Raw genomic sequence first — 113,882 nt, 5'->3', positions numbered from 1 at the left:
GGCCGCGTAGTCGCCGAGCGAGACGGGGGCCCAGGGGCCGATGAAGATCGCGCCCGCGTTCTTCACCCGGTCCGCCACGGCCGCCGCGTCGGCGGTCTGGATCTCCAGGTGCTCGGCGCCGTACGCGTCGACGACCCGCAGGCCCTCCTCGATGCCGTCGACCAGCACGATCGCGGACTGCCTGCCCCGCAGCGCGGGCACGATCCGGTCCTCGACGTGCCTGGTGGCAGCGACCTGCGGCTCCAGCTCCTTCTCCACCGCCTCCGCCAGCTCCACGGAGTCGGTGACCAGCACGGCCGCCGCGAGCGGGTCGTGCTCGGCCTGGCTGATCAGGTCCGAGGCCACGTGCACCGGGTCGGCGGTGTCGTCCGCGAGGATCGCGATCTCCGTCGGACCGGCCTCCGCGTCGATGCCGATCTTGCCGGTGAAGAAGCGCTTGGCGGCGGCGACCCAGATGTTGCCGGGGCCGGTGACCATGTTGGCGGGGGGGCAGGACTCGGTGCCGTAGGCGAACATCGCGACGGCGGTGGCGCCGCCGGCCGCGTAGACCTCGTCCACGCCGAGCAGCGCGCACGCGGCGAGGATCGTCGGGTGCGGCAGGCCCCCGAACTCGGCCTGCGCCGGGGAGGCGAGCGCGATGGACGCGACGCCGGCCTCCTGCGCCGGTACGACATTCATGATCACGGAGGAGGGGTAGACGGACCGGCCGCCCGGCGCGTACAGCCCGACGCGCTCGACCGGCACCCACTTCTCGGTGACGGACCCGCCGGGCACGACCTGGACGGTGTGCGTGCTGCGGCGCTGCTCGCGGTGGACCAGACGGGCGCGGCGGATGGACTCCTCCAGGGCCGCGCGCACGGCCGGGTCGAGGGCCTCCAGCGCGTCGGTGAGCGCCCGGGCCGGGACACGGACGGATTCCAGCCGTACTCCGTCGAACTTCTCGGCGAAGTCGATCAGCGCCGCGTCGCCACGATGATGCACGGCCTCGCAGATCGGACGCACCTTCTCCAGGGCGGCCTGAACGTCGAAGTCGGCTCGGGGCAGCAGGTCGCGCAGGGCGGGGCCCTCGGGAAGGGCGTCGCCACGCAGATCGATTCGGGAAATCACAGTCCCAATTCTCTCAGACCGGCGTCGCGAGCCGGTGGCGCGTATCAATGGCTGATACAGAACGTGGCCGAACTCGGAAGATCACCCTCACCTTTAGTGTTCCGGACGTCACACAGCGGGCATGAACGGCTGTACGAAAGTACGGGACCAGGAGAGGACAAAGGTGACCGAGGGGGCCGGCTTCGTCGCCGGAGACCTGCCGGAGGGGCTGACCGCGGCCGAGGCGGGCATGTGGCAGGCCTTCCGCAACGGCACTGTGTACGACCTGAGCAGCGGGGACACCGTCGTGGACGACCCGCACGGCGAGCACCCCTGGGGCGCCGGGCGCGCGGTGCGGGCGCGGATCGTGGCCTGGCTGCTGCTGGACGGTCCGCCGGCGCTCGCGGGGCGGGTGTCCTCGCTGAAGCTGACCGGGGTGCGGATCACCGGCACACTGGACCTGTCGGGCGGCACGGTACAGCCGTACGTCGAGCTGCGCGGCTGCCGCTTCGACGAGGAGGTCCGGCTGCCAGAGGCCCGGTTCACGACCCTGCGCCTGGTGGACTGCGCGGTGCCGCGCCTGGAGGCCGCCCGGGTCCACACCGAGGGCGACCTGCATCTGCCGCGCTGCCGTTTCCAGCAGGGCGTCCGGCTGACGGACGCGCACATCGGCACCGATCTGCTGCTCAACCAGGCGGTCGTGCACCGCGACCGCAGCGGGCGGTCGATCGCGGCGGACGGCCTGACGGTCGGCCAGGACCTGCAGGCGGAGCTGCTGGAGTCGCACGGCGAGCTGAGCCTGCGCGCCGCGCAGGTCGGCGTCTCGCTCAGCCTGCGCGGCGCGAAGCTCGACAATCCGTACTCCCGCTACGCCCTGAACGCCCCCCAGCTGACCGTCGAGCGGACCCTGTATCTGACGCCGGCCGGCGTGGGCAGCCCGCTGTTGAGCGGTACCACACCCGCGCGCGGGACGCGGATCCAGCCGTTCGAGTGCCGGGGCGGGCTGCGGCTGGACGACGGACGTTTCGGGGACGCCGTCGACCTGGAGCGGGCGCGGTTCGTCCTCGCCGACGACCAGGTGCTGTCGATGCGCCGGATGCAGACGCCGGAGCTGCGCTTCCTCGGGGACGCCCCGCAGTGCGGCCAGGTGCTGCTGTCCGGTGCGCGGATCGTCAACCTGGTGGACCGCGCGGCCAGCTGGCCGGGTCCGGGCAGTCTGCACATGGGCGGCTTCACCTACGAGAACCTGGTCCCGCGGGGCCCGTTCCCGCTGACCCGGCGGCTGGACTGGGTGGCGGCGGCCACCGCCGAGTACAACCCGGAGCCGTACGAGCGGCTGGCCGCGGTGCTGCGGGAGGCCGGGGAGGACGAGGACGCCCGGGAAGTGCTGCTCGCCAAGCAGCGCCGGCGCCGGGAGACGCTGCCACCGGCCGCGAAGGTCTGGGGATACGTCCAGGACCTGACGGTCGCCTACGGCTATCGGCCGGGCCGGGCCGCCGTGTGGATGGCGGTGCTGTGGGCGGCGGGCACGCTGGCGTTCGCGCACGCGGACCATCCGCCGATGAACCACGACGGCCACCCGTACTGGAGCCCGGCCCTGTTCACCCTGGACCTGCTGCTGCCGGTGATCGACCTCGGCCAGGTCGGCCAGTGGCAGCTGCGGGGCGTCTGGCAGTGGCTGGCGGCCGTGATGATCATGCTCGGCTGGATCCTGGCGACGACGGTGGCGGCAGGGGCGACCCGGCTGCTGAGACGGGGCTGACCCGCGCAGGAAACGGGACGGGACGGATACACCCGAACAAAAGTTGAACAGTCACCTTTACCGGTCCTTGACCCAGGACCGTACAACTTTCCGCGACTTCGGCCAACCCTCTGGCGCACCGCCCACCTGCGGTCTTTCAATGGTCGACACCATGGCTCTGCTGCCTTCGTTCATCCGCCCCACTCGGATGACCAAACGCTCCGCACGCCCGGCCGGCCGTCCGCCGTCCGGCGACGAGGCCGTGCTCGACGCACCCGACGACCGGCTCTCGCCCGCGCTGGTGGCGGCCGGCCGGGGCGAGTACGACGCCGCGGCCCGCCTGCTGGCCGCCACCCGCGCCGCCGCCGCCTGGGAGAACCACGAGCGGTACGTGCGGCGCCTGGCCGCCTTCGCCGGCTCCCGCCGCGAGTGGTTCACGGCCTGGCGCGCCGCCGCCCCGGACGACCCCGGACTTCTGGTGGTCCAGGCGCAGCTGGCGGTGGACCGGGTCTGGCCCTCACCGGCCCGCGCCGAGCTGCTGCGCGAGGTGAGCCCGCTGATCACGGCCGCCGCCCGCGCCGACGACCGCGACCCGGTGCCCTGGCGGATCGCGCTGGACCACGCGCGCGGCTCACGGGCCGGCCACCGGTACTTCGAGGAACTGTGGGCGGCGGCCGTCCGGCGCGCCCCGCACCACTACGGCTGCCATGTGGCCGCCCTGCGCTACCTGGCCGCCTCCTGCTGCGTCCAGTGGGGGGACACCCCGCACACCCCGCGTGCCTCGCACCGCGAGTGCTTCGACTTCGCCGACCAGGCCGCTCAGGACGCCCCGGCCGACTCGCTGGTCCAGGCCCTGCCGGCCCGGGCCGCGTTCGGCTACCTGACCGACGGCTGCGGGCCCGAGGTACCGCGCTCCCGGCTGGACGCCGCGGCCGACCGGGCGCTGGCGCTGTCCGCCCGTTTCCCGGCGGCCGACCCGTGGCCCGCCGAGGTCCGCAACAAGCTCCTGTACGTCCTGATGCGCCTGGACCGCTGGGAGGACGCCCGTGCCCAGCTGGGTCTGATCGGCCCGTACGCCACGTCCTTCCCCTGGGAGCGCTTCTCCGACGACCCGCTCGGCCACTTCCTGCGGCTGCGCGAACACCTGCTGACGCCGGGTCCGCGGCCCCTCCCCGCGGGGCTGACGACCTGGCCGCCGGTCCCGCTGGGCGAGCGCGGCGGACACGACCGCGCCGGTGACCACTAGGCTGGGGCGCCGTGACCACCGTCCGTCTCCCGCTCTTCCCGCTGAACACGGTGCTGTTCCCGGGGCTCGTGCTGCCGCTCAACGTCTTCGAGGAGCGCTATCGCGCCATGATGCGCGAGCTGCTCAAGACCCCGGAGGACGAGCCGCGCCGGTTCGCCGTCGTGGCCATCCGCGACGGCCACGAGGTGGCGCCGAGCGCCCCCGGCATGCCGGACCCCACGGCACAGCCCGACCGCGGGCCGTCCGCGGGCTTCGGCCCGGACCCGCTCAAGGCCTTCCACTCAGTGGGCTGTGTCGCGGACGCGGCGACCATCCGGGAGCGGGCCGACGGCACGTTCGAGGTACTGGCGACGGGTACCACCCGGGTACGGCTGGTCTCGGTCGACGGGTCGGGGCCGTTCCTGACCGCGGAGCTGGAGGAGCTCCCGGAGGAGCCGGGTGACGAGGCGGGCGCGCTGGCCGAGGGGGTGCTGCGCTCCTTCCGCCAGTACCAGAAGCGGCTGGCCGGCGCCCGCGAGCGCTCGCTGTCCACGGGCGCGGACCTGCCCGACGACCCGTCGGTGGTGTCCTACCTGGTGGCGGCGGCGATGGTGCACGACACACCTACCAAGCAGCGGCTGCTCCAGGCGCCCGACACCGCGTCCCGGCTGCGTGACGAGCTGAAACTCCTTCGCGCGGAGACGGCCATCATCCGTAGCCTGCCGTCACTGCCCGCGTTCGAGCTGACGCGTACGCCGACCAGTCTGAACTGAGAGACCAGCACGCACCGATGGCGAAAAAGCCCAAGAAACAGCAGCAGTCCGGGGGCACCCCCGCGACGGTCGCCCTGACGTCGGCCGGCCTGGACTTCACGGTCCACGCCTACGACCACGACCCCGCGCACCCGTCCTACGGCGAGGAGGCGGCCGAGGCCATGGGAGTCTCGCCCGACCGCGTCTTCAAGACCCTGGTGGCGGACGTCGACGGCGCCCTGACGGTGGCGGTGGTACCGGTGTCCGGCTCGCTCGACCTGAAGGCCCTGGCGGCGGCGGTGGGCGGCAAGCGGGCGACGATGGCCGACCCGACACTGGCCGAGCGGACCACGGGGTACGTGCGCGGCGGCATCTCACCGCTCGGCCAGCGCAAGAAGCTCCCGACGGTCCTGGACGACTCCGCGAAGGCCCACGAGACGATCTGCGTGTCGGCGGGCCGCCGGGGGCTGGAGGTGGAGCTGGCCCCGGGTGATCTGGCGAAGCTGACGGGCGCGGTGCTGGCACCGATCGGCAGAGGCTAGCGGGCCCGGTGCCGTGCGGGTCGGCCGAGACGCGGTGCCGACCCCGGACAGAACGGGACCCGTCAGCCCGGGGCCGCCCGAGCATGCGCCTGGCCCACGGCCGACCGGGCCCGTGCGCTTCCGGCGACCGGGACCGGTCCGGCGCGCGGGCAGCACGGGGCCGGTCGGGCGGGCAGAACCCACGGCCGGCCGGGCCGGTGCGCTTGCGGCCCACCCCGGACCGGTCGTGCGGGTGGGAAACGCGGGGGCCAGGGGGCGGAGCCGCCTGGCTACGGCGCCTGCGGATACGTCTCCTCGGGATCCCGGGGCCCGAACAACGCCGTGAGCCCGAGATGGACCAACAGCGCGGCCAACGGCCACGCCAGCAGCGCACCCTTCGCCCCCAACTTCAACGGCGCCGAGAAGGTGACCCCCTTCCCCACCGCCTTCGCATGCGCGAGCACGTCGGACTCGGGCCCCAGCCATGCCCCCAGCCGCCACGCCAGCAACGACCCGAGCAGCGCGCCCAGGCCCAGTGCCACCGCTATCGGCACGCCGCCGCGCCGGCGCAGCAGAAAGACGGCCACCGCGCTGACGAGCCCGAAGCCCAGCCCCAGCAGGGTGAACGTGCCGTCCACCCCGACCGCCTGCTCGCCCTCGCTGTCCTTGAGATAGACCACCCAGCCGCCGCCGGCCCGGTCGCCGACCAACGGCACATGCGGCGCCAGCCACCACCACAGCAACCCCAGCAGCACCCCGCCCAAAGCGACGGCCGCCGTGATCACGGCGGCATCCCGCACTTCGGTCTTCATCCCGGGGCCGTCCTGTTCATACCTTGCCTCGCCCGGCGCCCCGGCAGGCGGCGGCGCCTGCCGGACCTCGTGCGGGGAGTTGTCGTGCGGTGGCGGAGTCAACGGTGCGGTCACCCTGCCATCGTGCCAGGTGGCGCCGTGCGCCGCGTCACCGGACGGCGGCCCTGCGGTACGCCCAGGTCGCGACGGCCAGCGAGACGACTCCGACACCCGCGCACACCCCCAGGTCGACGAGCACGACGGCCCAGTCCGGGTGTGCCCCGAAGGTCCGGGCGTACGCCTCCACGCCGTAGGTCGACGGCAGCAGATCCCGCGCCAGCCGGATGATCTCCGGCATCCGGTCGGCCGGGAGCACCCCCAGCAGCAGCGCCGCCGACATGCCCAGCTGCCCGAGCAGCGTGGCCAGCTCGGGCCGCGGCGCGAGCAGCCCGCAGGCGGCGCCGAGCCCGGACAGCGCGGCCCCGGCCAGCGGGATCACGGCCAGCAGAATCCACAGGTTGGACAGCGGCAGCCCGAACAGCACGCACCCGAAGACGGCCGTCACCAGCGTCCCCGGCACCGTGAAGGAGGCGTACGCAGCCGCCGCGCCCAGCACCACCGCGGCCGGCGGCACGGGCAGCGTGGCGTAATGATCGAGCCCACCGCTCGCCCGCAACTGCCCGAAGTACTGCGACAGAAGATTCAGGGCCACGTACGCCACGACCAGGACCGACGACCCCGCCACCACCGACTGGGCCTCACTGCCGCTGTCGACGACACCGCGCATCATCACGGCGATGCCGACGGACTGGAAGGTGGCGACGAACAGCAGCGGGATCCGCGCCACCCGGGCCCTGGACAGCTGCGCCCGGTAGACGGCCACCAGCGACGGCCACAGCCGTGCGGGCGGCCCCAGCTCGGCCGCGGCCGGCGTCGTCTCGGGCACGACCCGGCCGCCGCCCGGCAGAACCTCGGCGGGTACGACACTCACGACGAGCTGCTCCTCTTTCCTACGGCAGTCGTACGGACCACCGGGACGGCAGTCGCACGGACCACCGGGACGGCGGTCGCGCGGACCCCTCCGGCAGTCCCATGACCCCATACGCAGGGCACGACCGCCGCGCTCACGCCTTCACCAGCCCCTGCCGTGCCGCGCCGCCCAGCGCCAGATAGACGTCCTCCAGGCTGGGCGTGGCGAGTGTGAAGTCGTCCAGCGCGGCGAAGGCGGCCCCACCGGTCACGGTGGCGACGGCGGCGCGGGCCTCCTCGGGCCCGAGCCGGAGGGTCCAGCGCCGGCCGGACTCCACCGCACGCTCACGCAGCACGGCCACCTCGGGCACCTCCAGCGGTGCCTGCTCCCGCCACACCAGCTCGACCCGCACCTCGCCGGCGACCTGTTCCTTCAGCCCGGCCGGGGTGTCGCAGGCGATGACGCGGCCCCGGTCGATGACGGCGACCCGGTCGAGCACGGTCTCGGCCTCGATGACGTTGTGGGTGACCAGCAGCACGGTCGTACCGCGCTCGGCGCGCCGCCGGTCCACGGCCGCCCAGACCGCGCGCCGGGCCACCGGGTCCATGCCGGTGGTCGGCTCGTCCAGCACGAGCAGCGGCCGCTCGCCGACGAGGGCGGCGGCGAGGCAGGCGAGCCGTCGCTGCCCGCCGGACAGCTTCTTGAGCGCCCGCCCGGCGATCGGCGCGAGCCCCAGCTCGTCCAGTACGGCGTCCCGCTCGGCCCGCGCCCGGTGTACGTCCAGGCCACGCAGGCGTCCCGTGGTCTCGGCGGCGAGGGAGACGGTCAGCTCGTCCAGCGCGGAGGACTCCTGGCCCAGGTAGGCGAGGATGCGCGCGGCGCGCTCCGGGTGCCTGACGATGTCGTGCCCGAGGATCTCGATGCTGCCGCTGTCCGGCCGGAGCAGCCCGGTGAGCTGCCGTACGAGCGTGGACTTGCCGGCGCCGTTCGGCCCGAGCAGCCCGAACACCTCGCCGCGCCGCACGTCCAGCTCGATCCCGTCGGTGGCCGGCACCGCCGGGGTCCCCGGCGCACCGCGCCGTCCCTTCACGGCCGGGTAGGTCTTCCGGAGCCCGCGCACGCGTACGACCTCGTCATGCCGAAGTGCCTGTGCCGCGCGCGTACTCACAAGGGACGAGGGTACGGGGTCGGGGGCCTTTACTCGCCTTTGGGGCCACTTCCGTACGTCCTCCGCAGGAAATCCCGCCGCAACGCGCTCGGCTCACTCCCCCGCCATGCTCTCCGCCGCAGCCGGAACGTCGATCTCCCGCCAGAACCCCGCCCGAATGGCGTAGCGGTCGTGCTCGTCGATCTGGTCGTCCTTGTGGGCGAGCAGCCCGAACCGCGCGGCGTACCGCAGCAGCTCCCCGTCGATGCGGTGCGGGATGCGCGGATACATCTGCGACAGCTTCTGCAGATGACCCTGGTCGCCGAGCCGGGACATCCAGCGGCGCGCGAAGACCTGCCCCACCTCGTACGGGTCACCGCCGACGGTGGTGATGTCCTCCTCACGGTCGGCCCACCGCTGCTCGGCCGTGGTGAGCTGGGCGAGGGTCGGCATGGAGGCGACATCGGGCGGCTCGGCGACCCCGCCCGGCCGGTCCACCCACCCCTTGTCGGAGGACCAGCGCAGGGTCGCGGTCGCGGGGTGCTGGACGGGCTGGCTGCCGGGGGCGCGCAGCGCGGCCAGGTCCTTCGGCGTCGGTACGCCCTTGGAGGCGGCGGCCCGCTCCTGGGTGCCGTTCCCCGCCGCGGCGGCGGCCGGCGGGGGCGCCCCCTGCTCGGCCGACCGCTCGGCCGCGGCCGAGAGCGCCGACTCGGGCAGGGGCGCGGAGAGGATCGCGGCGATCTCGGGCCGGGGCGCGGGCGGCGGCGCGCAGACGCTGGTCAGTTCCTTGGCGCGGACGGCCTGGGTGATCCAGGCGCGGTCCAGGACGCGCCGCTCGTCGGCCTCGGCCACCAGGTCCTCGGACTGGTTGTAGTCGCCGTCGGCGGCCTGTACGGCCCACAGGTGAACGGCGACGCCGTGTTCCTTGGCGGCCATCATGCCGGGCAGCAGATCGCCGTCGCCGGTGACGAGGACGATGTCGGAGCAGGCGCGGTTGCGGGCCAGCTCGGTCAGCTCGGCGTGCATGGCGGCGTCCACGCCCTTCTGCGCCCAGCGTCCGTCGCTGCGGGTGAGGGCGCCGAGGCGGACGGTGACACGGGGCATCACGCGCAGCCGGCGATGCTCCGGTTGGGGGACACGGTCGGGGGCGCCGTCGAACCAGTAGATGCGCAGCAGCGGGCGCTCGGTCTCCGACTCGGCGCGTTCACGCAGGGCCTGGATCAGCGCGGTGTGATCGACGGCGATCCGGGACCGCGAGGGCTCACCGGCGAGGAGGCTGGCGGCGGCTCCCAGCAGGTACCCGGCGTCCACCAGGACGATGCAGCGGTCCACGCGACTCACCCTCTTCCCGGGAGGTTTTGCTTCGGACTTCCTTCGAGTCTGCCCGACCGCGCGGAGGTTAACGGCCCGAACTCGATCTTCGGCGTGGCGTTTGCGGAATCCCGCCGCCCCACCACCCCTGTTACAGAGGGTAATTATCCGACATGCGCCTGATGTCAGCGTATGTGAATCTGGTCCCGGCCCTGGCCCCTAGATCCCCCACAGGAGGCAGATCACCATGGCCAAGAACAAGAACCGCAAGCAGGGTGGCCCGCAGAACCGCGCTCCGCAGGCCGAGCAGGCTCACGAGCACGGGCAGCGGTCGCAGGAGGCCCACGAGTCTCCGGTGGCGCACATCCAGGGCAGCTCCGCGGATGTTCCTCGCAAGAAGCAGAAGAGCTTCGGCCACAACTAAAGGGCAGTTGAAGCCCAGGCACAGTGAAGGGGCGCACCCGCGCAGGGTGCGCCCCTTCACACGTCATCGGCTCAGCCCGCCAGGCAGGACGGGCCGAGCAGCACCTTCAGGTCGCCGAACAGTGCCGGGTCGGGCTTGACCCGGTGCCGGTCCAGGCGCAGCACGGTGGTCTTGCGCGGGCCCTGGAGCTTGATGCGGACCTCGCTGTCGCCCTTGTGGTGGCTGAGGATCTCGCCGAGCCGGCTGACCATGGGCGGAGTGACCTTCACGGCCGGGATGGTGAGGATCACCGGTGCGTTGGTGCCCGCGTTGGACAGGTCCGGGACCATCAGCTCCATGGCGACGAGCCGCGGCACGTCCTCGCGCTTGTCGAGGCGGCCCTTGACGAACACGACCGCGTCCTCGACGAGTTGGGTCGACACCAGCTGGTAGGTCGCCGGGAAGAACATGCACTCGATGGAGCCGGCGAGGTCCTCGACGGTGGCGATCGCCCAGGCGTTGCCCTGCTTGGTCATCTTGCGCTGCAGGCCCGAGATGATGCCGCCGATGGTGACGACCGCGCCGTCCCCGTGCTCGCCGCCGGTGAGCTGGGCGATGCCCGCGTCGGCCTTGTCGGCGAGGACGTGTTCCAGACCGAAGAGCGGGTGGTCGGAGACGTACAGACCGAGCATCTCCCGCTCCTGGGCGAGCAGGTAGGTCTTGTCCCACTCGTCGGGGGAGAACTCCACGTCGAGTCCGAAGCCGGGTTCGCTGCCGGTGTCCTCGCCCATGCCGCCGAAGAGGTCGAACTGCCCCTCGGCCTCCTTGCGCTTGACCGCGACCACGTTGTCGATCATCGGCTCGTACTGCGCCATCAGACCCTTGCGGGTGTGGCCCATCTCGTCGAAGGCGCCGGCCTTGATCAGCGATTCGGTGGTGCGCTTGTTGCAGACCACCGCCTCGACCTTGTCGAGGTAGTCGGGGAAGGAGACGTACTTCCCCTTGGCCTTGCGGCACTTGATGATCGACTCGACGACGTTGGTGCCGACGTTGCGGACGGCGGACAGGCCGAAGAGGATCACGTCGTCGCCCTGGGCGGCGAAGTTCGCCTCGGACTCGTTGACGTTCGGCGGGAGCACCCGGATGCCCATGCGGCGGCACTCGTTGAGGTAGACCGCGGACTTGTCCTTGTCGTCCTTGACGGACGTCAGGAGCGCGGCCATGTACTCGGCGGGGTGGTTCGCCTTGAGGTAGGCGGTCCAGTACGAGACCAGGCCGTACGCGGCGGAGTGCGCCTTGTTGAAGGCGTAGCCGGCGAAGGGGACCAGCACGTCCCACAGGGCCTGGATGGCCTCGTCGCTGTAGCCGTTCTTGCGGGCGCCGGCCTGGAAGATGACGAAGTTCTTCTCCAGTTCCTCCGGCTTCTTCTTGCCCATGACGCGGCGGAGGATGTCGGCCTCGCCGAGCGAGTAGCCCGCGATGATCTGGGCGGCCTTCTGCACCTGCTCCTGGTAGACGATCAGGCCGTAGGTGACGTCCAGGACCTCCTTGAGCGGCTCCTCCAGCTCCGGGTGGATCGGCGTGATCTCCTGCTGCCCGTTCTTCCGGAGGGCGTAGTTCGTGTGGGAGTTCATGCCCATCGGGCCCGGCCGGTACAGGGCCGACACGGCGGAGATGTCTTCGAAGTTGTCGGGCTTCATCAGCCGCAGCAGGGACCGCATGGGGCCGCCGTCGAACTGGAAGACGCCGAGGGTGTCGCCGCGCTGGAGCAGCTCGAAGGTCGTGGGGTCGTCCAGCGGCAGGGACAGCAGGTCGATGTCGAGGCCCTTGTTGGCCTTCACCATCTTGACCGCGTCGTCCATGATCGTGAGGTTGCGCAGGCCCAGGAAGTCCATCTTCAGCAGGCCGAGCGACTCACAGCTCGGGTAGTCCCACTGGGTGATGGTCACACCGTCGGTGTGCCTCACCCAGACCGGGACGTGCTCGGTGATGGTCTCGCTGGACATGATCACGCCGGCGGCGTGCACACCCATCTGCCGGACCAGGCCCTCCACACCGCGCGCGGTGTCGATGACCTTCTTCACGTCCGGCTCGTTCTCGTACATCCCGCGGACCTCGCCGGCCTCCGAGTAGCGGGGGTGGCTGGGGTCGGTGATGCCGGACAGCGGGATGCCCTTGCCGAGGACGTCGGCGGGCATGGCCTTGGTGATGCGGTCACCCATCGCGTACGGGTAGCCCAGCACGCGCGCGGAGTCCTTGATGGCGTTCTTGGCCTTGATGGTGCCGTAGGTGCCGATCATGGCGACCTTGTCGGCGCCGTACTTCTCGGTCACGTACCGGATCACCTCGACGCGCCGGCGCTCGTCGAAGTCGATGTCGACATCGGGCATCGAGATGCGCTCGGGGTTGAGGAACCGCTCGAAGATCAGGCCGTGCGGGATCGGGTCGAGGTCGGTGATGCCCATGGCGTAGGCGACGATCGAGCCTGCGGCGGAACCTCGGCCGGGGCCGACCGCGATGCCCTGCTTCTTGGCCCACATGATGAAGTCGGCGACGACGAGGAAGTAGCCGGGGAAGCCCATCGAGATGATGGTGTCCATCTCGTAGTCGGCCTGCTTCTGGCGGTCCTCGGGGATGCCGCCGGGGTAGCGGCGCTCCATGCCGCGGCGGACCTCCTCCTTGAACCAGGTGACCTCGGTGTAGCCCTCGGGGATGTCGAACTTGGGCATGAGGTCGCGCTTCTCGAACATGCCGGTGGTGTCGACCATCTCGGCGACGAGGAGCGTGTTGGCGCAGCCCTCCTGCCAGGCGTCCGAGGAGTCGATGGCGTACATCTCGTCCGTGGACTTCAGGTAGTAGCCGGTGCCGTCGAACTTGAAGCGGTCCGGGTCGGAGAGGTTCTTGCCGGTCTGGATGCACAGCAGGGCGTCGTGGGCGCCCGCCTCGTGCGCGTAGGTGTAGTGCGAGTCGTTGGTGACCAGCGGGGGGATGCCGAGCTTCTTGCCGATCTCCAGCAGGCCGTCACGGACCCGGCGCTCGATCTCGATGCCGTGGTCCATCAGCTCCAGGAAGTACTTGTCCTTGCCGAAGATGTCCTGGTACTCGGCGGCGGCCTTGAGGGCCTCGTCGAAGTGGCCGAGGCGCAGCCGGGTCTGCACCTCGCCCGAGGGGCAGCCGGTGGAGGCGACGATGCCCTCGGACCACTGGGCGATGGTCTCCTTGTCCATCCGGGGCCACTTCTGCAGCCAGCCCTCGGCGTAGGCGTCCGAGGAGAGGCGGAAGAGGTTGTGCAGACCCGTCTTGTTCACGGCCCACATCGTCTTGTGGGTGTAACCACCGGAACCGGAGACGTCGTCCCGCTTCTGGTGCGGCTGGCCCCAGAGGATCTTGCGCTTGTTGCGCCGGGACTCGGGGGCGACATACGCCTCGATCCCGATGATCGGGGTGATTCCGGCCTTCTTCGCGGTGTGGAAGAAGTCGTACGCCCCGTGGAGGTTGCCGTGGTCGGACATGGCGATGTGCGTCATGCCCATCTCGTTGCAGGCGTTGAACATGTCCTTGAGCCGCGCGGCACCGTCCAGCAGCGAGTACTGGGTGTGGACGTGCAGGTGCGTGAACGGCGGCTTTGACACGGTATGGCCTCCAACGGAAACACGGGGCGACGGGTTGGCGGACGGTTCTGGGGTCAGCGTCGAAGTCTATGCCCCGGCACTGACACTCGCGGGCCTCATCCGCGTACCTTCATGCGGGAACCGGGCACTCCCGCGCGGCGTCGCCCGTTGGAGACGGCGGAAGCGCCGTCGTACCCATTCATGCACATTCATGCACCACTCCCGTACCAGGAGGCATCTCGCGATGTCGGTCCCCCAGCTCAGCGACGAGCAGCGCGGCGAGGAGATCCTCGCCGTCTTCGACACCGCCTTCGGCCGGCTCCTGGCCGCCGACCCGGCCGCGTTCCGGGTGAAGTTCCGGAAGATGGCGGCCTCGGCCTTCGCGTTCTACCGGGGCACGGCGTGCCTCTTCTACCACGACCTGGACGCGGACAAGCGCGGCGGGCCGTACCTGGACGACCGCACCTCGCGGGTGTGGATCCACGGCGATCTGCACGCGGAGAACTTCGGCACGTACATGGACTCGAACGGCCGCCTGGTCTTCAACGTCAACGACTTCGACGAGGCCTACGTCGGCCCGTTCACCTGGGACCTGAAGCGCTTCTCCGCCTCGATCGCGCTCATCGGGTACGCGAAGGCGCTCAGTGACGAGCAGATCACCGAGCTGGTGTCGGTCTACGCGGCGGCCTACCGCGAGCGCATCCACGCCCTCGCCACGGGCGCCAAGAGCGACGAGGTGCCGCCGTTCACCCTGGACACCGCTGAGGGCCCGCTGCTGGGCGCGCTGCGTGCCGCCCGCTCGCTCACCCGCTTCGAGCTGCTGGACTCGATGACCGAGATCCGCGACTTCGAGCGCCGCTTCGCGCCGGGCGGCGGCTCCATCGAGCTGGACGCCGCCACCCGCTACAAGGTCCTCGCCGCCTTCGACGGCTACCTGGAGACCCTGCCGGACTCCTCCCTGGCCCGCCCCGACTCGTACCGCGTGAAGGACGTCGTCGGCCGCCGCGGCATCGGCATCGGCTCGGCCGGCCTGCCGTCGTACAACATCCTCCTGGAGGGTCACAGCGACGCCCTGGAGAACGACGTCGTGATCTACATCAAGCAGGCCCAGACCCCGGCCGTCTCCCGGCACATCACGGACCCGGCGATCGCCGGCTACTTCCAGCACGAGGGTCACCGCACGGTGATCTCCCAGCGCGCCCTGCAGGCGCACGCCGACCCGTGGCTGGGCTGGACCGAGCTGGACGGCGCGGGCCAGCTGGTCGCCGAGGTCTCGCCGTACGCCGTCGACCTGGACTGGGGCGACATCGACGACCCCGAGGAGATCGCGGCCGTCGTCGCCGACCTGGGCCGGGCCACCGCCACCATGCACGCGGCGGCGGACGACCAGTCCGGCGAGTCCCTGGTGCCGTTCTCCACCGAGCGGGCCATCGACGCGGCGCTCGCGGCCGACGAGGAGGGCTTCGCGCCCCTGCTGGTGGACTTCGCGCACGGCTACGGCGCACGCGCGCGTGCCGACCACCAGATCTTCGTCGACCTGTTCCGCAACGGCCGGATTCCGGGGCTGTAACCTTCGCGCGCTCACAGGCACCCTTTAGGGGTCTCTTAACCGCGTACGTGACAGACTCTGCTTTCACCATGGACATATCCGGGACCCAGCTCAGAGCCGTGCGCGCGGCGCTGTTCACGGCTGTCGTCGTGACGCTCAGCACCGCGTCGCACGTGCTGCTGTCGGGGGCCCCGCTGCCGGTGGCGACCGTGCTGGCGGTCTGTGCCGGCGTGTTCGTCACCGCGTACGCGCTGGCGGGCCGCGAGCGCGGCTTCGGCCGGATCGCGGCCCTGCTGATCCCGCTGGAACTGGCCGCCGACACGGTGTTCACCACCGGCCAGCACACCTGTTACGGCAGGGCGGGCGGCCCGGTCGCCGGCCCGCTGCACGCTTTCGGCTTCAAGGTGCTGTGCGAGGGCGGTGCCGTCGGCAGCCCGCTGGCCCGGGTGACCGGGGCCCCGGGCCGCCCCGACGCACTGCTGGCGCACGCCAGTCCGGCGGCCGCCTGGCTGCTGCTCGCCGCGCACATCGGCGTGGGCCTGCTCGCCGCCGCCTGGCTGCGCCGGGGCGAGCGGGCGCTGGTCCAGCTGCTGCGCGCGGTCGCCGCCACCACCTTCCGGCCGCTGCTGCTCGCGGTGGCCGCGGTCACCGTCCGGCTGACCCCGGTCCGCCGGCTGCCGCGCCCGGCCCCGCGCCGGGCCGCCGCCCGCGACCGGCTGCTCGTGCACTCCCTGGGACGGCGTGGACCGCCGTGCTCGCCCGCTGCCGCCCTGTGAGCGGCAGCACCTGAGCACGACCAGTCCCCCACACGTATCCCGCGTACGACATGTGCGCGTCCCACATGGAGATCACCAACATGAGCAAGCGGAACAGCCAGACGGCGAAGACGGCGGCCCGGGAGCGGCTGCGCCAGGAGCGCGAGCGGCAGGCCAAGCGGGACAAGGCCAAGCGGCAGATCATCGTGGCCGCCTCGGTCGTGGCCGTGCTGGCCGCGGCCGGCGGCATCGGCTACGCCATCGTCCAGGCGACCAAGCCCACCGGGTGGGACGCCGCGAAGACCAAGAAGCTCGTGAAGCCGGCCAACACCACGGGCGCGGACGGCACGACCGTCGTCATCGGCAAGAGCACCGCCAAGAAGACCCTCACCATCTACGAGGACCCGCGGTGCCCGGTCTGCTCGGAGTTCGAGCAGAGCGTCGGCCCGACGGTGAAGAAGGACATCGACGAGGGCAAGTTCAAGCTCCACTTCGTCGGTGCGACCTTCCTCGACAACAACCTGCCCGGTGTGGGCTCCAAGAACGCGCTCAGCGCCCTCGGTGCCGCGCTCAACGTCAGCCCTGAGGCGTTCCTGGAGTACAAGGCCGCGATGTACTCGGCGAAGTGGCACCCCAACGAGACCGACGACAAGTTCAAGGACGACGCCTATCTGATCCAGATCGCCGACACCGTCCCCGCCCTGAAGGGCAACGCGGCGTTCCAGAAGGCCGTGAAGGACGGCACCTACGACCGGTGGGCGCTGGAGGAGTCGAAGATCTTCGACAAGGACGGGATCCGGGGCACCCCCACCCTGAAGATGGACGGCAAGAAGCTGACGGGCCCCGACGGCCAGAACGCGCCGTCGAACCCGGCCGACTTCAACAAGGCTCTCGACGCGGCCCTCAAGGGCTGACGGCTCGTCGGAAACCGCCGTTCACGTGAAGAGCGGGCGAACTTTCGAAGTTCGCCCGCTCTTGCCCATACCGATCAGTAACCTGATCGGTCGTGACCAGTCGATACAGAGCATCCGAGGCGTCCAAGGGCCTCAACTCCCTCTCTCCTCGCCGCCGTACGGTCGTCAAGGCCGCGGCGGCGACCGCTGTGCTGGCCGGCCCGCTCGCCGCCGCCCTTCCGGCGCGCGCCGCCGACCAGGCCCCCGCCTTCCTGCACGGTGTCGCCTCCGGTGACCCGCTGCCCGACGGCGTCCTGCTGTGGACCCGGGTGACCCCGACCCCGGAGGCCACGCCCGGCTCGGGCGTCGGTCCGGACACCGAGGTGAACTGGGTCGTCGCCAAGGACAAGGCGTTCACCAGCATCGTCGCCAAGGGCTCCGTCACCGCGACCGCCGCCTCCGACCACACCGTGAAGGCCGACGTCCGCGGTCTGGAACCGGCCACCGACTACTGGTTCCGGTTCTCGGCCGGCGCCACCGACTCCCCGCCGGCCCGTACCCGCACCGCGCCCGCGGCGGATGCGAACGTGTCCGGGCTGCGCTTCGGGGTGGTCAGCTGCGCCAACTGGGAGGGCGGCTACTTCGCCGCCTACCGCCATCTCGCGGCCCGCAGCGACCTGGACGCCTGGCTGCACCTCGGCGACTACATCTACGAGTACAAGTCCGGCGAGTACGCGGCGCGCGGCAGGGTCGTCCGCCCGCACGCGCCCGCGAACGAGATCATCACGCTCGCCGACTACCGTGTCCGGCACGCCACGTACAAGACCGATCCCGATCTGCAGGCCCTGCACCTGAAGGCGCCGGTCATCGCCATCTGGGACGACCACGAATTCGCCGACAACGCCTGGTCGGGCGGCGCCGTCAACCACACCGAGGGCGCCGAGGGCACCTGGACCGCCCGCAAGGCGGCCGCCAAGCAGGCCTACTTCGAGTGGATGCCGGTCCGCACCGCGATCGAGGGAACCACCTATCGCCGGCTGCGCTTCGGCAAGCTCGCCGATCTCTCGCTGCTGGACCTGCGCTCCTTCCGCTCCCAGCAGGCGTCCACCGCCAGCGGCTCGGTGGACGACCCGAACCGGACGATCACCGGCCGGGCCCAACTGGACTGGCTGAAGGCCGGGTTGAAGGCCTCCGACACCAGGTGGCGGCTGGTCGGCAACTCCGTGATGATCGCGCCGTTCGTCATCGGCTCCCTCACCGCCGACCTGTTCAAGCCGCTCGCCAAGCTGCTCGGCCTGCCGCAGGACGGCATCGGCGTCAACACCGACCAGTGGGACGGCTACACCCACGACCGCCGTGAACTCCTCGACCACCTGCGCGCGAACGCCATCGGCAACACCGTCTTCCTGACCGGCGACATCCACATGTCCTGGGCCAACGACGTGCCGGTGGACGCGGGCACCTATCCGCTGTCGCCGTCGGCGGCCACCGAGTTCGTCATCACGTCGGTGACCTCCGACAACCTCGACGACATCGTCAAGGTCCCCGAGGGCACGGTCTCCGCGCTCGCCGCACCGGTCATCGAGGCCGCCAACCGGCACGTCCACTGGGTGGACACCGACCGGCACGGCTACGGCGTGCTGGACATCACCACCGACCGCGCGCAGATGGACTACTACGTCCTGTCCGACCGCACCGACGCGAACGCCACCTCCAAGTGGGTGCGCTCCTACCGCACCCGCAGCGGCACCCAGAAGGTCGAGCGGACCTACGACCCGGTGTAGCCGCGGGCTACGCCGACTGCAGGCTGTCGAGGAAGCCGAGCGCCACCCGCCAGGTGGCCTCGGCGGCCTCGGCGTCGTAGTCCGGCAGCCCGGGGTCGGTGTAGAGGTGCCCGGCGCCGGCGTACCGGTAGACCTCCACATCGGCTCCGGTCCGGCCCATCTGCAGATACCAGGCGCTCAGCCAGTCGTCCGTCTCGAACGGGTCCGGCTCGGCCACATGCAGCTGCACCGGCAGCCCGTCCACGTGCGCGGTCGGCGCGATGTCCGACGTGCCGTGCAGGAGCAGCAGCCCGCGCGCCTTGTCGTCGCCGAGGGCGAGGGTCTGGGCGATGGAGGCGCCGAGCGAGAACCCGGCGTACACCAGTCCTCGCTCCGAGTACGGCGCCGCCGCCAGCACGGCCCGCTTCAGCAGCTCCTCCTTGCCGATCCGCTCGTTGAACTCCATGCCCTCCTCGACGGTGCCGAACGTGCGCCCCTCGAAGAGGTCGGGCGTCCACACCTCGTGGCCCGCCGTGCGCAGCCGGTCCGCGGCGTCGCGCACCGCGGGCCTGAGGCCGTAGGTCGAGTGAAAAAGCATGATGTTCATGAGGCCATGGTGCCAGCCGGTGCGGCAGCGCCTGAGCCGCCGTACCCAGGAACACGCCGAACTCACATGTTCATGGCCGCCGAGCGCCGGTTAGAAGCGGAGGCATGGAAAACCTGCTCCGCCCTGTGATCGTGATCGGCGGCTCGGTGCTGATCACCCTGGCCGTCGGCTGGGCCACCGACCGGCTGCTGTGCAAGGCCGACGCGCGCGACCACGACACCCCTCTGTGGGGGCTGCTGCGCCGTGGCCGCGTCCCCTACCAGCTCGTGCTGTGCGCCGCCCTGCTGCGAGGGTCGTACGACCAGGCGAAGCTGCTGGAGCGGCACCAGGCCGGAATCGGCAGGACGCTGACGCTGGTGCTGATCGGCTCAGCCGCCTGGCTGGTGATCCGGATCGCGGCGGCGGTCGTCGAGACCACCTACAGCCGCTATGCCCGCGCCCACCGGGACCCGGCCCGGGTGCGCAGGGTGCGCACGCAGGTGGAGCTGATCATGCGGGTGGTGTCCGCGATCGTGATCGTCGTGGCGATCGCCGCGATGCTGCTGACGTTCCCCGCGATGCGCGCGGCCGGCGCCTCCCTGCTGGCCTCGGCGGGCATTCTCGGCATCGTGGCCGGCGTCGCCGCCCAGTCGACCCTGTCCAATATGTTCGCCGGGCTGCAGATCGCCTTCGGTGACATGGTGCGTATCGGCGACACGGTCGTCGTGGACGGCGAATGGGGCACGGTGGAGGAGATCACGCTGACCTTTCTGACGGTACGGACCTGGGACGAGCGGCGGATCACCATGCCGGTGTCGTACTTCACCTCCAAACCCTTCGAGAACTGGTCGCGGGGGACCCCGCAGATGACGGGCATCGTCTACTGGCACCTCGACCACAGCGCGCCCGTCGAGGCGATGCGCGAGAAGCTGCGCGACATCCTGCGCCAGTGCCCGGCCTGGGACGGCCGCGCCTACGGCCTGGTGGTGACGGACAGCACACCCACCACCATCCAGGTGCGCGCGCTGGTGACCGCGAAGGACGCCGACGACATCTGGACGGTGCGGGTCACGGTCCGCGAGCAGATGATCACCTGGCTGATGGCCGAGCACGCTTACGCGCTTCCCCGCGTCAACACCTCCGAGGCGGTGCTCCCGCCGCAACGCCTCCCGTCCTGCGACGGCGCCTCACTCCGCAAGGACCACGACCTCCCGCGCACCCGCCGCAGCTGACGCCGGAGCCTTCGACGGCCGCGTCCGGCACGGCCGTTGACCTGGACGACCTGTGACATGGCCCGGCATGCTCATATGACACATGGTCACTGTCACCGCAGACTCCGCACGTCCAGATGCCTGAGCACCCGGTCCACGATCTCCGGATCCGCCCCCGGCTCGCTGCGCGCCGCCAGCACCTCGTGCCGGGCCGCGCTCAGCATCTCGTTCTGGATGTGCCGCACTCGCTTCAGCCGCCGGGCCCGCTGGTGCTGCGCCTCCCTGCGCTCCTCCTCCCCCATGTCGGGACTGATCCGGATCCCGATGTCGAAGGCGCGCCGCAGCATCTGCTCGGACAGGTCCTCGGGCAGGTCCTCCACCTGCTCGATCTCCCGCAGCCGGCGCTTGGCCGCCTTGGCCGCCCGCACCGCCAGCTCCTTCTCGAACTCCTTCTCCCGTTCGGAGTCGGCCCGCACGCCGAGCCACCTCACCAGCGACGGCAGCGTGAGCCCCTGCAAGACCAGTGTGACGATGATCACACCGAAGGCGATGAAGACGATCTCGTCCCGGTCGGGGAACCGGGATCCGTCAGCGGTCTTCAGCGGGACGGCCAGCGCCAGCGCCACCGAGGCCACCCCGCGCATCCCGGACCACCACATCACGACGGTCTCCCGCCGGCTCACCGGGATCTCCTCGTCGTAGTCCCGCCGCGCGTGCAGCCGCTTGGTCAGCCAGGTCGCCGGCAGCAGCCACAGCAGCCGTACGACGATCACCACGCCCACGACGGCGGCGGCCCAGCCGAGCATCTCGCCCCACCTCCCCTGGGCCGTGCGGATGGCGTTGTGCAGTTCCAGGCCGATCAGCCCGAAGGCGACGCCCGTGACGAGGGTGTCGATGATGTCCCAGAAGGTGTGCCCGGCCAGCCGGGTCATCACGTCGTCGGCGTCGGTGGCGTACTCGGCGAGGAAGAGCGCCGTGGTGAGCACCGCCAGCACCCCCGAGCCGCGCAGCTTCTCCGCGAGCACGTAGGAGGCGTAGGGCACCAGCAGGGTCATGCCGATCTGCAGGGTCGGATCGCCCAGCAGGTCCATGAGCCGGTTCGCGCCCCAGCCGAGCACCAGGCCCACGGCCACCGCGACGACGGCGGACAGCACGAGGTCCAGGCCGGCCCGCCACGGTGAGAACGAGCCGCTCACGGCCGCGGCGATCGCCACGTGGTACAGCACGATGGCCGTGACGTCGTTGAAGAGTCCCTCGCCCTCCAGGATCGACACCAGGCGGCGCGGCAGCCCGAGCCGTCCGGCGACGCTGGTCGCGGCGACCGGGTCGGGCGGGGCGATCAGCGCGCCGAGCGCGACGGCGGCGGCGATCGGCAGCCCCGGCACGATCGCGTTGGCGACGAACGCCACGCACACCGTCGTCACGAACACCAGGGCGACGGCCAGCAGGAAGATCGGCCGGATGTTGGCCGCGAACTGGCGCCAGGAGGTACGCCGTACGGCGGCATAGAGCAGCGGCGGCAGCAGCCCGGGCAGGATCAGGTCCGGCGGGATGTCCACGTCGGGCACGAAGTCGGCCACCGCGAGGACCCCGCCGAACAGCGTCATCAGCACCGGCGCCGGCACCCCGAACCGGTCCCCCACCGGGACGCTCACCAGGGCCCCGAGCAGCAGTACGAACAACAGGGCCAACTGATCCACGGCCGGCACTCCGGGAGTCGACGATCACACGGCAGGCTTCAAGCCTGCCATCCGGCCGCCGGGGACGCAGGCCCCCCGACGACGCGGCGGACGCCTACAGGGCGCGGCGCATCGCCCGGTGCGGAATGCCGGCGTCCGGGAACTCCGGGCCGTACGCCGCATAGCCGAGGCGTTCGTAGAAGCCCAGGGCGTGTGTCTGCGCGTGCAGGTCCACCGCGGTGAGGCCACGCGCGCGTGCCGCGTCCTCGATCGCCCGCACCAGCGCTGCGCCGACACCGAGCCCGCGGGCCTCGCGGGAGACGGCGAGCCGCCCCAGGGAGCCCACCGACGCGTCACCGCCCGTCTTCGCCGCGGCGGCCTCGCCGTGCAGCAGCCGTCCGGTGCCGAGCGGCACACCGTCCTCACGGACCGCCAGGACGTGCACCGCGACCGCGTCATGGGCGTCGTACTCGATGTCCTCGGCGACGCCCTGCTCGACGACGAAGACCTGCTCGCGGACCGCGAAGCACGCCTCGCGGTCGGCGGGGTCCTCGGCGATCCGGACGGTGTACGGCGCGCTCACGCGTAGGTGTCCTCGCGGACCTGGTCGAGGGCCTTCTGCAGGTCCTCGGGGTAGTCGCTCGCGAACTCCACCCACTGGCCGTCCCCGGGGTGTTCGAAGCCGAGGCGCACCGCATGCAGCCACTGGCGGGTCAGGCGCAGCCGCTTGGCGAGGGTGGGGTCGGCGCCGTAGGTCAGGTCACCGACGCAGGGGTGGCGGTGGGCGGCCATGTGGACGCGGATCTGGTGGGTGCGTCCGGTCTCCAGCTTCACGTCCAGCAGCGAGGCGGCGCGGAACGCCTCGATCAGGTCGTAGTGCGTCACGGAGGGCTTGCCGTCGGCCGTGACCGCCCACTTGTAGTCGTGGTTCGGGTGGCGGCCGATCGGCGCGTCGATCGTGCCGCTCGTCGGGTCCGGGTGGCCCTGGACGAGGGTGTGGTAGCGCTTGTCGACCGTGCGCTCCTTGAACTGGCGCTTGAGCGAGGTGTACGCCCGCTCCGACTTGGCGACCGCCATCAGGCCCGAGGTGCCGACGTCCAGACGGTGCACGATGCCCTGGCGCTCGGCGGCGCCGGAGGTGGAGATCCGGTACCCGGCGGCGGCGAGACCGCCGATGACGGTGGGGCCGCTCCAGCCCGGCGACGGGTGCGCGGCCACGCCCACCGGCTTGACGATCACGACCACGTCCTCGTCGTCGTGCACGATCTCCATGCCCTCGACCGGCTCGGCGACCACCTGCACCGGCGCGGGCGCCTGCGGCATCTCGACCTCCAGCCAGGCGCCGCCGCGCACCCGCTCGGACTTGCCGACCACCGCGCCGTCGACCTGGACCTTGCCGGCCGCGGCCAGCTCCGCCGCCTTCGTGCGGGAGAAGCCGAACATGCGGGAGATGGCGGCGTCGACGCGCTCGCCCTCCAGGCCGTCGGGCACGGGCAGGGTACGGATCTCGGGAATCGTGCTCACCCGTCGAGTATGCCGGACGGGCCGGACCGCCCCGAACGCGCCTGTGGACAACTCCTGCGCGGGAGGGCGGCCCTCAGTCCTTGTGGACCGTGCCGTCCGGGTCCAGGCCGCGGAAGGACAGCAGCACGATCAGGATGCCGCCGCACACGATCGCCGAGTCCGCCAGGTTGAACACGGCGAAGCCCTTGGGAGCGATGAAGTCCACGACCTTGCCCTCGAAGACCCCGGGCGACCGGAAGATCCGGTCGGTGAGGTTGCCGAGGGCACCGCCGAGCAGCAGGCCGAGCGCGATGGCCCAGGGGTAGCTGTAGAGCTTGCGGGCCAGGCGGATGATCACCACGATCACGGCCGCGGCGATCAGGGTGAAGATGATCGTGAAAGCCGCGCCGAAGCCGAAGGCCGCGCCCGGGTTGCGGATGGCGTTCAGCTCCAGCCAGTTCCCGATCAGTTTGATCGGCTCGTGCCCTTCCAGCTTGGCGACCACGAGCGTCTTGCTGATCAGGTCGAGCGCGTACGCGAACGCGGCCACCGCGAAGAGCAGGGCGATCCGGCGCCCGCGGCGGTCCCGTACCGGGGCCGGGACCTGCTGCTCGTCCGCCCCGGCCGCCGCCGTCCGCTCGCCGCTGCCGTCCGGGGTGTCCGGCGTACCGATGATGCGCTCCGCCTCTGCCACGTGAGTCCCTCAACCTAGGTGCCTGACTGAGGACGAGACTACGGCACGGCCCGGCGCGCTCAGGAGCGGCGTTCCTGCTTCTGTTTGCACTCCACGCACAGCGTGGCCCGCGGAAAGGCCTGCATCCGGGCCTTGCCGATGGGCTTGCCGCAGTTCTCGCACAGGCCGTAGGTGCCCGCGTCCAGCCGTTCCAGGGCGTGCTGGTTCTGGATCAGCATCTCGCGCGCGTTGGCGGCCAGCGCCAGCTCGTGCTCGCGCGTGATGTTCTTCGTACCGGTGTCGGCCTGGTCGTCTCCCGCGCCGTCGCCGGAGTCCCGCATCAGGCCCGCCAGGGACGCCTCGGAGGAGCTGATCTCGTTCTGCAACCGCTCCACCTCGGACAGCAGCTCGGCACGGGCCTTCGCGACCTCTTCCGGGGTCCAGGGTTCCTCGCCGGGGCGCACCGCCAGTTCGCCGGGCTCCGCCGCGGCGACCCGCGCCTTGGGAACGGCGGTCTCCGCCGTGGCCGTGCCAGGAGTCTTCTTCGCAACCACTGTCGTGGCTCCCGTCTGCTTCGCGGCCCGCGCCGCGCCCGCTTTCTTGGCCCTGCTCGTGTGGGCCGCCTCCGTGGAGACGCCCTCGGCGGCCGTCTTCGTGCCGCCGGCCTTCTTCGCCGCCGGCTTCCTGACGGCCGTCTCCTCCGCCTCCGCCACCCCCTTCGCCGCGGTCTTCTCCCCGACGGCCTTCATGGACACCTGCTTCTTGGACACCTGCTTCTTCGGAACCGCTGCCCTGTCCGCCACCGCCTCGCCGACGACCGCCTTCCTGGCAGCCGCAGCCGCCTTCCCTCCGGCCCCCTTCTCGACGGCCGCTTCCTTGACCAGCACCTTCTTGCCGACCGTCGCCTCCGCCCCGGACTTCTTGGCGGCGATCTTCTTGGCTGCGGTCTTCTTGGCTGCGGTCTTCTCGGCAGCCGTCCGCTTGGCGCCCGTCCTCTCGGCGGCCGTCCTCTCGGCGGCCGTCTTCTTTGCTGCCCTCTCCGCGGCGCCCGTCCTCTCGGCAGCCCTCTCCTTGGTGGCCGTCTGCTTCGCCGTGGTCTTCTTTGCGGCCGTTTTCCGGGCGGCGGCCGTCGCCCTGGCAGCCGTCCCTTTCACCGCCGCCTTCGTGGCGGCCCGTTCTGCGCCCGCTCCCCCCGTGTCCTTTCCCCCGGACCCCTTCCCCCCGGTCGCCCCCTTCTTCCCGGCCACTCCCTTGGCCTCACCGCCGGAGGCAGCCGCACCGGAGGCAGCCGCGCCCCTGCGCCGGCCGGTCGCCGGCTGCTGTACGGCGGTCTTTTTCGCCACCATGGCCGCGGCCCCTTCACATATTGTGATCTTGCTCGCGAATCGTGCTGGGACGATAAATCGACTTGAGTCCCGCGGCAACGGGGCACACCGCCCGATTCGCCCGCCCGCACCCCCCGCGCAGCGGGCCTGCATCCGTTGTGCCCAGCTCCCCGCCGGGTAATCCGCCGGAGCCGGGCCTCGCCGGACCCGAGCGCACGCCCCCTCGCCATTCGGGTCACCCCGGCCCCTCGCACCGCCCGCCGCGGCACCGCACGGAAATCCGGTCGGCCGCTGTCCGCGCGGCGCCGTACACTGGGCGGAGCGAAAAGCGTGGATGGGGACGAGTAGCGGCGTACGCAGCCGAGAGCGATCCGGGGACGGTGTGAGCCCGGGGGCGAGCGCGACGTGAAGATCACCCCGGAGCCGCCGGAAGAAAGCCACAGCCGCAAGGCGAGCGCGAGTAGAACCGGCTTCGCGACCCCAATGAGGGGGCTCACCGGCGCGTACGGCGCGACGGAGGGCCAAGGAGGGTGGTACCGCGGGAGCGCGCCGCACACGGCGTAGGCAGGATCGAAGGCTCTCGTCCCTCCGACGGAAGGCAGCAAGTCCGTTGGAGGATGCTCGCAGATGACAGCGCCGACGTACCGCCAGGTGCCCGCACAGGTCGACCTGCCCGCTCTTGAGCACGCCGTGCTCGACTTCTGGCGCGACCAGAAGATCTTCGCCAAGAGCCTGGAGCAGTCCGAGGGCCGCCCGGAATGGGTGTTCTACGAAGGCCCGCCCACCGCCAACGGCATGCCCGGCGCCCACCACATCGAGGCGCGCGTCTTCAAGGACGTCTTCCCCCGCTTCCGCACCATGCGCGGCTACCACGTGGCCCGGAAGGCCGGCTGGGACTGCCACGGCCTCCCGGTGGAGCTGACGGTCGAGAAGGAGCTCGGCTTCAGCGGCAAGCAGGACATCGAGGCGTACGGCATCGCCGAGTTCAACGCCAAGTGCCGCGAGTCCGTGCTCCGCCACACCGACGCCTTCGAAGCGCTCACGACCCGGATGGGCTACTGGGTCGACCTCAACGACGCGTACGTCACGATGGCCCCCGAGTACATCGAGTCCGTCTGGTGGTCGCTGAAGGAGATCTTCACCAAGGGCCTGCTGGTCCAGGACCACCGCGTCGCCCCCTGGTGCCCGCGCTGCGGCACCGGCCTGTCCGACCACGAGCTGGCGCAGGGCTACGAGACGGTCGTGGACCCGTCCGTGTACGTCCGTTTCCCGATCACCTCCGGTCCGCTCGCCGGCCAGGCCGCGCTCCTGGTGTGGACGACGACCCCCTGGACCCTGGTGTCCAACACGGCGGTCGCCGCGCACCCTGAGGTCACCTACGTCGTCGCGACCAACGGCGAGGAGAAGCTCGTCGTCGCCGAGCCGCTCGTGGGCAAGGCGCTCGGCGAGGGCTGGGAGAGCACGGGGCAGACCTTCACCGGCGCCGAGATGGAGCGCTGGACGTACCAGCGTCCGTTCGAGCTGGTGGAGTTCCCCGAGCCCGCCCACTTCGTGGTGAACGCCGACTACGTCACCACCGAGGACGGCACGGGTCTGGTCCACCAGTCCCCCGCCTTCGGTGAGGACGACCTCAAGGTCTGCCGCTCCTACGGCCTGCCGGTCGTGAACCCGGTCCGGCCGGACGGCACCTTCGAGGAGGACGTCCCGCTGGTCGGCGGCGTCTTCTTCAAGAAGGCGGACGAAAAGCTCACCGAGGACCTTCAGCAGCGCGACCTCCTCTTCAAGCACCTGCCGTACGAGCACAGCTACCCGCACTGCTGGCGCTGCCACACCGCGCTGCTCTACTACGCGCAGCCCTCCTGGTACATCCGCACGACGGCGATCAAGGACCGCCTCATCCAGGAGAACGAGAGGACCAACTGGTTCCCGGCAACGGTCAAGCACGGCCGTTTCGGCGACTGGCTGAACAACAACATCGACTGGGCGCTGTCCCGCAACCGCTACTGGGGCACCCCGCTGCCGATCTGGCGCTGCGAGGACGACCACCTCACCTGCGTCGGCTCCCGCGCGGAGCTGACCGAGCTGACCGGCACGGACCAGTCGGGCCTGGACCCGCACCGCCCCTTCATCGACGAGGTCACCTTCGCCTGCCGCCACGACGGCTGCGGCAAGACGGCCACGCGCGTGCCGGAGGTCATCGACGCCTGGTACGACTCGGGTTCCATGCCGTTCGCGCAGTGGGGCTACCCGTACAAGAACAAGGAGCTGTTCGAGAGCCGCTACCCGGCGCAGTTCATCTCCGAGGCGATCGACCAGACCCGCGGGTGGTTCTACACGCTGATGGCCGTCGGCACGCTCGTCTTCGACAAGTCGTCGTACGAGAACGTGGTCTGCCTCGGTCACATCCTCGCCGAGGACGGCCGCAAGATGTCCAAGCACCTGGGCAACATCCTGCAGCCGATCCCGCTCATGGACCAGCACGGCGCGGACGCGGTCCGCTGGTTCATGGCGGCCGGCGGCTCCCCGTGGGCGGCCCGACGGGTCGGCCACGGCACCATCCAGGAGGTCGTCCGCAAGACGCTGCTGACGTACTGGAACACGGTCGCCTTCCAGGCGCTGTACGCCCGTACGTCGAACTGGGCGCCGTCGGCGGCCGACCCGGCGCCGGCCGACCGGCCACTCCTGGACCGCTGGCTGCTGTCGGAGCTGCACGCGCTCACCGACCAGGTGACCCAGGCGCTGGAGGCGTACGACACCCAGCGCGCCGGCAAGCTGCTGTCCGCGTTCGTCGACGACCTGTCGAACTGGTACGTCCGCCGTTCGCGGCGCCGCTTCTGGCAGGGCGACAAGGCCGCGCTGCGCACGCTGCACGAGGTGCTGGAGACGGTCACGAAGCTGATGGCGCCGATCACCCCGTTCATCACCGAGCGGGTGTGGCAGGACCTGGTCGTGCCGGTGACCCCGGGCGCGCCGGAGTCCGTGCACCTGGCCTCCTGGCCGGAGGCCGACCTGTCGGCGATCGACCCGGAGCTGTCCCGGCAGATGGTCCTGGTCCGCCGGCTGGTGGAGCTGGGCCGGGCCACGCGCGCGGAGTCGGGCGTCAAGACGCGTCAGCCGCTGTCGCGCGCGCTGATCGCGGCGACCGGCTTCGAGTCCCTGGACCCGGAGCTGCACACGCAGATCACCGAGGAGCTGAACGTCTCCTCGCTGGCGTCGCTGTCCGAGGTCGGCGGCAGCCTCGTGGACACGACCGCCAAGGCCAACTTCCGGGCGCTGGGCAAGCGGTTCGGCAAGCGGGTGCAGGAGGTGGCCAAGGCCATCGCCGGTGCCGATGCCGCCGCGCTGTCCCTCGCCCTGCGTGAGGGCACGGCCTCGGTGGAGGTCGACGGTGAGACGGTCACCCTCGCTCCGGACGAGGTGATCATCACGGAAACCCCGCGTGAGGGCTGGTCGGTGGCCTCCGACTCCGGGGCCACGGTCGCGCTGGACCTGGAGATCACGGAGGAGCTGCGGCAGGCGGGGCTGGCCCGTGACGCGATCCGGCTGATCCAGGAGGCCCGCAAGAACAGCGGTTTGGATGTGGCCGACCGGATCGCACTGCGCTGGGCATCGACCGACCCTGCGGTGGTCGCTGCGCTGGCCGAGCACGCGGAACTGATCGCCGAGGAGGTCTTGTCGACCGACTTCCAGCAGGGTGAGGGCGACGGCAGCTTCGGCGAGCCGTTCACCGACGAGGGGCTGTCCCTCACGTTCCGGCTGCGCAAGGCGTAAGCGCCGAGCGGTGTGAGAAGGGCCCGGCTCCATTGAGGAGGCCGGGCCCTTCTCACACATGCGAGTAACGCAACCCGCGTAAAAAGGGCGGGCCCCCAGGACCGAAGTCCAAGGGGCCCGCCCTATTGAGCGCTGCCGACGCCGTTGTCGTACTAGTGCCCGGTGCTCAGTTGTCGTCCTCGTCGATCAGGAACCCGCGCATCGGCGAGGGTGCCTGGCCCATCGGGGACGGGCCCTGCGGGCGGACCGGGGCCATGGGCTGGGTCATGGCCGGGGTCATCTGCTGCTGGCCGCCGTAGGACGGGGCGGACGGAGCGGGGTTGCCGCCCATCGTCTGGTTGCCGCCGTACGACGGGGCGCTCGCGCCGGCCGGAGCCATGGAGGGCGCCGGGGACGGCGGCAGGGACGCGGTGGCCGGGGTACGCGGCGGGGCCAGCGAGTCGTCGGCCTGGGTCTCCAGCTGGCGCAGCTGGGACTCCAGGTACGACTTCAGGCGCGTGCGGTACTCGCGTTCGAAGCCGCGCAGGTCCTCGACCTTGCGCTCCAGCGTGGCGCGGGCGGACTCCAGGGAGCCCATCGCGACACGGTGCTTCTCCTGCGCGTCCCGCTCCAGGGCGTCGGCCTTGGCACGGGCGTCACGCTCCAGACCCTCGGCGCGGCTGCGGGCCTCGCCGACGATCTTGTTGGCCTCGGAGCGGGCCTCGGCGATCGCCTGGTCGGCGGTCTGCTGGGCCAGCGAGAGGACACGGGCGGCGCTGTCGCCACCGGGGCCCTGACCGGGGCCGCCCATCGGACCGCCCATGGGGCCGCCCATCGGACCGCCCATCTGCTGCTGCATGGGCGGCTGACCGCCCATCGGGCCCTGGCCCATCGGACCCTGACCCATCGGGCCGGGACCCTGCGGACCGCCCTGGCCGCCGGGACCGGCGGGCAGCTGCGGGGCACCGCTCGGCAGCTGGGGCGGACCACCCATGGGGCCACCCATCTGCTGCTGCGGCGGGCCCGATATGCCGGCGGGCACCGGCGCGCCGGGACCTCGCATGCCCTGCTGCTGAGGATGCTGCTGCTGGTCCTGCTCCGGCGGGCCCTTGCGCATGTTCTGCTGGTTCTGCGCGGCCGCACGGGTCGCCGCGGCCAGCTTGGCGCGCAGGTCCTCGTTCTCGCGGAGCAGACGGGTCAGTTCGGCTTCGACCTCGTCGAGGAAGGCATCGACCTCGTCCTCGTCATAGCCTTCTCGGAGGCGGACGGTCGTGAACTGCTTGTTCCGCACGTCCTCGGGGGTCAACGGCATCTCTTCACCTCAACGTAGTCATCGGCAGTCGGCAAGACCGTATCGTCCATCCTCATCCCACGAAGTTCCCCGTGATCGAGAGGAGGATGTAGACGATGATCATCAGTACGAAGAAGGACAGGTCGAGCGCCACGCCCCCGAGACGCAGCGGCGGAATGAACCGCCGCAGAAGCTTCAGCGGTGGATCGGTGACAGTGTAGGTGGCCTCCAGTACGACCACCATCGCCTTGCCGGGTTGCCACGAGCGGGCGAACTGGAACACGTAATCCATGACCAGCCGGAAGATGAGCACGGCGAGGAACACCAGCAGCGCGGTGTGGACCACCGTGACGAACACGCTCATGGCCTGCGCTTCCCTCTCCCCTGTTCCATGCTCTTCCGAGCCTCGATCCGGTTGTTGCGTCTCAGCTCTGGTTGAAGAACCCGCCCTCTGCGATGCGGGCCTTGTCCTCCGCCGTGACATCGACGTTAGCAGGAGACAACAGGAACACCTTCTGCGTCACCCGCTCGATGCTGCCGTGAAGACCAAACACCAAACCGGCCGCAAAGTCGACAAGTCGCTTCGCGTCTGTGTCGTCCATCTCAGTCAAATTCATGATCACCGGCGTGCCCTCACGGAAGTGTTCCCCGATGGTACGGGCTTCGTTGTAGGTCCGGGGGTGAAGCGTGGTGATCCGGTAAGGCTCTCGCTCGGACACAACCTTGGGCATGATCACCGGTGCGTTCTTCTCGAGGGACTGACGTTCTTGTGTGATGGATGCCACGGGCGCGATCCGCGCGGGGCGTCCGGTTTCCGCGGCGAGCGCCGTCGAACGGGCCACCGGCTCACGCGGCGCGGGCGGTTGCACGATTCGCACCTCTTCATCCCTTTGGGGCTGATGTGCGCTGTGCGACGAGTGTGACGATTCATGCCGTCGGTGGTCCCGCTCGGGCTCCGGGTCCAACTCGGGTTCGAAGTCGTCGTCGGGGTCGAATCCGCGGCCGTCGTACCCATCGTCCTCCACGAGGCCGAGGTAGACCGCCATCTTGCGCATCGCGCCGGCCATGCTCTGAGTCCTCCGCTCTGTGGTGGATCGGCTGACGACTGCCAAGTGCCTGCGATCCACGTGGTCGTTGTGCCCGCCTTCACAGGCATTGACCATATTTTCTGCTGTGGTCCGACTTCCTGGCGACGTTACCCGAGCCTGGGGCGGACTCCGAGTACCGCAGTGCCGACGCGCACATGTGTCGCTCCGGCGGCCACGGCCTGTTCGAGGTCCGCACTCATCCCTGCTGACACCATGGTTGCAGCCGGATGGGTTCGGCGCAGGTCAGTCGACAAATCCATGAGCCGCTGAAACGCCTCCTGTTCGCGTCCCGCGTACTCCCCGGTGAGCGGAGCGACGGTCATCAGTCCGTCGAGCCGCAGCCCGGGCGCCTCGCCGACGAGGTCGGCCAACTCTTCGATTCCGGCCGGGGACACGCCTCCGCGCTCGCCGCGGCCGCTCACGCCCGCGTCCAGCGCGACCTGGATCAGGCAGCCGACCTCGCGCTCCGCCCGCACCGCCTCCTTCGACAGCGCGGTGACGAGCCGGGCGCGGTCGACGGACTGCACGACATCGGCATAACCGACTACCGAACGAACCTTGTTGGTCTGCAATTGACCGACAAAGTGCCATTTCAGTGGCAGATCCGCGCACGCGGCGGCCTTCGGGGCCGCGTCCTGGTCACGGTTCTCGGCGACATGACGCACACCGAGTTCCGACAGGATCCGCACATCGCTCGCCGGGTAGGTCTTGGTGACCACGATCAGGGTCACCTCCTCCCGCTCGCGCCCCGCCGCCACACACGCGGCGGTGATGCGCTCCTCCACTTTCGCCAGATTTCCGGCGAGTTCGGTCTTACGGTCCGTCATGCCCCATCAGTCCAGCCACACATAGCCCGCGAGCCGCCCGGTCGTGCGGTCACGGCGGTACGAGAAGTGGTCGTCCGACTCCAGCGTGCACACCGGTGACTGCGCCCGGTCGCACACCCCGAGCCGGTCGAGCTGCGCGTGCACCCCGGCGCTCACATCGACCGCCGGCGTGCCCCAGCTCGTCTCAGCGTGCGCCGCCGGCTCGACGGCCGCCACCTCGGCGCGCATCGCCTCCGGCACCTCGTAGCACCGCCCGCAGACGGCCGGCCCGGTGCGCGCGACGATCCGGCCGGGCTCGGCGCCGAGTTCGGCCATGGCCCGTACGGCCGCGGGGACGACCCCCTTGACCATGCCGGGCCGTCCGGCGTGGGCGGCCGCCACGACCCCCGCCACGGGGTCGGCCAGCAGCACCGGCACGCAGTCGGCGGTGAGGACGGCGAGGGCGGGCCCGCGGCGGGTGGTGACGATCGCGTCGACCTCGGGCACCGGGCGGTCTTCCCAGGGCTCGTCCACCACGGCCACATCGGCGCCGTGCACCTGGTTCATCCAGACGACCAGGGCCGGGTCGAGGCCGAGCGTCTTGGCGGCGATGTCCCGGTTGGCCCGTACGGCCTCGGGGTCGTCGCCGACCGCGCCGCCCAGATTCAGCTCCTCATACGGAGCGGCGCTCACCCCGCCCCACCGGTCGGTGAAGGCGAAGTGCGCGCCGCTCACGCTCTCGCGCCGTCCTATCACTTGAGGAAGTCCGGGACGTCCAGTTCCTCGGCCGCGCTGTCCGAGTAGGTCCGGGGCGCCGGCGTCACCGGCGGGGCGACCGGGATGTCGGGCACCGGCTCGGGCGCCGGCTCCGGCTCCTCCTTCGGCGTCACGCTGCCGAGCGAGCCGAAGGCCGGCCGGCTGGGCTCGGCCGGGCGTGCCGGGGCGGGCTCCTCGCGGCGGGGGGCCGTCGAGGACGAGGCCGACCCGAGGACGTTGTCCCGGCGGGCCGGCGGCTGGCCGCCGTCGAAGCCGGCGGCGATCACGGTGACCCGTACCTCGTCGCCGAGGGCGTCGTCGATGACCGCACCGAAGATGATGTTGGCCTCGGGGTGGGCGGCCTCGCTGACCAGCTGGGCGGCCTCGTTGATCTCGAACAGGCCGAGGTCGCTGCCGCCGGAGATGGAGAGCAGCACGCCGCGGGCGCCGTCGATGGACGCCTCCAGCAGCGGCGAGGAGATCGCCATCTCGGCGGCGGCCACCGCGCGGTCGTCGCCGCGGGCCGAGCCGATGCCCATGAGGGCGGAACCGGCCTCGGACATGACCGACTTCACGTCGGCGAAGTCGAGGTTGATCAGACCCGGTGTGGTGATGAGGTCGGTGATGCCCTGGACACCGGAGAGCAGGACCTGGTCGGCGGACTTGAACGCGTCCAGGACCGAGACCTGGCGGTCCGAGATGGACAGCAGCCGGTCGTTGGGGATCACGATGAGGGTGTCGACCTCTTCGCGCAGTTCGGCGATGCCGTCCTCGGCCTGGTTCGCGCGGCGCCGTCCCTCGAAGGTGAACGGGCGCGTGACCACGCCGATGGTGAGGGCGCCGAGGGAGCGCGCGATGTTGGCCACGACGGGTGCGCCGCCGGTGCCGGTGCCGCCGCCTTCACCGGCCGTCACGAAGACCATGTCGGCCCCCTTGAGGACCTCCTCGATCTCCTCGCGGTGGTCCTCGGCGGCCTTGCGGCCGACGGCCGGGTTGGCTCCGGCGCCGAGTCCGCGGGTGAGTTCCCGGCCGACGTCGAGCTTGACGTCGGCGTCGCTCATCAACAGCGCCTGTGCGTCGGTGTTGATGGCGATGAACTCGACGCCCTTGAGACCGACCTCGATCATCCGGTTGATGGCATTGACACCACCGCCGCCGACACCGATGACCTTGATGACTGCGAGGTAGTTCTGCGGTGCTGCCACGTCGAAGGCCTCTCGCCTCGAATTACGTTGTCGCCGCCGTGCGGTGCCCCGCGCCGGGACGACGGATGCCGAATGGGACGGTCCGTAGCGCCGACCCGAACCCTAACCCTGAAGTTTAGGGTTACCAGTGTGTCTGTTCCCTGGAGTCTTCTGAACAGGACACTAAGTCGACAAGTGGCGCCCGTTCAACGAACACGCCGAACCTCCCGTTTTTCTTTTCACCCTATGTGATCAGCCGTAGCAGTGCCCAACCAGGGTGCTGGCCTGCGCTGATGTGCGTCAACTCCGCGATGACGCAGGGGCGGTGGGGACGCTGACATCGAAGTGCCGCGCGCCGGGAGCTGCTTTCATGAGAGCTGTGAGGGTCCGTGCCTTGGCACGGCCGTTCTCGCCGCTGCCCCACAGGACCGTGCGGCCGTCGGCCAGCACCAGCGAGATGGCGTCAAAGGAACGGATTTGGACGGTCCGGGTCCGCTTCGCGACGGCGGCCGGCAGATCGCCGGCCACCCGGACCGCCTCACGCACCAGCCGGTCGGTGCCGAAACGCCGGAAGCCGGCGGCGCCTGAACCCGTGCGGGAGACGGACAATTCCAGCATCGGAACGGCATTCGGCGCCTGTGAAACCGTGGCGAAACGGACACCTTCGTCATCGACTTCGGTGAAGTCTCCGCCCTTTCGGAGCAGTAGAACCGGAGTGCGCTCAGTCACTTTCAGCCCGATTCCATGGGGCCAGGAACGGACTACATCAACCGCGTCAATCCGGGGCAATTTCCGGCGCAATCGTGCCTCGATGCCCTCGGTGTCGACGGAAATCATCGGCGCACCGACCGGCACCGCCGCCGCGTCGCGCACCTCGGCGGACGTGAGTACGCGCGTGCCGGACACCGACACATGGTCGACGCGCAGCCATGAGGAGCCGTACAACACCCAGGCGGTACCGGCACCGAGGAGCACGGCGGCGGCCACAGCCAGAATGACGATCGTACGAAGGCGCAGTTTCCCGGACCGTCGGCCGGGCGGCGGACCGGACGACTCCTGCTGGCGTTCACCGCGCTCGGCGGTAGTCGGTCCGGCCACCCTCACTGCCCTTTCGTCATACGGTCCTAACGGCGCGAGGCGATCGCCTCGTACACCATGCCGACGAGCAGCTCGTCGGCGTCCCGGCGGCCGAACTCGCTTGCCGCTCGGGACATCTCGTACAGCCGGTGCGGGTCGGCGAGCACGGGCAGGACGTTCTGCTGCACCCACTCGGGCGTCAGCTCCGCGTCGTCGACGAGGAGTCCGCCGCCGGCCTTGACCACCGGCTGGGCGTTGAGCCGCTGTTCGCCGTTGCCGATGGGCAGCGGGACATAGGCGGCCGGGAGCCCGACGGCGGAGAGTTCGGCGACGGTCATCGCGCCCGCGCGGCAGAGCATCATGTCGGCCGCGGCGTACGCGAGGTCCATCCGGTCCAGGTAACTTACCGGGACATAGGGCGGCATTCCCGGCATCTGCTGCACCTGCGGCAGTTCGTTCTTCGGGCCGACCGCGTGCAGGATCTGGATGCCCGCCTGCTGCAGCCACGGGGCGACCTGCTGGACCACCTCGTTCAGCCGCCGGGCACCCTGGGAGCCGCCGGAGACGAGCAGTGTGGGCAGGTTCGGGTCGAGGCCGAAACGGTGGCGGCCCTCGGGACGGGCGGCGGCGCGGTCCAGGGTGGCGATGGAGCGGCGCAGCGGGATGCCGATGTAGCGGGCGTCGCGCAGCTTGCTGTCCGGCGTCGAGACGGCGACCCGGGCGGCGTACCTGGAGCCGATCTTGTTGGCCAGGCCCGGGCGGGCGTTCGCCTCGTGGATCACGATGGGCACGCCGAGCCGCTTGGCGGCCAGGTAGCCCGGCAGGGCGACGTAACCGCCGAAGCCGACCACGACGTCCGCCTTGGTGCGCTCCAGGATCTGCTCGGCGGCCTTGATCGTGCCGCGCAGCCGGCCCGGGACGGTGATCAGCTCGGGGGTTGGCTTGCGGGGCAGCGGCACCGCCGGGATCAGCGCCAGCTCGTAGCCGCGCTCCGGGACGAGCCTGGTCTCCAGACCGCGTTCCGTGCCCAGGGCCGTGATCCCCACGGTCGGGTCCTGCCTGCGCAGGGCGTCCGCGAGGGCGAGCGCGGGCTCGATGTGGCCCGCGGTGCCCCCGCCGGCGAGTACGACATGCACCGAAATTCACCGCTCTCCGGACGAACGCGCCGATGAGGCACGCCGTCGCATCGTGTTCCATCTCCGAGGCGCCCGGCCGGAACCGGAACCTCCCGCCCGCTTTCTACCAAAGCGGGGTTGCCGCATCGCAAGCGCTGCCCGCGCAGCGGGCTCGTCGCGCGCGAAGGCGATCAGCAGCCCGATGGCGAACATGGTCGGCAGCAGGGCGGATCCTCCGTAGGAGAACAGCGGGAGGGGGACGCCGGCGATCGGCAGCAGACCGAGCACCGCACCGATGTTGATCACCGCCTGGGCGGTGATCCAGGTGGTCACGCCTCCCGCGGCATACCTCACGAAGGGGTCCTCCGTGCGTCCGGCCACGCGGATACCCGCATAGCCTAGAGCCGCGAACAGGGCGAGCACCGACAGCGTCCCCGCCAGGCCCAGTTCCTCACCGGTGACGGCGAAGATGAAGTCGGTGTGGGCTTCCGGCAGTTGACCCCATTTTTCCACACTTGCACCGAGTCCGGAGCCGAAGAGTCCGCCGGAGGCGAGGGCGTAGATGCCGTGCACGGCCTGCCAGCAGTCGGCGACGCCGGCCTTGGGCTCGGTCGCGCCGATGCAGGAGAGCCGGGCCATCCGGTTGGGGCTGGTCTTGATGAGGACGAAACCGATCAGGGCGGCGATCTGCAGCACCACGGCGAACAGCCGCGTCGGCGCCCCGGCGAGCCACAGCAGGCCGAACAGGATCGCCGTGAGGATGATCGCGGTACCCATGTCGCCGCCGAGCATGATCAGCCCGAGCAGCACAAAGGCGACCGGTACCAGCGGCACCAGCATGTGCTTCCACTGGGTCAGCAGCTTCCGCTCCTGCTTGCGCGCGATCAGGTCCGCACCCCACAGCACCAGGGCGAGCTTGCCGAACTCGCTGGGCTGGATCTGGAAGGAGCCGCCGAGGGAGATCCAGTTCTGGTTGCCGTTGACCGCCATCCCTATCCCCGGCACCTGCACCAGGGCCATCGTGAAGACGGCACCGGCCAGGATCGGGTACGCCAGCGCCCGGTGCAGTTTCACCGGCATGCGGGAGGCCGCGAACAGCAGTACGCCGCCCAGCGCGGCGGCCAGCAGCTGCTTGCGGAAGAAGTACGACCCCGGCAGCGACATCTGCAGCGCGGTGATCTGGGAGGCCGAGTAGACCATCACCAGGCCCAGCACGATGATCAGCACACTGCCGCCGAGGATCAGGTAGTAGGCGGTCAGCGGGCGGTCCCAGGCCTTTCGCGCGCGGGTGTAGAGCCGTTGTACGGGGTTGTCGCGCGAGGACCCGGGAACGGCGGGACGCCGGGACGCCCGTTGCACGGGTGGCCGGCCGGTACGGCTACTGGGCATCGGCGCCTCCGCTGAACGTCGACCGTCCCACGCGTCCCTCCCAAGATCCGCCCGGCAGGCGGCCGGGGTCAGGCTTCGAGTTCGCGGACCGCCGCCGCGAACGCGTCACCGCGCTGGTTGTAGTTGGTGAACATGTCCATGGAGGCACAGGCCGGGGCCAGCAGCACCGTGTCACCGGGCTGCGCGAGCCGCTTCGCTTCCGTCACCGCCTGGAGCATCGCCCCAGTGTCGGTCCGGTCGAGGTCCACCACGGGTACTTCCGGCGCGTGTCGCGCGAGGGCCTCGCGGATCAGGGCGCGATCGGCACCGATCAGTACGGCACCGCGAAGTCGCTTCGCCGACTTGGCGACGAGCTCGTCGAAGGTCGCCCCCTTCGCCAGACCGCCCGCAATCCATACAATCGACTCATATGACGCCAAAGATGCTTCGGCGGCATGCGTGTTGGTCGCCTTGGAGTCGTCCACGTACGTCACCGAGTCGATGTCGGCGACGCGCGCGATGCGATGGGCGTCCGGCCGGAAGGCCCTGAGGCCCTCGCGCACGGCCTTGGCGGACACCCCGAAGGCACGCGCGAGGGCCGCCGCGGCAAGGGCGTTGGCGATGTTGTGCGGGGCCGGCGGGTTGACGTCGGAGACCTCGGCCAGCTCCTGGGCGTTCTTCTGCCGGTTCTCCACGAAGGCGCGGTCGACCAGGATGCCGTCAACGACGCCGAGTTGGGAGGGTGCGGGGGTGCCGAGGGTGAACCCGATGGCCCGGCAGCCCTCCTCCACGTCCGCCTCGCGCACCAGGTCCTCGGTGGCCTTGTCCTCGACGTTGTACACGCAGGCGACCCGATTGCCCTCGTAGATACGGCCCTTGTCGCGGGCGTAGGCCTCCATGGAGCCGTGCCAGTCCAGGTGGTCCGGCGCGAGGTTGAGGACCGCGGCCGAATGCGCCCGCAGGGAGGGCGCCCAGTGGAGCTGGTAGCTGGAGAGCTCCACGGCGAGGACGTCGTAGCTCTCCTCGCCGAGGACCGCGTCCAGCAGGGAGACGCCGATGTTGCCGACGGCGGCCGTGCGCAGGCCCGCGGCCTTCAGGATCGACGCGAGCATCTGCACGGTCGTGGTCTTGCCGTTGGTGCCCGTGACGGCCAGCCAGGGCGCCGCGTCGGGCCCGCGCAGGCGCCAGGCCAGCTCGACGTCGCCCCAGACCGGCACGCCCGCCTTCCCGGCCGCCAGGAACAGCGGCTTGTCGGGCTGCCAGCCGGGCGCGGTGACGATCAGCTCGGTGCCCTCCGGCAGTGAGGCCCCGTCGCCGAGCCGCACGGTGATGCCGAGCGCCTCCAGTTCGGCGGCCTGCTCACGCGCGCGTGCGTCGTCGCCGTCGTTGACGACCGTGACGATCGCCCCGCGCGCGTGCAGCACCTTGGCCGCCGGGACGCCGGAGACGCCGAGCCCGGCGACGGTGACGTGCTTGCCCTGGAAGTCGAAGAGCTCCGAGGTGGAGGTCACTTGTCCGCTGCCCATCCTGCGTAGAAGAGGCCCAGTCCGACGATCACACAGATGCCCTGAATGATCCAGAATCGGACCACGACCAGGACCTCGGACCAGCCCTTGAGTTCGAAGTGGTGCTGCAGGGGCGCCATCCGGAAGACACGCTTTCCGGTGAGCCGGAAGGAGCCGACCTGGATGACGACCGACATGGTGATGAGGACGAACAGGCCGCCCATGATGGCCAGCAGCAGCTCCGTGCGGGAGAGGATGGCCAGACCGGTGAGGACACCGCCGAGGGCGAGCGAGCCGGTGTCGCCCATGAAGATCTTCGCCGGCGAGGTGTTCCACCACAGGAAGCCCAGGCAGGCGCCCATCAGCGCGGAGGCGATCACCGCGAGGTCGAGCGGGTCGCGCACCTCGTAGCAGGCGGCCGGGTTGGTCAGGGTCTGCGCGTTGGCGCAGGACTCCTGGAACTGCCAGGTGCCGATGAACGTGTAGGCACCGAAGACGAGCACGGAGGCGCCGGTGGCCAGACCGTCCAGACCGTCGGTGAGGTTCACGCCGTTCGACATCGCGAGGATCATGAACAGCGCCCAGATCACGAACAGGACCGGGCCGATCTTCCAGCCGAAGTCGGTGATGAACGACAGCTTGTCGGAGGCCGGGGTGTTGCCGCGCGCGTCGGCGAACATCAGCGACAGCACCGCGAAGCCGATGCCGACGATCAGCTGGCCGGCCATCTTCGCCTTGGCCCGCAGACCCAGCGAACGCCGCTTGACGATCTTGATGTAGTCGTCGAGGAAGCCGACCAGGCCCATGCCGAACATCAGCCCGAGGACCAGCAGCCCGGAGTAGGTGGGCGGGTAACCGGTGATGAGCTTGCTCAGGAAGTACGCCGCGATCGTCGCCAGGATGAAGGCGATGCCGCCCATGGTCGGCGTACCGCGCTTGCTGGCGTGCTCGCGCGGGCCGTCGTCACGGATGTACTGGCCGTAGCCCTTGCGGGCGAGGAGCTTGATCAGCAGCGGGGTGCCGACCAGCGTCAGGAAGAGGCCAATGACTCCTGAGAACAGGATCTGCTTCATCATCGGGCGGCAACCTCACCCTCGGCACCGGTCTCGAGGAGCGCCTGGGCAACGCTCTCGAGCCCCACCGAACGGGACGCCTTCACGAGTACGACGTCCCCCGGGCGCAACTCGCTGCGCAACAGGTCGATCGCCGCCTGTGCGTCGGACACGTGCACCGACTCCTCACCCCACGAACCCTCGTTATATGCGCCCAGTTGCAGCCAGGAGGCTTCGAGCCCCCCGACGGCGACGAGCTTGCTGACGTTGAGCCGGACGGCGAGCCGTCCGACGGCGTCGTGCTCGGCGAGCGCCTCGTCCCCCAGCTCGGCCATCCGGCCGAGCACCGCCCACGTGCGGCGCCCCTTGCCCATGGCCGCGAGCGCCTTCAGGGCGGCCCGCATGGACTCGGGGTTGGCGTTGTAGGCGTCGTTGACGATGGTCACGCCGTCCGGGCGCTCGGTGACCTCCATGCGCCAGCGGGAGAGGGAGCCCGCCTCGGAGAGCGCGGTGGCGATCTCTTCCGCGGACATGCCCAGCTCATGGGCGACGGCGGCCGCGGCGAGCGCGTTCGACACGTGGTGCTCACCGTACAGGCGCATGGTCACATCGCATGCACCGGAGGGTGTGAGAAGCCTGAAGGAGGGCTGTCCGCTGTCCGTGAGTCGTACGTTCTCGGCGCGTACGTCCGCTTCGGCCGACTCTCCGAAAAGGACCACCTTCGCCTTGGTACGCGAGGCCATGGCCCTGACCAGCGGGTCGTCGGCGTTGAGGAGGGCGGCGCCGCCGTCCTCGGCCGACGGAAGGCCTTCGACGAGCTCGCCCTTGGCCTGCGCGATCTGCTCGCGGCCGCCGAACTCGCCGATGTGGGCGGTGCCGACGTTGAGCACCAGGCCGATCTTCGGCGGGGTGAGGCCGGTGAGGTAGCGGATGTGCCCGATGCCGCGGGCACCCATCTCCAGCACGAGGAACTGTGTCTCCTCGGTGGCGGACAGGGCGGTCAGCGGCAGCCCGATCTCGTTGTTGAGCGAGCCGGGCGTGAACACGGTCGGCGCCTTGCGCCGGAGCACCTGCGCGATCAGGTCCTTGGTGCTGGTCTTGCCCGCCGAGCCGGTCAGGGCGACGAGGGTCGCGCCGAGCCGCTCGACCACGTGCCGGGCGAGGGCGCCGAGGGCGGCCTGGACGTCCTCGACGACGATCGCGGGCACGCCGACCGGGCGCGACGCCAGTACGGCGACCGCGCCCGCCTCGACGACCTGCGCCGCGAAGTCGTGGCCGTCCACGCGCTCGCCGACGAAGGCGGCGAACAGGCTGCCGGGCTCCACCTCTCGGGAGTCCCGGACGACCGGGCCCGTGACCTGCGTGGACGGATCCGGTATGTCGTGCGTCTGCCCGCCGACGACTGCTGCGATCTCGGCGAGGGAGAGGGCGATCACAAGTTCATCCCCTGGGTCTTCTGGATTTTCATCCCTGGGTTTTCTGGATGGCTTCGCGGAGCACCTGGCGGTCGTCGAAGGGACGGACCACGCCGGCGATGTCCTGGCCCTGCTCGTGGCCCTTGCCCGCGACCAGCACGGTGTCGCCGGCCCGGGCGCGGCCCACGGCGGCGGCGATCGCGGCGGCCCGGTCCTCGAACAGGAGCACCTCGCCGCGCTCGTGCGCGGGCACGGCGGCCGCGCCCTGGAGCATGGTCGCGAGGATCGCGAGGGGGTCCTCGGAGCGGGGGTTGTCGGAGGTCAGTACGGCCGTGTCGGCGAGCCGGGCCGCGGCGGCGCCCATCGGGGCACGCTTGGTCCGGTCACGGTCGCCGCCGCAGCCGAGGACGACGTGCAGCCGGCCCTTGGTGACCTTGCGCAGCGCCTTGAGCACCGACTCCACCGCGTCGGTCTTGTGGGCGTAGTCCACGACCGCGAGGTAGGGCTGCCCGGCGTCCACGCGCTCCAGGCGGCCGGGCACGCCCGGTACGGCGGCGATGCCGTCGGCGGCGGCCTGCGGGTCGAGGCCGGCCGCGGCGAGGGCGACGATGGCGGCGAGGGTGTTCGCCACGTTGAAGGGGCCCGGCAGCGGCGACTTGGCGTGGACGCGCTCGCCGTTCGGGCCGACGACGGTGAAGGTCGAGTCCATGGGACCGACCTGGACGTGCTCGGCGCGCCAGTCGGCGTCGGGGTGCCCCTCGGCGGAGAAGGTGACGACCGGGACGGTCGCCTCCTCGGCGAGCCGGCGGCCGTACTCGTCGTCGGCGTTGACCACGCCGAGCCTGCTGCGTTCCGGCGTGAACAGCTGCGCCTTGGCCCGGAAGTAGTCCTCCATGTCGGAGTGGAACTCCATGTGTTCCGGGCTGAGGTTGGTGAACACGGCGATGTCGAAGACGCAGCCGTCGACCCGGCCGAGGACCAGGGCGTGGCTGGACACCTCCATGGCGACCGCCTCGACGCCGCGTTCGCGCATGACGGCGAAGAGCGCCTGCAGGTCGGTGGCCTCGGGGGTGGTGCGCTCGGACTTGATGCGCTCGTCGCCGATGCGCATCTCGACCGTGCCGACGAGACCGGTGGACTTCGCGGTGCGCAGACCGCCCTCGACCAGATAGGCCGTGGTGGTCTTGCCGGAGGTACCGGTGATGCCGATCTGGAGCAGGTCCCGGCCGGGGCGGCCGTAGATCGTCGCCGCCAGCTCGCCCATCCGTCCGCGCGGGTCGTCGACGACCAGGACCGGCAGTCCGGTCGCGGCGGCGCGCTCGGCGCCCGTCGGGTCGGTGAGCACGGCGGCCGCGCCCAGGCCGGCGGCCTGGGTGACGAAGTCGGCGCCGTGCAGACGGGCGCCCGGGAGGGCGGCGTACAGGTCGCCGGGGCGGACGGCGCGCGAGTCGTGGGTGATCCCCGTGATCTCGGCGGCGGCGTCCGGCACGGCGGCACCCAGCTGATCGGCCAGTTCCGCGAGGGGTGTGGCGGAGACCTCGGCCGGTCGCGGCGGTCCCGGATATGTCACGGAAGCGCCCTTCTGGGTGGTTTGGGACTGATCAGCGTGTGGCACGGCGGTGAGCGTACCCGGCGCACCCGCTCCGGAGCGAAGTGAGGGGCGCAGGGCGCCTTGGTTCCCGGGTTCCGGGGTGATCGTTGTCACGGCTGGTTCCTGGTGTTTCCGAGGTGCTGATCAGGGCTTGTAGTCGACGGGCAGGTTGGCGGGCTGCGCCCCGGTCGGCGGCACCTGCAGCGTCTTCAGCGCGAACTCCATCACCTGCTTGTAGATGGGACCGCAGATCTGGCCGCCGTAGTAGCTGCCGGAGGTGGCGTTCTGGATGGCGCAGTAGACGGTGATGCGGGGGTTGTCCGCGGGCGCGAAGCCGGCGAACGACGAGGTGTATCCGTGGTACCTGCCGGTGGCCGGATCCACACGGTTGGCCGTGCCGGTCTTGCCCGCGACCCGGTAGCCGGGGATGCGGGCCTTGATGCCGGTGCCCTGCTCGTCGTCCACGACGGACTCCAGCATGTGGGCGAGGGAGGCGGCGGTCTTCTGGCTGACGACCCTGGTCTTCCTGGGCTTGGGCGCGGGGGTGAAGCGACCGTCGGGACCCTTGGTGCCGCGCACCAGGGTCGGCTGGATCCGCACCCCGCCGTTGGCGATGGTCGAGTACACGGAGGCGGCCTGCAGGGCGTTGAGGGAGAAGCCCTGGCCGAAAGGAATCGTGTACTGCTGCGAAGTGGACCACTTCCGGTACGGCGAGAGGATGCCGGGGGTCTCGCCGGGGAAGCCGAGTCCGGTGTAGCTGCCGATGCCGAACTTGCGCAGGTAGGAGTAGAGGACCTTGTTCGCCTCGGACTGCGTTCTGCCGAGCTGGCCGGTGGCCAGGATGGTGCCGATGTTGCTGGACTTGGCGAGGACGCCGTTGAGGGTGAGGTACCAGGTGTCGTGGTCGACGTCGTCCGAGAAGAGCCGGTCGCCGCGGTGCAGCCGGTTGGGGACGACGACGTGGGTGAGCGGGGTCGCGGCGTTCTCCTCCAGCACGGCCGCCATGGACATCACCTTGGCGGTGGAGCCGGGCTCGTAGGCGTCCTGGAGGGCCGCGTTGCCCATGGCCTCCGCGTCCGCCCTGGACAGGTTGTTCGGGTCGAAGCCGGGTGCGTTGGCCATGGCCAGGATCTGGCCGGTGCGGGTGTCCTGGACGACGACGTACCCGCGGTCCGCGCCGGACTTCCTCACCTGGTCGGTGATGGCGTTCTGCGCGGCCCACTGGATGTCGCGGTCGATGGTCAGCTCGACGTCGGAGCCGGGCACGGCAGGTGTCTCGTTGGACCCGGCCGTGGGCACCTCGCGCCCGCCGGACTGGGCATAGCGGATCTTGCCGTCCTTGCCCGCCAGCTGCTTGTTCATCTCCTGCTCGATACCGCCGCCGCCCTGCCCGTCGGAGTTGACCCACCCCAGTATCCCGGCGGCGAGGTCACCGTTGGGGTACACGCGCTGGCTGCTGGGGTCGGCGAAGACACCGGCCAGCACGTTGGCGGTGGTGTGGTCCGTCTCCGCCTTCTTGGCGAGCGCGCTCTTCAGGTCCTTGATCTGCTTCCAGACCTGCGGGGTCTGCCGGGTGGCGAGCCGGGTGTACCGGGAGCTGCTGTCCTTGGGCCGAAGTCTGTTCACGATCTCGGCCTGGCTCTGCCCGAGGATCGGCGAGAGCAGCGCGGCGGCCTGCTCCGGCCCGTCGTCGATCTTCAGCTGCTTCCTGCTGAACATCGTGGGGTCGGCCGTGATGTCGTAGGCGTCCTCGCTGATGGCGAGGGCCACACCGTTGCGGTCGGTGATGCCGCCGCGGTCGGCGGCCAGCGTGTGCACGACATACCGGTTCTGCTCGGCCCGGGCGGCGTACGCGCTGGCGTCGACGGCCTGCACCTGGAGCAGCCGTACGACGAAGGCGAGCAGCACCAGGGTCAGGGCCAGGCTGACCATCCGCAGCCGGGGCCGGGCGCTGCCGAGCCGGAGGGGGCGCTGGGCCGGGGGCCGTGCGCCGCTCGGCCGCCGGGCCGGACGCGCACCGGGCCCGGGCTGCCGCCGCACGGCACTCCTCGGCCGCGGCGGCTTCGCAGGCCCCGGCACACGACGGCGCGGCGCTTCCCTGTCGGACACTTCCGTCACCTGCCAGGAGTCGGGGTCGCAATGGACTGGGGGACGGCGCGCACCCGGGCCCGCGCCGGACGACAGCGCGACGCACGCGGGGCCGCACCCGAACCGCACCGGAACCGGCGACCAACCGCACCGCCACCCGGGCCGAGCGCATGCACAGGCCCCGGCACACGACGGCGCGGCGCTTCCCTGTCGGACACTTCCGTCACCTGCCGGGAGTCGGGGTGGGGATGGGCTGGAGGGCGGTGGGCGGCGGGGGTGCGGCCGCCGCCGGGGCGGAGGGTGCGGGGACGGGCTGGGGCTGTCCCTGCGCCGGTGGGGCGGAGGCGGGCGTGGACGGGGGTGCGGAAAGGGCGGCGGCCGGGGCCATGGCCTCGGGGGCGACCGGGGCGGTGAGGGCGGCGGGCCCGGGGCTCGCGACTTGCGGTACGCCCTTGACGGTGCCGTCGGGGTCGAGGAAGGCCGGGTCGCCGCCGGGGACCATGCCGAGTCGGCGGGCCCGGCGCTGGAGGGCGGCGGGGTCCGAGTAGGCGTCGATGTCCCGCTGGAGGGCCTGTTCCTCGTCGGTGAGGCTCCTCGTCTCCTTCTGCAGGGCGTCGAGTTTGAAGGAGCCCTCGCTGAGCGCGGAGTTCAGCACCAGCAGCCCGATGAGACCGCCGCCGAGCAGCAGGACGACGAGCAGGACGAACGGGGTGCGGGCGGCCCGGGCGCGGCCGGCCGGGAAGAGCCGGGCGAGCCGCGCGGCCCGCCCTCTCAGTGCGGGTTTCCTACTCACGGCTCCCCCGGTCAGTTCGGGAATCCAACCGACCCGTCCGGCTCACTCGGCGTCCTCCCTGATGCGCTCGGCGCCGCGCAGCCTGGCCGGTGCGGCCCGGCGGTTCTCGGCGACCTCTTCCTCGGTGGGAAGTTCGGCACCCCGGGTGAGCAGCTTGAGCCGCGGCTGGTAGCGCTCGGGCACGACCGGCAGCCCGGGCGGCGCGGTGGACGCGGCGCCGGCCGCGAACACCTGCTTGACCAGCCGGTCCTCGAGCGAGTGGTACGAGAGCACGGCGATGCGCCCGCCGACGTCGAGGGCCTTCACCGCAGCGGGGATCGCCCGCTCCAGGACGGACAGTTCCCCGTTGACCTCGATCCGCAGCGCCTGGAAGGTGCGCTTGGCGGGGTTGCCGCCGGTGCGCTTGGCGGCCTGCGGGAGAGCGTCCCGGATCAGCTCGACCAGCCGGGCGCTGTTGCTGAACGGCTCCTTCTCACGCTCGCGCACGATCGCGGCCACGATCCGCTTGGCCTGCTTCTCCTCGCCGTAGGCGCGCAGGATGCGCACCAGTTCACCCGCCGGATAGGTGTTGAGGACCTCGGCGGCGCTGACGCCGGTCGTCTGGTCCATCCGCATGTCCAGCGGCGCGTCCTGGGCGTAGGCGAAGCCGCGGTCGGCCTCGTCCAGCTGCATGGAGGAGACCCCGAGGTCGAACAGGACGCCCTGCACGCGCGCGATGCGCAGCCGGTGCAGGACGTCGGGCAGCTCGTCGTAGACGGCGTGCACGAGGGTGGCGCGCTCACCGAAGGGCGCCAGCCGCTCGCCGGACAGCCGCAGCGCCTCCTTGTCCCGGTCGAGGCCGATCAGCCGCGCCTCGGGGAACCGGGTCAGCAGCGCCTCGCTGTGCCCGCCGAGCCCGAGGGTGCAGTCGACGACCACCGCTCCCGGGCGCTCCAGGGCGGGCGCCAGCAGGTCCAGGCACCGCTGGAGCATCACCGGGACGTGTCGACTCTGGCTCAAGGGGGCCTCTCACTCTTCCGGCGCGATGACGCACGCACCGCCGGGTCCCCGCCAGCTCGCGAAGGGGAGGCCTGCCGGCGCCGGAAGCGTCAGCCGGACCGGGAGCGGGAGGAGGCCGAGCCGTACGTACGCGCCGCGCACGTGGGGAGACGGCCCGGGTGTGAGCCGGGGTCTCCGGGGGTTTCACCAGCAGGGAGAGCCGCGTCTCCCGCTTCGCGCCACTTTAGTCCACCGTGTCTCGCGGTCAATCAACCGGCCTGCGCGTCGCCTACCGCATCGCGGCGGGAGCCGCAATTCGACGGTGTTCACCCGTCCGGACCATGTTCGTCCCACCTGTGGGTTGGCTCACAACAAGCCGTGATGACGTTCTTTGTCCCCTATCACAGCAAGCCAGGCCCTGCCGTGACCAGTAACGTCATGACTATGACGACTTCTGCAGCAGTTCCCACTGGATCCGAAGGCGCCATACCGAATGGCGGCACCGTGACCGATCGCCTGGTGGAGGCCAACCAGCGGTACGCCGCCGAGTTCACCGACCCGGGCATGGACGCCCGTCCCGTTCTCAAGGTCGCCGTGGTGGCGTGCATGGACGCCCGCCTCGACCTGCACAAGGCGCTCGGCCTGCAGCTCGGTGACTGTCACACCATCCGCAACGCGGGCGGTGTCGTCACCGACGACGTGATCCGCTCCCTGACCATCAGCCAGCGCGCGCTCGGCACCCGCAGCGTCGTGCTCATCCACCACACCGGCTGCGGCATGGAGTCCATCACCGAGGACTTCCGGCACGACCTGGAGATGGAGGTCGGCCAGCGCCCGGCGTGGGCGGTGGAGGCCTTCCGGGACGTCGACCAGGACGTACGCCAGTCCATGCAGCGCGTGCGCACCTCGCCGTTCCTGCTGCACACCGACGACGTGCGTGGTTTCGTCTTCGACGTGCGCACCGGTGCGCTGCGCGAGGTCGACCCGGCCTGACCGGGCACACCGGCCGGCCGCCCCGAAAGCATCCCGGCGCCCCCGTATCGAAAATGCGGTCGAAAAAGACGTAAGACCGACATCGTGCGGGCAGTTGTCCACAGGCGAGTGACACGAATCGGTAACGGCGGCAAGAATGCGGGGTGTGACATCACGCGGAACTGTTCCCGCGTGGTGTCCGTGTTTCGGGGTGGGCCGGTTTCGCAAGCAGCGTCGGCCCGGAAAGAACGGGCCGAGGAGGGCCGGGTGACGACCTATGACGATCGAGCGAGCCTCACAGATCTGACCGCCACGGTGGAACGGGTGCGCGGTTCGGTGGAAGGCGTGATCGAGGGCAAGCCCGAGGTCGTACGGCTCGCGCTGACCGTGCTGCTCGCCGAGGGCCATCTGCTGATCGAGGACGTCCCCGGGGTCGGCAAGACGATGCTGGCCAAGGCGCTGGCGCGGTCCATCGACTGCTCGGTGCGGCGTATCCAGTTCACGCCCGACCTGCTGCCCTCGGACATCACCGGGGTGTCCATCTGGGACCAGCAGCGCCGGGACTTCGAGTTCAAGCCGGGCGCCATCTTCGCGCAGATCGTGATCGGCGACGAGATCAACCGCGCCTCGCCCAAGACCCAGTCCGCGCTGCTGGAGTCCATGGAGGAGCGGCAGGTCACCATCGACGGGCAGACGTACGAACTGCCCAGTCCCTTCATGGTGGTGGCCACCCAGAACCCGGTCGAGATGGAGGGGACCTACCCGCTGCCCGAGGCCCAGCGCGACCGCTTCATGGCCCGCGTCTCCGTCGGCTATCCCAGCGTGGAGGCCGAGTTGCAGATGCTCGACATCCACGGCGGAGTGAGCCCGCTGGAGGACCTGCAGCCGGTGGCGCACGCCCACGAGATCGTGAAGCTGATCGAGGCGGTGCGCACCGTACACGTCTCCGAGCCGGTCCGGCGGTACGCGGTGGAGCTGGTCGCCGCCACCCGCACCCATCCCGACCTCAGACTCGGCGCCTCCCCGCGCGCAACGCTGCACCTGCTGCGCGCGGCGAAGGCGTCCGCGGCCCTCGCCGGCCGGGAGTACGCGCTGCCGGACGACGTCCAGGCGCTCGCCGTCGCCGTTCTCGCACACCGCCTGCTGCCCACCGCGCAGGCCCAGCTGAACCGTCGTACGGCCGAGCAGGTCGTGCAGGAGATCCTCCAGCGCACCGCCGTGCCCGCGGCACCGGGACAGCAGGCACCGGGCTTCGGCGGCCTCGGCCGTGGCGTCCCGGCGTATCCCCAGCAGCCTCCGCGGAGTCTGTGATGAGCACCGGGGGGAGCGGGCAGGCGGAGGCCGGCCGCGGGGAGACGGGCGGCGTCCGTACGGCCCTGGCGGGTCTGACGACCCGTGGCCGTTCCTTCCTGGCTGCCGGGATCGCGGCCGCGATCTGCGCGTACGTCCTGGGCCAGAGCGATCTGCTGCGGGTCGGCCTGCTGCTGGCCGCGCTGCCGCTGATCTGCGCGACCGTGGTGTACCGCACGCGCTACCGGGTGGCCGGCACCCGCCGGCTCGCCCCCGGGCGGGTACCGGCGGGCAGCGAGGCCCGGGTGCATCTGCGGATGGACAACGTCTCCCGGCTGCCCACCGGCCTGCTGATGCTCCAGGACCGGGTGCCGTACGTCCTCGGACCACGGCCCCGTTTCGTGCTGGACCGGGTGGAGCCGGGCGGCCACCGCGAGGTGTCCTACCGGGTCCGCTCCGACCTGCGCGGCCGGTACCCGCTGGGCCCGCTCCAGCTGCGCCTGACGGACCCCTTCGGGATGTGCGAACTGACCCGCTCCTTCTCGGCGTACGACACCCTGACCGTCATCCCTCGCGTGGAACCGCTCGCCCCGGTCCGCTTCAGCGGCGAGGCCCAGGGGTACGGCGACGGGCGGCAGCGCTCGCTGGCCCTCGCGGGCGAGGACGACGTGATCCCGCGCGGCTACCGCTACGGCGACGATCTGCGCCGGGTGCACTGGCGGTCCACCGCGCGCTACGGCGAGCTGATGGTGCGCCGCGAGGAGCAGCCCCGGCGCTCGCGGTGCACCGTGCTGCTGGACACCCGGGGCGGTGCCTACGAGGGCGCGGGCCCCGACTCGGCCTTCGAGTGGGCCGTCTCCGGTGCCGCCTCGGTGCTGGTGCACATGCTCGAACGGGGCTTTTCGGTACGGCTGCTGACCGACAGCGGCAGCGTGGTGCCCGGCGAGGGCGCCGACGGGTTCGCGGGGACCGGCCAGGAGACCGCGGAGGCGGCCGGGCTGATGATGGACACCCTCGCGGTGATCGACCACTCCGACGGCACGGGCCTGTCCCGGGCCTACGACGTGCTGCGCGGCGGCAACGAGGGCCTGTTGGTCGCCTTCCTGGGCGATCTGGACGAGGAGCAGGCCGCGACGGTCGCCAAGATGAGCCGCCGCAGCGGCGGTGCGGTCGCCTTCGTGCTGGACCCGGACACCTGGGTGCGTGAGTCGACCGACGTGCCGGGGCCGGACGACCCGCACACCGAGCGGCTGCGCATGCTGCGCGAGGCGGGCTGGACGGCACTGAGCGTGCCGCGCGGCGCCGCGCTGAACGGACTGTGGCAGGGGGCGGACCGGGAGCGCTCCGGTCTGGCCGCCGTGAGCGGGGAGGCGAGGGCATGAGCGGGCGGGCACGACTGGCGCTGTGTGCGGCCGCGGCCACGCTGATGGCCTCCTGCTCGCTGCTGCCGCTGGTGGCCGAGCCGACCTGGCTGCTGCAGCTGGTGCCGCTGGTGGCCGTGCAGACCGGGGTGGGTGCGGCGGCCCGCCGGGTGCCGCTGGGCCGGCCGCTGACCGTGGCGGCGCAGGCGCTGGCCACGCTGGTGCTGCTGACCCTGGTCTTCGCACGGCAGCACGCGGTCATCGGGCTGCTCCCCGGCCCGGACGCCTTCCGGCACTTCGCCGACCTGCTCCAGCAGGGCTCGGACGACGTCAACGAGTACGCGATACCGGCGCCGCTCACCGACGGCATCAAGCTGATGCTGATCGGCGGCGCCCTGCTGATCGGCCTGCTCGTGGACACGCTCGCGGTGACCTTCCGCAGCGCGGCCCCGGCCGGGCTGCCGCTGCTCGCGCTGTACTCGGTGGCCGCCGGGCTGTCCCATGGCGGGGCTGACTGGCTGTGGTTCCTGGTGGCGGCGGCCGGCTATCTGATGCTGCTGCTCGCGGAGGGCCGGGACCGGCTGGCCCAGTGGGGCCGGGTCTTCGGCGGCGCTCCCCGTTCTCCGGGCTCCCCCGAGGCCGGCGCGGTGGCCCCGGTGCGCACGGGACGCCGGATCGGCGCGGTCGCGCTGGGTGTGGCCCTGATGGTCCCGCTGGTCCTGCCCGCGATGCAGGGCGGCCTGCTCGACGCCGCCGGCACGGGCGTGGGGGTGGGCAGCGGCCGGGGCACCGGGGGCGGCGCGGTCAACCTGCTGGTGGCGCTGCGCGACAACCTGAACACGGACAACGACCGCCAGGTGCTGTCCCTGAAGACCAGCAGCAACGACACCTCGGGCCTGTATCTGCGGATCGCCTCCCTGGACGACTTCGACGGCACCACCTGGAAGCCGGCCCAGCGGCACGTCGTCGGGGTACCGGACCGCTTCCCCACACCGATCGGCCTCGGCGCGGACGTCAAGCGCAGCACGGTGACGACCATGGTCACGGCGGCGGACTGGTACGCCCAGGACTGGCTGCCGATGCCGTACCCGCCGAGCGGGGTGAAGATCGGCGGACGCTGGCGCTACGAGCCGGTCGGCATGGCCGTGGTCGGCGACCACGGCCAGACCACGCGCGGGGCGGCGTACCAGGTGACCAGCCTGGATGTGCAGCCGACCGCGGCGCAGCTGTCCTCCGCGCCGGAGCCGCCCGCGGTCCTCAAGCGGGAGTACACCCAGGTGCCGACCACGCTGCCGAAGGTGGTCGCCAAGACCGCCAAGGAGATCACGGCGGGCGCGAGGAGCCACTACGAGGAAGCGGTCAAGCTCCAGGACCACTTCGCCGTCACCGGCGGCTTCCAGTACGACACCCAGGTGGAGGTCGGCCGCGGCCCGGGGGCCATCGCGAACTTCCTGAAGAAGAAGGAGGGCTTCTGCGTCCACTTCTCCTTCGCCATGGCGGCGATGGCCCGCACCCTCGGCATCCCGGCCCGGGTCGCGGTGGGCTTCGCGCCGGGCACCCCGCAGGCGGACGGCACCATCGCGGTGAGCCAGAAGGACGCGCACGCCTGGCCCGAGCTGTACTTCGAGGGCGCCGGCTGGACCCGCTTCGAGCCGACCCCGACCCGCGGTACGACGCCGTCGTACACCCAGTCGGACACGCCCGGCACCTCGCTGCCGGACCAGGACCTGCCCTCGCACCACTCGTCCACGGCGCCCTCGGCGGCGCCCTCGGCGAGCGAGAGCTGCACGCCCCAGCTGATCAAGCTGCAGGGCTGCGACACCGCGTCCGCCGCGGCGGCCCCGAGCAGCGGCGGCGCCGGGTCGGGCCCGGGGTGGTATCTGCTGATCGGCCTGGCCGCGCTGGTGGTGCTGGCGGTGCCGTGCTCACCGCTGCTGTGGCGGCTGCGGGTGCGGTCGGTGCGGCTGGGCGGGCACGCCCGGTCCGAGCAGGGCGCGGCGGCGCACACCCTGGCCGCCTGGCAGGAGCTGACCGACAGCGCCTGGGATCACGGCATCCCGCCGGACGAGTCACTGACCCCGCGCAGGGCGGCCGACCGGATCGTCCGGCTCGGGCAGCTGGACCCGGCGGCCGGTGCCGCGGTGCACCGGGTCGCGGACGCGGTGGAGCAGGTGCTGTACGCTCCCCGGCCGCGCCCCGCGGCAGGCGCGGCCGAGGACGTGCGCCGGGTGATCGAGGGGCTGCGCGGCAGGGCCGGCACCGGCGGACGGCTGCGGGCTCTGTTCCTGCCCCGCTCGTCGGTGCGGGTGGTGTGGGCGGTGGCGGCCAGGTGGGCATCGCTCCGGTCACGGGCGGCGGCCAGGGCCGGCCTGCGCCGGCCGTCGCAACAGCAGGGCTGAGACGACGTCGAGGGGCGACCACCGGTGGTGGTCGCCCCTCGATCTCGTCTGTCTGCGGGTGTCTGCCGGCGGCGCGGAAACCGCCGTACGGCTACCGGCCCTGTTCGTCCCGGCGGCGCTGCCAGCGCTCCTCGATGCGGTCCATCATGGAGCGCTTCGGCCGCGCCGGGCTGCGGACGGCGCCCGCGGGCTGCTCGCCCGGCTTCGGACCCTTGCGCCAGCCCGTGACGGCGAGTACGGCACAGCCCAGCATGACGAGGAAACCCACCACGCTGACCCAGATCAGCTGCGCGACCATTCCGGCCATGAGGAGCGCGATACCCACGAGGAAGCCTGCGACCGCCTGGTAGACCCGCCGCCGGGTGTACGTGCGCAGCCCGCTTCCCTCAAGCGCCGACGCGAACTTGGGATCTTCGGCGTACAGCGCTCGCTCCATCTGCTCGAGCATGCGCTGCTCGTGCTCCGAGAGCGGCACGGAGTCCTCCTCATCGTGCAGTCGCCGGGGCGACCCGGGGGGTCCCTTCAGGATAGGCAGGGAATCGCCCCCGTGAAACCCGCCCCTCTACGCCAATTGGCCAACCTGAACCGCCATGACCGTCCCGGCTCGCTGAGGCTTCCATTCCCCGGCGGCCGACCCGTCATGCCGGGTGGTGTACCTCGATCATACGGCGCAAACCCCACGATCGGGCGTCTTGTGGCGTACTCCATCCGCTGCCAAGGCCCTGATCAGCGGCGGGTCACGGCAGTCCGCTCAGGCCTGGGGCGCACCCTGCGTCTCACCGAGGACATGCAGCTGGGTGGCGACGGAGTGGAACGCGGGCAGCTCGGCCGCGGCGGCCTCCAGCTTCAGGAGCGCGTCGAGGGCGCCGGGTTCGGTGTCCACGAGGACGCCGGGGACGAGGTCGGCGAAGACCCGTACGCCGTGCACGGCACCGACCTTCAGGCCCGCGCCCTCGACCAGCGCGGTGAGCTGCTCGGCGGTGAACCGGCGGGGCATCGGGTCACCGGTGCCCCAGCGGCCGTCGGGGTCCGTCAGCGCCTGCCGGGCCTCCGTGAAGTGGCCGGCGAGGGCGCGGGCGAGCACGGCGCCGCCGAGGCCGGCGGCGAGCAGGCTGAGGACGCCCTCGGAGCGCAATGCGGCGACCGCGTTGCGCACGCCCTCGGCCGGGTCGTCGACGTACTCCAGGACGCCATGGCACAGCACGGCGTCATGGCCACCGCGCTCGACCACGTCGAACAGCCCGTGCGCATCGCCCTGGACGCCCCGGACCCGGTCGGCGACACCGGCCTCGGCGGCCCGGCGCTCCAGTGCGAACAGCGCGTTCGGGCTGGGGTCGACCACGGTGACGCGGTGACCGAGCCGGGCTACGGGCACGGCGAAGTTGCCGCTGCCGCCGCCGGTGTCGAGAACGTCCAGCGACTCCCGTCCCGTGGCCTTGACCCGGCGGTCGAGGGCGTCCCGGAGGACCTCCCAGACCACGGCGGTACGGAGAGAGGAGCGGGGGCGGCTCGGGTCCGACACGGCAGTTGACTCCTCGGCAGGGCTCGGAAGGCTTCGGGTGACTCCACCCTATTGCCTCCGGTGCCCTGCCTGGTCACCTCGGCCGGGGACGGCCGGTGGGTCTCGCGCGACGCTCGCGGCCCCTCGCGCCTCCGGCCGGTGGTCAGCCGGCGTCCGGAAGGTCACCGCGCGCTCTCGGGCCGTCCGGCTCACCGGTGTCCTGACGGGGCTGGGGCAGAACGGGCTGGAGGACGAGCATCCGCTCGACGATGCGCAGGAACATGCCCACGTCCCGTATCAGGTCGTCGGCGTCCCGTCGGCTCGCCGCTCCCTGGATGCCGGCCTCGGCGCGGGCACGGCGGGCGGCGCCGGAGGCGAACAGCGCGCTCCACTCGGTCAGTTCGGGGGCGATCTCGGGCAGCACTTCCCAGGCGCTGCGGATCCGGGCGCGGCGGCGCGGGGAGGTCTCGGGGCGGCCCAGGGCGGCGAGCACCGCGGCGGCGGTGCGCAGGGCGGCGAGGTGGGCCGTCGCATAGCGCTCGTTCGGTGTTTCCAGGACGGTGGCCTCGTCCAGTCCGGCACGGGCCTGGGCGAGCAGGTCGAGGGCGGCGGGCGGGGCCGTGGCCCGGCGGAGCACGGGGTGCACGTCGCTCGCCGGGCCGGTCAGTGAGGGGGCAGGGCCGGTGGCGCGGCGCCGGCGGGCGGCGGCTGCGGACGGGCTGGCCATGACGAACCTCCTGTCGTCTGGGTGACGGCACGAATGCCGTATGTGCCCATCGTGAGGTATGGCACTGACAATCCGTTCTGACCTGGGGCTTTGCCTCGATCACAGATTCGGGCGTATTTTTGCACTGACCAGTCAGTTCAAAAACAACAGCAGGGGGGCTTGTGGACGGCATGCACGTCCGGGCCGAGGGCCTCGGGCTCAAAGGGCCGCGAGGGTGGGCCTTCCGAGGCATCACCCTCGACGCGGGACCCGGCTCACTCATCGCGATCGAGGGACCGTCCGGCTCCGGCCGCACCTGTCTGCTGCTCGCGCTCACCGGACGGATGAAGCCCACCGAGGGAGTGGCCACCGTCGGCGGATTCAAACTCCCCCGGCACATGGCCGGGTTGCGCCGCGTCAGCGCGGTCGCCAACGTGGCCGGGGTGACGGACCTGGAGCCGGCCCTGACCGTCGGCGAGCACCTGCGCGAACGGGCCCTGCTGCAGAGCCGCTTCGGCGACTCCCTGCGCGACCTGCTGCGCCCCCGCCCCCAGCGCACGCACGAGGCACGGCTGCGCGTCGACGCGGCCCTGGCCGCCGCCGGACTCGATCTCGAAACGCTGCCCAAGGGCTCCCGGACGGCCGTGCGTGACCTGGAGCGACCGCAGGAACTGCGCCTGTCCCTCGCGCTGGCCCTGCTGGGGCGGCCCGGACTGCTCGGCGTCGACGACATCGACATGAAGCTCTCGGACGGCGAGCGCGCCGAACTGTGGGACGTGCTGCGGTCCCTCACGCGCGCGGGGACGACGGTGGCGGTCGTGTGCCGCACCGCCCCCGGTGACTGCGTCGTCGTACGGACGGGACCCGCGGACACCGAGGCGGAGGCCGGCCGGAGCGGCGAGACGCAGGGCCGGACGGACGGCGAGACGGACAGCCGGACCGACGGCGAGACGGACGCCCGCAAGAGCGGCGGGAACAGCGACCCGAAGGAGGACGTCGATGCGCTCGCCTAGGCTGGCCGCGCTTGAGCTGAGGCGCTTCGGGCGCGGGAGGCTGCCGCGCGCCGCCCTAGTCGCCCTGCTCGTGCTGCCCCTGCTCTACGGCGCCCTGTACCTGTGGTCCTTCTGGGACCCGTACGGCCGTCTGGACCGCATCCCGGTGGCCCTGGTGAACGACGACAAGGGCGCCACGGCGGGCGGGAAGAAGATCACCGCCGGTGACGACATCGTCGACGGGCTGCGCGACAGCCGCACCTTCGCATGGCACCAGGTGAGCGACGAGGAGGCCCGCCGGGGCGTCGAGGACGGCACGTACTACCTGTCGCTGACCCTGCCGGCCGACCTCAGCCGGCGGATCGCCTCCAGTTCCGGCGACTCCCCGCAGACCGGCGCCCTTCAGGTGCGCACCAACGACGCGAACAACTACATCGTCGGCCAGATCTCGCGCAGCGTCTTCAACGAGGTCCGCTCGGCCGCCTCCACGAAGACCTCGCGCACCTTCCTGGACAAGATCTTCGTCTCCTTCTCCGACATCCACGACAAGACCGTCACGGCCGCCGAGGGCGCCGACAAGCTGAACACCGGTATCGGAAAGGCGGAGAAGGGCTCCAAGGACCTCGCCGACGGGCTGAAGGACGCCAAGAGCGGCAGCGGCAAGCTGGCCACGGGCCTGAAGAAGCTCAACACGGGCGCCGGTGACCTGCAGGACGGTTCGCGGCAGGTCGCCGACGGCACGAAGGCACTCGCCGACAAGGTCAACGGTGTCTACGGCACGGCCGGCCCCTTCCTGAAGGACAACGAGAAGACCATCGGGGACACCGCCCGCCTGGTCTCCGACTCGGCCAAGACCGTCAAGGACAATCTCGACGTCCTGGTGAAACACGCCCCGGGCGCCGCGAAGCTCGCCCACGCGAACGCCGACATCCTGGACGCGATCTACAAGGCGCGCTGCGAGACCGCCGCGATACCCGACCCGAACTGCGCCGACCTCAAGCGGGCCAGGACGGCCACCGCCGAGGTGGCCACCGTCGCGGACGACCTCAACACACTCGTCGCCGACCAGGACGGCGACCTCAAGACGATGCGGGACAACCTCGGCACCCTCCAGAAGCAGGCCACGGCACTCGAACAGCGCGCGCCCCATCTGTACGAGGACGTCGACGACGCCGTCACGAAGATCAACGAGCTGAACACCGGCGCACAGAAGGTCGCCGCCGGCGCCAAGAAGCTGCACACCGGCCTCGGCACCGCCCAGACCGGCGCGACCACGCTGGACAAGGGCATCGGCACGGCCGCCTCGGGCGCGCAGACCCTGAACGGCGGCTTGTACAAGCTGTCCGACGGCTCGGACAGGCTCGCCGGCGGACTGCACGACGGCGCCGGGAAGATCCCGGACTACGACAAGAAGGACCGCGACCAGCGCACCGGCGTGATGGCCGACCCGGTCCAGCTGGCCTCCCACGACCTGCACAAGGCACCGAACTACGGCACCGGCTTCGCCCCGTACTTCATCCCGCTGTCGCTGTGGGTGGGCGCGATGGTCGCCTACATGCTGATCCCGCCGCTCAACCGGCGTGCCCTGGCGGCCGGTTCGCCGGCCTGGCGGATCGCGCTCGCGGGCTGGCTGCCGGTGGCCGCGGTGGGCGTGCTCCAGGTGGTGGCCCTGATGGCCGTACTGCACTGGGCGATCGGTCTGCAGATGCTGCGCGCGGCGGGCACGATCGGCTTCCTGTGCCTGGTCACGGGGTGCTTCGCGGCGATCGTGCAGTGGCTGAACGCCCGCTTCGGCGCGGCCGGCCGGATCCTGGTACTCGCGCTGCTGATGCTCCAGCTGACCTCGGCGGGCGGCACCTATCCGGTGCAGACCAGCCCGCGCTTCTTCAACGCGATCCACCCGTTCCTGCCGATGAGCTACATCGTGGAGGCGCTGCGCCGGCTGATCACGGGCGGCGGGCTCGGCCCGGTGTGGCAGGCGTGCGGTGTGCTCGCCGCGTTCACCGCGGGCGCGCTCGCGCTGACCGCCCTCGCGGCCCGGCAGCGCCAGGTGTGGACGCTGGACCGGCTGCACCCCGAGCTGAGTCTGTGATCGGCAAGCGGCCACCGCACGCGCGCGTACCTGTGAGAATCAGGGCCATGGAAAGCAGCAGCGCCAGGTCAGGCGGCAGCACGCGCCGCGAGGCCACCCGGCAGAAGCTCTACGAGGCGGCCGTCACGCTCATCGCCGAGCAGGGCTTCTCCGCCACCACGGTGGACGAGATCGCGGAGCGGGCCGGGGTCGCGAAAGGCACGGTCTACTACAACTTCGCGAGCAAGTCTGTCCTCTTCGAGGAGCTGCTGCGGCACGGTGTGGGCCTGCTCACCGCCTCCCTGAAGGAGGCGGCCGAGCAGACCGCGGCCGAGGGCGGCAGCAAGGTGGACGCGCTGGACGCGATGGTCCGCGCGGGCCTGGTCTTCATCGATCGCTACCCGGCCTTCACCCAGCTGTACGTGGCCGAGCTGTGGCGCACCAACCGGGCCTGGCAGTCCACGCTGATGGTGGTCCGGCAGGAGGCCGTCGCGGTCGTCGAGGGCGTGCTGCGCGAAGGCGTGGCGGCCGGCGAGTTCAGCGACGAGATCGACGTGCAGCTGACGGCGGCCGCGCTGGTCGGCATGGTCCTGGTGGCCGCGCTGGACTGGAAGTCCTTCCAGCCGGAGCGCTCGCTGGACGACGTCCACTCCGCCCTGTCCCGGCTGCTCCAGGGCCGCGTGAGCGGCAAGGGCTGAACACACGAGGAAGGCGCCGGTCCGCTGCCGGACCGGCGCCTTCGCACTCCCCGTACTCCCCCGTACGGTCTTCCCCCGATGGTCCCCCGTGGGTGGTCGTCCCCGGGTCCCCCGACTCGCTTCCGCCGACGGATCGGCGGAAGGAGCGGCCAGGTGGCGAGCCCCGTTCCGCCGCCCCGTGCCGGCGGTGCCGGGCCGCGCCCCTTGCCGTGCCTCCACTCTGCCGTTCGCCCAGGTCGCGGCCCATCCGCGCACATACTCATCTCGCGGCCTGAGTACGCATACTCAGACACCCGCACGCGACCCCACGCCCGCGGACCGGATTGTCAGTGGCGGTCGATAAAGTCGCAGGCATGGCACGGATTGCGGTGATCGGCGCCGGGATGGGCGCGATGGCGGCCGCTGCCCGGCTGGCCGTCGCGGGCCACCGGGTGGCGGTGTACGAGCGTACGGAGACGTACGGCGGCGCGGTGCGCCGGTTCGAGCGGGACGGGTTCGCCTTCGACACCGGCCCGGGACTGCTCACCCTGCCGGCCGTGTACCGCGACCTGTTCGTCAAGACCGGCAAGGAGCCGCTGGAGGACTGCGTCGAGCTGGTCCAGGTCGATCCGTCCGCGCGGCATGTCTTCGCGGACGGCACCGAGGTGTCGCTGCCGAACGCCTCGCGCGCGGGTGTGGTCGCGGCCCTGGACGAGGCGCTGGGTGCGGGCGCGGGCGAGCGCTGGGGGGCGTTCCTGGTGCGGGCCCGGGAGGCCTGGGACCGCACGCGCAGGCCGCTGCTGGAGGAGCCGCTGTGGCCGAACTGGCAGGTGCTGGCCGAGAAGGAGCCGTATCCGGCCGTCCCGCACCGGCGCCTGCTGCGCACGCGGTACGCGCGCACGCTGTCCGAGATCGGCTCCCTCGAACTGTGCGACGAGCGTCTGGCGGCTCTGCTGGAGAGCTCCGCCCTCGCCTACGGCCTCGATCCGCGGACCGTTCCGGCGAGCGCGGCCGTGCTGCCCTACATGGAGCACGCCTTCGGCACCTGGTATGTGCGCGGCGGCATCCGAGAGTTGGCGCGCGCGGTGTACGAGCGGTGCGTGCAGCGGCGGGTCGAGTTCGTCTTCGGGGCGGAGGTCGTACGGATCCTGGAGAAGGAAGGCCGTGCGGCGGGCCTGGAGTTGAGGGACGGGACGGTGGCCGAGGCGGACTTCGTGGTGGCCGGTGTCGCCCCGGACGCCCCCGGCCGGACGGTCACGGGCGCGGTCCGGCGCGCTGAGGGCGCGGTCGCGCCGCAGCGCGGGATGCCGAGTCGGCTGACCGTGCTGCTGGCGCTGCGCGGCGGGCGGCCCGAGGGTGCTGCCCACCGGACCGTGGTGCACGCGGAGGACCCGGAGAGCGAGCGGAAGCTGCTGTTCGGCAGCCCCGGGGGGATGGCGGCGCGCCCGACGGTCACGGTGCTGCGGCCCGGCGACCCGGCGCTGGTCCCGGACGCCGCCCATGAGTCGGTCGTGCTGTTCTCGGCGGTCCCCGCCCGGACTCAGGGACAGGGCGGGACCGAGCGGCAGGTCTTCGACGACCACGCCGAGGACATGATCACGGCGGCGGAGCGGGCCGTGCCCGGTCTGCGGGACCGCATCCTCTGGAAGGAGGTGCGCACCCCTGCCGCCGTCGAGGAGGCCACGGGCGCGGCGGGCGGCGCGATACCGGCCCCGGCGCTCGCGGCCGGCGCCGGACGCCTGCTGCACCCGGGCAACAGCACCGACCTGGCCGGCCTCTTCACCGTCGGCGGCTGGTCGCACCCCGGCGGCGGACTGCCGCACGCGGGCATGTCCGGTGCGCTGGTGGCGGGTCTGATCGTGGAGGGGCCGGAGTTCCGCGGCTCCCAGTGAGCGGGCTCAGGTCTCAGAAACGGTACTGCTCGTCGTACCCGGCGCCGGGCTGCGGCTGCTGTGCATGGCCGTGTCCCTGGTACGGGTAGGGCTGCTCCTGCGGAAGTTCACCGCCGTAGGTCTCGTCGGTGCGCTGCTGCGGTACCCACGCGCCGCCCCCCGGGGTCTCGCCGTAGCCGCCGGCGTACGGATCCTGGGTGTAGCCCTGCTGGCCGTACTGCGCGGAGTAGCCGGTGTCGTACGAAGCGCCGTAGGGCTGGTTGCCGATGTACGGGTCGGAGTAGTTGGCGTAGGCCTGCTGTCCACCGGTGTCATAGCCGTAGCCCTGCTGGCCGTAGCCCGAGTAGTCGTAGGCGTAGCTCTGCTGCTCGGTGCCCTGGGCCTGGGTGGCGCCGGCGTAGGCGGTGTCGCCGTAGACGCCGTAGGAGCCGGTGTCCTCGGGCAGGGGCTGCGGCTCGTAGACGGCGGTGGTCTCGGCGGCGGTGGGGTCCCCGGGACGGGCGGCCGGGGTGAAGACGTCGTCGCGGTAGTCGTCGTCGTAGTCGCCGTGGCCCTGCGAGGGGACGGCCTGGCCGGGATCCCGGTCGTCGTCCGGGCCGCCGGGCTCCAGGCCGGCGCCCTCCGGGTCGTACCGGTCCGCCTTGCCGCGGCGGCGCTTGCTGGCGCCGCCGGTCTCGGCCTCCGGGCGTTTGACCGCCCAGCCCGCGGCGAAGCCACGGCGGAAGGAGACCGTGACGAAGGTCTGGCCGACCGCGAAGGCGATGGCACCGACGCCGATCACGATCACGGACGGCATCAGCACGCCGACGACGACACCGAGGAAACCGGCGAACGCGAGGAGCCGCCAGCGCAGGCGTGCCTTGTACTGCAGCAGCACCTCGCCCAGCAGCCACAGTGCGACGACGCCGAACGCGATGTAGAGGACCGTCCAGCCCATGTACGCCCCTCTCCCAGTGACCGCTACGCAGTGTGTCGTATCGCGGTGCGGCCGGTCTAGGCCTGCGGGGGGTGGTGCAGGCCCAGGTTCTCGTAGATTTCCAGGGTCGCCGTGGAGTTGTTCAGCGTGATGAAGTGCAGTCCGGGCACTCCCTCGGCGAGCAGCCGAGCGCAGAACTCCGTGGCGAAGTCGATACCGATGGAGCGTACCGCCGCCGGATCGTCCTTCGCTGTGAGGATCCGCTCTTTCAGGGCGTCCGGGAAGACGGCGTTGCTGAGTCTGGGCAACCGTTCCAGCATCTTCACGCTGGTGACCGGCAGGACCTCGGGGATCACCGGGGTGTCACAGCCCGCGGCCGCCACCCGGTCGCGCAGCCTCAGATACGACTCCGGCTGGAAGAACATCTGTGTGATGGCGTAGTCGGCGCCCGCACGGCACTTGTCCACGAAGCGGGCGACGTCGGTGTCCCAGTCCGTGGAGCGGGGGTGCATCTCCGGGAACGCGGCGACGCCCACGCAGAAGTCGCCCGACTCCTTGATGAGCCGGACGAGTTCGGCGGCGTAGGTCAGGCCCCGCGGGTGCGGGATCCACTCGCCCATCGGGTCGCCGGGCGGGTCGCCGCGCACGGCGAGCATGTTGCGGATCCCGGCGTCCGCGTACTGGCCGATGATGTTGCGCAGCTCGGCGATGGAGTGGTCGACCGCGGTGAGGTGGGCGACCGGGGTGAGCGTGGTGTCGGCGACGATCTGCTGGGTCTCCTTGACCGTGCCGGCGCGGGTGGAACCGCCGGCGCCGTAGGTCACGGAGACGAAGTCGGGCGCGACCGCCTCGACCCGCCGGAGCGCGCTCCACAGGTTCCGCTCGCCCTTCGGGGTTTTCGGTGCCGAGAACTCGAACGAGTACGTCGTCTTGCCGGTGGCGAGGATCTCGCGCACGGTGCGTGCGCGATCAGTCCTGGTGGATGCGGTTCCGAGGGCCATACGGGCAGGTTAGCCAGGGCTCGGCGCTCCCCCAACCGAATGCCGGAAATTTGCCCGAATTGCCGCTCCCCTGTCCACTCCTTGGACAGAAATGTGGACAGGGACGGTGCACAGGCCGGTGGACAGCAGGCTCCGCTAGGCCTGCCGCAGCCGCTTCGCGAACTCCGCCGCGGCCGCCCCGGGGTCGTCGGCCTCGGTGATCGCGCGGACGACGACCACCCGGCGGGCGCCCGCGTCCAGCACCTGGTCGAGGTTGGACAGGTCGATGCCGCCGATCGCGAACCAGGGGCGTTCGGTGCCCAGGCCGGCGGTGTACCGGACCAGGTCGAGTCCCGGAGCGTGGCGGCCGGGCTTGGTCGGTGTGGGCCAGCAGGGGCCGGTGCAGAAGTAGTCCACGCCGTCCTGCACGGCGGCCGCGGCGGCCTCGGACTCGGCGTGCGTGGAGCGGCCGATCAGCACCTCGTCGCCGAGGACGGCGCGGGCCGCGGGGACCGGCAGGTCGCCCTGGCCGAGGTGCAGCACATCGGCGCGGGCGGCGTGCGCGACGTCCGCGCGGTCGTTCACCGCGAGGAGCTTGCCGTGCCGGGCGCAGGCGTCCGCGAAGACCTCCAGGTGCTGCAGCTCCTCGGCGGCCTCCAGGCCCTTGTCGCGCAGCTGGACGATGTCGACACCGCCGGCCAGGACCGCGTCCAGGAACTCGGGCAGGTCGCCCTGGCGCGTGCGCGCGTCCGTGCAGAGGTACAGACGGGCGTCGGCGAGCGCGGCGCGTGCGGTGTCGGACATACGTGGTCCCCCCTGATGGGTGTGCGGGCGGCCGGCGCGGGTGGCGTACGGCCATGAGGGCCGGCACGCCACCGCGCGCGCTGCGGGTCGGCTCAGACGGCGAGCGCCTGGGCCCGGCGCTTCACCTCCGTGCCGCGATTCTCACTCAGGGCCTGCGCGGGGGTGCCGGGCAGGGTCGGGTCGGGGGTGAAGAGCCACTCGATCATCTCTTCGACCGTGAAGCCGTCGTCCCGCAGGAGCGTCAGGGTGCCGGACAGGCCCTTGACGACCTTGTCCCCGTCGATGAAGGCGGCGGGGACGTGCAGCGCGCGGTTCTCACCTCGGCGTACGGCGATGAGCTGGCCCTCCTTGACCAGCTGCCGCACGCGCGTCACCTCGACGCCGAGCTGTTCGGCGATGTCGGGGAGGGTGAGCCAGGCGGGGACGAGAGCATCGATCTTTGCGTCAATCTCGGTCACGGCACCAAGGGTAGGCGCTCCGCCGGACTGGCCGCGATCTGCTCCGCCGGGTGCCGCGACGGGTCGTCCTTCGGCTGCGGCACGTCGGGGTGGCTCGCGCCCACGCGGCAACGCCGCACATCACTGGGCCCGCGCCCCTCACGGGGCGCTGTCACCAGGGCGCTGTTCAGTCAGCGGTTGCATCCTTCAGGGGCTTTCCCTGATCGGCCAGTGCCTGCGCGTCCATGGTCCGGCCCGCCTCGATCAGCCTGCGGCCCTGCGCCAGATCACGCGGTCGGCCCACGGCCAGCAGGGCTACCAGGCGGTCCTCGCGCAGCCAGCACACCGACCAGGCGGGGCCCTCGGGGTCGCCGCGCCACACCATGCGGTCGGCCGCGGCGTGGTGGCCGGCGTACTGCACGAAGCGGCCGAACTGCTCGGACCAGAAGTACGGGACCGGGTCGTAGACCGCCGGGGTCTCGCCGAGGATGTTCGCGGCGACCGTGCGAGGACCCTGCAGGGCGTTGTCCCAGTGGTGGACGAGCAGCCGTTCGCCGTAGCGGGCGGAGGGGAAGGAGGCGCAGTCGCCGACGGCGTACACGTCCTGCACGGAGGTGCGCAGCCGGTCGTCGGCGAGGACGTCCCCGTGCGGGCCCAGTTCGATGCCGGAACCGGCCAGCCAGATGGTGGCGGGGCGGGCGCCGATGCCGACGACGACGGCGCCCGCGGGCAGCCGGGTGCCGTCGGCGAGCACGACCGCGCCGGGCTCGACGCGCTCCACGCGCGCGAGCGTGCGCAGTTCGGCGCCGGCGTCGGCGTACCAGGCGGCCATCGGGGCGGCGACCTCGGCGGGCAGGGCGCCGGCGAGCGGGCGGTCGGCTGCCTCCACGACGGTCACCGCGCAGCCGGCCTCGCGGGCGGCCGTGGCGAACTCGGCGCCGATCCAGCCGGCGCCGACGACCACGATCTCGTGCTGCCGGGCGAGCACCGGCCGCAGCCGTTCGGCATCGTCCAGGGTGCGCAGCAGGTGCACGCCGGGGACGCCCTCGGTGCCGGGCAGGCTGATCGGTTCGGCACCGGTGGCGAGGACCAGGACGTCGTACGGCACCGGGCCCTGCTCGGTGTCCAGCTCGTGTGCGGCGGGGCGCACGCCCAGTACCTCGCAGCCGAGCCGCAGCTCGACGCCGAGCGACTCGAAGTCCACGTCGAAGGCGGAGTCCTCGGCCTTGCCGAGCAGTACGGCCTTGGACAGCGGCGGCCGGTCGTACGGCTGGTGGGGTTCGGCGCCGATGAGGGTGACGGTGCCCTTGAAGCCCTGTTCGCGCAGGGCGACCGCGGTCTGCACCCCGGCCATGCCGGCGCCGACGACGACCACGCGCCGCCCTTGTGACGTGCCCTCTTGTGCTGTCTGCTGGCTCACCTGATCACCATAGACAGTGACGCAGCGTCAGTCAGCGGGCGTGCTCGGTGACCTGTTCCACAACACTCGTGCCGGAGCCCGCCCGCGACTCCCACTCCCAGGTCTCCTCCAGGCGTACCCGCCCGTCCGGCAGCTCGACGACCGTGGACACACAGTGCCCCGAGGCGGTCGTGCCGTCGGTCCTCAGCTGGACATAGCGGAAGTCCAGCCGGTCGCCCTCCCGGGTGCCGACCAGATGGCCGCGTACCACGTCGCCCCCCGCGTACTCGGCCCAGATCTCGCCAGCCTTCTCGTGGTAGGCGAACCGGGTGCGGGAGCCCACCTGACCTGGGGCTTGGTCCGCCACGGGGGCGAGGATCAGTCCGTCGAGCGACCGGGGCACGGGCAGGGGCTCCCTTACGGGTGACGAGCGGGGCGGGCTAGGGTGGCCACCGTACAAGCACTCGCGGGAGCCCGGACGCACCGGGCTGAGAGGGAGGCTGGCGGCCTCCGACCGTACGAACCTGATCCGGGTCATGCCGGCGAAGGGAGGGGCTGGACGCCCATGTCGTCACGTACATCCGACACGTCCGACGTCCTCGTCATCGGGGGCGGCATCATCGGCCTGGTCACGGCCTGGCGCGCGGCGCAGCGCGGGCTCGCCACGGCCGTGGCGGACCCCGAGCCCGGCGGCGGGGCCGCGCGGGTCGCGGCGGGGATGCTGGCCGCGGTCACCGAACTGCACTACGGCGAGGAGACGTTGCTCGCCCTGAATCTGGAATCGGCCCGCCGCTACCCGGACTTCGCGGCCGAGCTGACCGAGCTGACCGGCCACGACCTCGGCTACCGCCGCTGCGGCACCCTCCAGGTCGCGCTCGACGCCGACGACCGCGCACATCTGCGGGAACTGCACGCCCTGCAGCGGCGCTGCGGCCTGGAGTCCGAGTGGCTGTCCGGGCGGGACTGCCGGCGTCTGGAGCCGATGCTGGCGCCCGGGGTGCGCGGCGGCCTGCGGGTCGACGGCGACCACCAGATCGACCCGCGCCGGCTCGCGGCGGCCCTGGTGACCGCGTGCGAGCGGGCCGGGGTGGTGTTCCACCGGGCGTGGGCGGAACGGCTGGACGTCGTACGGGACCGGGCCGCCGGGGTCACGCTCGCGGACGGCACCGGGCTGCGCGCCGGCCAGGTCGTCCTCGCGGCCGGGAGCATGAGCGGACGGCTCGCGGGCGTGCCCGAGGCGCTGCTGCCGCCGGTGCGGCCGGTGAAGGGCCAGGTGCTGCGGCTGACGGTGCCGCGCCGGTACGCGCCGTTCCTCAGCCGCACCGTACGGGCCGTCGTCCGCGGCAGCCAGGTCTATCTGGTGCCCCGCGAGAACGGCGAACTCGTCGTCGGTGCCACCAGCGAGGAGCTGGGCTGGGACACGACCGTCACCGCGGGCGGGGTGTACGAGCTACTGCGCGACGCCCATGAGCTGGTGCCGGGCATCACCGAACTGCCGCTCACCGAGACCCGGGCCGGGCTGCGCCCCGGCTCCCCCGACAACGCGCCGCTGCTCGGCCCGTCCGGGCTCGACGGGCTGCTGCTGGCCACCGGGCACTACCGCAACGGGGTGCTGCTCACACCGGTCACCGGCGATGTACTGGCCCAGCTGCTGACCGGCGGTCAACTTCCGGAAGTGGCCCGTCCGTTCACGCCCCAGCGCTTCGGCGCCGCCGTCCTCATGGAGCAGCCCGCATGACCATCTCCGTCACCCTTTCCATCTCCGTCAACGGAGAGCGCCGGGAGATCGTCCCGGGTACCGCTCTCGACACCGTCGTACGGTCGCTGGTCGCGGCGCCCTCCGGAGTGGCCGCCGCCGTCAACGAGACCGTCGTCCCGCGCGCGCAGTGGGCGGCCACGGCGCTGGCCGAGGGCGATCGCGTCGAAGTCCTCACCGCGGTCCAGGGAGGCTGAGCCATGGCCGACGATCCTCTGGTCCTCGGGGGTACGGCGTTCTCGTCGCGGCTGATCATGGGCACGGGCGGTGCGCCCAGCCTGGAGGTGCTGGAGCGGGCGCTGGCCGCCTCCGGCACCGAGCTGACGACGGTCGCGATGCGGCGGGTGGACCCGTCCGTGCACGGCTCGGTGCTGTCGGTGCTGGAGAAGCTGGGCATCCGGGTGCTGCCGAACACGGCGGGCTGTTTCACCGCGGGCGAGGCCGTGCTGACCGCGCGGCTGGCGCGGGAGGCACTGGGCACGGACCTGGTCAAGCTGGAGGTCATCGCCGACGAGCGGACGCTGCTGCCGGATCCGGTGGAACTGCTGGAGGCGGCGGAGACGCTGGTCGACGACGGGTTCACGGTGCTGCCGTACACCAATGACGATCCTGTGCTGGCACGGAAGCTGGAGGACGTCGGGTGTGCGGCGGTGATGCCGCTGGGGTCGCCGATCGGGTCCGGGCTCGGGATCCGCAACCCCCACAACTTCCAGCTGATCGTCGAGCACGCGCGGGTGCCGGTGATTCTGGACGCGGGGGCGGGCACGGCGTCGGACGCCGCGCTGGCCATGGAGCTGGGCTGTGCCGGGGTGATGCTGGCCTCGGCGGTGACGCGGGCGCAGGAGCCGGAGCTGATGGCCGCCGCGATGCGGCATGCGGTGGAGGGCGGCCGGCTGGCCCGGCTGGCCGGGCGGATTCCGCGCAGGCACTTCGCGGAGGCCTCCTCCCCGGCCGAGGGGCGCGCCCACCTCGATCCCGAGCGCCCGGCCTTCTGATCGCGGGCGAGTCACAGCTGTGCTGCATTCCGTCCCCGGAACAGCACAGCGTGCGGCACTGTCGGTCGGCCCTCGTAGACTCCCCTGCGTGGATACGACCCTTCAGGACCCCCTCGTCGGGCAGGTGCTCGACGGCCGTTATCGCGTCGACGCACGGATCGCGGTCGGCGGGATGGCCACGGTCTACCGGGCCCTGGACATCCGTCTGGACCGCGTTCTCGCGCTGAAGGTGATGCACCCGACGCTCGCGTCGGACGGTTCGTTCGTGGAGCGGTTCATCCGGGAGGCCAAGTCCGTCGCGCGGCTGGCACACCCGAATGTGGTGCAGGTCTTCGACCAGGGGACCGACGGGTCGTACGTGTACCTGGCGATGGAGTACGTCGCCGGGTGCACCCTGCGGGACGTGCTGCGCGAACGGGGCGCACTGCAGCCGCGGGCCGCGCTGGACATCCTGGAGCCGGTGCTGGCCGCGCTGGGTGCCGCGCACCGGGCCGGGTTCGTGCACCGGGACATGAAACCCGAGAACGTGCTGATAGGGGATGACGGCCGGGTCAAGGTCGCCGACTTCGGGCTGGTGCGGTCCGTGGACACGGTGACCAGCACGACCGGCGCCGTCCTCGGGACCGTGTCGTATCTCGCGCCCGAGCAGATCGAGCAGGGCACCGCCGATCCCCGGGTCGACGTCTACGCCTGCGGTGTCGTGCTGTACGAGATGCTGACCGGCGGCAAGCCGCACTCCGGGGACTCCCCCGCGCAGGTGCTCTACAAGCACATCCACGAGGACGTGCCGCCGCCCTCGGCGCTGGTGCCGGGCCTGCCGTACGAGCTGGACGAGCTGGTCGCGTCGGCGACCGCGCGCACCCCGGACATCCGGCCGTACGACGCCGTGGCGCTGCTCGCCCAGCTGCGCGAGGCACGCCTCGGGCTGAGCGCCGAGCAGTTGGACGCGGTGCCGCCGCAGGCGCTCACCGCGGAGCACGACAACGCCGAGGACCGTACGAGCGTGATCCCGCGCTCGCTGACCGTGCCGCGGCCGTTGCCCGTCAACGAGGACGGGCCGGCCGGGAGTGCCGTCCAGCACACCAGCCGGCTGCAGGCGCCACCGCCGGCGCCCCGCCGGCCGAGGCGTCTGGTGCTGACGATCGTCGCCGCCGTGCTGGTGGTGTTCGGCGTGGGCGCCGGCGTCTGGTACATCAACTCCGGCCAGTTCACGAAGGTCCCGCCGCTGCTGTCGAAGACCGAGGCGCAGGCGCGGGACCGGCTGGAGGCGGCCGGGCTGGAGGTCGGACAGGTCAAGCGCGCGTACAACGACACCGTCCAGCGGGGCACGGTCATAGGCACCGACCCGGCGCCCGGCGCCCGGATCCGCGATCACGACGCGGTGACGCTGACCATCTCGCTGGGCCCCGAGACGGTGAACGTGCCGGATGTCGCGGGCCGCCCGCTGGCCGAGGCGCGGGCGCGGCTGAAGGCGGACGGGCTGGAGCCGGGCATGGTGACCCGGGAGTTCAGCGAGAGCGTCGCCAAGGGCTCGGTGATCGCCACAACGCCGAAGGCGGGCACCAAACGGCACGCCGGCTCGGCGATCGCGCTGACCGTCAGCAAGGGCAGCCCGATCGACGTGCCGGACGTCACCGGTGACGACCTGGACGAGGCCAAGCAGGAGCTGACGGACGCCGGCCTGAAGGTGGTGATCGCCCCGCAGCAGGTCAACTCCGACGTCGACAAGGGCAAGGTGGCCCGGCAGAGCCCGGGCGACGGCAGCCCGGCCGCCGAGGGCGACACGGTGACGCTGACGCTGTCCAAGGGGCCGCAGATGGTCGAGGTGCCGGACGTGGTCGGCGACAGCGTGGACGACGCCCACAAGGCGCTGGAGGGCGCGGGCTTCACGGTGGACGAGGACCGCGGGCTGCTCGGTCTGTTCGGTGACACCGTGAAGAAGCAGTCGGTGGAGGGCGGCGACACGGCTCCCAAGGGGTCGACCATCACCATCACCATCCGGTGACGGGGGTCACCGCAGGCCGTGGTCCGGCGGCCGTGGCGGGCATGACACCCTGAACGGGTGAGTCCCGTTCAGCCCCCGCCCGTCCCCTCGCCCCTTCCGCGCAACCCCGTCGGCGGTCATGTCCCCGTGGCCGGCGGTCTGCACTCCGTGGGGCTGTCGTACGCCCGTGAGCTGCGTGCGGAGACCGTGCAGGTCTTCGTGGCCAATCCGCGAGGCTGGGCCACACCCGCCGGGAACCCGCGGCAGGACGAGGCGTTCCGGCAGGAGTGTGCCGAGCGGTCGGTCCCGGCGTACGTGCACGCCCCGTACCTGATCAACTTCGGCTCGCACACCGAGGCGACCGTGGAGCGGTCGGTGGAGTCGCTCAGGCACTCGCTGCGGCGCGGGCGGGAGATCGGCGCGCTGGGTGTGGTCGTGCACACCGGGAGCGCCACCGGCGGGCGGGCCCGGGACGTGGCGCTGAAGCAGGTGCGCGAGCACATGCTGCCGCTGCTGGACGAGCTGACCCACGACGACGATCCGTTCCTGCTGCTGGAGTCGACCGCCGGACAGGGCGCCTCACTGTGCTCCCGCACCTGGGACTTCGGCCCGTACTTCGAGGCACTGGACGCCCATCCGAAGCTGGGCGTGTGCCTGGACACCTGCCACATCTTCGCCGCGGGGCACGACCTGACCGGCCCGAGCGGCATGCACCGGACGCTCGACCTGCTGGTCGGCACCGTCGGCGAGGGCCGGCTGAAGCTGATCCATGCGAACGACTCCAAGGACGTGGCCGGCGCGCACAAGGACCGGCACGAGAACATCGGCGCCGGCCACATCGGCGAGGACCCCTTCCGCGCCCTGATGACCCACCCGGCGACCGCGGGCGTCCCGCTGATCATCGAGACGCCGGGCGGCAAGGAGGGGCACGCGGCGGACGTGGAGCGGCTGAAGAAGCTCAGGGACGGCTGAGGCCGGTCAGAGTTCCGGGCCCTCGCCCGGTGCCTCCTGGTAGGAGTAGCGCTGCTCCTTCCAGGGATCGCCGATGTTGTGGTAGCCGCGCTCCTCCCAGAAGCCGCGGCGGTCGGCGGTCATGTACTCCACGCCGCGGACCCACTTGGGGCCCTTCCAGGCGTACAGGTGGGGCACGATCAGCCGGACCGGGAAGCCGTGCTCGGCGGTGAGCAGCTCGCCGTCCTTGTGGGTGGCGAAGATGGTGCGCTCGGACGTGAAGTCCGACAGGCGGAGGTTCGAGCTGAAGCCGTACTCCGCCCACACCATCACGTGGGTGACGTCGGGCGCCGGCGGGGCCAGCTCCAGGAGGGTGCGGGCGGGGATGCCGCCCCACTCCGCGCCGGTCATGCTGAACTTCGTCACGCAGTGCAGATCGGCCACCACGGTGGTGTACGGCAGGGCCGTGAACTCCTCGTGGTTCCAGACGTGCTTGTCACCGTCGGCGGTGGCGCCGAAGACCCGGAACTCCCAGCGCTCGGGCCGGAACTTCGGTACGGGCCCGTAGTGCGTGACCGGCCAGCCGCGCTGGAGCCGCTGACCCGGCGGAAGCTCGGGCCCTGCCGCTGCTCCAGACTCGCGCTCCACCGGATGACCCATGTATCCATCCTGACAGACCTCGGGCAGTGCCCTTGACCACCCTTTCAAGAATCGGACAAGCAGCACCAACTCGGGACGTATCTACTAAGTAGACACTTACTGGACGATCTTCGTTGCCGGTGCGATCATGCCGCCGCACCCTCTCCCGTAACCCGTGTGGAAGGAGCCGCTGCGATGCAGGGCGACCCCGAGGTCATCGAGTTCCTCAACGAGCAGCTCACCGGCGAGCTGACCGCGATCAACCAGTACTTCCTGCACGCGAAGATGCAGGAGAACTTCGGCTGGTACAAGCTCGCCAAGTACACACGGCACGAGTCGTTCGACGAGATGAAGCACGCGGAGGTGCTCACCGACCGGATCCTGTTCCTGGAGGGGCTGCCCAACTACCAGCGGCTCTTCCACGTCCGCGTCGGGCAGACGGTGCGGGAGATGTTCGAGGCCGACCGGCAGATCGAGGTCGAGGCGATCGACCGGCTCCGGCGGGGCATCAAGGTGATGCGCGAGAAGGGGGACATCACGTCCGCCAACATCTTCGAGGACATCCTCGCCGACGAGGAGCACCACATCGACTACCTCGACACCCAGCTGGAACTGCTGGAGAAGCTCGGCGAGGCGCTCTACCTCTCCCAGCTGATCGAGCAGCCGGAGAGCAGCTGAACCCTACGCCGCCTCGGGGAGGTCGGCGGGTATGTCCGCGGCGATCTCCGCCAGCACCGGCTTGCCCTGGTCGGCCAGCTCGCGGCGCGGACAGGCGCCCCGGCCGAGGAGTGCCTGGATCCGGCGGACGCAGGAGCCGCAGTCCGTGCCCGCCTTGCAGGCGGAGGCTATCTGGCGCGGGGTGCAGGCACCGTCCTGCGCGTGCTGCTGGACCTGGGCCTCGGTGATCCCGAAGCAGCTGCAGACGTACACGCGGATTCACCTCCCGACGGGATCGCTCTGTGTACTGCCATCCCGTTTCTCGGTGAGGCAAACCTAACCTTACCCATCCCCCGGCACCCGCAAAAGAGGAGGAGGCGCGGATCCTGTGTGATCCGCGCCCCTTCAGGTGCCTACTGGTCCCGGTACATCTCCGCGACCAGGAACGCCAGGTCCAGCGACTGGCTGCGGTTCAGCCGCGGGTCGCAGGCCGTCTCGTAGCGCTGGTGCAGATCGTCGACGAAGATCTCGTCGCCGCCGCCCACGCACTCGGTGACGTCGTCGCCGGTCAGCTCCACATGGATGCCGCCCGGGTGGGTGCCGAGCGCCTTGTGGACCTCGAAGAAGCCCTTGACCTCGTCGAGCACGTCGTCGAAGCGGCGGGTCTTGTGCCCGGAGGCCGCCTCGAAGGTGTTGCCGTGCATCGGGTCGGTCACCCAGGCCACCGTCGCGCCGGACGCCGTGACCTTCTCGACCAGCTCGGGGAGCTTGTCGCGGATCTTGTCGGCGCCCATCCGGACGATGAAGGTCAGCCGGCCCGGCTCCCGCTCGGGGTCGAGGCGGTCGATGTACTGCAGCGCCTCCTCGGCCGTCGTGGTCGGGCCGAGCTTGATGCCGATCGGGTTGCGGATCTGCGAGGCGAACTCGATGTGCGCGCCGTCCAGCTGCCGGGTGCGCTCACCGATCCACACCATGTGCGCGGAGACGTCGTACAGCTTGCCGGTGCGCGAGTCGACCCGGGTCAGGGCGGACTCGTAGTCCAGCAGCAGCGCCTCGTGCGAGGAGAAGAACTCGACGGTCTTGAACTCCTCCGGCTCCGCACCGCAGGCCCGCATGAAGTTCAGCGCGTTGTCGATCTCCCGCGCGAGCTGCTCGTAGCGCTGGCCCGACGGGGAGGTCTTCACGAAGTCCTGGTTCCAGGCGTGCACCTGGCGCAGGTCGGCGTAACCGCCGGTGGTGAAGGCGCGCACCAGGTTCAGCGTGGAGGCGGAGGCGTTGTACATCCGCTTCAGGCGCTCGGGGTCCGGGACGCGGGCGGCCTCGGTGAAGTCGAAGCCGTTGACGGAGTCGCCGCGGTAGGTCGGCAGCGTCACGCCGTCGCGGGTCTCGGTCGGCTTGGAGCGGGGCTTGGAGTACTGTCCGGCGATACGGCCGACCTTCACCACGGGCACCGAGGCCGCGTAGGTGAGGACGGCACCCATCTGGAGCAGCGTCTTGAGCTTGTTGCGGATGTGGTCGGCGGACACCGCGTCGAAGGCCTCGGCGCAGTCGCCGCCCTGGAGGAGGAACGCCTCTCCCTTGGCGACGGCCGCCATCCGGGCGCGCAGCTGGTCGCACTCGCCCGCGAAGACGAGCGGCGGATACGACTCGAGGTCCGCGATCACTGCGCGCAGAGCCTCGGGGTCGGGGTACTCGGGCTGCTGCGCCGCGGGCAGGTTTCGCCAGGTGTTGCCAGCGCTCGGGCTGGTTGCGTTCACGGTCACGTTCTCCACATTACGGGGTCACCGCACGCATACATGCCGCGGGCTCACCAGGTGAGACGCAGGGGTCCGCCGCGCGAGGTGTGCACGGCGGACCCGTCCGGAACGTCGGCGCAGACCGTCAGTGCAGGTTCTGCACCGCCGGGTCGGTGAAACCGACGGCGAAGACCGTGCGCAGGGAGAGGTTGTCCGTGCCCTTGTAGTTCCAGCACACGTCGCTGTCGTCCGTGGCGGCCTTGAACTCGGTGTGCGCCGTTCGCAGGTCGCTGCCCGCACAGATGCCCTCGGTCAGCCCCCACACCTCGTCGACCTGGTCGGCGTCGAGCTTCGGCCAGTAGCTCAGGGCCTGCGGCGGGCCCGCCGCCCAGTTGCCGCCGGCCGCGCAGCTCGTCGCGGCGCGGGTGTCGCCCACCCAGGTGTGCGAGTACACGCCGGGCACGGTGCCGCACCCCTTGTGGAAGCCGAAGTTCAGCACGCCCTGGCTGTCGGTCCAGGTCATACCGCCCTGCAGGCCCCGGTAGCGGGAGGCGGCGTAGGCGTCCTGGATCACGGTTCTACCGCCGGACATGTTGAGCAGGCCGGGGTATGTGGAGGAGCTGGTCGGGTTCAGCTGGTAGCGCACCACGCGGGCGCCGTCGACGTAGCCCTGCCACTCGCCGGCGACCAGCTTGAAGGGGCCGCCGCCGGTCTTGTCCAGCGAGAGCCAGGAGAAGCACAGCTGCTCGGGGTCGATGGTGTTGCCCGAGCAGTCGGACGGCGTGCCCGCCTGCTTGTAGTAGTGGACCTCCGGCAGGACGTACGGGTAGCCGCAGGCGCTGGACCGGCCGGCGCCGTCGATCCCGTAGGTGCCCACGCCGGAGCCGTAGGTGTCGACCTTGGCGAGCTTGTTGATGTCGAAGACCCGGATGCCGTTCGCGGTGTCCGTGACGTAGAGGTAGTTCGCGTACCAGACGATGCCGCCGCCGTGGCCGGTCACGAACTTGAAGTTGTTGCCCGAGTCGGTGGGCTCGGCGAGCAGGACGTGGCGGTACTTGCCGGTGTCCCGGTCGATGAAGGTCATCTTGAGCAGGTTGTTGGTCGTGCAGTCCCTGGAGTCCTCGTTGCTGAGGGTCCGGTAGTGCCAGGAGACCGCCACGACGTGCTTGCCCTGGATGGCGCCGTCGCCGCCGTCGGCGGTGCCCGTGCTGCTCAGGCCCTGCGGCCACCAGTGCGGGCTGGTGTCGTCGGTGTGGGCGTTCGACCAGCACCAGGCCTTCTTGGTGCCCACCGGGGGCAGTGCCTTGGTCTCGGTGCCGGCGCAGGAGCGCATCGAGCGCAGGTTCAGCCAGCTGTCCGTCGCACCGGAGGAGTTCTTCGTGTAGTCGGTGGTGACGACGTCCGTGAGGTTGGCGTGGCTGGTGAGGTGGTTGTTGTAGAGATTGTTCGCGGCCGAGACATAGCTGGTGTCGGTCAGCTTGAACTGGTCGGCGCCGAGGGAGAGCTTCGTCACCGTCGGCGAATCCGCGGCCGAGGCGGGCTGGGCCGTGAGGCCGGTCAGCAGCGCCGCCGTGGCCGCCAGGCAGGCCAGGAGCCTGGAACCCCGTATGAATCCCATGCGTACCTTCCGTAAAAGCGAATGGGACATGTCAAGTACAGAACGAAGATCGTAACCGTCGGTGGCATCCCGCGGTCTCCCCCGGCATGGGGTAGGGTGCCGGGCATGTTCGCGCACTCGACCCGCACCTGGTGGTGGACCGCTCATCCGGCGGCCCACTGATCGCGCGTACACCAGACTTCGCGAAGGCCGCCCGAGGGGCGGCCTTCGGTGTGTCCGGGGCCGTTCCTCACCGACATCGACGGAAGAGGAACCATGGACCTGGCACAGCTCCTGCACGACGACCGCCCCTTCGCCCTGCTCCGCCGCCGCACGCCCGGCCGCGACACGCACCCGGTCGAAGTGCTCCTCGGCCCGGTGACCGGCCACGACCGGCTCGCCGACCTGCCCGGCGAGGGCCTCGCGCTGGTCCCGTTCCGGCAGATCCGCGAGCGCGGCTTCGACGTCCGCGACGACGGCACCCCCCTGCTGGTGCTGACCCCCGAGGAGTCGTACGAGATCCCGCTCGACGTGGCGCTGGGCCGGCTGCCGGCGCACGAGGTGCGCGTCGAGGGCGGTGGCTTCGACGTCGGCGACGAGGAGTACGGCGAGATCGTCGCCCGGGTGCTGGACGAGGAGATCGGCCGGGGCGAGGGGGCGAACTTCGTGATCCGGCGCACGTACGAGGGCGAGATCCCGGGATTCGGCCGGGCCGACGCGCTCGCGCTGTTCCGGCGGCTGCTGCAGGACGAGCGCGGCGCCTACTGGACCTTCGTCGTGCACACCGGGGACCGGACGCTGGTGGGGGCCAGCCCCGAGGTGCACGTCCGGATGTCCGGCGGGACCGTCGTCATGAACCCGATCAGCGGGACGTACCGGTATCCCGCCGGGGGGCCGACCCCGGAGCACCTGCTCTCCTTCCTCGCCGACGGCAAGGAGATCGAGGAGCTGTCGATGGTCGTCGACGAGGAACTGAAGATGATGTGCACCGTCGGCGACATGGGCGGCGTCGTCGTCGGGCCGCGGCTGAAGGAGATGGCCCACCTCGCGCACACCGAGTACGAGCTGCGCGGGAAGTCCTCCCTGGACGCACGGGAGGTGCTGAAGGAGACCATGTTCGCGGCGACGGTGACCGGGTCGCCGGTGCAGAACGCGTGCCGGGTCATCGAGCGGCACGAAGTCGGCGGTCGTGGCTACTACGCGGGCGCGCTGGCCCTGCTCGGCCGCGACTCCGGGGGCGCACAGACCCTGGACTCCCCCATCCTGATCCGCACCGCCGACATCTCCGCCGGTGGACGTCTGCGGGTGCCGGTCGGCGCCACGCTGGTGCGCGGCTCGGACCCGGCGGGCGAGGTCGCGGAGACGCACGCGAAGGCGGCGGGCGTGCTGGCGGCCCTCGGAGTACGGCCGTCCCGGCCGCACGCGGAGCGTCAGCGGCCCCGGCTGGCCGACGACCCGCGGGTGCGGGCGGCGCTGGACGGGCGGCGGGCCGCGCTCGCGCCCTTCTGGCTGCGGATGCAGGAACCGGCACAGGAGCTCACCGGCCGGGCTCTCGTCGTCGACGGCGAGGACACCTTCACGGCGATGCTCGCGCACATGCTGCGGTCGAGCGGGCTGGACGTCACCGTCCGGCGGTACGACGAGCCGGGACTGCGGAGGGCGGTGCTCGCGCACGAGGGGCCGGTCGTCATCGGGCCCGGTCCCGGTGACCCCTGCGAGCTCGACGACGCCAAGATGCGGTTCCTGCGGAATCTCACCGCCGAGGTGATCCGGGCGCACCGGTACGGCGTGCTCGGCGTCTGCCTCGGGCACGAACTGATCGCGGCGGAGCTCGGGCTGGAGATCGTCCGCAAGCAGGTCCCCCACCAGGGGGTGCAGACCACGATCGACCTGTTCGGACGGCCCGAGACGGTCGGCTTCTACAACAGCTTCGTGGCCCGCTGCGACGAGGAGACGGCCCGTGAGCTGGCCGCGCACGGGGTGGAGGTGAGCCGGGCCCCCGACGGTGAGGTGCACGCGCTGCGGGGTCCGGGGTTCGCCGGGGTGCAGTTCCACCCGGAGTCGATCCTGACCCTGAACGGGGCAACGGTCGTACGGGAACTGGTCGGTCAGCTGCGCCGTACGACCGTGTAGCCGTCCTGGGGCTGCCGTCAGCCGAAGAACACCCCGATCTCCTCGTACAGCTTCGGGTCCACCGTCTTCAGCCTGGCCGTGGCCTCGGCGAGGGGGACGCGGACGATGTCGGTGGCGCGCAGGGCGACCATCGTGCCGAAGTCGCCGTCGTGGACGCAGTCGATGGCGTGCAGGCCGAAGCGGGTGGCCAGCCAGCGGTCGAAGGCGCTGGGCGTGCCGCCGCGCTGGATGTGACCGAGGACGGTGGTGCGGGCCTCCTTGCCGGTGCGCTTCTCGATCTCCTTCGCCAGCCACTCGCCGACGCCGGACAGGCGGACGTGCCCGAAGGAGTCGAGCGACTCGTCCTTCAGGACCGCGTCCCCGTCCTTCGGCATCGCGCCTTCCGCGACGACCACGATCGGTGCGTACGACGCCTTGAACCGGGAGGTGATCCAGGCGCACACCTGGTCGAGGTCGAAGCGTTGCTCGGGGATGAGGATGACGTTGGCACCGCCGGCGAGGCCGGAGTGGAGGGCGATCCAGCCGGCATGACGGCCCATCACCTCGCAGACCAGGACGCGCATATGGGACTCGGCGGTGGTGTGGAGGCGGTCGATGGCCTCCGTGGCGATGCCGACCGCGGTGTCGAAGCCGAAGGTGTAGTCGGTCGCGGACAGGTCGTTGTCGATCGTCTTGGGCACGCCGACACACGGCACGCCGTACTCGTCGGACAGGCGCGCGGCGACCCCCAGGGTGTCCTCGCCGCCGATCGTGATCAGAGCGTCGATCTCCTGCTTGGCCAGGTTCTCCTTGATGCGGCGGACGCCGTTCTCCGCCTTGAGGGGGTTGGTGCGCGAGGAGCCGAGGACGGTGCCGCCGCGGGGCAGGATGCCGCGCACCGCGGGGATGTCGAGGCGCACGCTGTCGCCTTCGAGAGGTCCGCGCCAGCCGTCCCGGAAGCCGACGAAGTCATAGCCGTACTCCTGCACGCCCTTACGGACGATGGCCCGGATGACGGCGTTGAGCCCGGGGCAGTCGCCGCCTCCGGTCAGTACTCCGACCCGCATGGAAATGTCCCTTCACCACGGTTTCCTGACAGAGAGTCACGCTAGTGGTGATCCGTGTCACATCGGGAGGGGCGGGAAGGGTGATTCCGGTGCGCTACTCGTCGTCCAGGCCGCGCTCTATGGCGTACCGCACCAGCTCGACCCTGTTGTGCAGCTGGAGTTTGCCGAGGGTGTTCTGCACATGGTTCTGGACCGTGCGGTGGGAGATGACGAGGCGTTCGGCGATCTGCTTGTAGCTCAGGCCCTTGGCGACCAGCCGCAACACCTCCGTCTCCCGGTCCGTCAGCCGGGGCGCCCCGGGCTCGTCGGTGTCGGGGGCGGGCACGGGCTCGGCGGCGAGCCGGCGGTACTCGCCGAGGACCAGTCCGGCGAGGCCGGGCGTGAACACGGGGTCGCCGACGGCGGTACGGCGCACGGCGTCCAGCAGCTCCTCGGTGGAGGCCGACTTCAGCAGATAGCCGGTCGCGCCCGACTTCACGGCCTCCAGGACATCGGCGTGCTCACCGCTCGCCGACAGGACCAGGACGCGCAACGCCGGGTTGTGGCCGACCAGTTCCTTGCACACCTGGACGCCGGGCTTGGCGGGCAGGTTGAGGTCCAGCACGAGGACGTCGGGGGCGGCGGCCCTGGCACGGCGGACCGCCTGCTCGCCGTCGCCCGCGGTGGCGACCACCTCGAAGCCGGACTCGGCGAGGTCCCGGGCGACCGCGTCGCGCCACATGGGGTGGTCGTCCACCACCATGACCTTGATCGGGTCCTGCTGCTCGCTCATCGCCGCTCCGCCTTCTTCCCCCGCGCCCGACCGGCGCCCTTCGGTACTTTCAGTTCCACTTCCGTGCCCTGTCCGGGGACGGAGACGAGTTCGGCGCTGCCGCCCAGATCGCGCAGCCGCCCTCGGATCGACTGGGCCACGCCGAGCCGGCCCTCTCCCTCGGCCTGGACGAGCCGGCCCTCGGGGATGCCGGGGCCGTCGTCCCGGACGGTCACGACGATCTCGTCCGGCTCGTCCTCGACCAGGATCCAGGCCCGGGCGCCGGCCCCGGCGTGCTTGCGCACGTTGTCCAGGGCGGCGCCGACCGCGGCGGCCAGCTCCCGCGCGGCCGGCCGGGGCAGCTCGACCGGTGCACCGGGCTCGGCGAGGCTGACCCGGGCACCCGCGTACGGCGCCAGCAGGAAGCGCAGATCGAGCGGGCCGTCCGGTTCCTCCTCGTACGGCTCCTCCACGGCCCGTACGACCGCCCCGGCCGAGGCGTCCTCCGACACCCGGGAGACCGGCACCAGACCGCCGGAGACCAGCGTGCGCAGCGCCGCCTCCTGCTCCCCCGCGAGCCGCCCCAGCTCGGCCGCCTCGCCGCCGATCACCGCGCCGCGCCGCTGCACCATCGCCAGCACCTGGAGCACGCCGTCGTGGATGTCCCGGGCCAGCCGCTCCCGCTCCCGGGTCGCGGCCTCGATCTCCAGCGCGCGCGCCAGGGTGCGCTCGGAGGCACGGGCGACCTCCACGACGTAGCCGACGGCGATCGAGGCCACCCAGAGGAGGATCAGGCTGTGCACGGTGTCCCGGGCGGGATGGCCGCGTTCGACCAGGTTCGCCAGCGCGACCGGCGTGGAGGCCGCGGCGGCCCAGCGCCAGCCGCCCTTGATCGCGAAGGCCAGCACCGCACCGCCGGTCCATATCGACGGCAGCGTGGGGCCGCCCGCGATCCGCTGATGGCTGTCGGCGAGCGGGGTGATCAGGACGCCGCTGAGGGCGATGGCCAGGTCGACGGTCAGGAAGCCCTTGGTGCAGCTCGCCGCGTTGCGCACCCTGGGCAGGGTGGCGAGGGTCCAGACGAACAGGACGGCGAAGTAGCCGACGGCGACCCAGGGGTGCGTGTAGAGGCCGTGCCTGGTGGCCCCCAGGCCGATCGCGTACAGCATGGTCAGCACGCGGTAGCCGGTGAGCGCGCGCCACAGCGGCAGCTCGACCGACATCCTCATGACGCGCTCGCGCTCGGGCATGTCCCCCGGCCCCCCGACTCCCCCGGCTCCGCGGATCCCCGCTTACCCTTCCGCCTTCTTCTTCCCGGCTTCCTTCTCCTGGGCCTCCTTGGCCTTCTCCGCTTCCTTGGCCGCCTTCGCCGCCTCCGCGATCTGCCGCTTGGCGGCCGTCGCGTACATGTCGACATACTCCTGGCCGGAGAGCTTCATGATCTCGTACATGACCTCGTCGGTCAGGGCGCGCAGGACGAAGCGGTCGTGCTCCATGCCGTGGTAGCGGCTGAAGTCCAGCGGCTTGCCGATGCGGATGCCGGGCCGCATCAGCTTCGGCATCACCTTGCCGGGCGGCTGGATCTTCTCGGTGTCGATCATCGCCACCGGGATGACCGGCGCGCCGGTGGCGAGCGCCACGCGTGCGAGGCCGCCGGGCTTGCCCCGGTAGAGGCGGCCGTCGGGCGAGCGGGTGCCCTCCGGGTAGATACCGAACAACTCGCCGCGTTCCAGCACCTCTATTCCGCTCTTGATCGCGGCCTCGCCGGCACCGCGCGCCCCGGAGCGGTCCACCGGGAGCTGTCCGACGCCCTTGAAGAAGGCCGCCGTCAGCCTGCCCTTGACGCCCGGGGTGGTGAAGTACTCGGCCTTCGCGATGAAGGTGACCTTGCGGTCGAGGACCGCGGGCAGGAAGAAGGAGTCCGAAAAGGACAGGTGATTGCTCGCCAGGATGGCTGCGCCCTCGGCCGGTACGTTCTCCAGGCCCTCCACCCACGGCCTGAAGGCAACCTTCAGCGGCCCTCCGATGGCGACCTTCATCGTCCCGTACAACACCCGTGTGCCTCCTGTTTCCGTCGAACAGACCTTAACCCGGAGGACCGTCAATGGACCCGACGACCCTGGTCGGTGTCAGTGCGGTCGCGTACGGTGAACCACATCCGCGCGTTGTCCCACGCCTCTGCCGGCCACCGGCGGGGGCCCCTTCAGGAACAGGAGCGTCGAAGGTGCCGGTCCTCCCCGGAGCCGAGCCGTACCGCCACGAGGGCGGGGAGGTGGGGGTCCTCCTCTGCCACGGCTTCACCGGCTCGCCCCAGTCGCTGCGCCCGTGGGCGGAGCACCATGCGGCGCACGGCCTGACCGTGTCGCTGCCGCTGCTGCCCGGCCATGGCACGCGCTGGGAGGACATGCAGGTCACCGGCTGGCAGGACTGGTACGCGGAGGTGGACCGCGAGCTGCGCGTCCTCGCCGAGCGCTGCTCCCGGGTATTCGTCGCGGGTCTGTCGATGGGCGGCGCCCTGGCGCTCAGGCTCGCGGCCCGGCACGGCGAGCGGGTGCAGGGTGTCGTCCTCGTCAACCCGGCGAACAAGGTGCACGGCCTGTCGGCGTACGCCCTTCCGGTGGCGCGGCATCTCGTGCGGACGACGAAGGGCATCGCCAGCGACATCGCGAAGCCGGGCGCGGCCGAGCTGGGCTACGACCGGGTGCCGCTGCACGCGGCGCACTCGCTGCGGGTGTTCCTGCGCCGGCTGGACGGCGAGCTGCCCCAGGTCACCCAGCCGTTGCTGCTGCTGCGCAGCGCCCAGGACCATGTGGTCCCGGCGGCCGACTCGGCCCGGGTGCTGAGCCGGGTGTCGTCCACGAACGTGACGGAGATCGTGCTGGAACACAGCTACCACGTGGCGACGTTGGACGAGGATGCGGACCGGGTCTTCGAGGAGAGCCTCGCCTTCATCGGCCGGCTCGCACCCAGTCTCGGCAAGGAAGGGACGGCCACAGTTGGCTGAGCACGAGTCCGACCGCGAGGACCGCGAGGGCCGCGAGCCGGACGAGCAGAAGGTGCCCTTCGACGAGGACGCCGCCTGGCGCGCCATCGTCGCCGGGTACGGCGAGGAGCCGCCGGATCCGCCGGGCGCCAAGCCCTTCAAGCCGGTGGAGGACCTGGCGCTGCCGGAGCCGGAGAAGGACGCCGGGGGCGACACCGACAAGGCGCCGGTCCGGCCGCTGGGCAGCTCGGTCTCCTTCGCGCCCGGTGTCGGCCCGCGCGACTACTCCGTTGCGGAGCCGTCCGAGGACGACTTCGACGAGGACGACGAGGGCCACTTCGTCCCGCCGGAGCCGCCGCCGCTGCCGACCGCCGACACCACGGCGAAGTTCGCCTGGCTGGGTGTCGTCGGGGGGCCGATCCTGCTGCTGCTGGCGGTGCTGTTCGGCTGGCAGATGACCTGGTGGCTGACGACCCTCGGCATCGGCGGCTTCCTCGGCGGCTTCGCCACGCTGGTGATGCGCATGCGCACGGACGACGAGGAGGACGACGACCCCGGGCGGGGCGCGGTGGTCTGAACTTTGTACAAGTCCGTGGTGACTCACCTATCGTGAGCCCATGCCGCGCGACACGCTGACCCCGGAACAGATCGTCCGGACCGCCGTGGAGCTTCTGGACGACGAGGGCCTCGAAGGCCTGAACATGCGCAGTCTGGGCAAGCGGCTGGGGGCCGCGGCGACCGCCGTCTACTGGCACGTCAAGAACAAGGACGACCTCGTGCTGCTCGCCGCCGACCGGGTGTGGCACGAGGTCGAGCTGCCGGCGCTCGACGCGGCGGACTGGCGGGGGGTCGCCACGGCGATGGCCGACCGGCTGCACGCGATGCTCGTGCGGCATCCGTGGCTGGTGCAGGCGATCGGCTCCCATCTGCTCTACGGCACCGGCAAGGCCCGTTACGACGACCATCTCCTCGGCGTCTTCGAGACCGCCGGCTTCCCGGCGCAGGAGGCGGACCGGGCGGCGGGGGCGTTGGTGACGTATGTGCTCGGCAATGCGCTGGGCGCGTCCGCGGTGACGTCACTGACGCGCAAGGTGCGCAGGGCCGGCGGGGACGCCGAGGAGCAGTTCAAGGAAACGCTGGCCAGGGCGGCGCAGGTGGCGCAGCCGTTCCCGCGGTTGCGGGCCCGGCTGGACACGGCTGCGGCTACGGGGCACGGCGACGCACCCGACGGTACGTACGCGGCTGGGTTGCGGGCACTGCTGGAGGGACTGCGGCCGGGCGGCGCCGAAAGCTGACCCGGCACCGCCCCGGCCCCCGGAGCGGGTCAGGACCGGGTGAAGAGGCGCCCCGCCAGGTCCACCCCGGTCACCGTGCCGTCGGCCCCGCGGGAGAAGAAGCCCCGTTGGCCCTTCAGACCGCCCTCCACCACGAGGTACCCGTCGCCGTCCCCCGGCAGGAAGCCGATCTCTGCCGCCGGATGGTCCGGCGGCATCTCCGCATCCGACGCCGCGCGGATCTCCGGCTTGATGCCGACCGCGAGCGTGAGCCGGTCGCCGTCCGCCGCGATGTCGAGGTTCATGGCGTCGATCTGGTACCGCCCGACGACCTCCCGTGCTCGCTCCTCGTCGTACGGCAGCGGCTCGGGCTCCCGCTCGACCACACCGAGGAAGAGCTCCAGCGCCCGCTTCAGCACCGACTGGTTGAACTGGTAGCCGTCCGGGTCGGCGTTGGACAGCGAGACGACGGCGAAGTCCCGTTCCGGGACCAGGAGCAGTTCGGCGAACTGTCCGTTGCCCGAGCCTCCGTGACCGGCCGTGCGCACGCCCTCCACGTCCCGCAGGAACCAGCAGATGCCGAAGGCGTCGCCGAGCGTGCTGCCCCGCAGTTCCACGGTCGGTTCCTGCATACGGCGCAGCGTTTCGGCGGTCAGCAGCCCCTCTCCGTCACCCAGCTGGAACCGTGCCCAGCGCAGCAGGTCGCTCGCCGAGGAGACGATGCCGCCGCCGGGGTTGTTGCCGCGCAGTCCGGCCCGCCGGGACTTCCAGGGGCGGGCGAGGGTGAGGGAGCCGTCCTCGGCGCGCTTGTGACCGACGGCGAAGCGCCGGACCACGACGTCGTCCAGGTCGAAGACGGTGTCGGTCAGACTCAGCGGCTGCAGGACCAGTTCGGCCAGCGCCTTCTCGAACGTGAGGCCGGTGACGTTCTCCACCACTCGGCCGAGCAGGTTGTACCCGGCCTGGCTGTAGGAGGCACGGGCGCCGGGCGGCGCGATCAGCGGCAGCCGGTCCAGCTGCCCGACGAACGCGGCGAGCGAGCCGTCGCCCTCCTCTGCGTCGACCAGGTTCCAGTCCAGGCCCGCCGTGTGGTTGAGCAGGTGCAGCACGGTGATCCGGGCGGCGGTGTCCTCGTCGGCGAGGCGCAGGTCGGGGACGTACCGGCGGACCGGTGCGTCCAGGTCCACCCTGCCCTGCTCGACCAGACGCATCAGCGCGGTCGCCGTGAAGCTCTTGCTCACCGAGGCGAGGTGGAAGAGGGTGTGCTCGTCGATCGGCAGGGGGTGTTCCACGTTCGTCACGCCGTACGTGACGTGGATTTCCTCGCCGCCCGTCAGTACGGCGACGGCGGCCCCCGGCACCCCGTACTCCTTCGCCGCCGATTCCACAAACGCGGCCAACCGCTCTCGCTCGCCGGACATCAGGTTCCCCCCTCCTGGTTACTTGAACTAAGTACAAGAAGGACTGTAGGCGGCCGGAGGCAGGCCGCACAAGACCTTTCTTGCACTTAGTTCAAGAGAAGGCCTCACGCCACCGGTACGCGAAGTGCCGCCAGCACCGGGAGGTGGTCCGTGGCCGCTTTCAGATCGGCCCCCGTGACGCCCGGCTGGTCCAGCGGGACCCCGCAGCCGAGCACCTCGATGTCCTTCGTCGCGAAGACGGCGTCGATGCGCTCGGGGGGTTCGCTGTGCGGCCAGGTTTCCTCGCCGCCCCAGGGAGCCACGGCCCGGCAGTCCCGGAGGCTCGCGGAGACCAGCCGGAAGGCGGGGCCGTCGGGGCCTTCGTTGAGGTCACCGCCGACGACGGCGTGCTCCACGCCCAGGCCGGCGAGGTGCTCCAGGAGCAGGGCGGCCTGCTCGTACCGCTCTTTGTCGTCCAGGCTGAGATGACAGCTGATCACGCCCAGCCGGGCGCCGCCGAAGCGGATCACCGCCGTGGCGAGGCCGCGCCGGTGCAGCCCGGGAGTGAGGGGCAGCAGGACGTCCTCCGTGCGCTCCACGGTGGCCCGGAGCGAGCAGAGGATCGCCGGGCCGGCCGCGGTGGCTCCGCCGGTGAGGATCGCCTGGCCGGTGGCTTTGGCGAGGCGGGCGAGCTTTTTGCGCCAGCGGAAGAAGCGGGGGGCCTCCTGGATCAGGACGAGGTCCGGGGCGCAGGCGGTGATCACTCTCGCGAGGGCGCGGGTGTCGTCGCGCATCGAGCGGATGTTGTAGCTCAGGACGCGGATGACGGGGGAACCATCGGGTTCGGTACGGGAGTTGGGGAGCAGCGGGGTTGCCATGGCGTCAATGTACGACGCGCCCGGGGTTCGGGCGCCCGATGACTCGGGGCGCGGGGTTCGTGTGCGACCGCCGGTTGTGGAATGGCCGGTCGCGCAGTTCCCCGCGCCCCTGAGGTTCACGCAGTGGCCGCACCCCGAGAAGGGAACGTCACATGATCGGGTCGGGTTCCCGGGCCAGGTCTGCCGCGCCCACCAGGCCCGCCTTGTTGCCGAGCTGGGCGGCGATCACGTCGGCCACGGGGCGCCAGTTGCCGCCCACCAGCCAGCGCTTGTAGGACTTGCGGATCGGGTCGAGGACCAGCTCGCCCTCGTCGGAGAGGCCGCCGCCGACGATGAAGGCGGACGGGTCGAACAGGGAGGCCAGGTCGGCGAGGCCGGCGCCGGCCCAGCGGGCCAGTTCGCGGTAGGAGTCGACGGCGACCGGGTCGCCCTGGCGGGCGGCCATGGAGATGTGCTTGCCCTCGATGCCGTCGGGGGTGCCGTCGCCGAGGCCGAGCAGGATCTCGGCGTGCTCGGGGGTGGCGTTGGCGCGCTGCTTGGCGTAGCGGACCAGGGCGCGGCCGGAGGCGTACTGCTCCCAGCAGCCCTGGGAACCACAGCCGCACAGCAGGCCGTCCGGGACCATCCGGATGTGCCCGAACTCCGCGGCCACGCCGAAGTGGCCGCGGCGCAGCTTGTTGCCGATGATGATGCCGCCGCCGAGGCCGGTGCCGAGCGTGATGCAGATGACGTTGCGGTGGCCCTTGCCGGCGCCGAACTTGTACTCGCCCCAGGCGGCGGCGTTGGCGTCGTTCTCGACCACGACCGGGAGGCCCACGCGGGCCTCGACCTTCTCCTTCAGCGGCTCCTGGCGCCAGTCGATGTTCGGCGCGAAGTACACCGTGGAGCGCTGCCGGTTGACGTAACCGGCCGCACCGATGCCCACGCCGACGATCTCGTGCCCGGCGCGCGCACCCTCCACCGCCGAGGCGATGGCGTCCACGATGGCCTCGGGCGTGGTGGGGGTCGGCACCTTGAAGGTCGAGAGGATGTTGCCTTCCTCGTCGACCACGCCGGCCGCGATCTTGGTGCCGCCGATGTCGACGCCGATGGTGAGTCCCATGAATCCCTCAGTTTCGGTCGAGCCCCGCTACGGCCAACCGTACCCGAGGCCCTGCCGTGGAAGGGCTTCAGTCCAGGTCGATGCGTTCCCCTGGGCCGGTGCCCTCGCCCCGGTCGCGCCGGCCGTCCGGCCCCTCGCGGGTGAGGTCGTCGGCCGTGCGGGCGGTCCAGCGCCGCTCCTGGGCCTGGACGGCGGAGCGGTAGGCGGCGAGCAGTTCGCCGCCGGCCGCGGCCAGGTGGTCGAAGACGTCCGGGTTGCGGTCTATGACGGGCTCCACGGCGGCCTTGGCCTGCTGGACGGCCTGGCGCACCATCTGCTGGGCGGCCGGTCCGGCAAGGCTGCCGAGGAGCGGTGACGAGAGGCCGGACAGCTTGTCGGCCACCGTGTCCACGAGTTTCTTCAGTTCCTCGGCGGCCGAGCCCGGCTGCGGGCCGTACTCGGCGCGGCGGCGGGCCTTCTCGGCGGCGAGGTCCTCTTCGCAGGCCGTGGCCCAGGCGTCGGCGTCGGTCGCCCGGCTCTGTTTCCCGTGTTCCTGTTCCTCGGACGAGTCGGATGCGGGACGCTCTTCGCTCATGGCGGACTCCTGACTACGGTTCGCCTTTACGACGTTACCCGAACGGGCGTGCCCGGTTCACCGTCCGCCCGCGGGCCACAGGTCCGGGTCCGGGGCGAAGCGGATGCGCAGTTCGCCCTCGCGCAGGGCGGCGCCGGCGACGGTGCACCGGCGCAGGGCGGAGGGCAGCGGTACGAGGCGGCGGTGGGGGCCCGCGGTGATGACGAGTTCGTCGCCGCGCCGGATCAGGTCCAGCTCGTCGCGTATGGCGCCGGGCAGCGGGATGTGCCAGACCAGCACGCCGTCCTCGGCGATCCGGTCGGCGACGGGCCACTCGACCGGGGCGGGCGACGGGTTGACGGCGGGCGGGGCGAGGGCGGTGAGGTCGTCGGTGCCGCGGGGGTCGCGGCCGAGGTGGGGGACGGGGTGGACGTCGTACGGCTCCTCCTGCCAGTCGGCGAGCGTCTTGCGCTGCTGGGCGAGGAGGGAGGAGAACCAGCTGTCGCCGGTGGCCTCGGGGAGGACGCGGTTGGCGATCAGGGTCTCGGTGCGCAGGGCGCGCAGGGCGAGGCCCAGGCGGGCGGCGCGTACGGCGTCGGCGCCGGCCGGACCGGGCTCGGCCACCAGGTGTACGGCGGTGTTCCGGTCGGTGAGGACGGCCTGGACGGCGGCCAGTTCGACGTCCCAGCGGGCCGCGGTCTCGTACAGCCAGTCGGCGGGCATGGGGACGCCGGCCAGCCGGCCGAGGACCGGGCGCAGGGCGCGGGCCGCCTGCCGCTCGGGCGGGAGCAGGCGGCGCAGGTAGCGGCGCAGCTCCTCGGGGAGGGCGAGCAGGGCGAGGGCCTGCGGGAGGGGCGGGAGGTCGACGACGAGGAGGTCGTAGCGCTCGCAGAGGGCGGCGTCCCGGAGGGCGCGCAGGAAGGACAGCTCCTCGGCGCCGGGCAGCGGGGTGACCTCCTCGGCGTCCAGCCGGGCGGCGCCGAGCAGGTCGAGGACGTTCGCGGCGCGGGCCTGGAAGGCGGTGAGGTCCTCGCGGAAGCGCTCGGCGGCGTCGGGGCGCCAGGTGGTGAGGTGGGGGGCGGCTTCCGTGGGCGCCGGTCCTGTCGCGGAGCCCAGCGCGGCGCCGAGGGTGTCGGTGCGGTCGGCACCGAGCAGAAGGGTGCGGGTGCCTTCCCCTGCGGCGCGCAGTGCGGTGGCGGCAGCGATGGTCGTACGGCCGCTGCCGCCCGGGCCCGTGATCAGGATGGTGCGCATGAGGGTGAACGGTACCGTCGCGCGCGGGTGCCGGACCGGGGTGACTACTTCTCCCCCGACTCCACCCTCTTCTTCAGGCCCGCCAGGGCGCGGTCGATGATGACCTTCTCCGCCTTGCGCTTGATCATGCCGAGCATGGGGATCTTGACGTCGACCGTCAGGAGGTAGGTGACCTCGGTGGCGCCGGGACCGCTGGGCTTGAGGACGTACGAGCCGTCCAGGGAGCGCAGCATCTGCGACTTGACCAGGGTCCAGGAGACCTCGTTGTCGCCGGTCCAGGTGTAGGCCAGCGTCTGGTCGTCCTTGATCGCCCCCGCGTCCATGACGAGGCGTACCTGCTCGGCGCGGCCCTGGTCGTCGGTCTTGAGGACCTCCGCCTCCTTCACCTCGCCCGTCCAGTCCGGGTAGCGGGCGAAGTCGGCGATCACCCCCATGACGTCGGCCGGTGCCGCCTCGATCGTGATGCTCGAGCTGGTGTGTTCCGCCATCGCCGTGGCTCCTCCAGATGCGGGCCGGTACAGAGGTCGTCGTGCGCACGTGTGTGCAGCGTGAAGGCTACCGCGCCGCCGACCTGCCGCCTTCACCCCGTGTCCCGCCGGTCACCCCACATGGCCTGCCGACGACCGTCCTTGGCGCGTTGATCACCATTCGAGCGCCCAGGGGCGGCCCGTCCCCGCGAAGTGGCCCACGTTCACGCACTCCGTCGCGCCGATCCGCATGCGGCGCGCGAGCGGCTGATGGACGTGGCCGAAGAGCGAGTAGCGGGGTCTCGTGCGGCGGATCGCGGCCAGCAGGGCGCGGCTGCCGCGTTCGAAGCGGCGGGCGACCGTGTCGTACACCAGCTCCGGGACCTCCGGCGGGATGTGTGTGCACAGCACGTCGACCTCGCCGACCGCCTCGATCTTCGCGGCGTACTCCTCGTCACTGATCTCGTACGGCGTCCGCATGGGCGTGCGCAGGCCGCCGCCGACGAAGCCGAAGGTCCAGCCGCCGATCTCGACCCGCTGGCCGTCGAGGACGGTGGTGCCGGGCCGGGCGTACTCCTGCCACAGGGGCGGCATGTCGACGTTGCCGTAGGTGGCGTACGTCGGGGTGGGGAAGGCGGCGAACATCTCGGCGTACTGCTTGCGCACCGCCGTCTCGATGGCCGTGGCCCGGTCCGCGCCGATGCCGGCCCACAGCCGGGCGCCGAACTCACGGGCCTCCTCGAAGCGGCGGGCGGTGCGCAGCGCGACGATGCGGTCGGCGTTCTCCTTGCCGAACAGGTCGGGGAAGATGCCGCGCGAGTGGTCGGCGTAGTCGAGGAAGAGCACGAGGTCGCCCAGGCAGATCAGGGCGTCGGCACCCTCGCCGGCCCGGGCCAGATCACGGGCGTTGCCGTGCACGTCACTGACCACGTGCACGCGCGTCCTTCGGGTGCCGGAGCGTGTGGATGCCATGGTGATCAAGCGTAGGCCTGCGGGATCTGCGTGAACAGTGTCGGCCCGGCCTGCGGTTACTCGCCGGTCGCTTCAGCCGTGGACTACTGTGCGCGAAGGAACGCCAACATGTGTGACGCAGCGAACATCTCGCCGGAACCCCCTGTCGGGAACGCCATACCGACGGGTAACGTCCGGGCAGTCCAGTCGTGCTCTGGATTTCAACAGCTGAATTCCCGAGCACTTGCCCGAGCCGTGGACCGCACCGTCGCATCACACAGTGTCGTGGCGCCGGCGCCCTATGAGGAGCAGCAGTCTTGCGCGAGTTCAGCCTTCCGGCTTTGTACGAGGTCCCTGCGGACGGCAACCTGACCGACATCGTCCGCAGAAACGCCGCGCAGCATCCCGACGTCGCCGTCATCGCCCGCAAGTCCGGCGGCGCCTGGCAGGACGTGACCGCCCGGGAGTTCCTGGCCGAGGTGCACACCGCTGCCAAGGGCCTCATCGCCGCCGGTGTGCAGCCGGGCGACCGGGTGGGCCTGATGTCCCGCACCCGGTACGAGTGGACGCTCATGGACTTCGCGATCTGGAGCGCGGGCGCGATCACGGTGCCGGTGTACGAGACCAGCTCGCCGGAGCAGGTCCAGTGGATCCTGTCCGACTCGGGCGCCACCGCGTGCGTCGTCGAACTGGACAACCACGCGGCGGCCGTGGAGTCGGTGCGCGAGTCGCTGCCCGCCCTCAAGCACGTCTGGCAGATCGAGGCCGGCGGTGTGGAGGAGCTGGGCCGGCTCGGGCAGGACGTGTCGGACGAGACGGTCGAGGAGCGCAGCTCGCTCGCCCGGGCCGACGACCCGGCGACCATCGTGTACACGAGCGGTACGACCGGCCGCCCCAAGGGCTGTGTGCTCACCCACCGCAGCTTCTTCGCCGAGTGCGGCAACATCGTGGAGCGGCTGCGTCCGCTGTTCCGCACCGGCGAGTGTTCGGTCCTGCTGTTCCTGCCGCTCGCGCACGTCTTCGGCCGGCTGGTGCAGATCGCCCCGATGATGGCGCCGATCAAGCTGGGCTGTGTCCCGGACATCAAGCACCTCACCGACGAGCTGGCCGCCTTCCGTCCGACGCTGGTCCTCGGTGTGCCGCGCGTCTTCGAGAAGGTCTACAACTCCGCGCGGGCCAAGGCACAGGCGGACGGCAAGGGCGCGGTCTTCGACAAGGCGGCGGACACCGCGATCGCCTACAGCAAGGCGCTGGACAGCGCCTCCGGTCCGTCGTTCGGCCTGAAGATCAAGCACAAGGTCTTCGACAGGCTGGTCTACAGCAAGCTGCGCGCGGTCCTCGGCGGCCGGGGCGAGTACGCCATCTCCGGCGGTGCCCCGCTGGGCGAGCGGCTCGGCCACTTCTTCCGGGGCATCGGCTTCACCGTGCTGGAGGGCTACGGCCTGACCGAGTCCTGTGCGGCGACCGCGTTCAACCCGTGGGACCGGCAGAAGATCGGCACGGTCGGCCAGCCGCTGCCGGGCTCGGTGGTGCGGATAGCGGACGACGGAGAGGTGCTGCTGCACGGCGAGCACCTGTTCAAGGAGTACTGGAACAACCCGGGCGCGACCGCGGAGGCGCTGGCCGACGGCTGGTTCCACACCGGTGACATCGGCACCCTGGACGAGGACGGCTACCTCAGGATCACCGGCCGCAAGAAGGAGATCATCGTCACGGCGGGCGGCAAGAACGTGGCCCCGGCGGTGATCGAGGACCGGATCCGGGCGCACGCGCTGGTCGCGGAGTGCATGGTGGTGGGCGACGGGCGGCCGTTCGTGGGCGCGCTGGTCACCATCGACGAGGAGTTCCTGGGCCGCTGGGCCGCCGAGCACGGCAAGCCGGCGGGCTCCACCGCGGCGTCGCTGCGCGAGGACCCGGATCTGCAGGCGGCGATCCAGGCGGCGGTCGACGACGGCAACGCCGCGGTGTCGAAGGCGGAATCGGTGCGGAAGTTCCGCATTCTGTCCTCCCAGTTCACGGAGGAGTCGGGCCACCTCACCCCGTCGCTGAAGCTCAAGCGGAACGTGGTGGCGAAGGACTACGCGGACGAGATCGAGGCCATCTACCAGAAGTAGTCCGGCAGTTGCCTCATGGCGCGGTGTCCTCGGCGAGGACCCGCGCCATCGTGCGTTCGGCGAGCGCGGTGATGGTGACGAAGGGGTTCACGCCGATGTTGCCGGGCACGAGCGAGCCGTCCGTGACGTAGAGGCGTGGATACCCCTTCACCCGGCCGTAGTCGTCGGTCGCCCTGCCGAGGACGCAGCCGCCGAGGGGGTGGTAGGTGAAGTCGTCCGCGAAGACCTTGCCGGCCGAGCCGAACAGGTCGTAGCGGTAGATGGTGGCGTTGGCCAGGTTGATCCGGTCGAACAGCTTCTTGGCCATGCTCACCGACACCGCGCTCTGGGCGGCGGTCCAGCCGAGTCTCACCGTGCCGGAGGCGGGGTCGCAGGTGAAGGACGCCCGTTCCGGGTTCTTGGTGATCGCCAGGTAGAGGCTGATCCAGTGCTCGAAGCCCATGGGCAGCGGGGCGATCTCGGCGAAGACCGGGTTGTCGGTGTTGGCCCAGTCGTCGATGCCCATCACCGGCATGGTGGCCTCATTGGCGCCGACGGTGTCCCAGACGTGGTTGGCGCGGGCGAGCATGGTGTTGCCGTTGGTGCCCCAGCCCGCGCCCACGGCGGAGTTCAGGTCGGGCAGGGTGCCGGTGTCCCTGGCCCGTACGAGGAGTTCGGTGGTGCCGAGGCTGCCGCCGCCGAGGAAGAGATACGTACAGCTGTACTGCCTGGTCTCGACGACCGCGCCGGTGGTGTCGATCCGGTCGGCGGTCAGGACGTACGACCCGTCGCCCGCCCGGCTGACCGACGTCACCCTCTCCAGGGTGTGCAGGGTGACGTTGCCGGTACCGAGGGCGGCGGCCAGGTAGGTCTTGTCGAGGCTGCGCTTGCCGTGGTTGTTGCCGTAGATGACCTCGCCGGCGAGGGCCGACCTGGTGGCCGTACCGGCGGCCTCCTGCTGCATGTAGCCGAAGTCGTAGACGTTCGGTACGAAGGTGGTCCTCAGGCCCGCGTTGCCGGCGGCCTTCCGGGAGGTGCGGGTGAACCGGTACCACTCGGTGGACTCGAACCACGCCGGGTCGATGGTGTTGACGCCGAGCATGGCGCGGGCGCGGGGGTAGTAGGTGCCGTACATCTCGTCGGCGTCCACGGTCGGGAACTGCTCGGTGAAGTACGGCTTCGGGGGCGTGACCGCCATTCCGCCGTTGACGAGGGAGCCGCCGCCGACGCCGCGGCCGACGTAGACGGACATGTGGTCGTAGTGCACGCGGTCCAGGGCGCCCGGGTAGGGACTGATGTCCTTGTTGACCACGTCCAGCCACAGGAAGGTGGCGAGCGGGGCCTCGGTGCGGGTGCGGAACCACATGGAGCGCTGGTCGGGGGCGGCGGTGGAACAGAACACCTTGCCGTCGCCGCCCGCGGTGTTCCACAGGCGGCCCATTTCCAGGACGAGGGTGCGGATGCCGGCCTGGCCGAGGCGCAGGGCGGCCACGGCGCCGCCGTAGCCGGACCCCATGACGATCGCCGGGGCGTTCTCGACTGTGCCGGGCTGTGCCGCTCGGGCCGACTGGAGGCCGATGCGGGTGAAACCGAGGGCGGCCGCGGTCTGCAGTGCGGCCATTCCGAGTATGTGACGCCTTGTCAGCTGACGTCTCATCAGGTTTGCTGTCATGGGCGCAGCATGGGCGGATTATCGGGTTCCGCCAAGGGCCGCCGCAGGAAGGGGTGGGGACTCGTCGTCGGCGGCTGCGGGTTGTCTGTGGCTGGTCGCGCAGTTCCCCGCGCCCCTTGCGGGGCGCTGCACTACAGCAGAGCCTTCAGCCGCTCCGCCAGCAGGTCCCAGCGCCACCTCTCCTCGACCCACTGGCGGCCGCGCTCGCCCATGCGGCGGCGCAGCTCGGGGTCGCCCAGGAGAGTCACGATCCGCTCTGCGGCCTCCGTCGGGTCGCCGCCCCTGACCACCCATCCGGTCTCCCCGTCGAGCACCGCGTCCGGGGCCCCGCCCGAATCCCCCGCCACCACCGGCAGGCCCGTCGCCGACGCCTCCAGGTAGACGATGCCCAGCCCCTCCACGTCCAGGCCGCCCCGGCGGGTTCGGCAGGGCATGGCGAACACGTCGCCGGCGCCGTAGTGGGCGGGGAGTTCGGACCAGGGGACGGCGCCGGTGAAGCGGACGGAGCCGCCCACACCGGTCTCGGCCGCCAGCCGCCGCAGATCGCGCTCGTACGGCCCGCCGCCGACGATCAGCAGGACGGTGTCGGGCTCGGCGGCGAGGATGCGGGGCATGGCCCGGATCAGGGTGTCCTGGCCCTTGCGCGGGACCAGGCGGGAGACGCAGACCACGACCGGGCGGTCGGTGAGGCCCAGGCGGGCGCGGATCTCGTCGCCGCCGGAGTCGGGGTGGAAGGTCTTCTCGTCGACGCCGGGCGGCAGCTGGACCATGCGGCTCGCGGCCTGCGGGGTGAGCGCGGTCGCGATGCGGGAGCGGGTGTACTCGCCCAGATACGTGAGCGTGTCCGTGGAGTCGCCGATCCGGCGCAGCAGGTGCCGGGCGGCGGGCAGCTGGGCCCAGCCGGCCTCGTGACCGTGGGTGGTGGCCACCAGCCGCTCGGCGCCGGCCCTGCGCAGTGCGGGCGCCATGAGGCCGAGCGGGGCCGCCGCGCCGAACCACACCGAGGTGCACCCGTGCTCGCGCAGCAGCTGCACGGCCCGCCGGGTCGCCTGCGGGGTGGGCAGCAGCATGGTCGTACGGTCGCGTACGACGGTGAAGGGCTGCTCGGCGTCGAAGGCGGCCGTGGCCGCCGCGCCCTCCCGGCCGCGCTTCCAGGTGGAGGCGTAGACGACCAGCCGGCCGGGGTCCAGGCGCAGGGCCATGTTGTGCAGGAAGGCCTGGATGCCGCCCGGCCGGGGCGGGAAGTCGTTGGTGACGATGAGGGTCTTGTGCATCGCTGCCGACCCTACCCAATGGGCCGGGCGCGGCCGAGTCTGTGGCAGGCGCACAGCCGGGCAGGACATCATGGTCCGCGACGCGTCAATCGAAGCGGGAATCGAACGGCAGGGGAGCACGTGGAGACGAAGGGCACCGCGCGGTCCCTGGCATGGCTGCTCGCGACCTGGGGCGCCACCCGCGCGACGCTGCTGCTGTGCGTCTTCCGGGTGTTCGCCTTCCCGGGCCCGGACGTCACCGCGGACGTGTCGGTGATCTACCGGGGCTGGTACGAGGTACTGCGGCAAGGAACGTTTCCGCTGGACGACGTGACGTGGCAGTACCCGCCGGCCGCCGCCCTGGCGATCCGCTCCCCCGACGCCCTGCCCTTCCTGTCCTACGCGCACGCCTTCTACGTGCTGGCGTTCCTCGCCGACGTGGTGGTGCTCGCGCTGCTGCTGGGTCCGGGCCGGCGCCCCGGCCGGTCGCTGCACGGCGCCTGGGTGTGGGTGGCGGGCGCGGCGCTGCTCGGCCCGACGGTGTACGCGCGCTACGACGTGATGGTGACCGCGGTGGCCGTGGCGGCACTGCTCGCCGGGGCCCGGCGGCCCCGGGTGATGGGCGCGCTGGCCGCGTTCGGGGCGCTGCTGAAGGTGTGGCCGGCGCTGCTGCTGGCCGGGGCCGTACGGCGGCGGGCGTGGGCGTCGGCGGCGGTGACGGGGGCCGGGCTGGCGGCGCTGTTCTCGGTGTCCATGCCGGGTGCCTTCGCCTTCCTGACCTTCCAGCGGGAGCGGGGCACCGAGGTGGAGTCGCTGGGCGGCCTGGCCTTCCATGTGGCCCGGCACTTCGGCTGGCCGGGCGAGGTGCTGCTGAACTACGGGTCGGTGGAATTCCTCGGCCCGTACGTGGACCAGGTGAGCGCGGCGGCGCTGGCGCTGACCGGGGTCGCACTGGGCTGGCTGCTGCTGTGGCGGCTGCGGGCGGACCTGACGGCGCCGCACATGCTCGCGGACGCGGCCTTCACCGCCGTCCTGCTCTTCACGGTCACCAGCCGGGTGATCAGCCCGCAGTACCTGGTGTGGCTGATCGGCCTGGCCGCGGCCTGTGTGTCGTACCGGGCGAGCCGGATGGGGGCGCCCGCGCTGCTGGTGATGGCCGCGTCCTTCGTGACGGTCCTGGAGTTCCCGCTCGGCTTCTCGCACGTGGTGGTGAGCGACCGGTACGGCGTCCTGCTGATGGCGGTGCGCAACGGCCTGCTGCTCGTGGCCTCGCTCTCGGCGGCCCGCCGGCTGTGGTGCTCGACCGTGCCCCCGGCCCCCGCCGCACCCGTGCCGCCCCGGCCCGTCCGGCCCCGGCAGACCCCGGTCGGCTCCTGATGTGGGCGGTGTGGATCGCGGGGGCCTGCCATACGGAGTGGAAGGCCGCGACGCTCAGCCGAGCTGTGACCTGACGTACTCCCGCCACCGCTCGGTGAACGCCTCCGGAGTGGTGCCGAGCACCTTCTTCAGCGCGTCCTCGACCGCGCCCGCCCGCCTCTCGTGGGCGCCCACGGCGCGGTAGAAGGCGCCGAGCCGGGCCGTACCCCAGTGCGCGGCGATCATCCGGCAGGCCAGCCAGCCGCCCTCGTACGCCTGCGCCAGCTCGGCCGGGTCGCTGGTGAAGCCGAAGTCGTTGTCGGAGGGCAGTTCCGTGGGCGCGTGACCGTCCCGGACGGCGCGGGTCAGTTCCGGCGCGGCCTCGGTGGGGGTGCGGCCGGTGCCGAGGTAGCCGATCCAGTCCGCGTAGCCCTCGGAGAGCCACAGCGGGGTGGCGGCGGTGGTCTGCGCGCGGGTGGCCACATGGGTGGTCTCGTGGGTGAGCACCACCTGCTTGCCGACGTCACCGAGGACGGCGTACGCCTCCGGGTTGACGACCACCCGGTCCGCGGGCGCCCGGCCGGACCCTCCCGCCTCACCGGTGGTCACGGCCGCGATGCCCCGGTAGTTGGCGGCGGGCGAGCCCAGCAGGCCCCCCATGTCCTTCAGGGACCGCGGGACGAGGACGACGACATGGCGGCTCCAGCCGGTGCCCCAGGCCCGGGAGACGGCCGGGACCGCGCGGTCGGCCAGAGCCGCGTAGCCGCTCAGCCCGGTGGCCGTCAGGCCGGTGCCCAGCACCAGGCTGTGCGCGCCCCGCACGGCGGTCACCGGACCCTGGTCCCACAGTTGCTGCCCGGCTCCCTTCGCCGGGCTGTCGGAGGTGACGTACCACTTGCCGTCGGCGGTGCGGCCGAGGGTGAGGGTGCGGCGGGCGTCGACCGGGGCCTTGTCGTAGCCCGCGACGCGGTAGTTCAGGTCGGCGTCGGCGGTGGCGCCGGAGGAGGTACGGCGCACGGCGGTGACCTTGTAGCTCCAGGAGGCCAGCGGGAGGGCGCGCAGCCGGGTGTACTCGCTCGGGACGCCCGTCGCGTCGTACGCCGTGCCGTCGTGGCCGAGGAGGGCGGCGGAGCGCCGGTCGAGCAGGTGCTGCACCTCGGTACGGGCCTCGTCGGTCCCCGTACCGCCGCACCCGGCCAGGGACAGCAGCAGAGCGAGGCCCACGGCCCCGATGCTCCACCCCCGTCTGCGACCAGCCATTTCCCGATCGTAACGGCGAGCGGCGCGGTCAGGGCCGGGTCACCGACGAGATCGGCATCATCCCGACCGGGTCGTAACGCACCGCAGCCCCCGGATAGGGCGCGTGGATGACCTGGCCGTTGCCGACGTACATCCCGACGTGGCTGGCGTCGGAGCGGTAGACCACCAGGTCGCCGGGGCGGGCCTCGGACAGCGGGATCTGCCGGCCGACGAAGCGCTGCTCCTGCGAGGTGCGCGGCAGCTGGATCCCGGCGTGCGCGTACGACCACTGCATCAGGCCCGAACAGTCGAAGCCCGTGGGGCCGTTGGCACCCCACACATACGGGCGGCCGAGGGCGGAGCGGGCCGCGGCCACCGCGGCGGCGGCACGGGCGTCGGGGAGGACGGGACCGGTCAGGTCGGGAAGGTGCAGGTCGAGGCGGTCGGGGCCGTCGGAGCGCGAGACCCGGTCGTAGGCGGCGCGGTCGGCGACGGGCATCGAGTTGAGCAGCCGCCGGGCCCTGGCGAGCTTGGTCTCCACGGTCCGCTTGTGCGCGGCCACCGCCTTGCGGCTCTTCTCCAGCGCGCCGAGCTTCCCGGCCGCCTCCGTGCGCTCCTGGGTCAGATCCCGCAGCGCGGAGCGCAACTCCCGCAGCCGCCCGACCTGCTGGACGCCGATGCGGTCGAGGGTGGACGCCTTGTCGAGATAGCCGCCGGGGTCGTCGGAGAAGAGCAGCGCGACGACCGGGTCGACGGCGCCCGCACGGTACTGGGCGCCCGCCAGCGAACCGAGCTGCTCACGCAGGCCGTTGATGCGCTGCTGCAGCCGCGCGACGTGCTCCTGGGCGTCGCGCACCTCGCGGCGCAGCGTGCCCGCCTGCTCCTGGGCCTTGTCGTAGGCCTGGGTCGCCTGCTCGGCCTCCTGGTAGAGCCGGTCCACCTCGGCACGGGTGTCGCCGCGCGGCGCCGCGTGCGCCGGTACGGCGCCGAGTGCGGCGGCCGCGGCCGACAGCACACACAGAGCGGCGGCGCCCCGGTCGAATCCGGACGAGGCAAGGCGGCGATGAGACCCCACGGCAGTCCTTCTGCTGGCGGACGGATACCGCTCCCCCGGCGCCTGGGGACGGGGAGGCCCCGGCGCCGGGGAAACGCGGCAGACAGTAGCCGCAGGGAAGGGCGCCGAGCCAAGGCCGGCGACGGCACAAAACGCCGCCGCCCCGCCGCTGACGCAGGTCATGGGCGGGGCGTGGAGTCAGCCTCGGTCCGTGGGATTCGCCCGTTCGGACGTCACCGTGTGCGGGTGCCGCGGGTGCCTCAGTTCACCCGGACGCCGAACTGGAACGGCATGTCGGCCATCGCCTCGTAGCGGACCACGGCACCGGTGTGCGGGGCGTGCAGCACCTGGCCGTTGCCGGCGTAGAGGCCGACGTGGTGCAGGTCGCCGTAGAAGAAGACCAGGTCGCCGACCTGGAGCTGGCTCATGGAGAGGTGGGGGCCGATGGTCGCCTGGGCCTCGGAGGTGCGCGGGATGGAGACGCCGGCCTGGGCGTAGGCCCAGGAGGTCAGGCCCGAGCAGTCGAAGGAGGACGGGCCGGTGGCACCGTAGACGTAGGGCTTGCCGATCTGGCTCTGGGCGGCGGAGAAGGCCGCCCCGGCACGGCCGGAGGCCGGCGGGGTGTCGCCGAGGTGCACCCGCTCGCTGGAGGAGCGGTCGGCGCGCTGCTGCTGGGCGGCCAGGTCCGCCTTCTCCTTGGCCGTCAGGGTGTTGAGCAGCTTCTGCGCGTCGGCGAGCTTGCCCTGGACTTCCTTCTTCTTGTTCTCCAGCTCCGTGCGGGTGGCGGAGAGGTCCTTGAGCTTCTCGGTGGCCTCGGCCCGCTCCTGGGCGAGTTCGCGCTGTTTGTCCTGGATCTTCTTCAGCGCGTCGACCTGCTGGGCGCTCAGCTGGTCGAGGGTGGAGGCCTTGTCGAGGAAGTCGTCCGGGTTGGAGGACAGGAACAGCTGGACCGAGGGGTCGATGCCGCCCGTGCGGTACTGCGAGGTGGCCAGCGAGCCCAGGCCGTCGCGGAGCTTGTTGAGGTCCTCCTGGCCCCGGGCGACGTTGTCCTGGATCGTGGATATTTCCTTCTGCAGCTTCTGCTGCTTGTCCTTCGCCCCGTTGTACTTCTCGGTGGCCTGCTCGGCCTCCTCGTACAGCTTGTCGACCTTGGCCTTGACCTGGTCCTTGCTGAGCTTCGGCGCGGCGTTGGCGGCGTTCGCGCTCAGCACGACGGCTGCGGCGGCTGCGGTGGTCAGCACGGTCACGCGGGCGCGACTCTGCTGTTTGGGTCGACGGTGGGACGCCACGGAGGACGAACTCCTTCTTGTGAGTGAGTGAGTGATCACCCGTTCGGAGGTTCGAGCCCAGACCCTAGTGACCCAGTTGTGATCAGTTCAAATCCTCTCACCAGAAAATCCCATCACGCAATGCATTCTTTGCACAGAACTCACATGCAGTGATGCGCGCTTGACCCTACGTTGCGTGACGATACGGCCAATTCGGGCATTGAGTCTGCCCGTTGGACCTTCAGGACAGTCGCTTGAGAAGCACCGCAGACGCGACCGGTCGGGCACCGGCCTTGGCGACCCCGTCGGCCACCTCACGGTCGGTGGAGGCGACGATGACCGGACGGCCCGGCGGCTCCGCGCGCACCAGCTGGCGGATCAGCTCGTCGGCCGTGACCCCCGGCTTGGAGAACAGCACCCTGACCCCGCGCGGCGGTGCGAGCAGCACCGGGGCGGCCAGTTCGGCGCCGTCGAAGACACAGGTCACCTCGGCACCGGTCTGGGCGGCGAGCGCCGACAGCTGGCCGAGCAGCCTCAGCCGCTGCTTCTCCAGCGGCATCTGCGGATAGCCGGTCTTGGTGACGTTGTAGCCGTCGACCACCAGATGCGCCTGCGGCAGCGCGAGCAACTGGTCGAGGATGGCCGGATCGTGCTCGGACAGGGCGCGCGCCGCGATGTCCTTCGGGGTCATCCGTCCGGGTTCGACCGCGTCGACCGTCTCGGCGGGCCGCACGGACACCGGCGGCAGGGCGAGTTCACGGCGCAGCCCCTGGGCGGCCTCCAGCAGGGTGTCCAGCAGCAGCCGGACCCGCATGTCCTCCACGCTGCGGCCCTCACGGGCCGCGCGGCGGGTGGCCTCCAGCGTGGCCTCCGCCTCGCCCAGGCGGGCCTTGAGCCGGCGGGACTCGCTCTCGGCGGCCGACACCTGCAGGTGCGCCTCCGTGCGTACGGCGTCGATCTCGCCCCGGGCCTTGCGCAGGGCGGCCTCGCCCCGTTTGACGTCACTGAGGGCGGCACGGAGCTTACGGTGCAGCGATTCGGCTTCCCTCCTCGCCGACTCCAGCTCCGTGCGCAGCCGTTCGGTCTCGGCGCGGGTCTGGTCGCGGGCCTGGGCCAGCTCGGCACGCAACCGCTCCAGCTCGGCCCGGCTCTCCTCGTCCGCCCGCTCGGCGTCGGCGCGCTGGGCCTCCTCGCCGGCCGCGGTGACCAGCTTCACCCAGCCCGGCGGGCGCAGTACATAGGCCGCGGCCGCCACGTCGAGCGGGTCCGCGGCCGGGGGCGGGGAGCCGGAGTCGAGAGCGCCGGCGAGTTCCGGCTGGGCCTCTCTGAACTTCTCTCCGATCCGCTGCCGGAAGAGCGGATCCGTCTCCAGCGCCGCCGCCATCGCGTTCCCGGCGAACTTCGCCCGGCGATTGGGGGCGAACCGGGCGTACTGCCGTAGCTGGGCGGGCAGTTCCGCCACGGTCAGCCCGCCGAAGCCGTCCGAGACGATCTGCACGACCCTGCGGCGCACGCCGTCGGGCAGCGGACGGTCAAGCACCTCAGCGGTGCCGTCGCCCGGCCCCCCGCCTGTGGTCTCCACCATCCGTCACACCCCACTATGTCTGTTTACTTCTCCGCGGCCGCTCCGCTCAGGAGCCGGCGCCCGGCCTGTCCACGAGCTCCACCTGGTCCACCGCGTTGCACCAGCGGCAGCGCACCGATTCGATGGTCTCACTGACCACCTCGCGCTCCTCCACCGTCGGCTCGCCCGCCAGATCGAGGTGGACGTACTCGACGACCTTCGAGGAACGGGTCACGTCGAACCGGGTGAGGTTGCCGCACAGGGTGCAACGCCACCGGGTCTTCGCGGTCGGCAGGGGAACCGTCATCGTGGCTGTCCGCTTCCTTCTCGTCTCGCTCCCGCGCCGCCGGCCGACGCGTGTGGCCGTAACCCTACGGCCTGCCGGGGACTCGCCGCCCGTCCGTCCGCGGCGGCGAGGCGGTCTGTCGGGTTGCGTCCCGTTACGTCATGCTCTGTGTTCATGATCAGCGAGTGGAGCACGGCGGCCGGCAGGGCCCTCAGAGCGGTCCGGAGCGCGCCGGCACCGATGACATACGTCCTCATCGGCCTGTGCTGTCTGCTGTTCGTCCTGGGCCCGGCCTCGGGGCTCGTGCCGGGGTACGGCTCCGGGAGCGCGCTGCTCGCCGCGCAGCGGGCGTACTTCCGGCGCTGGGGCGTGGTGCCGTCCGAGCTGTTCGCCGGACCGGCGCACGCGGCCCTCACCCCCGCCACGGCCCTGTTCGTGCACGGCAGCTGGGTGCATCTGCTCGGCAACATGCTCTTCCTCTTCGTCTTCGGCGGGATGACCGAGGAACGGATGGGCCGGGTCGAGTTCACCCTCTTCTACGTCGGCTGCGGCTACCTGGCCCTGCTGGGCTACGCGGCCGCCAACGCCGCCTCCGAGCAGTCGCTGGTCGGCGCGTCCGGGGCGATCTCGGCGGTCCTCGGAGCGTTCCTGTACCTGTTCCCACGCGCCCGCGTGACCAGTCTTCTCCCGTTCCTGTTCTTCCTGCCGCTGCGCTTCCCGGCGTGGGTCGTGCTGCCGTCCTGGGCGGCGCTGCAGTGGGCGGCGGCACGGCAGGCCTCCGACGGCCCCGGGGTGGCGTATCTGGCCCACCTGGTCGGCTTCGGCCTGGGCTTCGGCTACGCATGGGTGCGCTATGGCCGTACGGCTAGAGTGAAGTCCGCCCCAGCTCCGGCACCCGAGGGAGAGAACCAGCCGTGATCACCGCGATCGTCCTCATCAAGACCAGCGTGGACCGGATCCCCGAGATCGCGGAACAGATCGCCGCGCTGGAGAGCGTCAGCGAGGTCTTCTCGGTCACCGGCACCTACGACCTGATCGCCATGGTCCGGGTCGCCCGGCACGAGGACCTGGCCGAGGTCATCCCCGGCCGAATCAGCAAGATCCCCGGCGTGGAGGCCACGGACACGCACGTCGCGTTCCGCACCTACTCCCAGCACGACCTGGAGGCCGCGTTCTCGATCGGCCTGGACAACTAGGGGCTGCGCCGCTCAGGCGCGGGCGCCGCCCCGAGGCCTGCTTCACACCGCCGGGACGCAGCGGCCCTCCTCCGTGCGGTACGTCCACTTCGCACCGTCGGTCACCAGCTCCCGTACCGCCGTCACGAAACGCTCCACGTGCTCGTCGGGCGTTCCCGCGCCGAAGCTGACGCGGATGGCGTTGAGGGACTTCTCTCCCGGGGCGGCCTCGGGAGCGCCGCACTCGCCCTGGGCCTGGGGGTCGCTGCCGAGGAGGGTGCGGACCAGGGGGTGGGCGCAGAAGAGGCCGTCGCGGACGCCGATGCCGTACTCGGCGGAGAGCGCCGCGGCGAAGTGGGAGCTGTTCCAGCCCTCCACGACGAAGGAGATGACGCCGACGCGCGGGGCGTCGTCGCCGAACAGGGACAGCACCTTCACCTGCGGGACCTCGGCGAGGCCCGCGCGGACCCTGGCGACCAGGTGCTGTTCACGGGCGACCAGGGTGTCCCAGCCGGCCTCGGTGAGTGCCTTGCAGGCCGACGCGATGGAGTAGGCGCCGATCACATTGGGCGACCCCGCTTCGTGCCGCGCGGCGCTCTCGTGCCACTCCACGTCCACGCCGCCGTCCTGACGCCGGGTCACCTTGCGGCTGGCGCCGCCGCCCGCGAGATACGGCTCGGCCGTGCGCAGCCAGTCGGCGCGGCCGGCCAGGACACCGGAGCCGAACGGGGCGTACAGCTTGTGGCCGGAGAAAGCGACCCAGTCGACGTCCAGGTCGCGGACCGACACGGGGTGGTGGGGGGCCAGCTGGGCGGCGTCCAGGACGATGCGGGCGCCGTGCGCGTGCGCCGTCGCCGCCAGTTCGCGCACCGGCCACAGTTCGCCGGTGACATTGGAGGCGCCGGTGACGCAGACCAGGGCCGGGTCGTAGGGGTCACGGTCGGCGAGGGCGCGCTCCAGGGTCTCGACGGCCTGCTGCGGGGTGCGCGGGGCGTCGAGGCAGGTGACCTTCGCGTCCTGCCAGGGCAGCAGGGAGGCGTGGTGCTCGGTCTCGAAGACGAAGACCTGGCAGTCGGCGGGGAGGGCGCGGGCCAGCAGGTTCAGGGAGTCGGTGGTGGACCGGGTGAAGATCAGCTGGTCGTCGGTCCGGCAGTCCAGGAACTCCGCGACCGTCCTGCGGGCGTTCTCGAACAGGTCGGTGGAGAGCTGGGAGAGGTAGCCGGCGCCGCGGTGGACGCTGCCGTAGTACGGGGCGTAGGCCGCCACGTCGTCCCAGACACGCTGCAGGGCGGGGGCGCTGGCCGCGTAGTCGAGGGCCGCGTAGGTGACCTCTCCGCCGGTGACGAGCGGGACGGTGACATCCCTGCCCAGAACCGGCAGAGGGGCACAAACGGACTGGTCGGCGGCAGCGGTGAAGACGGACATGAGGGAACTCCCGTGAGACATACGCCCTGGGGCGCAGGAAGAAGAGAAAAGGGTGTGCGGAGGCGGGGCTCGGCGGCCCTATCGCATTCGCTTGCTCACGGAAGGCTCCCTCGAACGACCAGGACCCCTGGTCCCGCGCTTCAGAAGCGCGCGAGGGGTCCGCGCTTGCCGTAGACCTCGCTGCCTACGGCCTGGTCTTCACCCGGGGCACCCCGCCACGGACGGAGGGTTGCCGGACAGCCGGCCGGGGCCGAATGACTGTCACTCATGACCTGGTCAGGAACGTACGTGAAGTGATCGCGGTCCCGCAACCCGTGTCCGAATCGCGGGACCGCACCCTGTGTGTCTCAGGCGTTGCTGGCCGCCACCCAGCGCTCCAGCGTCCGCTTCGCCGCACCGGAGTCGATCGACTCCGCCGCCCGGTCCATCCCGGCCCGCAGCTGCTCGGCCAGCGGCGCGTCCGTCGGCCGCAGCGCGACGAGCGCCGCCGCCGAGTTCAGCAGCACCGCGTCCCGTACGGGCCCCGTCTCACCGTCGAGCAGGCGGCGGGCGACCTCCGCGTTGTACGACGCGTCCGCGCCGCGCAGGGCCTCCACGGGGACGAGGTCGAGGCCGACGTCCCGCGGGTCGAAGGACTCCTCGGCGACCTTGCCGTCCCGGACCACCCACACCCGCGAGGTGGCGGTCGTGGTCAGCTCGTCCAGGCCGTCGTCGCCGCGGAAGACCAGGGAGGAGTTGCCGCGCTCGGCCAGGACACCGGCCACGATGGGCGCCATCCGAAGATCCGCCACCCCGACGGCCTGGGACCGCACCTTCGCGGGGTTGGTCAGCGGGCCGAGCACGTTGAAGGTCGTGCGGATGCCCAACTGGCCGCGCGCCGCGGCCACATGGCGCAGTGCCGGGTGGAACTTCACCGCGAAGCAGAAGGTGATCCCGGCCTCCTCGGCGACCTGCGGGACCCGCTCCAGCGGAAGGTTGAGATTGACGCCCAGCTTCTCCAGCACGTCCGACGCACCCGACGCCGAGGACGCGGCCCGGTTGCCGTGTTTGACGACCTTCGCCCCGGTGCCGGCGACGACGATCGACGACATCGTGGAGATGTTCACCGTCTTGGCACCGTCACCGCCCGTGCCGACGATGTCCACGGTCCGCCCCGGCACCTCGATCACGTTCGCGTGCGCGTACATCGCGCGCACGAGCCCGCTGATCTCCTCCACCGTCTCGCCCTTGGCGCGCAGCGCCACGGCGAATCCCGCGATCTGCGCGTCCGTCGCCTCGCCGCGCATGATCCGGTCCATGGCCCATGCCGTGGCGTCCGCGCTCTGGTCGCGGCCCTCCAGCAGGGCGTTCAGTACCTCGGGCCAGGAACGGCCCGCCGCGGTGTCGCCTCCAGCGGGGGTCACAGCGCTCATCAGCCGCTCCTGGTGTCGTAAGGGACAGTGTGATCCCACCCTATCCAGCCACGGAGACGGCGAAGGGCCCCGTCCGCAACCCGGACGGGGCCCTTCAGCGTGTGTGGCGACGCGGTGATCAGTGGTGGCCGTGGCCGCTCGTGATCTCCTTGTACTCCTCGACGGTCGGCTTCGGGATCTGGTTGTCCTCGCCGTAGTAGGCGTTCGACAGCTTGACCCGGAGCTTCTCCGAGGCCGGAACCTTGCGCTCGACACCGTTCTCGTCGACCGTCGGGCCGATCTCGGCCGGCGCGTACTGGTGGTGAGCCGTGAGGGTGTGCAGCTGCTCCTGGCTGAGCGGCTCGTGCACCTCGATGAACTCACCGTGCGGCAGGCGCTTGATGATGCCGGTCTCGCGGCCGTGCAGCACCTTGTCGCGGTCGCGGCGCTGCAGGCCGAGGCAGATCCGCTTGGTGACGATGAACGCGACGACCGGTCCGACGAAGAAGCCGATCCGGACGAACCAGGTGACGGCGTTGATCGACAGGTGGAAGTGGGTGGCCCACAGGTCGTTGCCACCGCCGACCAGGCCGATCATGTAGACCGTCACCCAGGCGACACCGAACGCGGTACGGGTCGGGGCGTTGCGCGGGCGGTCCAGGATGTGGTGCTCGCTCTTGTCGCCGGTGATCCAGGACTCGATGAACGGGTAGACGGCGATCGCCGCCAGGACGAGACCGAAGAGCACCAGCGGGATGAACACGCCCAGGACCAGCGTGTGACCCCAGAGGTTGATCTCCCAGCCCGGCATGTAGCGGACCAGACCCTCGGCGAAGCCCATGTACCAGTCGGGCTGGGCGCCGGTGGACACCTGGTCCGGACGGTAGGGACCCATGGCCCAGATCGGGTTGATCTGGGCGACCGCCGCGATGGCCGCGATGACACCGAAGACCAGGAAGAAGAAGCCTCCGGCCTTGGCCATGTAGACCGGCAGCAGCGGCATGCCGACGACGTTCTTCTCGGACTTTCCGGGACCCGCGAACTGCGTGTGCTTGTGGTAGAAGACCAGGATCAGGTGCGCCACCATCAGGCCGAGCATGATGCCCGGCAGCAGCAGGATGTGGATCGAGTAGAACCGGGCGACGAAGTCGTGGCCGGGGAACTCTCCGCCGAAGAGGAACATCGAGATGTACGTGCCGACGATCGGCATCGACAGGATCGCGCCCTCGGTGAAGCGCACACCGGTGCCGGAGAGCAGGTCGTCCGGGAGCGAGTAACCGGTGAAGCCGGTGAACATGCCGAGGACGAACAGCAGGAAGCCGAACAGCCAGTTGATCTCACGCGGCTTGCGGAACGCGCCGGTGAAGAACACGCGCATCATGTGCACGAACATGCCGGCGAGGAAGATCAGCGCGGCCCAGTGGTGGATCTGCCGGACGAGCAGACCACCGCGCACGTCGAAGGAGATGTGCAGGGTCGAGTTGAACGCCTCGGACATCAGCTGCCCCTGGAGCGGGACGTAGCTGCCGTGGTACTCCACCTCGTTCATCGACGGGTGGAAGAACAGCGTCAGATAGACACCCGTCAGGATGATGATGATGAAGCTGTACATGCACACTTCGCCCAACATGAACGACCAGTGGTCGGGGAAGATCTTGCGCATGTTGGCCTTGGCCAGGGAGTAGATCCCGAGCCGGCCGTCGGCCCAGTCGGCGATCCGCTCGCCGGCCGGCGCCTTCCCGCGAGAGCGGGGTGCGTCGTTCGATGCAGTACTCATCCGCGCTCCCAGAATGCAGGACCGACGGGCTCCTCGAAGTCGCCGAGCGCCTGGAGGTAACCCTCACTGTCCACGCCGATGCGCAGCTGCGGCAGGGCGTGGCCGGCGGGGCCGAAGATCACTCGGGCACCGTCGGAGAGGTCGAAGGTGGACTGGTGGCACGGGCACAGCACGTGGTGCGTCTGCTGCTCGTACAGCGAGATCGGGCAGCCGACGTGGGTGCAGATCTTGGAGAAGGCGACGATGCCCTCGTGCGACCAGTCGAGCTCGCGCTTGTCCTTGATGTTGCCCGGCTGCAGCCGGACGATCATCAGGGCCGCCTTGGCGATCTCGTTCTGGAACTCCTCGTCGGTCTCCTCCAGGCCGTCGGGCTTGGCGAAGGTGAGGGAGCCGACGGCGACGTCCTCGGGGCGCAGCGGCTGGTTGGTGTTCATGTTGATCAGGCGCTTGCCCTTGGCCCACAGGGTGTGCCGGAGCATGGTCCCGGGCTTCGGGCCCAGGCCGCCGAGCAGCATGACGGCGGAGAGCGGCATCAGGGCCATCGCGCCGAACATCGTGTTGCGGATGAGCTTGCGGCGGCCGAGCGCCGACTCCTTGGCGCCCTGGCGGAAGTCCGCGTGGACCTTCGCGCGGACGTCGGCCGGGGCCTCGATCGCGTGCCGCTCGTCGGCGACCTCCACGTCGGACATCAGGGTGCGGGCCCAGTGGACCGCGCCCGCGCCGATGCAGAACAGCGCCACGCCGAGGGTCAGACCCAGGGCGAAGTTCATCGCGCTGAGGTGCCCGATCGGGAAGACGAAGATCGACTTGTCGTTCGGGATCACCAGGTACGCGACGATGAAGCCGATCGTGGCCAGCATCGAGACCGTGAACAGCAGGGCGACCATGCGCTCGGACCGCCTGGCGGCCCGCTCGTCGATGTCCTGGATCCGGTGCTCGTGAGGCGGCAGCCCCGGGTCCGCGAACGGGTTCTCCTCGTCCGCGATCCCTACCGCGCCGTGCGCGTGGTCCTGCTCAGCGGGCAGGTTCTCTTCTGGAATGTCTTGGCTACTCATGACTTCTTGGCCTTTGCGGTCCGAGCGGCGACCCAGACGGCGACCGCGATCAGCGCGCCGAGGCCGAAGATCCAGGCGAACAGACCCTCACTGACCGGCCCGAGGCCGCCCAGCTCCAGACCGCCCGGGTTCTCCGTCTGGCTGCCGTTGACCGCGTTCAGGTACGCGATGATGTCCTTCTTGTTCTTCTCCGACATCGTGGTGTCGGGGAAGGACGGCATGTTCTGCGGGCCCGTCTGCATGGCCTCGTAGATGTGCTTCGGAGCGACACCCTCCAGGCTCGGCGCGTACTTGCCCTTGGTCAGGGCACCGCCCTTGCCGGTGAAGTTGTGGCACTGCGCGCAGTTGGTGCGGAACAGCTCGCCGCCCTTGGCGATGTCCGCGCCTTCGGGGCCGTACTGCTCCTTGGTGGGCACGCTCGGGCCGGCGCCCAGCGAGGCGATGTACGCGGCAAGCTGGTCGGTCTGCGTCTGGTTGTAGACGACCTTCTTGCGCGGGACCTGGGCGCCCTGCGAGGTGGCCGCGGGCATACGGCCGGTGCCGACCTGGAAGTCGACGGCCGCGGCGCCCACGCCGACCAGGCTGGGCCCGTCGGAGGAGCCCTGGCCACCGGTGCCGTGGCAGCTGGCGCAGCCGACCTCGTAGAGCTTCTTGCCCTCCTTGATGGTCAGGGACTGGGCGGAATCATCGGCCTGCGCCTTGCCCGCGGGTGCGAACGCGGCATACAGCCCCCCAGTGGCCGCCAGCGCGAGGAGTAGGACGACGACCGCCGCCAGCGGATGGCGTCGTCGTACGGAGAGCTTTTTCACGGATTACCCCGGTGTCAGGATCTTCTGCGTCGGTGCTTCTGGATGTGCGGGAGCCGGTCCCGGCTACTTGATCAGGTAGATCGTGGCGAAAAGGCCGATCCAGACCACATCGACGAAGTGCCAGTAGTAGGACACGACGATGGCCGCGGTCGCCTGCTCGTGGGTGAACCTCTTGGCCATGTAGGTGCGCCCGAGGACCAGCAGGAAGGCGATGAGACCGCCCGTCACGTGCAGGCCGTGGAAGCCGGTGGTCAGGTAGAACACCGAGCCGTACGGGTCGGAGGAGAGCGAGATGCCCTCGTCCTTCACCAGGCTCGTGTACTCGTAGATCTGACCGCCGATGAAGATCGCACCCATGATGAAGGTGAGGATGAACCACCCGCGGAGCTTCTTCACGTCCCCGCGCTCGGCCGCGAACACGCCGAGCTGGCAGGTGAGCGAGGAGAGCACCAGGATCGTGGTGTTCGTCGCGGAGAAGGGCACATTGAGCGCGTCGGCCATGTGCTTCCAGTGCGCCGGACCCGTCACCGATCGCAGGGTGAAGTACATCGCGAAGAGGGCCGCGAAGAACATCAGCTCGGAACTCAGCCAGATGATGGTTCCGACGCTGGTGAGGTTCGGCCGGTTGACCGACGGGTGCGCGTGCCCGGTTTCTACTGTCGTTGCTGTCGCCACGACCGACATTATGTCGGTCGCTTATCCCGCCCTCACTCCGGGGGGTGCCGTTCGGAGTGTTGCCCCCCGCCGAACCGGTGTTGACGTGGTGTTCATGGGGACTTCCACGGGAGTAAGCTCCGCCCCGAACGGCCCTGTCCGTCCGTCCGTACGACGCTGACGTCCCGGAGGAACAATGCAGCCGACCGCCACGGTGCTGGTCTACAGCGACGACTCCAACACCCGCGAGCAAGTACGGCTGGCCTCCGGCCGCAAGCCGGCTCCCGACGTCCCCTTTGTCGAGTTCGTGGAGTGTGCGACGCCCGAGGCGGTGCTGCGCGAGCTGGACCGCGGCGGCATCGACGTGTGTGTGCTGGACGGTGAGGCCGTGCCGATGGGGGGCATGGGGGTGTGCCGGCAGATCAAGGACGAGGTCTTCAACTGCCCGCCGGTGCTGCTGCTGATGGGGCGGCCGCAGGACGCGTGGCTGGCCACCTGGAGCCGGGCCGACGCCGCGGTGACCCTGCCGGTGGATCCGGTGGAGTTCGCCTCGGCCCTTGCTTCCCTGCTCCGCCAGAAGCGGTTGGTGGGCGCCTAGGAGCTTGGGGCGCGGGGTGCCTGCGCCGCTGCCGGTTCGTCGTGGCCCGTCGCGCCCACGCGGCGGCAGCCGCACATCGGGCACGGCCCCGCGCCCCTGCCGTACGCTCCTCACACTGCCGTCGGCCGCAGGCGTACCGTGTCCGCCGGGGTCGGGCCGTCGGGCTGGTCGGTGTTCAGGGCCGAGCCCGTGCGCCATTTCTTCCAGTCGACGTTCCAGTCGCCGAAGCCGTTGCCGAAGGGTTCCATCGGGTCGCCGTTGGAGTTGACGACCCTGACGATGTCGCCCTCGTGGATGTGGTCGAAGAACCACTCGGCGTTGCCGGTGCTCATGCCCGTGCAGCCATGGCTGACGTTGGCGTAGCCCTGCGAGCCCACGGACCAGGGTGCGGCGTGGACGTACTCGCCGGACCAGGTGACCCGGGTGGCGTAGTAGACCGGCAGGTCGTACGAGTCGGAACTGCCCTCGGCGATTCCGACGGTGACGCCGCGCATCCGTACGAAGTACTGCTTCTCCAGGACGACCTTGACTCCGTTGCGGGTCTCGTAGCCGGGCTTGCCGGTGGTGACGGGCACCTGGTTGATCACCTTGCCGTTCTCGTAGAACGTCAGCTGGTGTGCCGAGGCGTCCGTGACGGCCTCGATCTTCTCCCCCGTGATGATCCTCAGCGGCTTCGACTTGCCGCCCCACAGCCGGTCGCTGATCCGTACGCCGTCCAGGTTGCTGTGCACCTCGATGCTGGCGTGTACGGGCCAGTACTCCTTGGGACGGTAGTGGAGTTCCTTGTTGCTCACCCAGTACCAGGAGCCCGGCACGGCCGGCGTGGAGTCCACTCTGAGGGCGCGTTCCACCACGGCCCGCTGTGCCTTGTCCCTGACCTCCTGGTCGAGTTGGGCGGTGATGGGCTGTCCCACGCCGTACTGGCCCGCGTCCGGCCCGAAGGTGACGTTCAGACGCTTCTTGCCGCTGGGCTTGCTGGTGTCGAACGTGTAGACCTTGCGGCCCGGCGCGCCGTCGTCGTCCTCGGTGCTCACCGTGACCGTGTAGTGGGCGTTGGCGGCCAGCGGGGAGGTGCTGTGCCAGCGGCTGCCGTCGGCGGTGAGTTCGCCCGTCACATAGCGCCCTGTGGAGTCCTGGGCCGTGACGTCGGTGATGCGCCCCTCGTCGTCCACGGTGACCTCTAGGGGCTTGTCCGGGTCGGCCCGCTTGCCCGCGTCGGCGGGGCCGTTGAAGGAGATCAGGTCCGCTGCGTCGTACGGCTGGGCCGACAGGGGGTTGCCGTCCGAACCGCAGGCAATGAAGCCCGCGCCGAGGACGGTCACCAGCAGGGCGCAGCTGACGACGGTGCGGGTCCGCGGAGTGTGGTTCATATGATCACGCTATGAGACGCCGACCCCACTGGCGCGGCAGGTAATCCGTACGAGTCATCGACACTACGGCAGACGCCGGAAGCCCGGACACTCCTGATGGAGTGTCCGGGCTTCCGGCGTGCGCTCTTGTGTGCTACTGGGTGCGGTTCTCACCGTGGTAGTACTCGAACACCCAGCCGAACAGACCGATCACGATGAACGGGGCCGAGAAGTAGATCAGCCACCAGCCGACCGCGATGCTGAGGAAGGCGATCGCACCGCCGAAGCCCAGCATGAGCGGCTGCCAGCTGTGCGGGCTGAAGAAGCCCAGCTCGCCCGCGTCGTCCGCGACATCGGCCTCCTTGTCGTCCTGGGCGCCCGCGTCGACCCGCCGGGCGGTGAAGCCCAGGTAGAAGCCGATCATGACGCTCAGGCCGAAGGCCAGGAAGAGCGCGGTGGTACCGGCCGGCTCCTTCGACCACACGCCATACACGATGGCCATGATCAGGATGAAGACGCTCAGCCAGATGAACATCCGACCCTGGATCTTCACTTGCCGGCCTCCTTGCTGCCCTCGACGGCGCCGGCGCCGTGACCGGCGTACTCCAGCTGCTCAAGCGCGGCGATCTCAGGGTGGTGCAGGTCGAACGCCGGGGATTCGCTGCGGATCCGCGGCAGGGTGACGAAGTTGTGCCGCGGCGGCGGGCAAGACGTCGCCCACTCCAGCGAGCGGCTGTAGCCCCACGGGTCGTCCACGCCGACCGGCTTGCCGTACTTGGCCGTCTTCCAGACGTTGTAGAGGAACGGCAGGATCGACAGGCCGAGCAGGAACGAGCTGATCGTCGAGATCGTGTTCAGGGCGGTGAAGCCGTCGGCCGCCAGGTAGTCGGCGTAACGACGCGGCATGCCCTCGGCGCCCAGCCAGTGCTGGACCAGGAAGGTGCCGTGGAAGCCGACGAAAAGCGTCCAGAAGGTGATCTTGCCGAGCCGCTCGTCCAGCATCTTGCC

General features: G+C 71.2%; 103 protein-coding genes and 2 riboswitches (1 of these 105 running past the window's edge). Of the genes, 35 read left to right on the top strand and 68 right to left on the bottom strand.

The genetic code is table 11. The annotated features are described in order from the left end of the window. Window positions 1-1,107: the 5' portion of a histidinol dehydrogenase gene (gene hisD, locus ACIGXP_RS20080; RefSeq protein WP_399770035.1), read on the bottom strand. The gene continues 219 nt to the left of window position 1, outside the view; only the first 1,107 of its 1,326 coding nucleotides appear in the window; its start codon is at window positions 1,105-1,107; the stop codon falls past the left edge of the window. Between the two features lie 163 nt (window positions 1,108-1,270). Between hisD and ACIGXP_RS20075 the strand changes: the two genes are divergently transcribed. The 4 genes from ACIGXP_RS20075 to ybaK all read left to right on the top strand — a co-directional run bounded on the left by ACIGXP_RS20075 (window position 1,271) and on the right by ybaK (window position 5,346). Beyond that, a complete protein-coding gene (locus ACIGXP_RS20075) occupies window positions 1,271-2,848 on the top strand; it encodes an oxidoreductase (RefSeq protein ID WP_399770033.1) in 1,578 nt (525 codons plus the stop codon). A 139-nt stretch (window positions 2,849-2,987) separates the two neighbouring features. Further along, a complete protein-coding gene (locus tag ACIGXP_RS20070; RefSeq protein ID WP_363213566.1) occupies window positions 2,988-4,073 on the top strand; it encodes a hypothetical protein in 1,086 nt (361 codons plus the stop codon). An 11-nt stretch (window positions 4,074-4,084) separates the two neighbouring features. Next, window positions 4,085-4,825: an LON peptidase substrate-binding domain-containing protein gene (locus ACIGXP_RS20065; protein ID WP_399770031.1), complete on the top strand. Its 741-nt coding sequence runs from the start codon at window positions 4,085-4,087 to the stop codon at window positions 4,823-4,825. Between the two features lie 17 nt (window positions 4,826-4,842). Beyond that, a complete protein-coding gene (gene ybaK / locus ACIGXP_RS20060) occupies window positions 4,843-5,346 on the top strand; it encodes a Cys-tRNA(Pro) deacylase (RefSeq protein WP_399770028.1) in 504 nt (167 codons plus the stop codon). A gap of 269 nt (window positions 5,347-5,615) precedes the next feature. Here ybaK and ACIGXP_RS20055 read toward each other — a convergent pair whose 3' ends face one another. From ACIGXP_RS20055 to ACIGXP_RS20040, 4 genes are all read right to left on the bottom strand, one after another. Continuing rightward, window positions 5,616-6,251: an AAA family ATPase gene (locus tag ACIGXP_RS20055; RefSeq protein WP_399770026.1), complete on the bottom strand. Its 636-nt coding sequence runs from the start codon at window positions 6,249-6,251 to the stop codon at window positions 5,616-5,618. A gap of 34 nt (window positions 6,252-6,285) precedes the next feature. Further along, window positions 6,286-7,107, bottom strand: a complete 822-nt coding sequence (locus ACIGXP_RS20050; RefSeq protein WP_399770024.1) for an ABC transporter permease — start codon at window positions 7,105-7,107, stop codon at window positions 6,286-6,288. Between the two features lie 133 nt (window positions 7,108-7,240). Continuing rightward, window positions 7,241-8,254, bottom strand: a complete 1,014-nt coding sequence (locus ACIGXP_RS20045) for an ABC transporter ATP-binding protein (RefSeq protein WP_399770021.1) — start codon at window positions 8,252-8,254, stop codon at window positions 7,241-7,243. Between the two features lie 93 nt (window positions 8,255-8,347). After that, entirely contained in the window at window positions 8,348-9,565 is a 1,218-nt protein-coding gene (locus tag ACIGXP_RS20040; RefSeq protein WP_399770019.1) for an NYN domain-containing protein, read from the bottom strand. 226 nt (window positions 9,566-9,791) lie between these two features. Between ACIGXP_RS20040 and ACIGXP_RS20035 the strand changes: the two genes are divergently transcribed. Then, window positions 9,792-9,968: a hypothetical protein gene (locus tag ACIGXP_RS20035; protein WP_363219615.1), complete on the top strand. Its 177-nt coding sequence runs from the start codon at window positions 9,792-9,794 to the stop codon at window positions 9,966-9,968. Window positions 9,969-10,039: 71 nt separating this feature from the next. Here the strand turns inward: ACIGXP_RS20035 and dnaE are convergent, their stop codons facing one another. Beyond that, window positions 10,040-13,579 carry a DNA polymerase III subunit alpha gene (dnaE, locus tag ACIGXP_RS20030; RefSeq protein WP_363219616.1) on the bottom strand — a complete coding sequence of 1,180 codons (3,540 nt, stop codon included), beginning with the start codon at window positions 13,577-13,579 and terminating at the stop codon, window positions 10,040-10,042. Window positions 13,580-13,802: 223 nt separating this feature from the next. Between dnaE and ACIGXP_RS20025 the strand changes: the two genes are divergently transcribed. From ACIGXP_RS20025 to ACIGXP_RS20010, 4 genes are all read left to right on the top strand, one after another. Next, window positions 13,803-15,128, top strand: a complete 1,326-nt coding sequence (locus ACIGXP_RS20025; protein ID WP_363219617.1) for a DUF2252 domain-containing protein — start codon at window positions 13,803-13,805, stop codon at window positions 15,126-15,128. Window positions 15,129-15,196: 68 nt separating this feature from the next. Beyond that, window positions 15,197-15,883, top strand: a complete 687-nt coding sequence (locus ACIGXP_RS20020; protein ID WP_363219618.1) for a hypothetical protein — start codon at window positions 15,197-15,199, stop codon at window positions 15,881-15,883. An 80-nt stretch (window positions 15,884-15,963) separates the two neighbouring features. Then, window positions 15,964-16,776 (top strand): DsbA family protein, encoded by an 813-nt coding sequence (locus ACIGXP_RS20015; RefSeq protein ID WP_363219619.1) that lies wholly within the window; start codon window positions 15,964-15,966, stop codon window positions 16,774-16,776. 92 nt (window positions 16,777-16,868) lie between these two features. Next, window positions 16,869-18,539 carry an alkaline phosphatase D family protein gene (locus ACIGXP_RS20010; protein ID WP_399770016.1) on the top strand — a complete coding sequence of 557 codons (1,671 nt, stop codon included), beginning with the start codon at window positions 16,869-16,871 and terminating at the stop codon, window positions 18,537-18,539. Window positions 18,540-18,546: 7 nt separating this feature from the next. On the opposite strand, the gene ACIGXP_RS20005 is transcribed toward ACIGXP_RS20010, so the two are convergent. Further along, the gene (locus tag ACIGXP_RS20005; protein ID WP_363219621.1) at window positions 18,547-19,125 is read right to left on the bottom strand and encodes a dienelactone hydrolase family protein; all 579 of its coding nucleotides are present in this window, start codon (window positions 19,123-19,125) and stop codon (window positions 18,547-18,549) included. Window positions 19,126-19,229: 104 nt separating this feature from the next. On the opposite strand from ACIGXP_RS20005, the gene ACIGXP_RS20000 reads away from it, so the two are divergent. After that, window positions 19,230-20,336 carry a mechanosensitive ion channel family protein gene (locus tag ACIGXP_RS20000; RefSeq protein ID WP_399770013.1) on the top strand — a complete coding sequence of 369 codons (1,107 nt, stop codon included), beginning with the start codon at window positions 19,230-19,232 and terminating at the stop codon, window positions 20,334-20,336. Window positions 20,337-20,428: 92 nt separating this feature from the next. Here the strand turns inward: ACIGXP_RS20000 and ACIGXP_RS19995 are convergent, their stop codons facing one another. From ACIGXP_RS19995 to ACIGXP_RS19975, 5 genes are all read right to left on the bottom strand, one after another. Next, the gene (locus ACIGXP_RS19995) at window positions 20,429-22,015 is read right to left on the bottom strand and encodes a Na+/H+ antiporter (RefSeq protein ID WP_363219623.1); all 1,587 of its coding nucleotides are present in this window, start codon (window positions 22,013-22,015) and stop codon (window positions 20,429-20,431) included. Window positions 22,016-22,109: 94 nt separating this feature from the next. Continuing rightward, the gene (locus tag ACIGXP_RS19990; RefSeq protein WP_399770011.1) at window positions 22,110-22,577 is read right to left on the bottom strand and encodes a GNAT family N-acetyltransferase; all 468 of its coding nucleotides are present in this window, start codon (window positions 22,575-22,577) and stop codon (window positions 22,110-22,112) included. Further along, complete coding sequence (locus ACIGXP_RS19985) at window positions 22,574-23,518, bottom strand: RluA family pseudouridine synthase (protein WP_363218709.1); 945 nt, start codon at window positions 23,516-23,518, stop codon at window positions 22,574-22,576. Before ACIGXP_RS19985 ends, ACIGXP_RS19990 begins: the two co-directional genes overlap by 4 nt. A 73-nt stretch (window positions 23,519-23,591) precedes the next feature. Beyond that, on the bottom strand, window positions 23,592-24,191 hold the full coding sequence (gene lspA, locus ACIGXP_RS19980) for a signal peptidase II (protein ID WP_363218710.1): 600 nt from the start codon (window positions 24,189-24,191) through the stop codon (window positions 23,592-23,594). A gap of 59 nt (window positions 24,192-24,250) precedes the next feature. Beyond that, a complete protein-coding gene (locus ACIGXP_RS19975) occupies window positions 24,251-25,516 on the bottom strand; it encodes a TraR/DksA C4-type zinc finger protein (protein ID WP_399770008.1) in 1,266 nt (421 codons plus the stop codon). A gap of 606 nt (window positions 25,517-26,122) precedes the next feature. Between ACIGXP_RS19975 and ileS the strand changes: the two genes are divergently transcribed. Further along, window positions 26,123-29,266 (top strand): isoleucine--tRNA ligase, encoded by a 3,144-nt coding sequence (ileS, locus tag ACIGXP_RS19970; RefSeq protein WP_399770006.1) that lies wholly within the window; start codon window positions 26,123-26,125, stop codon window positions 29,264-29,266. Between the two features lie 166 nt (window positions 29,267-29,432). On the opposite strand, the gene ACIGXP_RS19965 is transcribed toward ileS, so the two are convergent. The 16 genes from ACIGXP_RS19965 to rsmH form a co-directional block, all read right to left on the bottom strand. Then, on the bottom strand, window positions 29,433-30,557 hold the full coding sequence (locus ACIGXP_RS19965; protein ID WP_399770003.1) for a DivIVA domain-containing protein: 1,125 nt from the start codon (window positions 30,555-30,557) through the stop codon (window positions 29,433-29,435). Between the two features lie 52 nt (window positions 30,558-30,609). Further along, on the bottom strand, window positions 30,610-30,900 hold the full coding sequence (locus ACIGXP_RS19960) for a YggT family protein (RefSeq protein WP_363218714.1): 291 nt from the start codon (window positions 30,898-30,900) through the stop codon (window positions 30,610-30,612). A gap of 61 nt (window positions 30,901-30,961) precedes the next feature. Next, a complete protein-coding gene (locus ACIGXP_RS19955; RefSeq protein WP_351247086.1) occupies window positions 30,962-31,603 on the bottom strand; it encodes a cell division protein SepF in 642 nt (213 codons plus the stop codon). A gap of 128 nt (window positions 31,604-31,731) precedes the next feature. After that, the gene (locus tag ACIGXP_RS19950) at window positions 31,732-32,451 is read right to left on the bottom strand and encodes a YggS family pyridoxal phosphate-dependent enzyme (RefSeq protein WP_363218715.1); all 720 of its coding nucleotides are present in this window, start codon (window positions 32,449-32,451) and stop codon (window positions 31,732-31,734) included. A gap of 6 nt (window positions 32,452-32,457) precedes the next feature. Next, entirely contained in the window at window positions 32,458-33,186 is a 729-nt protein-coding gene (gene pgeF / locus ACIGXP_RS19945; RefSeq protein WP_399769999.1) for a peptidoglycan editing factor PgeF, read from the bottom strand. After that, window positions 33,183-34,391: a cell division protein FtsZ gene (gene ftsZ / locus ACIGXP_RS19940; protein WP_363218717.1), complete on the bottom strand. Its 1,209-nt coding sequence runs from the start codon at window positions 34,389-34,391 to the stop codon at window positions 33,183-33,185. Before ftsZ ends, pgeF begins: the two co-directional genes overlap by 4 nt. Window positions 34,392-34,670: 279 nt before the next feature. Continuing rightward, window positions 34,671-35,468: a cell division protein FtsQ/DivIB gene (locus ACIGXP_RS19935; RefSeq protein ID WP_399769997.1), complete on the bottom strand. Its 798-nt coding sequence runs from the start codon at window positions 35,466-35,468 to the stop codon at window positions 34,671-34,673. Window positions 35,469-35,494: 26 nt separating this feature from the next. Beyond that, a complete protein-coding gene (murG, locus tag ACIGXP_RS19930; RefSeq protein WP_351247096.1) occupies window positions 35,495-36,583 on the bottom strand; it encodes an undecaprenyldiphospho-muramoylpentapeptide beta-N-acetylglucosaminyltransferase in 1,089 nt (362 codons plus the stop codon). 6 nt (window positions 36,584-36,589) lie between these two features. Beyond that, the gene (gene ftsW / locus ACIGXP_RS19925; protein WP_363218719.1) at window positions 36,590-37,951 is read right to left on the bottom strand and encodes a putative lipid II flippase FtsW; all 1,362 of its coding nucleotides are present in this window, start codon (window positions 37,949-37,951) and stop codon (window positions 36,590-36,592) included. Between the two features lie 68 nt (window positions 37,952-38,019). Continuing rightward, the gene (gene murD / locus ACIGXP_RS19920) at window positions 38,020-39,456 is read right to left on the bottom strand and encodes a UDP-N-acetylmuramoyl-L-alanine--D-glutamate ligase (protein ID WP_399769994.1); all 1,437 of its coding nucleotides are present in this window, start codon (window positions 39,454-39,456) and stop codon (window positions 38,020-38,022) included. Next, a complete protein-coding gene (gene mraY / locus ACIGXP_RS19915) occupies window positions 39,438-40,511 on the bottom strand; it encodes a phospho-N-acetylmuramoyl-pentapeptide-transferase (RefSeq protein WP_363218721.1) in 1,074 nt (357 codons plus the stop codon). Before mraY ends, murD begins: the two co-directional genes overlap by 19 nt. Next, entirely contained in the window at window positions 40,508-41,923 is a 1,416-nt protein-coding gene (murF, locus tag ACIGXP_RS19910; RefSeq protein WP_363218722.1) for a UDP-N-acetylmuramoyl-tripeptide--D-alanyl-D-alanine ligase, read from the bottom strand. The genes mraY and murF overlap by 4 nt, the downstream gene beginning before the upstream one ends. 28 nt (window positions 41,924-41,951) lie before the next feature. After that, window positions 41,952-43,472, bottom strand: coding sequence for a UDP-N-acetylmuramoyl-L-alanyl-D-glutamate--2,6-diaminopimelate ligase (locus ACIGXP_RS19905; protein ID WP_399769991.1), 1,521 nt, complete (start codon window positions 43,470-43,472; stop codon window positions 41,952-41,954). 165 nt (window positions 43,473-43,637) lie between these two features. Next, on the bottom strand, window positions 43,638-45,602 hold the full coding sequence (locus tag ACIGXP_RS19900) for a penicillin-binding transpeptidase domain-containing protein (RefSeq protein WP_399769988.1): 1,965 nt from the start codon (window positions 45,600-45,602) through the stop codon (window positions 43,638-43,640). A gap of 202 nt (window positions 45,603-45,804) precedes the next feature. Further along, a complete protein-coding gene (locus ACIGXP_RS19895; RefSeq protein ID WP_363220257.1) occupies window positions 45,805-46,374 on the bottom strand; it encodes a septum formation initiator family protein in 570 nt (189 codons plus the stop codon). 42 nt (window positions 46,375-46,416) lie between these two features. Beyond that, window positions 46,417-47,373, bottom strand: coding sequence for a 16S rRNA (cytosine(1402)-N(4))-methyltransferase RsmH (gene rsmH, locus ACIGXP_RS19890; protein ID WP_363220258.1), 957 nt, complete (start codon window positions 47,371-47,373; stop codon window positions 46,417-46,419). Window positions 47,374-47,796: 423 nt separating this feature from the next. Between rsmH and ACIGXP_RS19885 the strand changes: the two genes are divergently transcribed. The 4 genes from ACIGXP_RS19885 to ACIGXP_RS19870 all read left to right on the top strand — a co-directional run bounded on the left by ACIGXP_RS19885 (window position 47,797) and on the right by ACIGXP_RS19870 (window position 53,374). Further along, complete coding sequence (locus ACIGXP_RS19885) at window positions 47,797-48,345, top strand: beta-class carbonic anhydrase (protein WP_399769984.1); 549 nt, start codon at window positions 47,797-47,799, stop codon at window positions 48,343-48,345. 246 nt (window positions 48,346-48,591) lie between these two features. Continuing rightward, on the top strand, window positions 48,592-49,635 hold the full coding sequence (locus ACIGXP_RS19880) for a MoxR family ATPase (RefSeq protein ID WP_363220260.1): 1,044 nt from the start codon (window positions 48,592-48,594) through the stop codon (window positions 49,633-49,635). Next, window positions 49,635-50,996, top strand: coding sequence for a DUF58 domain-containing protein (locus ACIGXP_RS19875; RefSeq protein ID WP_363220261.1), 1,362 nt, complete (start codon window positions 49,635-49,637; stop codon window positions 50,994-50,996). The genes ACIGXP_RS19880 and ACIGXP_RS19875 overlap by 1 nt, the downstream gene beginning before the upstream one ends. Then, complete coding sequence (locus ACIGXP_RS19870; RefSeq protein ID WP_399769981.1) at window positions 50,993-53,374, top strand: DUF3488 and DUF4129 domain-containing transglutaminase family protein; 2,382 nt, start codon at window positions 50,993-50,995, stop codon at window positions 53,372-53,374. The genes ACIGXP_RS19875 and ACIGXP_RS19870 overlap by 4 nt, the downstream gene beginning before the upstream one ends. 91 nt (window positions 53,375-53,465) lie before the next feature. Here the strand turns inward: ACIGXP_RS19870 and ACIGXP_RS19865 are convergent, their stop codons facing one another. From ACIGXP_RS19865 to ACIGXP_RS19855, 3 genes are all read right to left on the bottom strand, one after another. Next, complete coding sequence (locus ACIGXP_RS19865) at window positions 53,466-53,849, bottom strand: DUF3040 domain-containing protein (protein ID WP_363219885.1); 384 nt, start codon at window positions 53,847-53,849, stop codon at window positions 53,466-53,468. Window positions 53,850-54,125: 276 nt separating this feature from the next. Beyond that, window positions 54,126-54,896, bottom strand: a complete 771-nt coding sequence (locus ACIGXP_RS19860; RefSeq protein WP_363219884.1) for a methyltransferase — start codon at window positions 54,894-54,896, stop codon at window positions 54,126-54,128. 142 nt (window positions 54,897-55,038) lie between these two features. Further along, window positions 55,039-55,602, bottom strand: coding sequence for an SAV_6107 family HEPN domain-containing protein (locus ACIGXP_RS19855; protein WP_363219882.1), 564 nt, complete (start codon window positions 55,600-55,602; stop codon window positions 55,039-55,041). A gap of 170 nt (window positions 55,603-55,772) precedes the next feature. Here ACIGXP_RS19855 and ACIGXP_RS19850 point away from each other — a divergent pair, with 170 nt between their 5' ends. The 4 genes from ACIGXP_RS19850 to ACIGXP_RS19835 all read left to right on the top strand — a co-directional run bounded on the left by ACIGXP_RS19850 (window position 55,773) and on the right by ACIGXP_RS19835 (window position 61,213). Further along, on the top strand, window positions 55,773-56,594 hold the full coding sequence (locus tag ACIGXP_RS19850; RefSeq protein WP_399770492.1) for an ATP-binding cassette domain-containing protein: 822 nt from the start codon (window positions 55,773-55,775) through the stop codon (window positions 56,592-56,594). Then, the gene (locus ACIGXP_RS19845; protein WP_399769977.1) at window positions 56,581-58,665 is read left to right on the top strand and encodes a YhgE/Pip family protein; all 2,085 of its coding nucleotides are present in this window, start codon (window positions 56,581-56,583) and stop codon (window positions 58,663-58,665) included. The genes ACIGXP_RS19850 and ACIGXP_RS19845 overlap by 14 nt, the downstream gene beginning before the upstream one ends. Before the next feature lie 47 nt (window positions 58,666-58,712). Beyond that, window positions 58,713-59,342: a TetR/AcrR family transcriptional regulator gene (locus ACIGXP_RS19840; protein WP_363219880.1), complete on the top strand. Its 630-nt coding sequence runs from the start codon at window positions 58,713-58,715 to the stop codon at window positions 59,340-59,342. Between the two features lie 353 nt (window positions 59,343-59,695). Beyond that, the gene (locus ACIGXP_RS19835) at window positions 59,696-61,213 is read left to right on the top strand and encodes a phytoene desaturase family protein (RefSeq protein WP_399769975.1); all 1,518 of its coding nucleotides are present in this window, start codon (window positions 59,696-59,698) and stop codon (window positions 61,211-61,213) included. 13 nt (window positions 61,214-61,226) lie between these two features. Here ACIGXP_RS19835 and ACIGXP_RS19830 read toward each other — a convergent pair whose 3' ends face one another. The 6 genes from ACIGXP_RS19830 to ACIGXP_RS19805 all read right to left on the bottom strand — a co-directional run bounded on the left by ACIGXP_RS19830 (window position 61,227) and on the right by ACIGXP_RS19805 (window position 66,152). Further along, window positions 61,227-62,150, bottom strand: coding sequence for a hypothetical protein (locus ACIGXP_RS19830; RefSeq protein ID WP_399769973.1), 924 nt, complete (start codon window positions 62,148-62,150; stop codon window positions 61,227-61,229). Between the two features lie 56 nt (window positions 62,151-62,206). After that, window positions 62,207-63,130 carry a methylenetetrahydrofolate reductase [NAD(P)H] gene (gene metF / locus ACIGXP_RS19825; protein ID WP_363219877.1) on the bottom strand — a complete coding sequence of 308 codons (924 nt, stop codon included), beginning with the start codon at window positions 63,128-63,130 and terminating at the stop codon, window positions 62,207-62,209. Window positions 63,131-63,265: 135 nt separating this feature from the next. Next, window positions 63,266-63,913 (bottom strand): thiamine phosphate synthase, encoded by a 648-nt coding sequence (thiE, locus tag ACIGXP_RS19820; RefSeq protein ID WP_363219876.1) that lies wholly within the window; start codon window positions 63,911-63,913, stop codon window positions 63,266-63,268. Between the two features lie 92 nt (window positions 63,914-64,005). Then, window positions 64,006-64,371, bottom strand: coding sequence for an Rv2175c family DNA-binding protein (locus ACIGXP_RS19815; RefSeq protein WP_055707421.1), 366 nt, complete (start codon window positions 64,369-64,371; stop codon window positions 64,006-64,008). A gap of 166 nt (window positions 64,372-64,537) precedes the next feature. After that, window positions 64,538-65,770, bottom strand: a complete 1,233-nt coding sequence (locus tag ACIGXP_RS19810) for an NAD(P)/FAD-dependent oxidoreductase (protein ID WP_399769968.1) — start codon at window positions 65,768-65,770, stop codon at window positions 64,538-64,540. 31 nt (window positions 65,771-65,801) lie between these two features. Continuing rightward, window positions 65,802-66,152, bottom strand: a complete 351-nt coding sequence (locus ACIGXP_RS19805; RefSeq protein WP_399769965.1) for a hypothetical protein — start codon at window positions 66,150-66,152, stop codon at window positions 65,802-65,804. 53 nt (window positions 66,153-66,205) lie between these two features. Beyond that, a riboswitch (TPP riboswitch) is annotated at window positions 66,206-66,317 on the top strand. Between ACIGXP_RS19805 and thiO the strand changes: the two genes are divergently transcribed. The 5 genes from thiO to ACIGXP_RS19780 all read left to right on the top strand — a co-directional run bounded on the left by thiO (window position 66,315) and on the right by ACIGXP_RS19780 (window position 71,456). Beyond that, window positions 66,315-67,487: a glycine oxidase ThiO gene (gene thiO, locus ACIGXP_RS19800; protein ID WP_399769963.1), complete on the top strand. Its 1,173-nt coding sequence runs from the start codon at window positions 66,315-66,317 to the stop codon at window positions 67,485-67,487. It overlaps the preceding riboswitch by 3 nt. Beyond that, window positions 67,484-67,702, top strand: coding sequence for a sulfur carrier protein ThiS (gene thiS / locus ACIGXP_RS19795; RefSeq protein ID WP_363218965.1), 219 nt, complete (start codon window positions 67,484-67,486; stop codon window positions 67,700-67,702). Before thiO ends, thiS begins: the two co-directional genes overlap by 4 nt. Before the next feature lie 3 nt (window positions 67,703-67,705). Further along, entirely contained in the window at window positions 67,706-68,500 is a 795-nt protein-coding gene (locus tag ACIGXP_RS19790; RefSeq protein ID WP_363218964.1) for a thiazole synthase, read from the top strand. Window positions 68,501-68,588: 88 nt separating this feature from the next. Beyond that, window positions 68,589-70,505 (top strand): Stk1 family PASTA domain-containing Ser/Thr kinase, encoded by a 1,917-nt coding sequence (gene pknB / locus ACIGXP_RS19785; RefSeq protein WP_399769960.1) that lies wholly within the window; start codon window positions 68,589-68,591, stop codon window positions 70,503-70,505. A gap of 57 nt (window positions 70,506-70,562) precedes the next feature. Further along, window positions 70,563-71,456 (top strand): deoxyribonuclease IV, encoded by an 894-nt coding sequence (locus tag ACIGXP_RS19780; protein ID WP_363218961.1) that lies wholly within the window; start codon window positions 70,563-70,565, stop codon window positions 71,454-71,456. Between the two features lie 6 nt (window positions 71,457-71,462). Here ACIGXP_RS19780 and ACIGXP_RS19775 read toward each other — a convergent pair whose 3' ends face one another. Continuing rightward, on the bottom strand, window positions 71,463-72,095 hold the full coding sequence (locus ACIGXP_RS19775) for a sulfite oxidase-like oxidoreductase (protein WP_363218960.1): 633 nt from the start codon (window positions 72,093-72,095) through the stop codon (window positions 71,463-71,465). 174 nt (window positions 72,096-72,269) lie between these two features. Between ACIGXP_RS19775 and bfr the strand changes: the two genes are divergently transcribed. Then, window positions 72,270-72,752 (top strand): bacterioferritin, encoded by a 483-nt coding sequence (bfr, locus tag ACIGXP_RS19770; RefSeq protein ID WP_363218959.1) that lies wholly within the window; start codon window positions 72,270-72,272, stop codon window positions 72,750-72,752. Window positions 72,753-72,755: 3 nt separating this feature from the next. On the opposite strand, the gene ACIGXP_RS19765 is transcribed toward bfr, so the two are convergent. The 3 genes from ACIGXP_RS19765 to ACIGXP_RS19755 all read right to left on the bottom strand — a co-directional run bounded on the left by ACIGXP_RS19765 (window position 72,756) and on the right by ACIGXP_RS19755 (window position 76,085). After that, window positions 72,756-73,004 carry a (2Fe-2S)-binding protein gene (locus tag ACIGXP_RS19765; RefSeq protein WP_363218958.1) on the bottom strand — a complete coding sequence of 83 codons (249 nt, stop codon included), beginning with the start codon at window positions 73,002-73,004 and terminating at the stop codon, window positions 72,756-72,758. 140 nt (window positions 73,005-73,144) lie between these two features. Next, window positions 73,145-74,494, bottom strand: coding sequence for a class II 3-deoxy-7-phosphoheptulonate synthase (locus ACIGXP_RS19760; protein ID WP_363218956.1), 1,350 nt, complete (start codon window positions 74,492-74,494; stop codon window positions 73,145-73,147). A gap of 118 nt (window positions 74,495-74,612) precedes the next feature. Then, entirely contained in the window at window positions 74,613-76,085 is a 1,473-nt protein-coding gene (locus ACIGXP_RS19755) for a hypothetical protein (protein WP_399769955.1), read from the bottom strand. 21 nt (window positions 76,086-76,106) lie between these two features. On the opposite strand from ACIGXP_RS19755, the gene ACIGXP_RS19750 reads away from it, so the two are divergent. Further along, window positions 76,107-76,247, top strand: coding sequence for a trp operon leader peptide (locus ACIGXP_RS19750; RefSeq protein WP_399769952.1), 141 nt, complete (start codon window positions 76,107-76,109; stop codon window positions 76,245-76,247). A gap of 93 nt (window positions 76,248-76,340) precedes the next feature. Then, window positions 76,341-78,197, top strand: coding sequence for an anthranilate synthase family protein (locus tag ACIGXP_RS19745; RefSeq protein ID WP_399769950.1), 1,857 nt, complete (start codon window positions 76,341-76,343; stop codon window positions 78,195-78,197). Window positions 78,198-78,214: 17 nt separating this feature from the next. On the opposite strand, the gene ACIGXP_RS19740 is transcribed toward ACIGXP_RS19745, so the two are convergent. The 4 genes from ACIGXP_RS19740 to ACIGXP_RS19725 all read right to left on the bottom strand — a co-directional run bounded on the left by ACIGXP_RS19740 (window position 78,215) and on the right by ACIGXP_RS19725 (window position 82,033). After that, entirely contained in the window at window positions 78,215-79,243 is a 1,029-nt protein-coding gene (locus ACIGXP_RS19740) for a 6-phosphofructokinase (protein ID WP_363218952.1), read from the bottom strand. Between the two features lie 94 nt (window positions 79,244-79,337). Next, window positions 79,338-80,015: a response regulator transcription factor gene (locus ACIGXP_RS19735; protein WP_360088049.1), complete on the bottom strand. Its 678-nt coding sequence runs from the start codon at window positions 80,013-80,015 to the stop codon at window positions 79,338-79,340. Further along, the gene (gene macS, locus ACIGXP_RS19730; RefSeq protein WP_363218951.1) at window positions 80,012-81,244 is read right to left on the bottom strand and encodes a MacS family sensor histidine kinase; all 1,233 of its coding nucleotides are present in this window, start codon (window positions 81,242-81,244) and stop codon (window positions 80,012-80,014) included. The genes ACIGXP_RS19735 and macS overlap by 4 nt, the downstream gene beginning before the upstream one ends. A 42-nt stretch (window positions 81,245-81,286) precedes the next feature. Next, window positions 81,287-82,033 carry a lysophospholipid acyltransferase family protein gene (locus tag ACIGXP_RS19725; RefSeq protein WP_399770490.1) on the bottom strand — a complete coding sequence of 249 codons (747 nt, stop codon included), beginning with the start codon at window positions 82,031-82,033 and terminating at the stop codon, window positions 81,287-81,289. 185 nt (window positions 82,034-82,218) lie between these two features. On the opposite strand from ACIGXP_RS19725, the gene ACIGXP_RS19720 reads away from it, so the two are divergent. From ACIGXP_RS19720 to ACIGXP_RS19710, 3 genes are read left to right on the top strand one after another with little or no spacing between them, the layout of a single operon-like run. Then, the gene (locus ACIGXP_RS19720; RefSeq protein WP_363218950.1) at window positions 82,219-82,998 is read left to right on the top strand and encodes an alpha/beta fold hydrolase; all 780 of its coding nucleotides are present in this window, start codon (window positions 82,219-82,221) and stop codon (window positions 82,996-82,998) included. Then, on the top strand, window positions 82,991-83,554 hold the full coding sequence (locus tag ACIGXP_RS19715) for a hypothetical protein (protein WP_363218949.1): 564 nt from the start codon (window positions 82,991-82,993) through the stop codon (window positions 83,552-83,554). Before ACIGXP_RS19720 ends, ACIGXP_RS19715 begins: the two co-directional genes overlap by 8 nt. 40 nt (window positions 83,555-83,594) lie before the next feature. Beyond that, window positions 83,595-84,272, top strand: coding sequence for a TetR/AcrR family transcriptional regulator (locus ACIGXP_RS19710; protein ID WP_399769943.1), 678 nt, complete (start codon window positions 83,595-83,597; stop codon window positions 84,270-84,272). Between the two features lie 29 nt (window positions 84,273-84,301). On the opposite strand, the gene ACIGXP_RS19705 is transcribed toward ACIGXP_RS19710, so the two are convergent. The 7 genes from ACIGXP_RS19705 to ACIGXP_RS19675 form a co-directional block, all read right to left on the bottom strand. Next, the gene (locus ACIGXP_RS19705; RefSeq protein WP_399769941.1) at window positions 84,302-85,672 is read right to left on the bottom strand and encodes a serine hydrolase domain-containing protein; all 1,371 of its coding nucleotides are present in this window, start codon (window positions 85,670-85,672) and stop codon (window positions 84,302-84,304) included. Window positions 85,673-85,776: 104 nt separating this feature from the next. Next, window positions 85,777-86,529: an endonuclease/exonuclease/phosphatase family protein gene (locus tag ACIGXP_RS19700; protein WP_363220224.1), complete on the bottom strand. Its 753-nt coding sequence runs from the start codon at window positions 86,527-86,529 to the stop codon at window positions 85,777-85,779. Between the two features lie 148 nt (window positions 86,530-86,677). Further along, window positions 86,678-87,631, bottom strand: a complete 954-nt coding sequence (locus ACIGXP_RS19695; RefSeq protein WP_031166589.1) for an ROK family glucokinase — start codon at window positions 87,629-87,631, stop codon at window positions 86,678-86,680. 67 nt (window positions 87,632-87,698) lie between these two features. Further along, window positions 87,699-88,205 (bottom strand): DUF5304 domain-containing protein, encoded by a 507-nt coding sequence (locus ACIGXP_RS19690; protein ID WP_363220223.1) that lies wholly within the window; start codon window positions 88,203-88,205, stop codon window positions 87,699-87,701. A 57-nt stretch (window positions 88,206-88,262) separates the two neighbouring features. Further along, on the bottom strand, window positions 88,263-89,438 hold the full coding sequence (locus ACIGXP_RS19685) for an ArsA family ATPase (protein ID WP_399769936.1): 1,176 nt from the start codon (window positions 89,436-89,438) through the stop codon (window positions 88,263-88,265). A 44-nt stretch (window positions 89,439-89,482) separates the two neighbouring features. Further along, window positions 89,483-89,926 (bottom strand): SRPBCC family protein, encoded by a 444-nt coding sequence (locus ACIGXP_RS19680; protein ID WP_363220221.1) that lies wholly within the window; start codon window positions 89,924-89,926, stop codon window positions 89,483-89,485. Between the two features lie 153 nt (window positions 89,927-90,079). Continuing rightward, the gene (locus ACIGXP_RS19675; RefSeq protein WP_399769933.1) at window positions 90,080-90,877 is read right to left on the bottom strand and encodes a metallophosphoesterase; all 798 of its coding nucleotides are present in this window, start codon (window positions 90,875-90,877) and stop codon (window positions 90,080-90,082) included. A gap of 296 nt (window positions 90,878-91,173) precedes the next feature. Here ACIGXP_RS19675 and ACIGXP_RS19670 point away from each other — a divergent pair, with 296 nt between their 5' ends. After that, window positions 91,174-92,970, top strand: a complete 1,797-nt coding sequence (locus ACIGXP_RS19670; protein ID WP_399769930.1) for an AMP-dependent synthetase/ligase — start codon at window positions 91,174-91,176, stop codon at window positions 92,968-92,970. Between the two features lie 13 nt (window positions 92,971-92,983). On the opposite strand, the gene ACIGXP_RS19665 is transcribed toward ACIGXP_RS19670, so the two are convergent. Continuing rightward, window positions 92,984-94,570: a GMC oxidoreductase gene (locus ACIGXP_RS19665; RefSeq protein WP_399769927.1), complete on the bottom strand. Its 1,587-nt coding sequence runs from the start codon at window positions 94,568-94,570 to the stop codon at window positions 92,984-92,986. A gap of 182 nt (window positions 94,571-94,752) precedes the next feature. Then, window positions 94,753-95,895, bottom strand: coding sequence for a glycosyltransferase family 4 protein (locus ACIGXP_RS19660; protein WP_399769925.1), 1,143 nt, complete (start codon window positions 95,893-95,895; stop codon window positions 94,753-94,755). Window positions 95,896-96,015: 120 nt separating this feature from the next. On the opposite strand from ACIGXP_RS19660, the gene ACIGXP_RS19655 reads away from it, so the two are divergent. Next, on the top strand, window positions 96,016-97,251 hold the full coding sequence (locus ACIGXP_RS19655; protein WP_399769922.1) for a glycosyltransferase 87 family protein: 1,236 nt from the start codon (window positions 96,016-96,018) through the stop codon (window positions 97,249-97,251). A 54-nt stretch (window positions 97,252-97,305) separates the two neighbouring features. On the opposite strand, the gene ACIGXP_RS19650 is transcribed toward ACIGXP_RS19655, so the two are convergent. From ACIGXP_RS19650 to ACIGXP_RS19630, 5 genes are all read right to left on the bottom strand, one after another. Then, window positions 97,306-98,490 (bottom strand): hypothetical protein, encoded by a 1,185-nt coding sequence (locus ACIGXP_RS19650; RefSeq protein ID WP_399769919.1) that lies wholly within the window; start codon window positions 98,488-98,490, stop codon window positions 97,306-97,308. Between the two features lie 28 nt (window positions 98,491-98,518). Then, the gene (locus ACIGXP_RS19645; RefSeq protein ID WP_399769916.1) at window positions 98,519-99,544 is read right to left on the bottom strand and encodes an NlpC/P60 family protein; all 1,026 of its coding nucleotides are present in this window, start codon (window positions 99,542-99,544) and stop codon (window positions 98,519-98,521) included. Window positions 99,545-99,783: 239 nt separating this feature from the next. Then, a complete protein-coding gene (locus ACIGXP_RS19640; RefSeq protein WP_363219456.1) occupies window positions 99,784-100,812 on the bottom strand; it encodes an NlpC/P60 family protein in 1,029 nt (342 codons plus the stop codon). Window positions 100,813-101,032: 220 nt separating this feature from the next. Beyond that, a complete protein-coding gene (locus tag ACIGXP_RS19635) occupies window positions 101,033-102,376 on the bottom strand; it encodes an NYN domain-containing protein (protein ID WP_399769913.1) in 1,344 nt (447 codons plus the stop codon). Window positions 102,377-102,422: 46 nt separating this feature from the next. Next, window positions 102,423-102,662 (bottom strand): hypothetical protein, encoded by a 240-nt coding sequence (locus ACIGXP_RS19630; RefSeq protein WP_363219458.1) that lies wholly within the window; start codon window positions 102,660-102,662, stop codon window positions 102,423-102,425. A gap of 153 nt (window positions 102,663-102,815) precedes the next feature. On the opposite strand from ACIGXP_RS19630, the gene ACIGXP_RS19625 reads away from it, so the two are divergent. Both ACIGXP_RS19625 and ACIGXP_RS19620 read left to right on the top strand, forming a co-directional pair. Beyond that, window positions 102,816-103,559: a rhomboid family intramembrane serine protease gene (locus tag ACIGXP_RS19625; RefSeq protein WP_363219459.1), complete on the top strand. Its 744-nt coding sequence runs from the start codon at window positions 102,816-102,818 to the stop codon at window positions 103,557-103,559. Continuing rightward, window positions 103,556-103,837 carry an Lrp/AsnC ligand binding domain-containing protein gene (locus tag ACIGXP_RS19620; protein ID WP_363219460.1) on the top strand — a complete coding sequence of 94 codons (282 nt, stop codon included), beginning with the start codon at window positions 103,556-103,558 and terminating at the stop codon, window positions 103,835-103,837. Before ACIGXP_RS19625 ends, ACIGXP_RS19620 begins: the two co-directional genes overlap by 4 nt. Window positions 103,838-103,879: 42 nt before the next feature. Here the strand turns inward: ACIGXP_RS19620 and ACIGXP_RS19615 are convergent, their stop codons facing one another. The 6 genes from ACIGXP_RS19615 to ACIGXP_RS19590 form a co-directional block, all read right to left on the bottom strand. After that, a complete protein-coding gene (locus tag ACIGXP_RS19615; RefSeq protein WP_399769908.1) occupies window positions 103,880-105,241 on the bottom strand; it encodes an aminotransferase class V-fold PLP-dependent enzyme in 1,362 nt (453 codons plus the stop codon). Window positions 105,242-105,397: 156 nt separating this feature from the next. Further along, window positions 105,398-105,514, bottom strand: a riboswitch (SAM riboswitch). 74 nt (window positions 105,515-105,588) lie between these two features. Further along, complete coding sequence (gene trpD, locus ACIGXP_RS19610; RefSeq protein WP_363219462.1) at window positions 105,589-106,653, bottom strand: anthranilate phosphoribosyltransferase; 1,065 nt, start codon at window positions 106,651-106,653, stop codon at window positions 105,589-105,591. Window positions 106,654-106,771: 118 nt separating this feature from the next. Next, window positions 106,772-108,409: a cytochrome bc complex cytochrome b subunit gene (locus tag ACIGXP_RS19605; RefSeq protein WP_399769905.1), complete on the bottom strand. Its 1,638-nt coding sequence runs from the start codon at window positions 108,407-108,409 to the stop codon at window positions 106,772-106,774. Continuing rightward, the gene (locus ACIGXP_RS19600; protein ID WP_399769902.1) at window positions 108,406-109,464 is read right to left on the bottom strand and encodes a Rieske 2Fe-2S domain-containing protein; all 1,059 of its coding nucleotides are present in this window, start codon (window positions 109,462-109,464) and stop codon (window positions 108,406-108,408) included. The genes ACIGXP_RS19605 and ACIGXP_RS19600 overlap by 4 nt, the downstream gene beginning before the upstream one ends. Beyond that, the gene (locus tag ACIGXP_RS19595) at window positions 109,461-110,273 is read right to left on the bottom strand and encodes a c-type cytochrome (protein ID WP_399769899.1); all 813 of its coding nucleotides are present in this window, start codon (window positions 110,271-110,273) and stop codon (window positions 109,461-109,463) included. The genes ACIGXP_RS19600 and ACIGXP_RS19595 overlap by 4 nt, the downstream gene beginning before the upstream one ends. Window positions 110,274-110,336: 63 nt before the next feature. Further along, on the bottom strand, window positions 110,337-110,957 hold the full coding sequence (locus ACIGXP_RS19590; protein WP_363220413.1) for a heme-copper oxidase subunit III: 621 nt from the start codon (window positions 110,955-110,957) through the stop codon (window positions 110,337-110,339). Between the two features lie 166 nt (window positions 110,958-111,123). On the opposite strand from ACIGXP_RS19590, the gene ACIGXP_RS19585 reads away from it, so the two are divergent. Next, window positions 111,124-111,525, top strand: a complete 402-nt coding sequence (locus tag ACIGXP_RS19585; RefSeq protein ID WP_363220412.1) for a hypothetical protein — start codon at window positions 111,124-111,126, stop codon at window positions 111,523-111,525. A 110-nt stretch (window positions 111,526-111,635) separates the two neighbouring features. On the opposite strand, the gene ACIGXP_RS19580 is transcribed toward ACIGXP_RS19585, so the two are convergent. The 3 genes from ACIGXP_RS19580 to ACIGXP_RS19570 form a co-directional block, all read right to left on the bottom strand. Further along, on the bottom strand, window positions 111,636-112,895 hold the full coding sequence (locus ACIGXP_RS19580; protein WP_399769894.1) for an Ig-like domain-containing protein: 1,260 nt from the start codon (window positions 112,893-112,895) through the stop codon (window positions 111,636-111,638). 133 nt (window positions 112,896-113,028) lie between these two features. After that, complete coding sequence (locus ACIGXP_RS19575; protein WP_031166647.1) at window positions 113,029-113,427, bottom strand: cytochrome c oxidase subunit 4; 399 nt, start codon at window positions 113,425-113,427, stop codon at window positions 113,029-113,031. Then, on the bottom strand, window positions 113,424-113,882 hold a 459-nt coding region (locus tag ACIGXP_RS19570), incomplete at its 5' end, for a cbb3-type cytochrome c oxidase subunit I (protein ID WP_399769891.1). The genes ACIGXP_RS19570 and ACIGXP_RS19575, both read right to left, overlap by 4 nt.

It is taken from the genome of Streptomyces sp. NPDC053069 (genome assembly GCF_044546895.1).
Taxonomy (GTDB): domain Bacteria; phylum Actinomycetota; class Actinomycetes; order Streptomycetales; family Streptomycetaceae; genus Streptomyces.
Note: the sequence above shows the minus strand (reverse complement) of the source record. Positions and strands in the feature narration are given on the sequence as shown.

What these genes read in the sequence shown, in the direction of transcription:
- ACIGXP_RS20070 (WP_363213566.1), top strand. Translation starts at nt 2,988, where the DNA reads ATGGTCGACACCATGGCTCTGCTGCCTTCGTTCATCCGCCCCACTCGG.
- ybaK (WP_399770028.1), top strand. Translation starts at nt 4,843, where the DNA reads ATGGCGAAAAAGCCCAAGAAACAGCAGCAGTCCGGGGGCACCCCCGCG.
- ACIGXP_RS20035 (WP_363219615.1), top strand. Translation starts at nt 9,792, where the DNA reads ATGGCCAAGAACAAGAACCGCAAGCAGGGTGGCCCGCAGAACCGCGCT.
- ACIGXP_RS20025 (WP_363219617.1), top strand. Translation starts at nt 13,803, where the DNA reads ATGTCGGTCCCCCAGCTCAGCGACGAGCAGCGCGGCGAGGAGATCCTC.
- ACIGXP_RS20020 (WP_363219618.1), top strand. Translation starts at nt 15,197, where the DNA reads ATGGACATATCCGGGACCCAGCTCAGAGCCGTGCGCGCGGCGCTGTTC.
- ACIGXP_RS20015 (WP_363219619.1), top strand. Translation starts at nt 15,964, where the DNA reads ATGAGCAAGCGGAACAGCCAGACGGCGAAGACGGCGGCCCGGGAGCGG.
- ACIGXP_RS20005 (WP_363219621.1), bottom strand. Translation starts at nt 19,125, where the DNA reads ATGAACATCATGCTTTTTCACTCGACCTACGGCCTCAGGCCCGCGGTG.
- ACIGXP_RS20000 (WP_399770013.1), top strand. Translation starts at nt 19,230, where the DNA reads ATGGAAAACCTGCTCCGCCCTGTGATCGTGATCGGCGGCTCGGTGCTG.
- ACIGXP_RS19975 (WP_399770008.1), bottom strand. Translation starts at nt 25,516, where the DNA reads ATGGTGGCGAAAAAGACCGCCGTACAGCAGCCGGCGACCGGCCGGCGC.
- ileS (WP_399770006.1), top strand. Translation starts at nt 26,123, where the DNA reads ATGACAGCGCCGACGTACCGCCAGGTGCCCGCACAGGTCGACCTGCCC.
- ACIGXP_RS19965 (WP_399770003.1), bottom strand. Translation starts at nt 30,557, where the DNA reads ATGCCGTTGACCCCCGAGGACGTGCGGAACAAGCAGTTCACGACCGTC.
- ACIGXP_RS19960 (WP_363218714.1), bottom strand. Translation starts at nt 30,900, where the DNA reads ATGAGCGTGTTCGTCACGGTGGTCCACACCGCGCTGCTGGTGTTCCTC.
- ACIGXP_RS19955 (WP_351247086.1), bottom strand. Translation starts at nt 31,603, where the DNA reads ATGGCCGGCGCGATGCGCAAGATGGCGGTCTACCTCGGCCTCGTGGAG.
- ACIGXP_RS19950 (WP_363218715.1), bottom strand. Translation starts at nt 32,451, where the DNA reads ATGACGGACCGTAAGACCGAACTCGCCGGAAATCTGGCGAAAGTGGAG.
- ftsW (WP_363218719.1), bottom strand. Translation starts at nt 37,951, where the DNA reads ATGCCCAGTAGCCGTACCGGCCGGCCACCCGTGCAACGGGCGTCCCGG.
- murD (WP_399769994.1), bottom strand. Translation starts at nt 39,456, where the DNA reads ATGGGCAGCGGACAAGTGACCTCCACCTCGGAGCTCTTCGACTTCCAG.
- mraY (WP_363218721.1), bottom strand. Translation starts at nt 40,511, where the DNA reads ATGATGAAGCAGATCCTGTTCTCAGGAGTCATTGGCCTCTTCCTGACG.
- ACIGXP_RS19885 (WP_399769984.1), top strand. Translation starts at nt 47,797, where the DNA reads ATGACGACTTCTGCAGCAGTTCCCACTGGATCCGAAGGCGCCATACCG.
- ACIGXP_RS19875 (WP_363220261.1), top strand. Translation starts at nt 49,635, where the DNA reads ATGAGCACCGGGGGGAGCGGGCAGGCGGAGGCCGGCCGCGGGGAGACG.
- ACIGXP_RS19870 (WP_399769981.1), top strand. Translation starts at nt 50,993, where the DNA reads ATGAGCGGGCGGGCACGACTGGCGCTGTGTGCGGCCGCGGCCACGCTG.
- ACIGXP_RS19855 (WP_363219882.1), bottom strand. Translation starts at nt 55,602, where the DNA reads ATGGCCAGCCCGTCCGCAGCCGCCGCCCGCCGGCGCCGCGCCACCGGC.
- ACIGXP_RS19850 (WP_399770492.1), top strand. Translation starts at nt 55,773, where the DNA reads ATGCACGTCCGGGCCGAGGGCCTCGGGCTCAAAGGGCCGCGAGGGTGG.
- ACIGXP_RS19845 (WP_399769977.1), top strand. Translation starts at nt 56,581, where the DNA reads ATGCGCTCGCCTAGGCTGGCCGCGCTTGAGCTGAGGCGCTTCGGGCGC.
- ACIGXP_RS19840 (WP_363219880.1), top strand. Translation starts at nt 58,713, where the DNA reads ATGGAAAGCAGCAGCGCCAGGTCAGGCGGCAGCACGCGCCGCGAGGCC.
- ACIGXP_RS19835 (WP_399769975.1), top strand. Translation starts at nt 59,696, where the DNA reads ATGGCACGGATTGCGGTGATCGGCGCCGGGATGGGCGCGATGGCGGCC.
- ACIGXP_RS19830 (WP_399769973.1), bottom strand. Translation starts at nt 62,150, where the DNA reads ATGGGCTGGACGGTCCTCTACATCGCGTTCGGCGTCGTCGCACTGTGG.
- metF (WP_363219877.1), bottom strand. Translation starts at nt 63,130, where the DNA reads ATGGCCCTCGGAACCGCATCCACCAGGACTGATCGCGCACGCACCGTG.
- thiE (WP_363219876.1), bottom strand. Translation starts at nt 63,913, where the DNA reads ATGTCCGACACCGCACGCGCCGCGCTCGCCGACGCCCGTCTGTACCTC.
- thiO (WP_399769963.1), top strand. Translation starts at nt 66,315, where the DNA reads ATGTCGTCACGTACATCCGACACGTCCGACGTCCTCGTCATCGGGGGC.
- thiS (WP_363218965.1), top strand. Translation starts at nt 67,484, where the DNA reads ATGACCATCTCCGTCACCCTTTCCATCTCCGTCAACGGAGAGCGCCGG.
- ACIGXP_RS19790 (WP_363218964.1), top strand. Translation starts at nt 67,706, where the DNA reads ATGGCCGACGATCCTCTGGTCCTCGGGGGTACGGCGTTCTCGTCGCGG.
- ACIGXP_RS19775 (WP_363218960.1), bottom strand. Translation starts at nt 72,095, where the DNA reads ATGGGTCATCCGGTGGAGCGCGAGTCTGGAGCAGCGGCAGGGCCCGAG.
- bfr (WP_363218959.1), top strand. Translation starts at nt 72,270, where the DNA reads ATGCAGGGCGACCCCGAGGTCATCGAGTTCCTCAACGAGCAGCTCACC.
- ACIGXP_RS19755 (WP_399769955.1), bottom strand. Translation starts at nt 76,085, where the DNA reads ATGGGATTCATACGGGGTTCCAGGCTCCTGGCCTGCCTGGCGGCCACG.
- ACIGXP_RS19750 (WP_399769952.1), top strand. Translation starts at nt 76,107, where the DNA reads ATGGGACATGTCAAGTACAGAACGAAGATCGTAACCGTCGGTGGCATC.
- ACIGXP_RS19745 (WP_399769950.1), top strand. Translation starts at nt 76,341, where the DNA reads ATGGACCTGGCACAGCTCCTGCACGACGACCGCCCCTTCGCCCTGCTC.
- ACIGXP_RS19740 (WP_363218952.1), bottom strand. Translation starts at nt 79,243, where the DNA reads ATGCGGGTCGGAGTACTGACCGGAGGCGGCGACTGCCCCGGGCTCAAC.
- ACIGXP_RS19735 (WP_360088049.1), bottom strand. Translation starts at nt 80,015, where the DNA reads ATGAGCGAGCAGCAGGACCCGATCAAGGTCATGGTGGTGGACGACCAC.
- macS (WP_363218951.1), bottom strand. Translation starts at nt 81,244, where the DNA reads ATGCCCGAGCGCGAGCGCGTCATGAGGATGTCGGTCGAGCTGCCGCTG.
- ACIGXP_RS19725 (WP_399770490.1), bottom strand. Translation starts at nt 82,033, where the DNA reads ATGAAGGTCGCCATCGGAGGGCCGCTGAAGGTTGCCTTCAGGCCGTGG.
- ACIGXP_RS19710 (WP_399769943.1), top strand. Translation starts at nt 83,595, where the DNA reads ATGCCGCGCGACACGCTGACCCCGGAACAGATCGTCCGGACCGCCGTG.
- ACIGXP_RS19705 (WP_399769941.1), bottom strand. Translation starts at nt 85,672, where the DNA reads ATGTCCGGCGAGCGAGAGCGGTTGGCCGCGTTTGTGGAATCGGCGGCG.
- ACIGXP_RS19700 (WP_363220224.1), bottom strand. Translation starts at nt 86,529, where the DNA reads ATGGCAACCCCGCTGCTCCCCAACTCCCGTACCGAACCCGATGGTTCC.
- ACIGXP_RS19695 (WP_031166589.1), bottom strand. Translation starts at nt 87,631, where the DNA reads ATGGGACTCACCATCGGCGTCGACATCGGCGGCACCAAGATCGCGGCC.
- ACIGXP_RS19690 (WP_363220223.1), bottom strand. Translation starts at nt 88,205, where the DNA reads ATGAGCGAAGAGCGTCCCGCATCCGACTCGTCCGAGGAACAGGAACAC.
- ACIGXP_RS19685 (WP_399769936.1), bottom strand. Translation starts at nt 89,438, where the DNA reads ATGCGCACCATCCTGATCACGGGCCCGGGCGGCAGCGGCCGTACGACC.
- ACIGXP_RS19680 (WP_363220221.1), bottom strand. Translation starts at nt 89,926, where the DNA reads ATGGCGGAACACACCAGCTCGAGCATCACGATCGAGGCGGCACCGGCC.
- ACIGXP_RS19675 (WP_399769933.1), bottom strand. Translation starts at nt 90,877, where the DNA reads ATGGCATCCACACGCTCCGGCACCCGAAGGACGCGCGTGCACGTGGTC.
- ACIGXP_RS19665 (WP_399769927.1), bottom strand. Translation starts at nt 94,570, where the DNA reads ATGGCCGCACTGCAGACCGCGGCCGCCCTCGGTTTCACCCGCATCGGC.
- ACIGXP_RS19660 (WP_399769925.1), bottom strand. Translation starts at nt 95,895, where the DNA reads ATGCACAAGACCCTCATCGTCACCAACGACTTCCCGCCCCGGCCGGGC.
- ACIGXP_RS19650 (WP_399769919.1), bottom strand. Translation starts at nt 98,490, where the DNA reads ATGGCTGGTCGCAGACGGGGGTGGAGCATCGGGGCCGTGGGCCTCGCT.
- ACIGXP_RS19635 (WP_399769913.1), bottom strand. Translation starts at nt 102,376, where the DNA reads ATGGTGGAGACCACAGGCGGGGGGCCGGGCGACGGCACCGCTGAGGTG.
- ACIGXP_RS19630 (WP_363219458.1), bottom strand. Translation starts at nt 102,662, where the DNA reads ATGACGGTTCCCCTGCCGACCGCGAAGACCCGGTGGCGTTGCACCCTG.
- ACIGXP_RS19625 (WP_363219459.1), top strand. Translation starts at nt 102,816, where the DNA reads ATGATCAGCGAGTGGAGCACGGCGGCCGGCAGGGCCCTCAGAGCGGTC.
- ACIGXP_RS19615 (WP_399769908.1), bottom strand. Translation starts at nt 105,241, where the DNA reads ATGTCCGTCTTCACCGCTGCCGCCGACCAGTCCGTTTGTGCCCCTCTG.
- trpD (WP_363219462.1), bottom strand. Translation starts at nt 106,653, where the DNA reads ATGAGCGCTGTGACCCCCGCTGGAGGCGACACCGCGGCGGGCCGTTCC.
- ACIGXP_RS19605 (WP_399769905.1), bottom strand. Translation starts at nt 108,409, where the DNA reads ATGAGTACTGCATCGAACGACGCACCCCGCTCTCGCGGGAAGGCGCCG.
- ACIGXP_RS19600 (WP_399769902.1), bottom strand. Translation starts at nt 109,464, where the DNA reads ATGAGTAGCCAAGACATTCCAGAAGAGAACCTGCCCGCTGAGCAGGAC.
- ACIGXP_RS19590 (WP_363220413.1), bottom strand. Translation starts at nt 110,957, where the DNA reads ATGTCGGTCGTGGCGACAGCAACGACAGTAGAAACCGGGCACGCGCAC.
- ACIGXP_RS19585 (WP_363220412.1), top strand. Translation starts at nt 111,124, where the DNA reads ATGCAGCCGACCGCCACGGTGCTGGTCTACAGCGACGACTCCAACACC.
- ACIGXP_RS19580 (WP_399769894.1), bottom strand. Translation starts at nt 112,895, where the DNA reads ATGAACCACACTCCGCGGACCCGCACCGTCGTCAGCTGCGCCCTGCTG.